General features: G+C 67.2%; 101 protein-coding genes and 1 pseudogene (2 of these 102 cut by a window edge). 45 read left to right on the top strand and 57 right to left on the bottom strand.

Going from position 1 to position 113,453, the window contains the following annotated elements:
* Positions 1–1,744, bottom strand: the 5' portion of a protein-coding gene (locus tag CUJ89_RS32915) for a carbon starvation CstA family protein (RefSeq protein ID WP_114181383.1). It extends 335 nt beyond the left edge of the window; the window shows 1,744 of its 2,079 coding nt (coding positions 1–1,744); the start codon lies at positions 1,742–1,744; its stop codon lies beyond the left edge, outside the window.
* Positions 1,745–2,024: 280 nt separating this feature from the next.
* On the opposite strand from CUJ89_RS32915, the gene dapF reads away from it, so the two are divergent.
* On the top strand, positions 2,025–2,861 hold the full coding sequence (gene dapF, locus CUJ89_RS32910) for a diaminopimelate epimerase (RefSeq protein WP_114181382.1): 837 nt from the start codon (positions 2,025–2,027) through the stop codon (positions 2,859–2,861).
* Between the two features lie 102 nt (positions 2,862–2,963).
* Here dapF and CUJ89_RS32905 read toward each other — a convergent pair whose 3' ends face one another.
* Positions 2,964–3,392: a PRC-barrel domain-containing protein gene (locus tag CUJ89_RS32905; RefSeq protein WP_114181381.1), complete on the bottom strand. Its 429-nt coding sequence runs from the start codon at positions 3,390–3,392 to the stop codon at positions 2,964–2,966.
* Positions 3,393–3,557: 165 nt separating this feature from the next.
* On the bottom strand, positions 3,558–4,685 hold the full coding sequence (locus tag CUJ89_RS32900) for a 3-deoxy-7-phosphoheptulonate synthase (protein WP_114181380.1): 1,128 nt from the start codon (positions 4,683–4,685) through the stop codon (positions 3,558–3,560).
* A gap of 214 nt (positions 4,686–4,899) precedes the next feature.
* Between CUJ89_RS32900 and CUJ89_RS32895 the strand changes: the two genes are divergently transcribed.
* A complete protein-coding gene (locus CUJ89_RS32895; protein WP_114181379.1) occupies positions 4,900–5,454 on the top strand; it encodes a hypothetical protein in 555 nt (184 codons plus the stop codon).
* Between the two features lie 20 nt (positions 5,455–5,474).
* Positions 5,475–5,897: a hypothetical protein gene (locus tag CUJ89_RS32890; protein WP_114181378.1), complete on the top strand. Its 423-nt coding sequence runs from the start codon at positions 5,475–5,477 to the stop codon at positions 5,895–5,897.
* A gap of 77 nt (positions 5,898–5,974) precedes the next feature.
* Here the strand turns inward: CUJ89_RS32890 and CUJ89_RS32885 are convergent, their stop codons facing one another.
* Positions 5,975–6,682, bottom strand: coding sequence for a YceH family protein (locus CUJ89_RS32885; protein ID WP_114181377.1), 708 nt, complete (start codon positions 6,680–6,682; stop codon positions 5,975–5,977).
* A gap of 412 nt (positions 6,683–7,094) precedes the next feature.
* Between CUJ89_RS32885 and CUJ89_RS32880 the strand changes: the two genes are divergently transcribed.
* Together CUJ89_RS32880 and hutC are read left to right on the top strand one after the other, a co-directional pair.
* The gene (locus tag CUJ89_RS32880; protein WP_114181376.1) at positions 7,095–7,859 is read left to right on the top strand and encodes an SDR family oxidoreductase; all 765 of its coding nucleotides are present in this window, start codon (positions 7,095–7,097) and stop codon (positions 7,857–7,859) included.
* Between the two features lie 44 nt (positions 7,860–7,903).
* Positions 7,904–8,641 (top strand): histidine utilization repressor, encoded by a 738-nt coding sequence (gene hutC, locus CUJ89_RS32875; protein ID WP_114181375.1) that lies wholly within the window; start codon positions 7,904–7,906, stop codon positions 8,639–8,641.
* A gap of 81 nt (positions 8,642–8,722) precedes the next feature.
* On the opposite strand, the gene CUJ89_RS32870 is transcribed toward hutC, so the two are convergent.
* The 3 genes from CUJ89_RS32870 to CUJ89_RS38985 all read right to left on the bottom strand — a co-directional run bounded on the left by CUJ89_RS32870 (position 8,723) and on the right by CUJ89_RS38985 (position 10,959).
* Entirely contained in the window at positions 8,723–9,571 is an 849-nt protein-coding gene (locus tag CUJ89_RS32870) for a phytanoyl-CoA dioxygenase family protein (protein WP_114181374.1), read from the bottom strand.
* Positions 9,572–9,616: 45 nt separating this feature from the next.
* A complete protein-coding gene (locus CUJ89_RS32865; protein ID WP_114181373.1) occupies positions 9,617–10,402 on the bottom strand; it encodes an ABC transporter substrate-binding protein in 786 nt (261 codons plus the stop codon).
* Between the two features lie 302 nt (positions 10,403–10,704).
* The gene (locus CUJ89_RS38985; protein ID WP_321970388.1) at positions 10,705–10,959 is read right to left on the bottom strand and encodes an ankyrin repeat domain-containing protein; all 255 of its coding nucleotides are present in this window, start codon (positions 10,957–10,959) and stop codon (positions 10,705–10,707) included.
* 138 nt (positions 10,960–11,097) lie between these two features.
* Here CUJ89_RS38985 and CUJ89_RS32855 point away from each other — a divergent pair, with 138 nt between their 5' ends.
* Positions 11,098–11,961 (top strand): LysR family transcriptional regulator, encoded by an 864-nt coding sequence (locus CUJ89_RS32855; protein ID WP_114181372.1) that lies wholly within the window; start codon positions 11,098–11,100, stop codon positions 11,959–11,961.
* A gap of 46 nt (positions 11,962–12,007) precedes the next feature.
* On the opposite strand, the gene CUJ89_RS32850 is transcribed toward CUJ89_RS32855, so the two are convergent.
* The 3 genes from CUJ89_RS32850 to CUJ89_RS32840 form a co-directional block, all read right to left on the bottom strand.
* Complete coding sequence (locus CUJ89_RS32850) at positions 12,008–12,481, bottom strand: nuclear transport factor 2 family protein (protein ID WP_114181371.1); 474 nt, start codon at positions 12,479–12,481, stop codon at positions 12,008–12,010.
* A 56-nt stretch (positions 12,482–12,537) separates the two neighbouring features.
* Complete coding sequence (locus tag CUJ89_RS32845; protein ID WP_114181370.1) at positions 12,538–13,722, bottom strand: amidohydrolase family protein; 1,185 nt, start codon at positions 13,720–13,722, stop codon at positions 12,538–12,540.
* Between the two features lie 76 nt (positions 13,723–13,798).
* Positions 13,799–14,998, bottom strand: a complete 1,200-nt coding sequence (locus CUJ89_RS32840) for an amidohydrolase family protein (protein ID WP_114181369.1) — start codon at positions 14,996–14,998, stop codon at positions 13,799–13,801.
* Between the two features lie 465 nt (positions 14,999–15,463).
* Between CUJ89_RS32840 and CUJ89_RS32835 the strand changes: the two genes are divergently transcribed.
* Together CUJ89_RS32835 and CUJ89_RS32825 are read left to right on the top strand one after the other, a co-directional pair.
* Entirely contained in the window at positions 15,464–16,111 is a 648-nt protein-coding gene (locus CUJ89_RS32835) for a glycine zipper 2TM domain-containing protein (RefSeq protein WP_114181368.1), read from the top strand.
* 424 nt (positions 16,112–16,535) lie between these two features.
* The gene (locus CUJ89_RS32825; protein WP_114181366.1) at positions 16,536–17,045 is read left to right on the top strand and encodes a GNAT family N-acetyltransferase; all 510 of its coding nucleotides are present in this window, start codon (positions 16,536–16,538) and stop codon (positions 17,043–17,045) included.
* Positions 17,046–17,119: 74 nt separating this feature from the next.
* On the opposite strand, the gene CUJ89_RS32820 is transcribed toward CUJ89_RS32825, so the two are convergent.
* Positions 17,120–19,120, bottom strand: coding sequence for a glycoside hydrolase family 28 protein (locus CUJ89_RS32820; RefSeq protein ID WP_114181365.1), 2,001 nt, complete (start codon positions 19,118–19,120; stop codon positions 17,120–17,122).
* 325 nt (positions 19,121–19,445) lie between these two features.
* Between CUJ89_RS32820 and CUJ89_RS32815 the strand changes: the two genes are divergently transcribed.
* Positions 19,446–20,804 (top strand): aspartate aminotransferase family protein, encoded by a 1,359-nt coding sequence (locus CUJ89_RS32815; RefSeq protein ID WP_114181364.1) that lies wholly within the window; start codon positions 19,446–19,448, stop codon positions 20,802–20,804.
* Between the two features lie 58 nt (positions 20,805–20,862).
* Here the strand turns inward: CUJ89_RS32815 and CUJ89_RS32810 are convergent, their stop codons facing one another.
* Genes CUJ89_RS32810 through CUJ89_RS32790 form a run of 5 tightly spaced genes read right to left on the bottom strand, consistent with a single transcriptional unit; the run spans position 20,863 to position 26,899 of the window.
* Entirely contained in the window at positions 20,863–22,137 is a 1,275-nt protein-coding gene (locus tag CUJ89_RS32810; protein ID WP_236655023.1) for a serine hydrolase domain-containing protein, read from the bottom strand.
* A gap of 14 nt (positions 22,138–22,151) precedes the next feature.
* On the bottom strand, positions 22,152–23,348 hold the full coding sequence (locus CUJ89_RS32805) for a serine hydrolase domain-containing protein (protein ID WP_114181363.1): 1,197 nt from the start codon (positions 23,346–23,348) through the stop codon (positions 22,152–22,154).
* 48 nt (positions 23,349–23,396) lie between these two features.
* Entirely contained in the window at positions 23,397–24,803 is a 1,407-nt protein-coding gene (hydA, locus tag CUJ89_RS32800) for a dihydropyrimidinase (RefSeq protein WP_114181362.1), read from the bottom strand.
* Positions 24,804–24,813: 10 nt separating this feature from the next.
* Positions 24,814–25,542 (bottom strand): aspartate/glutamate racemase family protein, encoded by a 729-nt coding sequence (locus CUJ89_RS32795; RefSeq protein WP_114181361.1) that lies wholly within the window; start codon positions 25,540–25,542, stop codon positions 24,814–24,816.
* A gap of 58 nt (positions 25,543–25,600) precedes the next feature.
* Positions 25,601–26,899, bottom strand: coding sequence for an MFS transporter (locus CUJ89_RS32790; protein ID WP_114181360.1), 1,299 nt, complete (start codon positions 26,897–26,899; stop codon positions 25,601–25,603).
* Positions 26,900–27,072: 173 nt separating this feature from the next.
* Here CUJ89_RS32790 and CUJ89_RS32785 point away from each other — a divergent pair, with 173 nt between their 5' ends.
* Positions 27,073–27,786: a GntR family transcriptional regulator gene (locus CUJ89_RS32785; RefSeq protein WP_114181359.1), complete on the top strand. Its 714-nt coding sequence runs from the start codon at positions 27,073–27,075 to the stop codon at positions 27,784–27,786.
* Between the two features lie 18 nt (positions 27,787–27,804).
* Here the strand turns inward: CUJ89_RS32785 and CUJ89_RS32780 are convergent, their stop codons facing one another.
* Positions 27,805–28,989 (bottom strand): M20 aminoacylase family protein, encoded by a 1,185-nt coding sequence (locus CUJ89_RS32780; RefSeq protein ID WP_114181695.1) that lies wholly within the window; start codon positions 28,987–28,989, stop codon positions 27,805–27,807.
* A 58-nt stretch (positions 28,990–29,047) separates the two neighbouring features.
* Positions 29,048–29,400 (bottom strand): annotated as a pseudogene (locus CUJ89_RS32775) (diaminopropionate ammonia-lyase); the annotation flags it as partial.
* Between the two features lie 158 nt (positions 29,401–29,558).
* Here CUJ89_RS32775 and CUJ89_RS32770 point away from each other — a divergent pair.
* Positions 29,559–30,035 carry an Lrp/AsnC family transcriptional regulator gene (locus CUJ89_RS32770; RefSeq protein ID WP_114181358.1) on the top strand — a complete coding sequence of 159 codons (477 nt, stop codon included), beginning with the start codon at positions 29,559–29,561 and terminating at the stop codon, positions 30,033–30,035.
* Positions 30,036–30,111: 76 nt separating this feature from the next.
* On the opposite strand, the gene CUJ89_RS32765 is transcribed toward CUJ89_RS32770, so the two are convergent.
* From CUJ89_RS32765 to CUJ89_RS32750, 4 genes are all read right to left on the bottom strand, one after another.
* Positions 30,112–31,836 (bottom strand): tannase/feruloyl esterase family alpha/beta hydrolase, encoded by a 1,725-nt coding sequence (locus tag CUJ89_RS32765; RefSeq protein ID WP_114181357.1) that lies wholly within the window; start codon positions 31,834–31,836, stop codon positions 30,112–30,114.
* A 33-nt stretch (positions 31,837–31,869) separates the two neighbouring features.
* Entirely contained in the window at positions 31,870–33,018 is a 1,149-nt protein-coding gene (locus CUJ89_RS32760) for a porin (RefSeq protein WP_114181356.1), read from the bottom strand.
* A 60-nt stretch (positions 33,019–33,078) separates the two neighbouring features.
* Positions 33,079–34,284 carry a 3-(3-hydroxy-phenyl)propionate transporter MhpT gene (gene mhpT / locus CUJ89_RS32755; protein ID WP_114181355.1) on the bottom strand — a complete coding sequence of 402 codons (1,206 nt, stop codon included), beginning with the start codon at positions 34,282–34,284 and terminating at the stop codon, positions 33,079–33,081.
* 221 nt (positions 34,285–34,505) lie between these two features.
* Positions 34,506–36,410 (bottom strand): feruloyl-CoA synthase, encoded by a 1,905-nt coding sequence (locus tag CUJ89_RS32750; protein ID WP_114181354.1) that lies wholly within the window; start codon positions 36,408–36,410, stop codon positions 34,506–34,508.
* 116 nt (positions 36,411–36,526) lie between these two features.
* Here CUJ89_RS32750 and CUJ89_RS32745 point away from each other — a divergent pair, with 116 nt between their 5' ends.
* Positions 36,527–37,579 (top strand): RNA-guided endonuclease InsQ/TnpB family protein, encoded by a 1,053-nt coding sequence (locus CUJ89_RS32745; RefSeq protein WP_114181353.1) that lies wholly within the window; start codon positions 36,527–36,529, stop codon positions 37,577–37,579.
* Positions 37,580–37,592: 13 nt separating this feature from the next.
* Here CUJ89_RS32745 and CUJ89_RS32740 read toward each other — a convergent pair whose 3' ends face one another.
* The 10 genes from CUJ89_RS32740 to CUJ89_RS32695 all read right to left on the bottom strand — a co-directional run bounded on the left by CUJ89_RS32740 (position 37,593) and on the right by CUJ89_RS32695 (position 49,244).
* The gene (locus tag CUJ89_RS32740; protein WP_114181352.1) at positions 37,593–39,041 is read right to left on the bottom strand and encodes an aldehyde dehydrogenase; all 1,449 of its coding nucleotides are present in this window, start codon (positions 39,039–39,041) and stop codon (positions 37,593–37,595) included.
* Positions 39,042–39,112: 71 nt separating this feature from the next.
* Positions 39,113–39,943, bottom strand: coding sequence for a p-hydroxycinnamoyl CoA hydratase/lyase (locus CUJ89_RS32735; protein ID WP_114181351.1), 831 nt, complete (start codon positions 39,941–39,943; stop codon positions 39,113–39,115).
* Positions 39,944–40,177: 234 nt separating this feature from the next.
* Complete coding sequence (locus CUJ89_RS32730; RefSeq protein WP_059792698.1) at positions 40,178–40,678, bottom strand: MarR family winged helix-turn-helix transcriptional regulator; 501 nt, start codon at positions 40,676–40,678, stop codon at positions 40,178–40,180.
* A gap of 178 nt (positions 40,679–40,856) precedes the next feature.
* Complete coding sequence (locus tag CUJ89_RS32725) at positions 40,857–41,759, bottom strand: SMP-30/gluconolactonase/LRE family protein (RefSeq protein ID WP_114181350.1); 903 nt, start codon at positions 41,757–41,759, stop codon at positions 40,857–40,859.
* Positions 41,760–41,805: 46 nt separating this feature from the next.
* Positions 41,806–42,825 (bottom strand): L-arabinose ABC transporter permease AraH, encoded by a 1,020-nt coding sequence (araH, locus tag CUJ89_RS32720; protein ID WP_114181694.1) that lies wholly within the window; start codon positions 42,823–42,825, stop codon positions 41,806–41,808.
* Positions 42,826–42,856: 31 nt separating this feature from the next.
* Positions 42,857–44,407 (bottom strand): L-arabinose ABC transporter ATP-binding protein AraG, encoded by a 1,551-nt coding sequence (araG, locus tag CUJ89_RS32715; protein WP_114181349.1) that lies wholly within the window; start codon positions 44,405–44,407, stop codon positions 42,857–42,859.
* A 20-nt stretch (positions 44,408–44,427) separates the two neighbouring features.
* Positions 44,428–45,432 (bottom strand): arabinose ABC transporter substrate-binding protein, encoded by a 1,005-nt coding sequence (locus CUJ89_RS32710; RefSeq protein WP_114181348.1) that lies wholly within the window; start codon positions 45,430–45,432, stop codon positions 44,428–44,430.
* Positions 45,433–45,507: 75 nt separating this feature from the next.
* The gene (locus tag CUJ89_RS32705) at positions 45,508–46,437 is read right to left on the bottom strand and encodes a Gfo/Idh/MocA family protein (protein ID WP_114181693.1); all 930 of its coding nucleotides are present in this window, start codon (positions 46,435–46,437) and stop codon (positions 45,508–45,510) included.
* 25 nt (positions 46,438–46,462) lie between these two features.
* A complete protein-coding gene (locus CUJ89_RS32700) occupies positions 46,463–47,392 on the bottom strand; it encodes a dihydrodipicolinate synthase family protein (RefSeq protein ID WP_114181347.1) in 930 nt (309 codons plus the stop codon).
* Between the two features lie 100 nt (positions 47,393–47,492).
* A complete protein-coding gene (locus tag CUJ89_RS32695) occupies positions 47,493–49,244 on the bottom strand; it encodes an IlvD/Edd family dehydratase (RefSeq protein WP_114181346.1) in 1,752 nt (583 codons plus the stop codon).
* A gap of 114 nt (positions 49,245–49,358) precedes the next feature.
* Here CUJ89_RS32695 and CUJ89_RS32690 point away from each other — a divergent pair, with 114 nt between their 5' ends.
* The gene (locus CUJ89_RS32690) at positions 49,359–50,309 is read left to right on the top strand and encodes a LysR family transcriptional regulator (protein ID WP_114181345.1); all 951 of its coding nucleotides are present in this window, start codon (positions 49,359–49,361) and stop codon (positions 50,307–50,309) included.
* 79 nt (positions 50,310–50,388) lie between these two features.
* Here CUJ89_RS32690 and CUJ89_RS32685 read toward each other — a convergent pair whose 3' ends face one another.
* Complete coding sequence (locus tag CUJ89_RS32685) at positions 50,389–51,033, bottom strand: glutathione S-transferase family protein (protein WP_114181692.1); 645 nt, start codon at positions 51,031–51,033, stop codon at positions 50,389–50,391.
* A 20-nt stretch (positions 51,034–51,053) separates the two neighbouring features.
* Positions 51,054–51,530, bottom strand: coding sequence for an OsmC family protein (locus tag CUJ89_RS32680; RefSeq protein WP_114181691.1), 477 nt, complete (start codon positions 51,528–51,530; stop codon positions 51,054–51,056).
* A gap of 130 nt (positions 51,531–51,660) precedes the next feature.
* Here CUJ89_RS32680 and CUJ89_RS32675 point away from each other — a divergent pair, with 130 nt between their 5' ends.
* The gene (locus CUJ89_RS32675) at positions 51,661–52,302 is read left to right on the top strand and encodes a GntR family transcriptional regulator (protein ID WP_114181344.1); all 642 of its coding nucleotides are present in this window, start codon (positions 51,661–51,663) and stop codon (positions 52,300–52,302) included.
* Between the two features lie 105 nt (positions 52,303–52,407).
* On the opposite strand, the gene CUJ89_RS32670 is transcribed toward CUJ89_RS32675, so the two are convergent.
* On the bottom strand, positions 52,408–53,442 hold the full coding sequence (locus CUJ89_RS32670; RefSeq protein ID WP_114181343.1) for a LacI family DNA-binding transcriptional regulator: 1,035 nt from the start codon (positions 53,440–53,442) through the stop codon (positions 52,408–52,410).
* Positions 53,443–53,633: 191 nt separating this feature from the next.
* Here CUJ89_RS32670 and CUJ89_RS32665 point away from each other — a divergent pair, with 191 nt between their 5' ends.
* The 8 genes from CUJ89_RS32665 (at position 53,634) to CUJ89_RS32630 (ending at position 62,662) form a co-directional block, all read left to right on the top strand.
* The gene (locus CUJ89_RS32665) at positions 53,634–54,782 is read left to right on the top strand and encodes an ABC transporter ATP-binding protein (RefSeq protein WP_114181342.1); all 1,149 of its coding nucleotides are present in this window, start codon (positions 53,634–53,636) and stop codon (positions 54,780–54,782) included.
* Positions 54,783–54,790: 8 nt separating this feature from the next.
* Positions 54,791–56,776: a beta-galactosidase gene (locus CUJ89_RS32660; protein WP_114181341.1), complete on the top strand. Its 1,986-nt coding sequence runs from the start codon at positions 54,791–54,793 to the stop codon at positions 56,774–56,776.
* Between the two features lie 63 nt (positions 56,777–56,839).
* Positions 56,840–58,099, top strand: a complete 1,260-nt coding sequence (locus CUJ89_RS32655) for an ABC transporter substrate-binding protein (protein ID WP_114181340.1) — start codon at positions 56,840–56,842, stop codon at positions 58,097–58,099.
* A 53-nt stretch (positions 58,100–58,152) separates the two neighbouring features.
* A complete protein-coding gene (locus CUJ89_RS32650) occupies positions 58,153–59,097 on the top strand; it encodes a carbohydrate ABC transporter permease (protein ID WP_114181339.1) in 945 nt (314 codons plus the stop codon).
* A gap of 16 nt (positions 59,098–59,113) precedes the next feature.
* A complete protein-coding gene (locus CUJ89_RS32645; RefSeq protein WP_114181338.1) occupies positions 59,114–59,965 on the top strand; it encodes a carbohydrate ABC transporter permease in 852 nt (283 codons plus the stop codon).
* 335 nt (positions 59,966–60,300) lie between these two features.
* Complete coding sequence (locus CUJ89_RS32640) at positions 60,301–61,047, top strand: SDR family oxidoreductase (RefSeq protein WP_114181337.1); 747 nt, start codon at positions 60,301–60,303, stop codon at positions 61,045–61,047.
* Between the two features lie 153 nt (positions 61,048–61,200).
* On the top strand, positions 61,201–62,055 hold the full coding sequence (locus CUJ89_RS32635; protein WP_114181690.1) for a DJ-1/PfpI family protein: 855 nt from the start codon (positions 61,201–61,203) through the stop codon (positions 62,053–62,055).
* 124 nt (positions 62,056–62,179) lie between these two features.
* A complete protein-coding gene (locus tag CUJ89_RS32630) occupies positions 62,180–62,662 on the top strand; it encodes a YybH family protein (protein WP_114181336.1) in 483 nt (160 codons plus the stop codon).
* A 91-nt stretch (positions 62,663–62,753) separates the two neighbouring features.
* Here CUJ89_RS32630 and CUJ89_RS32625 read toward each other — a convergent pair whose 3' ends face one another.
* The 3 genes from CUJ89_RS32625 to glcC form a co-directional block, all read right to left on the bottom strand.
* Complete coding sequence (locus CUJ89_RS32625) at positions 62,754–63,701, bottom strand: GlxA family transcriptional regulator (protein ID WP_114181689.1); 948 nt, start codon at positions 63,699–63,701, stop codon at positions 62,754–62,756.
* A gap of 145 nt (positions 63,702–63,846) precedes the next feature.
* Complete coding sequence (locus CUJ89_RS32620; RefSeq protein WP_114181335.1) at positions 63,847–65,340, bottom strand: nitronate monooxygenase; 1,494 nt, start codon at positions 65,338–65,340, stop codon at positions 63,847–63,849.
* Positions 65,341–65,529: 189 nt separating this feature from the next.
* Complete coding sequence (glcC, locus tag CUJ89_RS32615) at positions 65,530–66,300, bottom strand: transcriptional regulator GlcC (protein WP_114181334.1); 771 nt, start codon at positions 66,298–66,300, stop codon at positions 65,530–65,532.
* Positions 66,301–66,518: 218 nt separating this feature from the next.
* On the opposite strand from glcC, the gene glcD reads away from it, so the two are divergent.
* The 8 genes from glcD to CUJ89_RS32575 all read left to right on the top strand — a co-directional run bounded on the left by glcD (position 66,519) and on the right by CUJ89_RS32575 (position 77,289).
* Complete coding sequence (gene glcD / locus CUJ89_RS32610) at positions 66,519–68,018, top strand: glycolate oxidase subunit GlcD (RefSeq protein WP_114181333.1); 1,500 nt, start codon at positions 66,519–66,521, stop codon at positions 68,016–68,018.
* Entirely contained in the window at positions 68,018–69,094 is a 1,077-nt protein-coding gene (glcE, locus tag CUJ89_RS32605) for a glycolate oxidase subunit GlcE (protein ID WP_114181332.1), read from the top strand. Before glcD ends, glcE begins: the two co-directional genes overlap by 1 nt.
* A gap of 24 nt (positions 69,095–69,118) precedes the next feature.
* Positions 69,119–70,339, top strand: a complete 1,221-nt coding sequence (gene glcF, locus CUJ89_RS32600; protein ID WP_114181331.1) for a glycolate oxidase subunit GlcF — start codon at positions 69,119–69,121, stop codon at positions 70,337–70,339.
* A 20-nt stretch (positions 70,340–70,359) separates the two neighbouring features.
* Positions 70,360–70,764, top strand: a complete 405-nt coding sequence (locus tag CUJ89_RS32595) for a GlcG/HbpS family heme-binding protein (RefSeq protein WP_114181330.1) — start codon at positions 70,360–70,362, stop codon at positions 70,762–70,764.
* Between the two features lie 38 nt (positions 70,765–70,802).
* Positions 70,803–72,977 (top strand): malate synthase G, encoded by a 2,175-nt coding sequence (locus CUJ89_RS32590; RefSeq protein WP_114181329.1) that lies wholly within the window; start codon positions 70,803–70,805, stop codon positions 72,975–72,977.
* A 569-nt stretch (positions 72,978–73,546) separates the two neighbouring features.
* A complete protein-coding gene (locus CUJ89_RS32585) occupies positions 73,547–75,109 on the top strand; it encodes a sensor domain-containing diguanylate cyclase (protein ID WP_114181328.1) in 1,563 nt (520 codons plus the stop codon).
* 117 nt (positions 75,110–75,226) lie between these two features.
* A complete protein-coding gene (locus CUJ89_RS32580; protein WP_114181327.1) occupies positions 75,227–76,609 on the top strand; it encodes a cache domain-containing protein in 1,383 nt (460 codons plus the stop codon).
* A gap of 32 nt (positions 76,610–76,641) precedes the next feature.
* A complete protein-coding gene (locus tag CUJ89_RS32575) occupies positions 76,642–77,289 on the top strand; it encodes a response regulator (protein ID WP_114181326.1) in 648 nt (215 codons plus the stop codon).
* 171 nt (positions 77,290–77,460) lie between these two features.
* On the opposite strand, the gene CUJ89_RS32570 is transcribed toward CUJ89_RS32575, so the two are convergent.
* Positions 77,461–78,057 carry a phospholipid-binding protein MlaC gene (locus CUJ89_RS32570; protein ID WP_114181325.1) on the bottom strand — a complete coding sequence of 199 codons (597 nt, stop codon included), beginning with the start codon at positions 78,055–78,057 and terminating at the stop codon, positions 77,461–77,463.
* A 314-nt stretch (positions 78,058–78,371) separates the two neighbouring features.
* Between CUJ89_RS32570 and CUJ89_RS32565 the strand changes: the two genes are divergently transcribed.
* Together CUJ89_RS32565 and CUJ89_RS32560 are read left to right on the top strand one after the other, a co-directional pair.
* Positions 78,372–81,005: an MMPL family transporter gene (locus CUJ89_RS32565; RefSeq protein ID WP_114181324.1), complete on the top strand. Its 2,634-nt coding sequence runs from the start codon at positions 78,372–78,374 to the stop codon at positions 81,003–81,005.
* The gene (locus tag CUJ89_RS32560) at positions 80,998–81,987 is read left to right on the top strand and encodes a VacJ family lipoprotein (RefSeq protein WP_114181323.1); all 990 of its coding nucleotides are present in this window, start codon (positions 80,998–81,000) and stop codon (positions 81,985–81,987) included. Before CUJ89_RS32565 ends, CUJ89_RS32560 begins: the two co-directional genes overlap by 8 nt.
* A gap of 121 nt (positions 81,988–82,108) precedes the next feature.
* On the opposite strand, the gene CUJ89_RS32555 is transcribed toward CUJ89_RS32560, so the two are convergent.
* From CUJ89_RS32555 to CUJ89_RS32535, 5 genes are all read right to left on the bottom strand, one after another.
* Complete coding sequence (locus tag CUJ89_RS32555; protein WP_236655095.1) at positions 82,109–82,765, bottom strand: phosphorylase; 657 nt, start codon at positions 82,763–82,765, stop codon at positions 82,109–82,111.
* A 54-nt stretch (positions 82,766–82,819) separates the two neighbouring features.
* Positions 82,820–84,793, bottom strand: a complete 1,974-nt coding sequence (gene shc / locus CUJ89_RS32550; RefSeq protein WP_114181321.1) for a squalene--hopene cyclase — start codon at positions 84,791–84,793, stop codon at positions 82,820–82,822.
* 11 nt (positions 84,794–84,804) lie between these two features.
* Positions 84,805–86,058, bottom strand: coding sequence for a hydroxysqualene dehydroxylase HpnE (gene hpnE, locus CUJ89_RS32545; RefSeq protein ID WP_114181320.1), 1,254 nt, complete (start codon positions 86,056–86,058; stop codon positions 84,805–84,807).
* Positions 86,059–86,071: 13 nt separating this feature from the next.
* Positions 86,072–86,920 carry a presqualene diphosphate synthase HpnD gene (gene hpnD, locus CUJ89_RS32540; RefSeq protein WP_114181319.1) on the bottom strand — a complete coding sequence of 283 codons (849 nt, stop codon included), beginning with the start codon at positions 86,918–86,920 and terminating at the stop codon, positions 86,072–86,074.
* A gap of 231 nt (positions 86,921–87,151) precedes the next feature.
* Complete coding sequence (locus tag CUJ89_RS32535; protein ID WP_114181318.1) at positions 87,152–87,484, bottom strand: hypothetical protein; 333 nt, start codon at positions 87,482–87,484, stop codon at positions 87,152–87,154.
* A gap of 191 nt (positions 87,485–87,675) precedes the next feature.
* Between CUJ89_RS32535 and CUJ89_RS32530 the strand changes: the two genes are divergently transcribed.
* A complete protein-coding gene (locus CUJ89_RS32530) occupies positions 87,676–88,560 on the top strand; it encodes an alpha/beta fold hydrolase (RefSeq protein WP_114181317.1) in 885 nt (294 codons plus the stop codon).
* A gap of 22 nt (positions 88,561–88,582) precedes the next feature.
* Here CUJ89_RS32530 and CUJ89_RS32525 read toward each other — a convergent pair whose 3' ends face one another.
* From CUJ89_RS32525 to CUJ89_RS32515, 3 genes are read right to left on the bottom strand one after another with little or no spacing between them, the layout of a single operon-like run.
* The gene (locus CUJ89_RS32525) at positions 88,583–89,521 is read right to left on the bottom strand and encodes a GGDEF domain-containing protein (RefSeq protein WP_114181316.1); all 939 of its coding nucleotides are present in this window, start codon (positions 89,519–89,521) and stop codon (positions 88,583–88,585) included.
* Positions 89,518–90,144, bottom strand: a complete 627-nt coding sequence (locus CUJ89_RS32520; protein ID WP_114181315.1) for a chemotaxis protein CheC — start codon at positions 90,142–90,144, stop codon at positions 89,518–89,520. The genes CUJ89_RS32525 and CUJ89_RS32520 overlap by 4 nt, the downstream gene beginning before the upstream one ends.
* Entirely contained in the window at positions 90,137–90,505 is a 369-nt protein-coding gene (locus CUJ89_RS32515) for a response regulator (RefSeq protein ID WP_114181314.1), read from the bottom strand. Before CUJ89_RS32515 ends, CUJ89_RS32520 begins: the two co-directional genes overlap by 8 nt.
* Before the next feature lie 70 nt (positions 90,506–90,575).
* Here CUJ89_RS32515 and CUJ89_RS37895 point away from each other — a divergent pair, with 70 nt between their 5' ends.
* Together CUJ89_RS37895 and CUJ89_RS32510 are read left to right on the top strand one after the other, a co-directional pair.
* Positions 90,576–90,869 carry a hypothetical protein gene (locus tag CUJ89_RS37895; protein ID WP_152036686.1) on the top strand — a complete coding sequence of 98 codons (294 nt, stop codon included), beginning with the start codon at positions 90,576–90,578 and terminating at the stop codon, positions 90,867–90,869.
* 108 nt (positions 90,870–90,977) lie between these two features.
* Positions 90,978–93,221, top strand: coding sequence for a hybrid sensor histidine kinase/response regulator (locus CUJ89_RS32510; protein WP_114181313.1), 2,244 nt, complete (start codon positions 90,978–90,980; stop codon positions 93,219–93,221).
* Positions 93,222–93,281: 60 nt separating this feature from the next.
* On the opposite strand, the gene CUJ89_RS32505 is transcribed toward CUJ89_RS32510, so the two are convergent.
* A complete protein-coding gene (locus tag CUJ89_RS32505) occupies positions 93,282–93,836 on the bottom strand; it encodes an NADPH-dependent FMN reductase (protein ID WP_114181312.1) in 555 nt (184 codons plus the stop codon).
* A 367-nt stretch (positions 93,837–94,203) separates the two neighbouring features.
* Here CUJ89_RS32505 and CUJ89_RS32500 point away from each other — a divergent pair, with 367 nt between their 5' ends.
* The gene (locus CUJ89_RS32500; protein WP_114181311.1) at positions 94,204–94,803 is read left to right on the top strand and encodes an RNA polymerase factor sigma-70; all 600 of its coding nucleotides are present in this window, start codon (positions 94,204–94,206) and stop codon (positions 94,801–94,803) included.
* The gene (locus CUJ89_RS32495) at positions 94,781–94,996 is read left to right on the top strand and encodes a zf-HC2 domain-containing protein (RefSeq protein WP_114181310.1); all 216 of its coding nucleotides are present in this window, start codon (positions 94,781–94,783) and stop codon (positions 94,994–94,996) included. Before CUJ89_RS32500 ends, CUJ89_RS32495 begins: the two co-directional genes overlap by 23 nt.
* 125 nt (positions 94,997–95,121) lie before the next feature.
* Here the strand turns inward: CUJ89_RS32495 and arsC are convergent, their stop codons facing one another.
* Positions 95,122–95,478, bottom strand: a complete 357-nt coding sequence (gene arsC / locus CUJ89_RS32490; RefSeq protein ID WP_114181688.1) for an arsenate reductase (glutaredoxin) — start codon at positions 95,476–95,478, stop codon at positions 95,122–95,124.
* 979 nt (positions 95,479–96,457) lie between these two features.
* On the opposite strand from arsC, the gene parA reads away from it, so the two are divergent.
* Together parA and CUJ89_RS32480 are read left to right on the top strand one after the other, a co-directional pair.
* The gene (parA, locus tag CUJ89_RS32485) at positions 96,458–97,120 is read left to right on the top strand and encodes a ParA family partition ATPase (RefSeq protein ID WP_114181309.1); all 663 of its coding nucleotides are present in this window, start codon (positions 96,458–96,460) and stop codon (positions 97,118–97,120) included.
* A gap of 23 nt (positions 97,121–97,143) precedes the next feature.
* Entirely contained in the window at positions 97,144–98,205 is a 1,062-nt protein-coding gene (locus CUJ89_RS32480) for a ParB/RepB/Spo0J family partition protein (protein WP_114181308.1), read from the top strand.
* 92 nt (positions 98,206–98,297) lie between these two features.
* On the opposite strand, the gene CUJ89_RS32475 is transcribed toward CUJ89_RS32480, so the two are convergent.
* The gene (locus tag CUJ89_RS32475) at positions 98,298–99,665 is read right to left on the bottom strand and encodes a replication initiation protein (RefSeq protein WP_114181307.1); all 1,368 of its coding nucleotides are present in this window, start codon (positions 99,663–99,665) and stop codon (positions 98,298–98,300) included.
* Positions 99,666–101,487: 1,822 nt separating this feature from the next.
* On the opposite strand from CUJ89_RS32475, the gene CUJ89_RS32470 reads away from it, so the two are divergent.
* Complete coding sequence (locus tag CUJ89_RS32470; RefSeq protein WP_114181306.1) at positions 101,488–102,669, top strand: DNA-binding protein; 1,182 nt, start codon at positions 101,488–101,490, stop codon at positions 102,667–102,669.
* Between the two features lie 136 nt (positions 102,670–102,805).
* On the opposite strand, the gene CUJ89_RS32465 is transcribed toward CUJ89_RS32470, so the two are convergent.
* The 3 genes from CUJ89_RS32465 to CUJ89_RS32455 all read right to left on the bottom strand — a co-directional run bounded on the left by CUJ89_RS32465 (position 102,806) and on the right by CUJ89_RS32455 (position 105,040).
* Complete coding sequence (locus CUJ89_RS32465; RefSeq protein WP_114181305.1) at positions 102,806–103,819, bottom strand: tyrosine-type recombinase/integrase; 1,014 nt, start codon at positions 103,817–103,819, stop codon at positions 102,806–102,808.
* Between the two features lie 101 nt (positions 103,820–103,920).
* A complete protein-coding gene (locus tag CUJ89_RS32460) occupies positions 103,921–104,298 on the bottom strand; it encodes a DUF2471 family protein (protein WP_114181304.1) in 378 nt (125 codons plus the stop codon).
* 130 nt (positions 104,299–104,428) lie between these two features.
* Positions 104,429–105,040 carry a helix-turn-helix domain-containing protein gene (locus CUJ89_RS32455; protein ID WP_114181303.1) on the bottom strand — a complete coding sequence of 204 codons (612 nt, stop codon included), beginning with the start codon at positions 105,038–105,040 and terminating at the stop codon, positions 104,429–104,431.
* Positions 105,041–105,201: 161 nt separating this feature from the next.
* Between CUJ89_RS32455 and CUJ89_RS32450 the strand changes: the two genes are divergently transcribed.
* Positions 105,202–106,401 carry a glycine C-acetyltransferase gene (locus CUJ89_RS32450; protein ID WP_114181302.1) on the top strand — a complete coding sequence of 400 codons (1,200 nt, stop codon included), beginning with the start codon at positions 105,202–105,204 and terminating at the stop codon, positions 106,399–106,401.
* Between the two features lie 13 nt (positions 106,402–106,414).
* Complete coding sequence (gene tdh, locus CUJ89_RS32445) at positions 106,415–107,443, top strand: L-threonine 3-dehydrogenase (protein ID WP_047902093.1); 1,029 nt, start codon at positions 106,415–106,417, stop codon at positions 107,441–107,443.
* A 425-nt stretch (positions 107,444–107,868) separates the two neighbouring features.
* On the opposite strand, the gene CUJ89_RS32440 is transcribed toward tdh, so the two are convergent.
* Complete coding sequence (locus CUJ89_RS32440; protein ID WP_236655022.1) at positions 107,869–108,060, bottom strand: hypothetical protein; 192 nt, start codon at positions 108,058–108,060, stop codon at positions 107,869–107,871.
* Positions 108,061–108,153: 93 nt separating this feature from the next.
* Between CUJ89_RS32440 and CUJ89_RS32435 the strand changes: the two genes are divergently transcribed.
* Both CUJ89_RS32435 and CUJ89_RS32430 read left to right on the top strand, forming a co-directional pair.
* Entirely contained in the window at positions 108,154–108,759 is a 606-nt protein-coding gene (locus tag CUJ89_RS32435; RefSeq protein ID WP_114181301.1) for a TetR/AcrR family transcriptional regulator, read from the top strand.
* A 63-nt stretch (positions 108,760–108,822) separates the two neighbouring features.
* On the top strand, positions 108,823–109,302 hold the full coding sequence (locus tag CUJ89_RS32430) for a DUF1348 family protein (RefSeq protein ID WP_114181300.1): 480 nt from the start codon (positions 108,823–108,825) through the stop codon (positions 109,300–109,302).
* Between the two features lie 491 nt (positions 109,303–109,793).
* On the opposite strand, the gene CUJ89_RS32420 is transcribed toward CUJ89_RS32430, so the two are convergent.
* Positions 109,794–110,879, bottom strand: a complete 1,086-nt coding sequence (locus CUJ89_RS32420) for a tartrate dehydrogenase (RefSeq protein ID WP_114181299.1) — start codon at positions 110,877–110,879, stop codon at positions 109,794–109,796.
* A 117-nt stretch (positions 110,880–110,996) separates the two neighbouring features.
* Here CUJ89_RS32420 and CUJ89_RS32415 point away from each other — a divergent pair, with 117 nt between their 5' ends.
* The gene (locus CUJ89_RS32415; RefSeq protein ID WP_114181298.1) at positions 110,997–111,920 is read left to right on the top strand and encodes a LysR substrate-binding domain-containing protein; all 924 of its coding nucleotides are present in this window, start codon (positions 110,997–110,999) and stop codon (positions 111,918–111,920) included.
* Positions 111,921–112,067: 147 nt separating this feature from the next.
* Here the strand turns inward: CUJ89_RS32415 and CUJ89_RS32410 are convergent, their stop codons facing one another.
* On the bottom strand, positions 112,068–112,532 hold the full coding sequence (locus CUJ89_RS32410) for a hypothetical protein (RefSeq protein ID WP_114181297.1): 465 nt from the start codon (positions 112,530–112,532) through the stop codon (positions 112,068–112,070).
* A 60-nt stretch (positions 112,533–112,592) separates the two neighbouring features.
* Positions 112,593–113,453, bottom strand: partial view of a patatin-like phospholipase family protein gene (locus CUJ89_RS32405; protein ID WP_201752357.1) — the 3' portion only. It continues 357 nt past the right edge of the window; 861 of the gene's 1,218 nt are visible here — the last part of the coding sequence; the start codon falls outside the window, past its right edge — the gene reads right to left on this strand; its stop codon occupies positions 112,593–112,595.

The raw sequence follows: 113,453 nt of genomic DNA, 5'->3' as shown, positions 1-113,453 counted from the left end.
CGGTCGGCACGATCGTCACCCACGCATAGCGCTCGCGCTTCATCTTGAACAGCACGACGGTGCCGAGCACCAGCGCGATCGCGGCGAGCATCTGGTTCGAAATGCCGAACAGCGGCCACAGCGTGTTGATGCCACCGAGCGGATCGACTACGCCCTGGTACAGGAAGTAGCCCCACGCGGCCACGCACAGCGCGGTGGCGACCAGGTTCGCGGGCAGCGACTCGGTGCGCTTGAGCGCCGGGTGGAACGTGCCGAGCAGATCCTGCAGCATGAAGCGGCCCGCGCGCGTGCCGGCGTCGACGGCCGTCAGGATGAACAGCGCCTCGAACAGGATCGCGAAGTGATACCAGAACGCCATCATCGCTTCGCCGCCGATCACCTGGTGCAGGATGTGCGCCATGCCGACGGCCAGCGTCGGCGCGCCGCCCGCGCGCGCGATGATCGTCGTTTCGCCGACGGCCTTCGCGGTCTGCGTCAGCATGTCGGGCGTCAGCACGAAGCCCCACTGCGTGACGGTGTTCGCGACGGCTTCCGGCGTCGAGCCGAGCACGGCGGCCGGCGCGTTCATCGCGAAGTAGACGCCCGGTTCGATCACGCACGCGGCGACCAGCGCCATGATCGCGACGAACGATTCCATCAGCATCGCGCCGTAACCGATGAAGCGCGCGTTGGTTTCGTTGTCGATCAGCTTCGGCGTCGTGCCCGACGCGATCAGCGCGTGGAAGCCCGACACCGCGCCGCACGCGATCGTGATGAACAGGAACGGGAACAGGCCGCCCGACCACACGGGGCCCGTGCCGTCGACGAACTTCGTCAGCGCGGGCATCTTCAGTTCCGGCGCGACGACCAGGATGCCGATCGCGAGACCGAGGATCGTGCCGATCTTCAGGAACGTCGACAGGTAGTCGCGCGGTGCGAGCAGCAGCCACACCGGCAGCACCGATGCGACGAAGCCATAGCCGATCAGGATCCACGTGAGCTGCGTGCCGTTGAACGTGAACCATGCGGCGAGCGTCGGCGAAGCGCTGACGTTCTGCCCGAACGCGATCGCCGCCATCAGCCCGACGAAGCCGATGATCGACACTTCGCCGATGCGGCCCGGACGGATGTAGCGCGTATAGACGCCCATGAACAGCGCGATCGGAATCGTCGCGGCGACGGTGAACGTGCCCCACGGCGAATTGGTCAGCGCCTTCACGACGATCAGCGCGAGCACCGCGAGGATGATCACCATGATCAGGAACGCGCCGAACAGCGCGATCACGCCGGGCACCGTGCCGAGTTCCATCTTGACGAGATCGCCGAGCGAGCGGCCGTCGCGGCGCGTCGAGATGAACAGCACGATGAAGTCCTGCACCGCGCCGGCGAACACGACGCCGGCCAGGATCCACAGCATGCCGGGCGTATAGCCCATCTGCGCAGCGAGCACAGGCCCGACGAGCGGCCCCGCGCCGGCGATCGCGGCGAAGTGATGGCCGAACAGCACGTACTTGTTGGTCGGCACGTAGTCGAGGCCGTCGTTGTACTTGACCGCCGGCGTCATCCGCAGCCCGTCGAGCTGCATCACCTTGCTGGCGATGAAACGGCTGTAGAAGCGATACGCGATCAGATACACGCAGACAGCGGCGATCACGATCCAGAGGGCACTGACGCGTTCGCCGTGCGCGAGTGCGATCGTTCCGAACGAGAACGCGCCGAGCAGCGCGACCGCGATCCAGAGCAGGGTGCTGGAAGCCCGATTCATGGCGTCTCCTGGTCTCCAATGTGGTTTTGATTGGGAACGGCGACGTGCCGCGCCCACGTGACGTCGATGCGTCGTGCCCCGGTCTCGTCGAAGTCGGGGCGGTGGGCCGTAGTATTCCGTGCGACAGGGGCTGCTTACAAGCGGATAACTACGTACGCAGGGCTACGTAGAATTACGTAGCCCTGCGCCACATGAACGTTGCACACGCGTCGTCCGGCCGCGATTGATCGCGCCCGGCAAGCCACGTACAGTGTTTGCCTGCCTCGATTGCGGAACCGCCATGCCGATCGGATTTCAGAAGATGAACGCGAACGGCGATGACTTCGTCATCGTCGACCTGCGCGGTCAGGATCAAGAGCAAGGTCAAACGCACGCCATCGACCGCGACCTCGTGCGGCGCATGGGCGACCGGCGTCGCGGCATCGGCTTCAACCAGCTCGCGGTGATGTCGGACTGCGACGACGCGGCGGCGCGCGTCGCGTTCTGGAACGCCGACGGTTCGCCGCTCGATACGTGCGGCAGCGCGACGCGCGGTGTCGCGTGGAAGCTGATGCGGGAAACCGGCACGGCGTCGGTCGTGCTGCGTACGAATCGCGGGCGCCTGCTCTGTTCGCACGATGCGCACGGGCGGGTCACGGTCGAGATGGGCGCACCGCGTGTCGGCTGGCACGACGTGCCCGTCGCAGAAGAAGCCGACACGCTCGCCCTCCCGCTGCCCGGCGCACCGGCCGCGTGCAACATGGGCAATCCGCACTGCACGTTCTTCGTCGACGACTTCGATGCAATCGACATCGAGGCGCGCGGCCCCGCAATCGAAACACATCCGCTGTTTCCGCAGAAAACCAACGTGCATTTCGTTCAGGTCATCGATCGCACGCATATCCGCTTGCGCATCTGGGAGCGCGGCGGCGGCGTGCCGCTCGGTTCGGGATCGTGTTCGTGCGGCGCGGTGGTCAACGGCATCCGGCGCGGGCTGCTCGACGATACCGTGCGGGTTACATGCGACGGCGGCGACGTCACCGTTCAATGGGACGGCGCCGGCAGCGTGTACCTGAGCGGGCCGGTCTCGTTCGGCTTCAGCGGGGTGTGGGGAGACGGGAAGACGCCGGCAAGCTGATCGCCGGCATTCGCGGTGCGGGGCCGCACACGACGCCGACGCGCGGCCATCCACGGCCCGCGGTCGGCCTGGCCCGGCACAGGACGTGCCGGGCCGCATGCATCAGTGCTTGTCGTCGAGCTTCTTCGGCTTCGGCGGCGACGGCACCTTCGCGTACTGGAACGCCGGCGTGGCCTTCAGCGCATCCTTCGTCGCGCCCGGCAGGTAGATGTTGCCGTTGCGCACGTCGAGCGACGCGATCGGCACCGCGACATCGTGCGCGGCCACGCCGAGGAAACCGCCGGCCGACACGATCGCCGCCGACACCGAGCCGTCCGGCGCGACGATCAGGTCGCGCACGGTGCCGACCTTCTGGTTCTGGTCGTTGTAGACCGCCTTGCCGAGCACGCTCTTCTTCACGCTCCAGCCTTCGAGCAGCGCCTGCGATTGCTCGACGGTCACGCTGAGCGGTTGTGCGCCGGCGATCTGCGCGTGCGCGCTGACGCTCGATGCGAGGACGGCGGCTGCGATGAGAGTCTTGTAGAAAGTCATGCTGTTATGCACTCCGGTGAATTGTTGTCGGTATCGGCGGCCGGCCTCGCCGCCTCCATGCACGCGTCGCGGCGGCGCGGCCGGCCCGCGCGCGACGCATCGCACCGGCGCATATTAGCGCCACTCGCGCGACGCTGCATCGAACGTGATGACGCAGCCCCCGCGCTATCCGCGCGACTGCGCGCGGCGATGCCGCACCGCCTCGGCCAGCACGTCGAGCACGGGCTCCGTCTGCGTCCAGCTCAGGCACGCATCGGTGATCGACACGCCGTATTTCAGCGGCACGCCCGGCTTCAGGTCCTGGCGCCCGGCTTCGAGATGGCTCTCGACCATCACGCCGACGATCCGCTGCTCGCCCTGCGACAGTTGCCGCGCGAGATCCTGCGCGACGTCGATCTGCCGCTCGTGCGACTTGTTCGAATTCGCGTGCGAGCAGTCGACCATCACCTGCTCGCGCAACCCAGCCTTGCGCAGCACCGCGCAGCACGCCTCGACATGTTCGGCGTCGTAGTTCGGGCCGCTCTTGCCGCCGCGCAGGATCACGTGCGCGTCGTCGTTGCCGCGCGTCTCGAAGATCGCGGCCATCCCCATCTTCGTCATCCCCATGAACGCATGGCTCGCGGCCGCGGCGACGATCGCGTCCGACGCGACCTGCACGCCGCCGTCGGTACCGTTCTTGAAGCCGATCGGGCAGCTCAGGCCCGACGCGAGCTGGCGATGGCTCTGGCTCTCGGTCGTGCGTGCGCCGATCGCACCCCACGCGATCAGGTCGGCGATGTACTGCGGGCTGAGCAGGTCGAGGAATTCGGTCGAGGCCGGCAGGCCGAGCGCGTTGATATCGAGCAGCAGTTGCCGCGCGGCGCGCAGCCCTTCGTTGATGCGGAAGCTGCCGTCGAGGCGCGGATCGTTGATGTAGCCCTTCCAGCCGACCGTCGTGCGCGGCTTCTCGAAGTAGACGCGCATCGTGATCAGCAGGTCGTCCTTCAGCGCATCGGTGGCGACCTTCAGGCGGCGCGCGTAGTCGAGCGCCTGGCCGTGATCGTGGATCGAGCACGGGCCGACGACGAGCAGCAGCCGGTCGTCACGGCCGTGCAGGATGTCGCCGATCGCGCGGCGCGTATCCTCGACGAGCGTCTGCGTGGCGGCCGGCACCGGCAGCTCGTCCAGCAGCAGCGCCGGCGAAATCAGCGGACGCACGGCGCCGATGCGGACGTCGTCGATGCGCGTGGTGTCCTGCGTCGCGTCGGCGCTGCCTACCTCGCGATCGTGGGAAGGATTGTCGAGGTTCTGCATGGTGATTCTCCGGGGACGTCTGGAATGATGGGCAGGCTCGATTATGGCACCCGGACGGGCGAGCGCCACGGCCGTTCGGCCGACTGTCCGCGCCCGGCCGAAGTGCCGTACGATCACGGCTGTCCGGTACCGAAGCGGCCCGTCGTACGACGCGGGTCGCACCGCGCACCGTCTGCCTGTGACCGATCGTTCCCTGCCTAACCGACACGCCACGATGACCGTATCCGAACTGCTCCGCGCCATCCGCCAACCCTATGCCGACCTGCTCGCGAAAGCGGCAGCGCAACCGGCGGTGATCGTCGAGCCGGCCTACCGGCGGGCCGACGGCACGCTGGCCACCGAAGGGCCGCTCGCGCTGCCGTGCCGGGCCGATACGATCCCGGCCGAAGGCGACGCGGCCGGCCAGCCCGCGATGGTCGATTCGACTACTCAACTGGATTTCGAGCCGTTCGCGTTCGACCTCGAAACGGCGGCCGTGTCGATTCGCCCGTTCGTATGGGACTGGGCCGCGATCGAGGCCGACGGTCTCGACGAAAGCGCGGCGACCGACGCGTTCAAGACGTGGTTCTTCGCATGGTTCGATGTCGACGACGAGAACGCGCCGGCCGAAGATGGCCTGCATGGCATCGTTCACTACCTGTCGGAACCGGTTCGCACGGAACAGGGGTGGCGCGTCAATGCGGATCTCGGTTCCGCACCCGAGGCGGCCGTCGAGGATCTGCTGTTCCGGCTCGTCGATGCGGGCGCCACGCGGATCGTCCTCGGTTGAATCGTCCTTTACCCGCCATCATGAAAAAGACCCTCGCCGCACTGCTTCTCTGCATCGCGTTGCCCGCCTTCGCAAAGGTTTCCACCGAAGTGTTCTGCTTCAAGTCGGAGGGCGACAAGCCCGTCCGCTTCGAAATGCGCACCTACTACGACGACGTCGTCAAATGGTCGGGAGGCATGGTCCGGTATGCGCAATCGAAAACGGCCATCCCGTTGGTGATCGGGCACGAGGAAGAAGAAGTGCTCGCCGAGGACCGCCCGCATCAGTTCACGACGACCTGGGTCGAAATGGTCGACGGCAAGGTCAATGGACAATACGAAATGATGTCGCAGGGCGCCCGAATCTACACGATGACCTACACCAACGCGCGCACCGGCAAGAAAACCGATTTCGCGTGGGCGTCGGATGTCGACGCTTCGGCGAAATCAGGGTGCCGCTGGTAGCGAGGGCATCGCGGCGATTGATACCCGCTGCACGGCGCGCGCGCACGCGCCGGCACAACGTCGCAACCGGCTGTCGGTCAGCCCGCGTCGCCCGGCGCGTCGACGTCAATCCCCAGTTCGGTAGCCATCCGCTGCACCAGCGCGTTCAGCCGCGCCACTTCATCCGCGAGGCGCTTCTGTTCGGCCTTCAGCGCCTCGAATTCGGAAGGCGGGACGGAATCCGCGCCGCCCGCATCCAGGCCCGCGAAGTCGGCCACGTTCACCTCGCCGCACATCAGGTGCATCCAGCGGTTCTCACGCGCGCCCGGCGCACGCGGCAGCCGGACCACGAGCGCCTGCGCGCGCGCCGCGAGTTCGTCGAGGAACGCCTCGACCGACGAGATATCCGCGAAGCCATGCAGGCGCGCGCTGTTCAGGCGCAGCTCCGCGGCCGTCTGCGGGCCGCGCAGCAGCAGGATCGTCAGCAGCGCGATCGCCTGGCTCGGGATGCCGAGCACGCGGTTCATGTTGTGCTCGAAACGCGGCACGCGGCTGCTGCTGCCCTCCATCACGAGGCTCAGGTGCTTCAGCCCGTCGAGCGCGGTCGTGACTTCATCCTCGCTGACGTTCATCACCGGCGCGCGCGCGGTTTTCTGGTTGCAGCCCGCGGTCAGCGCATTCAACGACAGCGGGTAAGTGTCCGGCACCGTGTGCTGCTTCTCGACGAGCACGCCGACAATGCGGGCCTCGAGGGGCGTGAGTTCGCGAAGGGGGCGGGGCGTAGGCGTATCCGGCGTGGTGTTCATGGGTGGCGTCGCAGCGTGCAGCAGGTGGAGGGAAACAGTCGCGGCCCGTCCGGCATCGCGCACGGGCGAGCCATATGATAGCTCGCGCGGCTCGCCGTGCCGGCGCGCGCATTTGCCGCAGCCGGCATTCGTCCAACGTATCGACTGGCCGGCGCTGCCCAGCGATGCGCGCGTGCAGCACGCGCAAATTCGTTCTCCGCGCACGTGGCGCCCTGCAGCTCATGCGCGGGATCGCACCCGCGTTTGCGCGACGCGCATGCCGGCGCTACGATATGCGCTCACCCCGACATCCGCGGCGCCGCGCGCGACCGTTTTCGCACGCACGACCACGCATCACCCGTCCCGCTCGCGCTACCGCCGCACATGCGCGCCGCCCGTCAACACCGCTCACCCCCACCACCGATTCACCGCCATGACTGCATCCTCTTCCGCACCGCACGTGCGCGCCATCGTCACCGGACACACGCGCGGCCTCGGCGCATCGCTCGCCGAACAACTGCTGCAGGAAGGCATCGCCGTGCTCGGCGTGTCGCGCAGCCGTCATCCATCGCTCGCGTCGCAAGCCGGCGACCGCTTCGCCGAAATCGAACTCGACCTGTCGGATGCATCGGCCGTCGCGACCTGGCTGGCCGGCAGCACGCTGCGCAGCTTCGTCGACGGCGCGTCGCTCGTGCTGCTGTTCAACAACGCGGGCATGGTCGATCCGATCGGCCCGCTCGCCGCGCAGGACCCGGCGATCGTCGCGCGGGCGGTCGGCCTGAACGTCGCGGCGCCGCTGATGCTGTCGGCCGCACTCGCGCAAGCGGCATCCGCCACGACCGAATGCCGGATCCTGCACGTGTCGAGCGGCGCGGCGCGCAACGCGTACGCGGGCTGGAGCATCTACTGCGCGACCAAGGCCGCACTCGATCACCATGCGCGCGCGGTCGCGCTCGACGCGAACCGCGCGATGCGGATCTGCAGCGTCGCGCCGGGCGTCGTCGATACGGGGATGCAGGCAACGATCCGCTCGACCAGCGAAGACAACTTCCCGATGCGCGAGAAATTCGACCAGTTGAAGTCGAGCGGCGTGCTCGCGACGCCCGAGGCGGCCGCACGGCAACTGATCGGCTATGCGCTGAGCGACGCGTTCGGCTCGGCGCCGACTGCCGACGTCCGGGAACTGCCCGCGACCTGATCCGGGATAAAATTTCCCGGTTTCCCTTCCCCAAGGATCCCCCGATGGTCACAAAGGCCACCGCACCGTTCCAGCAGATCAAGACGCTCGTTCGCCAGAATGTCGAGTCGGGCGACTGGCGCCCGGGGGATCGCATTCCGTCCGAGCTCGATCTCGCCGCGCAGTTCGGCGTCGCGCGCATGACGGTCAATCGCGCGCTGCGCGAGCTCACCGAGGAAGGCGTGCTGAAGCGCATCGCGGGCGTCGGCACCTTCGTCGCCGAAGTGAAGCCGCAGTCGAACCTGCTGATGATCGCGCACATCCGCGATGAAATCCGCGCGCGCGGGCACGAATACCGCTGCCGCGTGCTCAGCCAGTCGCGCGAGCCCGCGTCGTTCGACGTCGCGGCCGCGTTCGGGCTGACGGTCAACACGCCGGTCTTTCATGTGGTCTGCGTGCATGAGGAAAACGGCCGCCCGATCCAGCTCGAGGACCGCTACGTGAACCCGGCCGCCGCGCCGGAATTCATCGACCAGGACTTCCAGGTCGAGCCGCCGTCCGAGTACCTGTTCAACAACGTATCGCACTACGAACTGGAGATCGAGCACGTCGTCGACGCGTCGCTGCCGACGAGCGAGCAGGCACGGCTGCTCGACATGCGTGCCGACGAACCGTGCCTCACGCTCACGCGCCGCACCTGGACGAACGGGCTGCCCGTCACGTTCGTGCATTTCCTGCATCCGGGCAATCGCTACCGGCTCGGCTCGCGCTTCAAGCCGGGCGCCGGACGTCACCCGACCTGAACCTTCGTCACGCGCATGAAAGCGCGCGGCGACCGTTTCGTCACGAAACGGCGCCGCGCGCGTTAGCGTTACCTGCGCCGGTCAGATCGCGCCGACCTGCCCCGCGCCGCGCGACCACACGACCGGAAACAGCGGGTGTTCGAGCGGCGCGCCGTCGGGCAGTTGAGCCGCGAGCCCGGGGAACTCGGGCGACGTTTTCCAGCGGCGCGGCGCGTGACGGATATCGTCGCCGACGAAGCGGATCGAGAACGCGCGCCGGCGGTTCTGCGTGCCGCCCGACGCATGCAGCGTGAGCATCCGGAAGCACACCATGTCGCCGGGCTCGAGCGCCCAGTGGCGGATCGGGAAGGCCGCGCGATCGGCTTCGATGTCGGGCAGGTCCGCGAGGCTGCCTTCCGGGAACCACTTCGCTTCCTTGTCCATGAACGTGCGCGGCATCAGCCACGGCCCGCGATGCGAGCCCGCGACGAATTCCAGCGTCGATTCGAGCGGCACCGGATCGACCGGAATCCACATGCTGACGTTGTCCTCGCCTTCGATGTTGTAGTACGGCTGGTCCTGGTGCCACGGCGTGCGCTGCCGCGTACCGGGCTCCTTCACGAGCAAGTGGTCGTGATGCAGCCGCACGTTCTCCGAGCCCATCAGCGCGGCGGCCACCGACGGCGCCGGCGAGCGCACGATGAAGTCGCGGTATGCGTCGTTGTGCTGCCAGTTGCAGAAATCCTCGAAGAACCAGCCCGGATCGTCGGGCCGGCTCGCGACTTTCGCGCGCTCGCTCGGCTGCGCGAGATTCGCGTCGATGCCGGCCCGGAGCGCGGCCACTTCGTCGGGCGAAAAGATTCCCTTGATGCAGACCGCGCCTTCCTCGCGGAACGCGGCGATCAGTTCGGGCGTCACGGCTTTCGCGACGCGGTCCTGGATACTCGTCATGGTGTGCCTGTCGATTGAATGAATCACGGGGTCACGGCGCGGCGCTCACTGCTTCGCGCCGTAGATGTCGAAGTCGAAGTATTTCGCGGCGATCTTCTGGTACGTGCCGTTCGCGCGGATCGCGACGATCGCGTCGTTCAGCCGCTTCTTCATGTCGGCGTCGCTCTTGCGCAACCCCATCGCGACGCCGTAGCCGGTGATGCGCACGTCGGTCACGTCGGGGCCCGCGAACGCGTAGCCCTTGCCGCGCGGCGTCTTCAGGAACGAATAGCCGGCCTGCGTCTTGTCCTGGAAGGTCGCGTCGAGGCGGCCGTTCACGAGATCCTGGTACACCTGGTCCTGATTCTGGTACGAGACGATCGTCACGCCCTTCGTCGCCCATTCGGCCTTCGCGTACGCCTCCTGCGTCGTACCCTGGTCGATCCCGATGCGCTTGCCCGCGAGCGACGCCGCGGTCGGCAGCAACTTCGAACCGACCGGCGCGACGAGCGCGCCCGGCGACGCATACAGCTTGTTCGAGAAGTCGATCTGCTTGAGCCGCTCGTCGGTGGCCGTCATCGCCGACATGATCACGTCGAACTTGCGCGCGCGCAGCGCCGGAATCATCCCGTCGAAGCCCTGCTCGACCCATACGCACTTCGCACGCAGTTCCTCGCAGATCGCATTGCGCAGGTCGATGTCGAAGCCGGCGAGCGAGCCGTCGGGCTGCTTCGCCTCGAACGGCGGGTACGTGGGATCGATGCCCCAGCGGATCGTCGACGTGTCCTGTGCGAACGACACGAGCGGCGCGAACGCCAGCGCGGTAACGAGGAGCTTTGCAGTGCGGTTCATGGCTTGTCCTTGTGGTCTCGACGCGGCGGGCGAGCGCCGGGCGTCCGGTGGGGAGCGTCGTGCCGGCATGCCCGGCGCGGTACGCGAAAGACGGGACTTCGATGAAACTGCGATGCAGTCTAGACTGCTAGATTTTTGAGCGCAAGCGGGGGAAACGGAGGCGTAACGGATTGACGGAAGTCGGAGGGTGAAATTTGGCAGGAAGGGCGAGATAGTGCCTCTTACTGGAACAATTGGCTGACGTTACCGAAATTTCAGGTGTTTACCCTGCGAGACGCACAGCCGCCGGAGAGGATGTTTGTTCAGATATCCACAAGCCGGGAAGGTCGATATACGACAGGAAGTCGGAGCATCGTTCGAGACCGATTCCCGGCACTGGCCTCCCAACCTATACCGCATCGAGCCAGATTGACGTTCGCGTGCCCGTCGACGAGGAACTGCACGATCCGCACATATCGCTCGCTGCCATCGCCGAGCATGATCGCCTCCAGCAGTGCGGTCCAGCCGAGCCGGTTCACGTGGTCGACCTTCACGCCCGAGTCGATCAGCGTGCGCACCGTGTCGACGTGATTGCCGTGCGTCGCGATCAGCCGCGCCGGGTCCGGCGAAACCGCGATTGCCCGCGGCGTCCGGTCATGTTAAAAATCGTCGCACGCATTTGAAAATGAAATGTTCGAATCCGAAAAAGTGCATAAATGAATAGACCCCTGTTCGACATCGACCTGCTGCGTGCGCTCGTGATGGTCGCCGACTGCGGCAGCTTCACGACGGCCTCCGCGCGCCTGCACTCGACGCAGTCGACGGTCAGCCAGAAGGTGCGCCGGCTCGAGGAAATCGCCGGACACCGCCTGCTCGACCGCGGCACGCGCGACGTGCGGCCGACCGATGCGGGCGTGACGGTGCTCAGCTATGCGCGGCGGATGCTCGCGCTGAACGACGAGATGCTGGAAGCGCTGTCGGGCGCCACGGTCGCGCTGACGATCCGGCTCGGCGTGCCCGACGATTTCGCGGCGGGCCGCACGACCCACGCGCTCGCCGCGTTCAAGCGCGAGCATCCGCAGGTCAAGCTCGAAGTGATGTGCGGGCTGAGCCGCGACATCAGCGCCGCGTACGACCGCGGCGAACTCGACCTCGTGCTGATCAAGCAGCGGCGCGACAGCCGCGAGGCCGTCGTGCGCTGGCCCGAGAAGCTGCGCTGGATCGACAGCGCGAAGCATCCGTCGATCGATCTCGACCCGGTGCCGATCGTCGTGTTTCCGCCGCGCGGGCTCTACCGCGACGACATGATCAAGGCGATCGAGGAGCGCGGCCGCCGCTGGCGGATCAGCTTCACGACGTCGAGCCTGAGCGGCATCCAGGCCGCCGTCGCGGACGGGCTCGGCATCAGCGTGCTGCCCGCGCGCGTCGTGACGGACGAACACGTCGTGCTGACTGCGAAGCAGGGTTTCGCGCCAATCGAGCATATGGACATCGCGATCCTGCATCGGCCGACGGCCGACCCGATGGTCAGCGAGCTGACGAAGACGCTCTCGGCGATGCTGGATCTCGAGCGGCAGTAAGCGAAGAGGCATTCATTCGGGAGTCGGGCTGCACAGCCCGAACGCATCAGAACATCGTGTTCCCGTTCGCGGCCTGCCCGGGCACGGGCTGGTTGACGTCCCAGTGCTCGACGATCTTGCCGTGCTCGAGCCGGAAGATGTCCATGATCGCGCTGCCGCGCGTGCCGGGTTCACGCACCGCGTGCACGTGCAGGATCACGTAGTCGCCGTCGGCGAACGAGCGCTTGATCTCGCTGTGCGACTGCGGATATTTGTCGCGCAGGAACGCGACGAACTTGCGGAAGCCGTCGCGGCCGTCGGCCGCGTTCGGGTTGTGCTGCACGTAGCGATCGCCGACATACGCGAGCGCGGCGTCCGCGTCCTTGTCGTTCAAGCCTTTTTCGTAGAACGTGAGCACGGTCCGCCGATTGGCTTCCTGCTGCGCGTCGTTCGGGCCGGCCGCCGCCGCATGCGCGGCCGTCGCGGCGAACAGGACCGCCGCCATCCATCGTGCGGCCCGTGCCGCTGTCGTGCGTCGCATCGTCGTCTCCCGGGAAATCCGGCTGAAAGCCGGATCATACCGGGGCGACGCTTCGCTCAGACCAGCGCGCCGTTGCGCGCGACGATCTTCCCCGACGACACGACGACACGCCGCGCCGGCCGCGCGACGACGGCCTCGGCGAACGTCAGCGCATCGACCAGCACGACGTCCGCGCGGCTGCCCGGCTGCAGCCCGTAGTCCGCGAACCCGCAACCGCGCGCCGCGCTGTGCGTTACGCAGTCGAGCGCGACTTCGAGCGCATCGTCGCGGCGGAAATCGTTGCGCATGCCGATCAGCATTGCGCGCTCGAGCATGTCGGGCGAACCGTACGGCGTCCACGTGTCGCGCACGCCGTCGTTGCCGCCGATGACCGTCACGCCCGCCGCGCGGCACGCGGCCACCGGCGGCACGGGCACCGCCGCCGGCGCGGTCGTGACGATCGCGACGCCGAGTTCGGCCATCCGCGCGAGCAGCGCGTCGCGCTCGCGTTCGGCGATGTCGCCGAGACAGAACCCGTGGCTGATCGTGACCTTCCCCTGCATGCCGAGCGCGGCCGTGCGCTGCAGGATCAGGTCGAGCGAGTACGCGCCCATCGACGCGCGCTCGTGCAGGTGGATGTCGAGCCCGCGGCCGTGGCGTGCGGCGATCTCGAACAGCACGTCCACCGCCTCGACCGGGTCGCCTTCGATCGCGCACGGGTCGAGCCCGCCGAGCAGGTCGGCGCCGGCGGCCAGCGCGTCGGACAGCAGCGCGTCGGTGCCCGGCCGCTTGAGCACGCCCGATTGCGGAAACGCGACGATCTGGATGTCGACCTGCCCGCGCAGCGTCTCGCGCGTCGCGAGCACGCCGTGCAGATGCCGCAGCCCGGCCTCGGTATCGACGTCGACGTGCGTGCGGATGCGCGTCGTGCCGGCCGCGAGGAACGCGTGCGCCAGCGCGAGCGACGCGACGCCGGCGTCATGGCCGCTCGTCGCGCGATAGTGCCGCTCGTTCTCGATCCGGTCGACGAGGCACGGCCCGACCTGGTTGCGATACCACGGCATCCCCCAGTGCGTCTTGTCGAGGTGCGTGTGGCCTTCGACGAGGCCAGGCAGCGCGAGCGCGCCCGCACCGTCCTCGATCGCGCAGCCGGCGGGCACGTCGAGCGACGGGCCGACGCGTGCGATGCGATCGCCTTCGATCAGGATGTCGAGCGCATCGTCGGCGCTCGTGCGGACATTGCGGATCAGCAGGTGGGTCATGTCGGTTCCGGTGTGGTCGGTCAGTGCGAAGCGGGCGCGGCGCGTGCCGTGCCCGCGGTCAGGTCGGTCAGGTCGGTCAGCGGGTGAAGCGCAGCGCGGGCGCGAACGGCGCGCCCGTATCGCTTTCGCCGCGGCGGAACACCCAGCGCTCGGCCGGCACGCCTGCGACGGCAGCCGCGGCATTCGGTGCGCGCACCGCAACGAACGTCGCGTCGCAGCCGACCGCGATTCCGTAGTTCTCCTTGCCGATCGCGCGCGCGCCTGCGTGCGTCGCCATGTCGAGCGCGATGCCGAGGGCTTCGTCGGTGTAGAAGCCCGATCGATAGCCGACCATCATCGCGCGCTGCAGCATGTCGCCGTTGCCGTACGGCCACCATGCGTCGCGGATGTTGTCGTTGCCCGCCAGCACGTGCACGCCCGCATCGCGCAGCTGCTGCACCGGCGGGAACGCGCAGTCGCCCGGCGCATTCGTCAGGATCGACACGCCGGCTTCGGCCAGTGCCGCCGCGGTGCGTTCGACGTCGTCATGACCGACCTGGCCGAGCGCATACGCATGGCTCACGTTCACGCGGCCGCCGAGCCCCGCCGCGCGCGTGCGCGCCGCGATCCGCAGCAGTTGCGCGACGCCCGTTTCGCCCGGTTCGTGCAGGTGGATGTCGATCTTCGCGCCGCGCTTCTCGGCGATGCCGAACACGATGTCGAGCTGGCCGTCCGCATCGCCGTCGAGCGTCGTCGGGTCGATCCCGCCGACCACGTCCGCGCCTTCGCGCACGGCCGCATCGAGCATCTCGGCGGTGCCCGGGCACGTCACGACGCCGGCCTGCGGAAACGCGACCAGTTCGATGTCGACGATCCCGAGCCATTGCTCGCGTGCGGCCATCACGGCCTGCAGGTTCGACAGGCCGGTCGTCGCATCGACGTCGACGTGGCTGCGCATCGCGACCGTGCCGAATGCGGCGGCCTGCGCGATCAGCGCGTTCGCGCGCTCGACGATCGGCGGTGCGGCCGCGAGCTGGCGCTTCTCGACCACGAGCCGCTCGCGCAGCGAGCCGACCGATTCGTGCGGCACCCAGCGATCGCCGACGAAGCTCTTGTCGAGGTGGATGTGGCCGTCGACGAAGCCGGGCAGCACGACGCGGCCGTCGAGGTCGATCGTTTCCGCACCGGGCGCGGCCGCGCAATCGGCGCCGATCGCGGTGAAGCGGCCGTCACTGACGACGAGATGGATGGGCTGGCCGCCGGCGTCGACGGCGTTGATGAAGATACGATCGGTCATGGCTCGGAATCGTGGGGCGGTCGCTGCGCGACACCGGCGCGGACAGGGGACGGAACCGCAGCCGGCGCGGCGCGACCGTTGGCAGGGAATCCGGCCACGATATCGGACGCCGCCACCCGAGGCCAATTAAATGTCGCGATGCCGCGCATTCGATTTCGCGATGCGCGGTGCGCGCGCCCGCCGGGGCTGGCGCGGCGATGGGGCTGGATCGCAGTGAAAACGGCGGAAATTCCGATCGCCGCGCAGCGGCGGCATCACCGGAATACGGGCGTCCGGAGGCCGCCTCGCGCCGTTGCCGGCCGTCGCTTCAGCGCCCCGCCCGACCGGCGATTTACGCGGCAACAGACTTTACACGTTGTTACCCGGCCACACCGGACGCGCATCCGGCCATTCCTTATACTCACGCCGAGTTCGCCACCCGTCCCGGAATCCGTCGGCGGACACGTTGCCGAAGCAGGAAACATCATGATGCGCATGCCTTCCACGAAGACCGTTCTGTTCGCCTCGCTCGTCGCCGTGGCGGCGCTTCCGCTGACCGCCTGCGTCGCGCCGGGGTACTACGGCGCGCAACCGGGCTATCCGCAGCAGCAATACGCGCAGCCAGGCTATGCGCAGCCCGCGTATTCGCAGCCCGGCTACGTGCAGCCGCAACCGGCCTACCCGAACCAGGCGCCGCAGCCGTACGACCAGTACGGCAACCAGCCGCAATACGGGTCGCAGCCGTATGACCAGTACGGCAATCAGCAACAGCAGTACGGGAACGGCTACGGCACGCAGTACGGCACGGTCGCGAACATCCGGCCGGTCAACGGCTCCGTCGGCCCGTCGGGTGTCGCCGGCACCGTCGTCGGCGCGCTGATCGGCGGCGTGCTCGGCAACCAGGTCGGCCGCGGTCACGGCCGCGATGCGGCCACCGTGATCGGCGCGCTCGGCGGTGCGGTCGCCGGCAACCAGATCGGCCAGCAGATGGGCGCCGCGCAACCGCCGAGCAGCTACCGGATCGACGTGCAGGTCAGCGACGGCTCGACGCGTTCGTTCGACGTGCAGTCGCCGGGCAACCTGCGGCCGGGCGACCGCGTGCAGATCAACGGCAATCAGTTGTCGCCGTATTGATTCCGCTCCCGTGCAGCCTGACCTGATCGGGCGCACGTCGCGCGTTTGACGTCGTGCGCCGGTTCGGCACGACGGCGCGCCTGTTTTACGTCCTCCTCGTCCTTCGTGTCGACGCGGCGCGCATCACGCGCCGCCCGCACTTCCGCTATCCGTCCACCTTCACGTCAGCCTCCAGCGCGACGCGTCGCACGACCGTTGCACCGCTCGCCTGCACGGGCCGACGGCGTCGCAATCACACACGCTCCGCACCGAGCGCGATGCGCGTCGACCGCGCGACGTGATCTGAGCACCAAGGCGCGGCGGAGGTGCACGGCACATCGAACGCCGCCGCGCGACATCCGGAATCCGATTAGCATAGGCACGATGCATCCCGCGGCCGCTGCGGCCCGCGCCGGCATGCTCGGCCCTCAACCGGAATCCCCCGATGACGATCACGACCCGCCTGCTCGACGCGGCCGACGCCGCCCGTTTCCAGACTGTCCGCCTGCGTGCGGTCGATACCGCGCCCACGTCTTTCCTGCCCACGCTCGACGAAGAATCGCAGGTGCCGGTCGACGAATTCGCGACGCGCATCACGCCGAACCACGAGCGCGCGGTGTTCGGCGCGTTCGACGGCGACACGCTCGTCGGCATCACCGGCGTGCGCCGCGATGCGCGCGTGAAGATCGCGCACAAGGCGACGATCTGGGGTGTATTCGTCGATCCGGCCTATCGCGGGCAGGGCATCGCGCAAGCGCTGCTCGAAAGCGCGACCGCGCACGCGGCACAAGCGTGGCAGTGCAAGCAGCTGATGCTGTGCGTGAACGAGGCCAACGGCACCGCGGAGCGGCTGTATGCGTCGCAAGGGTTCGTCCGGTTCGGTACGGAACCGCGCTCGATGTTCGTCGACGGCCGTTTCTACGACGAACACTACATGGTCAAGACGCTGGCGTAACGCGCCGCGCTTGCGCTTGCGTTCGCGTGCATCGACCGGCCGCACGCGAACGCCCTCCCCCTCACCTCACGGCGTCACCGCTTGTCGGTGATCGTCGTGTTGATGGCCTGCCCGGCGATCGTCACGTTCGTCAGCGTCATCGCGCTCACGTTGAACGCATAGATCGGCCCCGGCGACGTGACCGTCGGCGTGCCTGACGCGACCGGCGTGCCGAAGTCGCAATTGCTGATCGTCACGCCGGAGATCGGCTGCACGGCCGGTGCAGGCGGCGCGCCGTTGTAGTCGAACGCGACCGGCCCCTGCGCGACGATCGCCTGGAAGCACGACGCGGTCACGCCGTTCAGCGTCACGTTGCTCGCCTTCACGTCGGAGATCGTCACGTTCTGCACGACCGGCGGGCGCGTGCGCACCGCATCGTTCGCGGGCTGGTAGTCGCAGTCGAACGTAACGATGCCGCCTTGCGCGGCCGACGGGTTGCCGGCCGACGGCGTGACGACGCCGAGCGGCACGCTCGCATTGATCGGGCTGCCCGCGAGCAGCGCGCTGCCATAGCCGCCACCCTTCAGGTTCACGCCGTTCGGCAGCGTCACGCCCTTCACGTGGAAGTCCTTCACGTAGCCGCCGCGGTTCATGTTGGTCTTCACGCGAATCGCGATGTTCAGCGGGTTGGTCTGCCAGTTCGCGTTCAGCATCGACAGGTTCGTCGCATAGATCTGCTCGACGCCGCCGCCCATCTCGCTGCCGAGCGTGATGCCGCCGTGCCCGCTGTTCATCGTGCAGTTGCGGATCAGGTGCCGCTTCGCCGGGCCATATTCCGTATCACGATCCTTGCCCGACTTGATCGCGATGCAGTCGTCGCCGGTGTTGAACGTGCAGTCCTCGCACAGCACGTCGGTGCACGCGTCCGGATCGAAGCCGTCGTTGTTCGGGCCGATGCTGTTGGTCGTCACGCCGCGAATCACGACATTCCGGCTCGCGGTCGGATGGTGCTGCCAGAACGGCGTGTTCTGCGTCTGGTAGTTCGCCATCAGCACGTTCGTGCAGCCGATGAATTCGACCATGCACGGCCGCAGGTAATGGCCGAGGCCGAAGATGCGCTTCTCGACCGGCACGCCGGCCTCGGACAGCGCCGGCAAATAGTTCTGGTCCTGCTGCCACGGCGTGACCGGCGACGTGAGCAGCGCATAGAGCGCGTCGGGAATCGCGGGCGCGACGATGCGCAGGTCGACGTTGTTCGGGTTCGGATACGTCTGGCTCGGCACCGACGCGCTCGCGCCGTACGCGCCCGACGAGCCCTTGTAGGTCCACCAGCAGACGCTGCCGGCCCCGCTGCCGGAAAACGGCGTCATCGCCTGCCCGTTGAGCACCGACGTCGGGCCTTCGCCCGTCAGCGCGATGTTCGTGGCGTTGCGCGCGTAGACGGGCGCGCCGTAGTTCAGGCAATCGTTCGCCTGCCAGCGGCTGTAGTAGAGATGGCCGTTCGCGCCGCAATCGACCGGGCCGTCCTTCGCGTAGTCGGCCGGGTTCGGGCTGAAGTAGATCGTGCAGTTCGCGCTCAGGTGGAACGTGACATTGCTCTGCAGCACGATCGGCCCCGCGCAGTACCAGTTGCCGGCCGGCACGACGACCCGGCCGCCGCCTTCGCGGCGGCATGCGTCGATCGCCGCGAGAAACGCCGGGCGCGAATCGAACGCGCCGGGCGCGGTCGTCAGTTCGGAACCCGGGCTCACCGGCGATTTCGCGACGTTCGTGTACGGCGACGTTTGTGCGACCGTCGCGCACGGATGCGCGCCGTAGTGCGTCACGTCGAAGTCGCGCCCGCGCCGCGCGAGCCGCGACACGTGCGCGAGCGACGCGGCGATGCGCGCCGCCGCGCCGTGCTCGCCCCAGACGAGGTCGACCGCCGGCGCATTGGACATGTTGCCTCCCGCAAAGGCCCGGGTGGCCGCGAGCGGCCCGCCGAGCACGGCGCCGCCGGCAAGTGCGCCGGTCCAGCCGATGAATGCGCGGCGCGACACCCGCTTCGACGAGGGCGATCGGACAGACGAAGACGAACGGCGGCTGTTTGCGGCCATGGGCACTCCTTCAGTGTATGGGGTATCGATGCGCCGGTCGGCGGATCGCGATTTATACGTCGTCGTACTACATCCGGCAGTCTAGTCGCGATCGAAGCCGGAGACGTATTTGTCGTTTACCCTGTTTTTATTGTCATAATTGCGTTGATGTGTGCGCACACTCACTTTTGAAGGCGTCGCAATAGATATATGTTGTCGTATGTTTATGCGCAAAAACTTTCTGCCTGACGGATACGCGGTCGAGCCCGGATCGACCACATACACGGAATATGACAAGCTCGCGGAGGCGTCATCCACCCATGCAAACCCGTCAGAGGAGCGTCAATTGCAGACCCGCCACGGAGTCGACCTCATCCGCGCCCGCGCGCTGTTCGATCGCGAGCGCCGTGCCTTCACCGAAGCCATGCCGACCTCCCGCGCACTATCCGAGGAAGCGTCCGGGCACCTGCTCTTCGGCGTGCCGTTGCACTGGATGCAGGACTGGTCGACGCCGTTCTCGCTGTATGTGAAGGAAGCGCGCGGCGCGACGTTCACCGACGTCGACGGCCATCGTTATGCGGATTTCTGCCTCGGCGACACGGGCGCGATGTTCGGCCATGCGCCCGAACCGGTCGCCCGCGCGCTCGTCGAACAGGCCACGCGCGGCTACACGACGATGCTGCCAAGCGAGGACGCCGCGTGGGTGTCGCGCGAACTCGCGCGCCGCTACCGGCTGCCGGTCTGGCAGTTCGCGCTGAGCGCGAGCGACGCGAACCGCTTCGTGCTGCGCTGGGCGCGCGCGGCCACCGGCCGCAACACGATCGTCGTGTTCAACGGCTGCTATCACGGCACGGTCGACGACGTGTTCGTCGATCTCGTCGACGGCCGCCCCGTGCAGCGCGACAGCCTGCTCGGGCAATCATATGACCTGCTCGCGAACACGCGCGTCGTCGAATTCAACGATCTGGACGCGCTCGAAGCGGCGCTGAAGGATGGCGATGTCGCGTGCGTGCTCGCCGAGCCCGCGATGACGAACATCGGGATGGTGCTGCCCGATCCGGGCTTCTGGAATGCGGCGCGCGAACTGACGCGCCGCTACGGCACGCTGCTCGTGATCGACGAGACGCACACGATCAGCAGCGGCCCGGGCGGCTACGCGGTCGCGCACGATCTCGAACCGGACATTCTGGTGGTCGGCAAGCCGATCGCGGGCGGCGTGCCGTGCGCGGTGTACGGCTTCAGCGCGGCATTCGCGGAACGCGCGAAGCAGGCAAAGCTGAACGCGCCGCCCGGCCATTCGGGGATCGGCACGACGCTCACCGCGAACATGCTCGCGATGCATGCGATGCGCGCGACGCTGGCCGAAGTCGCGACCGACGCGGCGTACGCGCACATGTTCGAACTCGCCGCGCGGCTTGCGGCGGGCCTCGAACAGGCGATCGCGAAACACGGGCTGCCGTGGTGCGTGACACGCATCGGCGCGCGCACCGAGTTCCAATTCGCGCCCACACCGCCGCGCAACGGCACGCTCGCCGGCGAACAGCTCGACAGCGAGCTCGAACACATCGTGCACCTGTACCTGCTGAATCGCGGCGTGCTGATCACGCCGTTCCACAACATGATGCTCGTGTGCCCGCAGACGACCGCCGCCGATGTCGACCGGCTCGTCGCACAGTTCGACGCGTGCCTGGGCGAACTGGCGTGACGTGATGCGACACGCGTCCGGCTCGCCAATACGCGCGAGCCGGACGCACGCTCGCCGCCTACTTCGGAAGATCCGTCGGATCGACCTGCGTGCCCGCTACGCTGTCGGCACGCGCGCTCAACGCGAGCTCGCGCGCGAGCGCCGCCTGCGCTTCGCCGCCGGAAGCCTGCACCGACGCGCCACCGTCGAGCGCCGGCAGGATATAGCCGTTCACCATCCGGCGGAACAGCTTCACGTTCTCCGCATCGCGCAAACCGCCTTCCACCGGCAGCACGCCCGTCATCACGACCACCGCGTTGCGCTTCGGCAGCACCGTGATGAATTGCCCCTTGAAGCCCATCGCGTCGAATTCGGGCTCGCTGTCGACGATGTTGTTGATCCACCAGTAGTAGCCGAAGTGCGGCGACACGCGCGGCGACGTCATCTGCGCGATCCACGGTTGCGGAACGACCTGCCGCCCCTGCCAGCGGCCACCGTCGAGCACGAGCATGCCGATCTTCGCCATGTCGATCGCGCGCAGCCGCAACCCCCAGCCGGCCGACACGAGCCCCGTGCGGTCGGCGCGCTCCCATGCCGCGCGCTTCATGTCCAGCGGGCCGAACAGATGCGTCTGCGCGTAGCGCTCGACCGGCTCGCCGGCGGCCGCGCTCAACATCGCCGACGCCAGGATCGGGTTGACGTCGGTGTACTCGAACGCGGTGCCGGGTGCGACCTTCGGCGCCGACGACGCAGCGAGCTTCAGCCGGTCCGGCGCGGTGTAGTAGATCGGATCGTCCTTCGGGCTGAAGTCGTAGTGCAGGCCGCTCGACATCGACAGCACGTGTTTCAGCGCAATATCGCGCTTGTCCGCGAGCGCGCCGGCCAGATCGGGCCGCCACGCGGCGAGCCGCGCGGCCACCGGATCGTCGAGATGCACGGCCCCCCGATCGACCAGGATGCCCGCGACGAGCGACGTCACGGCCTTCGTGACCGAGTACAGCTCGTAGGTCGCGTCGCGCGACGCATTCGCGCCGTAGCGCTCGAAGATCAGCTTGCCATCCTTCACGACGAGCAGGCTGTACACGTCGAGCTTGTGCTCGCGGATCCAGCGCGACAGGTCGACGAGCTTGCGCGAATCGACGCCGACGGCCTCCGGCGCGGCGGCTTCGATGCCCGTTTCATGCAGCGGCGGCAGCGTGTCGGCCGCCTGCGCCGCCGATAGCGCCGGCACGGGCGCAAGCGCACCGCCGCCGATCAGCAGCGTCGCGAGCCGCGCGAGCAGCCGGCGAACGAAAGGCGCGGCGCGCGACGCGGGCCGGCATGCGCCCGGCCACGCAAGCGGGTCGGTGGTCATGTTGGCAATCCTCATCATGTTTCCGGCGTGTCGTTGAACGCGGCGGCGGTACCGGGAACGCCCTTCGTCTGCCGGCTGCGCGCCAGTTCGTCGCGCAGCGCCCGGGTCGTTTCCGCGCGTTCGACAGGCGGCTGCGCCGGTGTGAGCGCGGGCAGGATGTAGTCGTTGACCATCCGCCGATACAGGTTCAGATAGGTCGCATCGCGCAGGCCGCCGTCGGTCGGCAGCAGGCTCGTCATCACGACGACCGCGCGCTGCGCGGGCAGCACCGTGATGAACTGCCCCTTGAAGCCCATCGCGCCGAACTCGGGCGTGCCGTGCTCGACCACGTGATTGATCCAGCAGTAGTAGCCGTAGTCGGCCGCGGCCGGCGACGGTGTGGTCATCTGCCGGATCCAGCCGGCCGGCACGACCTGCTTGCCGTTCCACTGGCCGTGGTCGAGCAGCAGCATGCCGATCTTCGCCATGTCGACGGCGCGCAGCCGCAGCCCCCAGCCGCCGGCCACCGCGCCCGTGCCATCGGCGCCGCTCCAGCGGTAATGCGCAAAGCCGAGCGGTTCGAACAGCCGCTTGCGCGCGAATGCGTCCTCGCGCTCGCGCGCGGCGATCGACACGGCCGTGCCGACCAGCACCGGGTTCACGTCGATATAGTCGAAATGCGCGCCGGGCGGCTGCGCCGCGCGGCTCGTCACCGCGACCCGCAGCCGGTCGGGCGCGTCGTAGTAGAGCGGATCGGTGCCTTCGCGCGTCGTGTAGCGCAGCCCGCTCGACATCGACATCAGGTGCCGCAGCTCGATGTCCTGCTTGTCCGCGAGTTCGCTCGCGAGATCGGGCCGCGCGGCCGCGATCAGCGGCGCGACCTTCGTCGACGGGCCGAGCTTGCCCTCGCCGTCGAGCATGCCGGCGAGCAGCGCGGTGATTGTCTTCGTCACCGAATACAGCTCGTAGTTGTTGTCGCGCGTGAGGCCGTCGCCGTAGCGCTCGAACACGATCTTGCCGTCCTTCACGACGACGAGGCTGCGCACGTCCATCCGGTCGTGACGCAACCATGCCGACATCCGCACGAGCGGCGCCGAATCGACGCCGACCGATTCGGGCACGACGTCCGGCATGTCCTGCGGCGCACCGCCTGCCGCCAGTGCCGGGCCGCCGCACGAACCGGCGACGACGGCAGCGGCCGCGATACCGCGAAATGCGAGGGAAACGCTCATCCTGGCTCCTGTTGAAAGCGCGCCCGCGGCTTCGCGCGGGCCATCACGTCAATCGAGGCACGGCTTGCCGGCCGGCACGAACTGCCCGCGCCCGGGCTCGGCCGCGAGCAGCCGGCCGTCCTCGACGAGCAGCTCGCCGCGCGACAGGCAATGACGCGGCCAGCCCGTCACCTCGATCCCTTCGTACGGCGTGTAGTCGACCGCATGATGCAGCGACGCATTCGCGATCCGCACGCGCTTGTCGGGATCCCACACGACGATATCCGCATCGGCGCCGACCGCGATCGTCCCCTTGCGCGGATACAACCCGTACAGCTTCGCGGGCCGCAGCGACGTGAGCTCGACGAACTGGTGCAGCGACAGTCGCCCCGCGCGCACGCCGTCGAACAGCAGCGGCAGCCGCGTCTCGAGCCCCGGAATCCCGTTCGGGATATGGTCGAACGATACGGCCTGCCCGCCCGGATGCTTGCCGCACGGATCGTCGTAGTTGAACGGCGCATGGTCGGACGAGAACACCGAGAACACGCCCTGCTTCAGCGCCTTCCACACGGCCTGCTGGTTCGCCGGATCGCGCGGCGGCGGGCTGCACACGCACTTCGCGCCTTCATAGCCGTCGCGACCGAGATCGGCGGCCGTCAGATACAGGTATTGCGGGCAGGTCTCGGCGAGGATCGGCAAGCCGCGCGACTGCCCCCAGCGGATCTGCTCGATCGCCTCGGCGCCCGATACGTGCACGATCAGGATCGGCACGTCGACGAGTTCCGCGAACGCGATCGCGCGATGCGTCGCCTCGCGTTCGACCACCGCCGGCCGCGCGTGCGCGTGGAAATGCGGCGCGACATGGCCGTCGCCGAGCAGCCGCTCGGTCAGCCAGCCGATGCAGTCCGAGTTCTCCGCATGCACCATCACGAGCGCGCCGTGCGCGCGCGCCACCGACAGCACGTCGAGCATCTGGCGGTCGTTCAGCTTCAGGTCGTCGTAGGTCATGTACACCTTGAACGACGTGTAGCCGTTCGCGATCAGCCGCGGCAGCTCCTCGGCCAGCACGTGCGGCGTCGGATCGGCGACGATCAGGTGAAAACCGTAGTCGACCAGCGCACGCCCTTCGGCACGCCGGTGATAGTCGTCGACGGCGGCCTGCAGCGACTGCCCCTTCGCCTGCGCGGCGAACGGGATCACGGTCGTCGTGCCGCCGCACAGCGCCGAGCGCGTGCCGGACAGGAAATCGTCGGCCATCCGCAGCCCGTCGGGCATCGGCTGATCGAGATGGCAATGCGCATCGACGCCGCCCGGCATCACGAGCATCCCGGTCGCATCGAGCTCGCGCGGCGCGCGCGGAAGCCCGTGGCCGAGCATGGCCACGCGCCCCGCGCGGATGCCGATGTCGCACGAGAACCGGTCCGCCGCCGTCACGACGTCCGCATGACGGATCACGAAATCGAGATCGTTCGACATGGCGCGCGCCTCAGATCACGTCGCTGAAGAGACGTCCCCAGCCCTTGACCTGCCGCGTGTCGTAGTCGGCAAGCTGCAGCGACTTCCACACGACGGTCGAGATCGTGTCGTAGATCGGGATGCCCGTCTCCTCCTCGAGCGCCGGCACCAGATGCGCGGCGTTCAGGTTCGTGCAGAAGATCGAGATTGCGCGCGGGCCGGCCGCCGCCACTTCGCGCACCATGTTGCCGATCGCGTCGCCGGCCACTTCCGAGAACGAGAAATTGACCTTCAGGTTCAGGTGGCGCTCGGCGATGCAGTTCAGCCCCGAGCGGCGGTAGTTGTCGACGATCTTCGTCTGCACGTCGTCGAGATACGGCGTGACGAGGCCGAACTCGTGCGCGTTCGTCCTCTTCAGGATCTCGTTGAGCGCGAGCACGGACGTCGTGGCCGGAATGCCGGTCGCCGCGGTGATGCGCTCGCACAGCCGCTCGTCGGCCTCGAAGCCGAGCCAGCCCGACGACGTGCCGTTCCACGCGATCACGTCGACCTTCGCATCGGCCAGCAGCATCGCGGCCTGGATGATCTTGTCGTCGTCGAACTGGCCGAGCGCCTGGCCCGTCAGCGAGATCTCGGTGACCGGGAAGCGCGCGAAGTGCGCGGACACGCCCGGCAGGCCGGCGACCATCGCGCTCGTCAGCGGTTCGAGCGAGGTATTGGAGGACGGCGTGAGCATGCCGAGCAGGGTGCGTTTTTTCATGATGAGTCTCTCTACCAGTGAAAGCGGTGAATGCAGTGAATGCGGCGAAAAGGGCCGGTCAGACGGGGAGCTTGTTTTCGTAGTCGATTGCGCTGGAGCACACGAGCAGGCCGACGCCGGCCGCCGCGAAGACCATCAGCGCGAGGAAATAGGAACCGGTGAACTGCACGATCGCGCCGACGACGATCGGCACGGTGACGCCGCCGAGGTTGCCGCCGAGGTTCATGAGGCCGCCGAGGAAGCCGATCTTGTTGCGCGTGCCGAGCGACGACGGGATGCACCAGTACAGCCCGCACCAGCGCAGGAAGAACAGCGTCGACGACAGCAGCGCGACCACCACCACCGGGTTCTTCACATAGGCGACGGAGAAGATCGACACGGTCGCGATCACCGCGGCGATGCTGAACAGCGTGCGCATCACGACGTTCGGGCGGCCGCCCGCGGCCTTCCACTTGTCGGCGATCCAGCCGCCGAGCAGTTCGCCGACGAAGCCGCTGAAAAAGATGATGAAGGTCGCGCCGCCCATCTCCTTGATGTCGAAGCCGTGCACCTTGTGCAGGTAGTTCGGCATCCACGTGAGCAGCCCGTAGAACACGCTGTTGAAGCACATCCAGCCGAAGAACATGCACCACACCGAGCGGTACTTGAAGAAGTCGCGCGAGCGGCCCGACGCGTCGGCCGGCTCGGCCGCGAGATCGCTCGCATGCGACGCCTCGATGTATTCGGCTTCCAGGTCGTTGACGCCCGGATGCTCGCGCGGCGTGTTGCGGATGTAGTGCCACGCGAGCAGGCCGGCCAGCACCGTGCCGACGCCGGCCACCGCGAACGCGAGCCGCCACGAGCCGAGCACCGCGATCAGCCCGGCGATCAGCACCGCACCCAGTGCCGCGCCGAGCGGCGCGCCGCCGTCGAGCAGCGTGGCGCCGCGGCCGCGCTCGGTCTGCGTCATCCAGATCGCGTTGAGCTTGCCGCCGGCCGGATAGATCGGCGCTTCGGCTGCGCCGAGGCCGAGGCGCGTGAGCAGCAGCGCCGGCGCGTTGGTGCACAGCGCGGCGATCGCCTGGAAGAAGCCCCAGAACACGGTCGCCGTCGCGATCACGATGCGCGGCTTGAACCGGTCGGCCAGCATCCCGCCCGGGATCTGCATCACCGCGTAAGTCCAGAAGAACGAACTGAGGATCAGACCCTCCATCGCAGGTCCGATGTTGAACTCCTGCGAGATGTAAGGCATGGCGACGGACAGCGACGCGCGATCGACATAGTTGATCGCGATGAGGCTCAGCATGACGAGAAATATCTTCCAGCGGACGGCGGATTTGCCGACCGTCAGGGCAGCGACACCGGAGGTTGAAGACATGGACGGACTCCAGGAGTGAACGAGGATGGTCAGGACGTCGCGCAACGTGGAGCTGAGTATAAGATTAGAAATTTATAATTACCAACAGTGTAAACACTTGGTTTTATTGAGTTTGTTGATTCACAATTACGGTGCAGGGTAAGCCCCAGTATCGTGATAAGCTTGCACCCATCATGAGCCAGACACCCCGCAATCCCCTGCTTCTGCGCACGCGCGGCATGGCCGCGGAGATCGCTGCGCGCCTGCGCGTGATGATCGACGAGGGCGAATTGCCGCCCGGCGCGCGAATCGACGAAAAGGAACTCAGCCTCGCGTTCGACGTGTCGAAAACGCCGCTGCGCGAAGCGCTGAAGGTGCTCGTCGCGGAAGGCGCCGTCACGCATCGCCAGTACATCGGCTATCGCGTCGCGTCGATCGACCTCGACGATCTGGTCGCGACGTTCGAACTGCTGCACGGGCTGGAGGCGATGGCGGGCGAGTTGCTGCGCAAGCGCATCGGCGCGTCGACGCTCGCCGCGCTGCAGGCGAAGCACCGGCGGATGGTCGAATGCCATGAAGCCGGCAAGCGGGTCGAATATTTCCGGCTGAACCAGCAGATCCATCAGATGATCGTCGACGCGGCCGGCAACCCCGTGCTGTCGGGCATCTATGCGTCGCTGATGTCGAAGGTGCACCGCGCGCGCGGCGCCGCGAACACCGACACGCTGCGCTGGGCCGAGTCGCTGCACGAGCACGACGACATCATGGCCGCGCTCGCCGATCCCGACCACGCGGTGCTGCCGCAGGTGCTGCGCAGCCATTCGGAGAACACCGCGCGCGAGGTGCTCGCGATCCTCGATCGCACCGGCACGGCCGACGCGCCGGCGCAGCGGTCGGCCGGCGCGTGAAGGCTTCCTGAGGGCCCGCTACGCAGCCCGCAACGCGCGCCGCGCCACTTCCGCGAAATAACGCGCGCCGACCGGCAGGATCTCGTCGTTGAAATCGTACGTCGCGTTGTGCAGCGGCACGCCGCCGCGATCGGCCGCGTCGCCGTTGCCGATGAACACGAAATTGCCGGGCACGGCCTGCAGGAACGCGCCGAAATCCTCCGAGATCATCATCGGCTGCACGTCGGCGTTCACCGCTGCCGCGCCTGCGATATGCGCCGCGGCCTGCACGGCCGTGTCGACCCATTCCGGAGAATTCACCGTCGGCGCGAACTCGTGCGTGTAATCGAACGTGCAGGTCGCGCCGTGCGTGCGGCAGATCCCTTCGCTGATCTCGCGCATCCGCGTTTCCAGCAGCGCCTGCACGTCGCGCGAATAGCTGCGCGTGTCGCCCTTGATCGTCACGGTCGACGGCAGCACGTTGCGCAGCCCGTCGGGCAGGAACTCCGTGCACGAGATCACGGCCTGCTGGCCCGGATCGAGATTGCGCGACACGATCGTCTGCAGCGCAAGCACGATCTGCGAGCCGATCACGATCGGATCGATGCCCATGTGCGGGCGTGCCGCATGCGTGCCGCGCCCGTCGATCCGGATCACGAAATTGTCCTCGCTCGCCATGATGCCGCCCGCGCGCGTCGAGAACGACCCCGCGCGCATGCCCGGCATGTTGTGCGCGCCGAAGATCGCGTCGACCGGAAAGCGCTCGAACAGCCCGTCGGCCATCATCGCCTTCGCGCCGCGGCCGTGCTCCTCGGCCGGCTGGAAAATGAAGCGCACCGTGCCGTCGAAATCCTTGCGCTCGGCCAGCAGTTGCGCGGCGCCGAGCACCATCGACATATGGCCGTCGTGCCCGCACGCATGCATCTTGCCGGGCGTGCACGACGCATGTTCGCGACCTGGCGCGTGCTCGGCGATGTTCAGCGCGTCCATGTCCGCGCGGATGCCGATCGCGCGCTTGCCGGCGCCGGCCGTCAGGTTCGCGACGAGGCCCGTGCCGCCGATCCCGCGATGCACGTCGAGCCCGAGCGTCGTCAGGATGCGCGCGACATAGTCTGACGTGTTCACTTCTTCGAAACCCGTCTCCGGATGCTGGTGCAGATGGCGGCGCCAGGCCTTCAGTCGTCCCTGCAGCGTGCTTTCTTCCATTGCGTCTATTGCGTCCATTGCGTTTGCCTCGTCGGTCGTCATGTCGTTCAGGCCGCTACCGCCGCGCGGCTCAGCCAGTCGCGCTGATCACCGTCAGGTCGGCCAGCAGCGACGCGTAGCGGCCGGTGACCAGCCCTTGCGGATCGAGATCCAGCGTGCGCCGCAGGCGCTTCACGAGCCGCACCAGCGCGCTCGGCGCGCCGAACGCCTTGAAGCTGCCGAGCGGCACGACTCGTCCTTCACGCTGACGCTCGCGACGCCGAGCCGCGCGGCGAGGTCCGGCAACGTGCGCAGCGGCGTGCGCGCGTTGCCGACGAACGGCCAGTGCGACAGCCACGCGCCGCTTTCGTCGGCCGACGCGATGTTCATGACGCGGCGCAGCGCGTCGGGATAAGCAGCGCGCGATGCGCGGGGGTTGGCGATCAGCATGGCGGGCAACGCTGCGTCGGTGGGTTCGGTTCGGGCGGACACGGGTTGCGCACGCCGCCGGCTTGAAAAATAATATTGCGTCGGACGATCAATAAAATCGCCAAATCGGCGATCCCGACGCAAAAATTTCTCTTTCTTTCGAGGTTCCACGCGCCACCATGACCACCCCTCTCGATGCATTCGATCGCAAGCTGCTGATGGAAATCCAGCGCGACGCGCAGACGCCGCAGGCCGAACTCGGCGCGCGCGTCAACCTGTCGACCGCGGCCGTGAACCGGCGCCTGCGGCGTCTCGCGGAAGACGGCGTGATCGAGCGCTATACGGCCGTCGTCGCGCCGGACAAGCTCGATCATCCGCTGACGATCGTCGTGAACGTCGAGGTCGAGAGCGAGCAGATCGACCAGCTCGACGCGATGAAGCGCGCCTTCGAGCGGTGCCCGCAGATCCAGCAGTGCTACTACGTGACGGGGGAATGGGATTTCGTGCTGATCCTCGCCGTGCGCAATATGGATCAGTACAACGCGCTCACGCGCGAGCTGTTCTTCGCGAACAACAACGTGAAGCGGTTCAAGACGCTCGTGAGCATGAGCCGCGTGAAGGTCGGGCTCGAGGTGCCGGTCGATACCGGCGAATGACTGCGGCGAGGGCGTGCCGCAATGAAGCGGCCGGCGCGCGACTGCCCGCGCCGGCCGCTTCCCGTCGACGGCTACGTCAGCGGCAACTGAAGCTCGCCGCCGAGTTCACGTCGCCCGAGCCGTTGTAGCGCGCCACCTGCGGATACGGGCACAGCGGCCGCGTGCGCCCCGCGCCCCATGACGCGGGCACCTCCGCGTTCGGCACCGCATTCGTCGTGTCGCGCGCGGCGGCCACGATCGCGGCGGGCGCATGCCCCTGCTCGACCCACGCGACGAGCGGCGTCAGCATGTCGAACTGGTCGGCCGCCGGCCCGCCCGAACAGTGGTTCATTCCGGGCACCGGATAGAAGCGCGCGAAACCCGACGCGTCGCCGCCGTTCGCCTGCGCGAGCCGCCCGTACCAGTCGCTCGTGTCGTTGAACGAGAACACCGGGTCGCCCGTGCCGTGATAGACGAGCAGCTTCGCGCCGCGCGACTTCAGCGCGGACAGGTTCGTCTCGTCGGGCGGCGTCATGAACGACCACGCGGATTGCGCGTACACGCCGTTGGTCGCGAAGATCGCCGGCGCGTCGTTGTCCATGTCGAAGCCGAGCGCGAAACCGGGCAGGTTCGCGAGCGTCGCGGCGCTTTTCGGCGGCGTCATGAACGTAAACGCCATCGCGGCCGGATCGAGCGTGACCGAATTCGACTGCTTCCACCCGGCCCAGCCGCTGCCGGCCACGCCCGGATCGTATGGAAAGCTCGCGTAGAGCGCCGTGCCCGCGCTGTTGCGCGCGCCCGCGAACACGTTGTCGAGCGCGGTCTTCTGTGCGGTCGTCAGGCAGGACCCGGTACGCGTGCCGTTCGCGCAGGTCGGGATGTCCGCATCGACGCTGAAGTGCGCCTGGCACGCGGCGACGTCCTGCACCATCCCGTCGGCCGCGCCGTCGAGCGCATCGCATTGGTCGAGAATCTTCGCGCCGACGAACTGGCGCTCCGCATCGGTGAAGCCGCTGCGGATATCCGGCAGCCCGTTCGATCCGGTCGCCGACGCGATCTTCGCGAACTGCTGCGCGCCATACATCTCGCCGATCGCCGCCTTCGGCAGGTGGAAGCCCGGATCGCCCGCGATGATGCCGTCGTAGTCGCCCGGGTTGCGCACGGCCGTGACCATCGCGTGACGGCCGCCGTTCGAGCAGCCGCCGAAATAGCTGCGGTCGGGTGCCTTGCCGTAGGCGAGACGAATCACCTGCTTCGCCATCGGCGTCAGCGCATCGACGGCGCCGTAGCCATAGTCGAGGCGCGCCTGCGGATCGACGCCGAACAGCGGGTTCTGCGCGGCGCTGTGCCCGGAATCCGAGCTGATCACCGCGAAGCCCTGGTTCAGCGCATCGGTCAGCGGCCCGCCGCCGCCGATCTCGCCGGTCGCGGTCACGACATTGCCGTCGAGCCCGCCGTTCGCCTGGTAGAAGAAGCGACCGTTCCACGCCTTCGGCAAGCGCATCTCGAAGCCGATCGCATAGGTCTTGCCGTCCGCCGCGCTCACGCGCTCGTTCATTTTTCCTTCGATCACGCAGTGCTCGGCGATCGGCTTGCCGGCCACCGTCAGCGCGCCGGCGGCCGCGGTCGTCACCGACGTGAACGACGTGTTCGCATACGCGAGCTTCGCGGCGAGCGCGTCGCAGGTCTGCGCCATCGCGGCCGGCGTCGCAGCGCTCAGGTGCGTGGGCGCGGAGCTGACCGAATCGTCGCCGCCGCACCCGGCGAGCATGGCGGCGGCGGACAGCGGCGCAATACAGAGGATTGCAGATTTCCTGTTCAAGATAACTCCCGTTCGGTTCGTCACGCCGGTGAATCAGAACATGTGCCGCACGCCGACCATCGCGCCGAGCTGCCCCATCCCTGCGCCGGGCGTCGTGCCTGGCCCGCCGCCACTGACCGAGTAGCGTGCATGCGCGCTGTTCCACAGATACGACGACTGCGCGTAGACGGCCGTGCGCTTGGTCAGCAGGTAGGTCGCGCGCAGCGTCGCCATCGTCGCGCGCGTATCGTGCGCGCTGTTGACGATCCGGTAGCCTTCGCCGTCGACGACGAAATCGGGCTTCACCGCATACGACGCACCGACGAAGAACAGGTCCGAATGCGCGCCGGCCGCGGCCGGCGAACCGGTCGACACGCGCCGCCCGATCCAGCCCGCGCCGATCCGCGCGCCGGCCGCCTGCGCATACGCGCTCACGTGCGTGCGCGCGTCCTTGCCGCCGCTGCTCGTGAAGGGGACGGGCGCGACGCCGTCGAAGAAGTTCGCGGCCGCGCCGGTGCCGCCGCGCTGCTCCTCGTACGATGCCGCCGCACCGAAATACGCGCTGTCGTACTTGAGCATCACCGACCAGTTGCGGCACTGCACCGCGTCGCCCGGCACCTGCCCCGCGCACGTGCCTTGCCCCGGCGAGTTGCCGGTGCCCGCGCCGTCGCGGCCGAACGAATACGCGGCGCCGAGCGTCACGCCGCGATACGTGCCGAGGTAGGTCACCGCGTTGTCGGCGCGTCCGTTCGGCACGTACGCGTCGAACGAGCCGAGCCCGTAGATGTCGGGGCCGATGATGTCCGCGCCCTGCAGCGCGAGATAGGTCATCGTGTACTGACGGCCGAACGCGAGCGTGCCGAAGCCGCTCTTCAGCCCGACGAACGCCTGCCGCCCGAACAGCCGTCCGCCCTGCCCGAGATCGCCGCCGCGCACGTTGAAGCCGCTTTCGAGCGTGAACACCGCCTGGTAGCCACCGCCGAGATCCTCGGTGCCGCGCAACCCCCAGCGCGACGGCAACTCGCCGGTCACGCCCGGCATCCGCACCACGTGGTCGCCGGCCGCGTTTGCGTGCGACACGAATTCGACGCCCGTATCGATGATCCCGTACAGCGTCACGCTCGACTGTGCGTGTGCGCCCGGCGCGGCGAGCGCGCAGCATGCGCCGGCGGCCAGCAGGCCGTTCCTTGTCTTCGTTTTCATGTCGTCTCCAGACCTTGTTGAATCGCGCGCTCTGACGGCGCGCATTGAAAAAACGAACCGTCAGTCGCCGGCTTGCGGGCGGCGAATCAGCACGAATGCAGCGAAGGCCGCGACGAGCGTGACGGGAATGCTCGCGCCGATCACGACGGGCGCGCTGCGGCCGGCGGCCAGCAGCGTCGCGGCCGCGAGCGGCCCGACGACGGAACCGAGCCGGCCGACCGCCACCGCCGCTCCGACGCCGGTTCCGCGCATCGCGGTCGGGTAGTAGATCGCCGCGAGCGCATACAGCACCGACTGCCCGCCGACCACGAACATCCCTGCCGCGAACGCGGCCGCCGCGAGCGACGTGAAACCGGGTGCGGCCGCGAGCGCGGCGAGCGACAGCACGATCCCGACATACATGCCGCCGACAACGCGCGACGCGCGCATCCGGTCGAGCGCCGCACCGATGCCGAGCGCGCCGAGCCCCGCGCCGACGTTGAACGCGATCTGCACGAGGCCGACGTGTGCGCGATCGAGCCCGCGCGCGGCCATCAGCGACGGCAGCCAGTTCAGCAGGAAGTAGAGGACGATCAGCGTGCAGAAATAGCTGATCCACAGCGCAAGCGTCGACGTCGTGCGGCCATCGCCGAACAGCGTCTGGGCGACACTGGACCGCGCGGCCGGCGTGCCCGCGACGTCGAGATACGCGCGCGATTCCGGCAGGAACCACACGAGCAGCGGCACGAGCAGCAGCGGCCCCACGCCGCCGACGTAGAAGATGTGTCGCCATTCGGTATCGCCGGCGAGCAGCACGCCGATCACCGACGCGATCACGCCGCCGAACGGGATCCCGCAATACATCGTCGCGACCGCGCTGCTGCGCGAGCGCGGCTCGACCGCTTCGGACGACAGCGCGATCAGGTTCGGCATCGCGCCGCCGAGGCCGATGCCGGTCAGCACGCGCACGACGACGAGCATCGCGAAGCTCGAGACCTGCGCGGTCGCGATCGACAGCAGCCCGAACAGCACGGTCGATGCGATCAGCACGCGCTTGCGGCCGATCCGGTCGGCGAGCCGCCCGCCGAGCATCGCGCCCGGCAGCAGCCCGAAGGTGCCCGCGCTGAACGCGATGCCCATCTGCGACACGGACAGCCCGAATTCGCGCGCCATCCGCGGCGCGGCGACGCCGACCGACTGCAGGTCGAGCCCTTCGAGGAGTGCGATCGCGAAACACAGCGCGAGCGTGGTCGCGACCGTGGGTTTTTCGGCAACGTAGGTGTTCATTCTGTCTCCAATCCCATGTCTTGTAGTCGGTCGGCCGTGCAACGACCGCCGCGCGCCGCCACCGGCCAGTGGCGGTTCGGCGCGCGAGGTGTCGTATGAACGGCAGCCTTTATCAGGCAACCTGATTCACTGGCCGCAAGCGTGCCTGCCGGTGTCGTGGCCGGCCGGTCGTTGTGTCTGCCTGTTGCTGCTGGTTGCTGCTTACTGCTCGTGCGTACTGCTTACGCGTAAATCACGTCGGGATCGCGCCGCGCCGGGTCGTACAGCGCGTCGATCATCGCCGCGCGATGCTTCTGCACGGCCGCCTGGTTCAGCGAACCCTTGTCGGTCACTTCGCCGAGATCGAGCGACGGCGGCGTGTCGATCAGCCGGATCCGCGCGACGAACGTCGAGCCGCCGCTCGCGTTCCGGTTCAGCGCGGCGAGCCACGCCGCGAACGCCGCCCGCACGGCCGGCGCGCGCAGCACGTCGGTCACGGACGCATCGGCGGCGAGCCCCGCGAGCGCACGGCATGCATCGATGCGCGGGAACACCAGCAAGCCGATATCGTCGCGATCGATCCCGGTCACGACCACGTCCTGCACGTACGGGGCACCCGTCGACACCGCATTCGCGCGCAACGGCCCGACGCTGACGAACGTGCCGCTGCTCAGCTTGAAGTCCTCGGTCAGCCGCCCGTCGAACAGCAGCCCGAGTTCCGGCCGCGCCGGATCGGCAAAGACGCCCGCGTCGCCGCTGCGGTAATAGCCTTCTTCGTCGAACACGTCGCGCGGATCGACGTCCGCATGCCAATAGCCGCGCATCACGTTCGGTCCCTTGAAGCGCAGTTCGTGCTTGCCGCCGCACGGCACGAGCTTCGCGTCGCAGCCGGGCGCGGGCAGCCCGATATAGCCGGCGCGCATCAGCGGCCCCGTCGTGAACAGGCACGACGGCGACGCCTCCGTCATCCCGAGGCCGGCCATGATCCGGATGCGCTCGCCGCAATGCGCTTCGGTCACGCGGTCGAGCCGGTCCCACGCGGCTTGCGACAGCCCCGCGCCGCCGAAGAAATACAGCTTCACGCGCGAGAAGAACGTGTCGCGCAGCTCGGCATCGCGTTCGAGCGCGGCGGCCAGCTCCTCCCAGCCCTTCGGCACGTTGAAGTAGATGGTCGGTGCGATCTCGCGCAGGTTGCGCACGGTTTCGTCGAAGCGGCCGGGCATCGGGCGGCCGTCGTCGATATACAGCGTGCCGCCGTTGTACAGCGCGATGCCGAGGTTGTGGCTGCCGCCGAACGTGTGATTCCACGGCAGCCAGTCGACCAGCACCGGCGGTTCGCGCGTGAGTTCGGGCATCGTCTGGCGCAGCATCTGCTGGTTGCTGCACAGCATCCGGTGCGTGGTCGGCACGGCCTTCGGCTGCTTCGTCGAACCGGACGTAAACAGGATCTTCGCGAGATGATCGGGGCCGACCGCGTCGTGGATCGCATCGATCGTACGCGGGACGGTGGCGAGCAGGCGCGATAGCGGCACCGCGCGCCCGTTGCCGCCGGTGTCGGCATCCTCCTGCGCATCGGCATCGCGGGCGACGATCAGCGCCGCATCGGCCGGCAGCGTCGCGTCGAGCGCACGCGCGAACGGCGCGCGCTCCGCGACGAACACCGCCCCCGGCCGCAATACGCCGAGCGTGTGACGCAGCTTGCCGTAGTCGGTCGACACCAGCGAATACGCGGGCGAGATCGGCGAGTACGGCACGCCGGCCAGCATCGCCGCGAACATCAGCTGCAGATGCTCGAGATCGTTGCCGGACAGCACCGCGAGCGGACGTTCGGCCGACAGCCCGAGATCGACGAGCCCCTGGCCGAGCGCGCGAGCGCGTTCGAGCATCTGCGCGTAGGTGATCTCGATCCAGTGCCCGTCGGCGCCGCGCCGCGCGGCCAGCACGCGGTCGGGGTGCGCTTGCGCGCCGCGCACGAGGCAGTCGGTGATGCGCGTCGGATAATCGCCGAGCGGCTCGCGCGAGCGCAGGTACCAGGTACCGTCGTCGTCGCGGCGAATCTCGACCGCGCCGACCGCGACGGCGGCCGCGCGATAGCGCACGCCGCCCGTGTCGTGGGCGACCTCGCCCGGAGGTTTCACTACATTCATCCGTTTCTCCGAATAGTCTCGCCGTTTCCCTCAAGGGGGGTTCCTTCGGGGGGTATTGCTTTGAAGAAAGGCATGCCGTTGACAGACAGCTTCTTCCTCGGGTTAGGATCACCGGTATGATTCTTGTCTACCGCTACCGAGTGAAGTCGCTCAACGGACTGCTTAACAAGCAGAGCCGCGCGGTGAACTATGTCTGGAACTTCTGCAACGACACGCAGAAGCACGCACTCAAATGGAATAAGAAATGCCCGACGGGTTTTGATCTGAACATGCTGACGACGGGGAGCAGCAAGGCGCTCGGCATCCACTCCGGCACGATCAACGCGACGTGCGAGCAATACGCGAAGTCGCGCAGCCAACACCGACGCCCTTACCTGCGTTATCGCGGCAGAAAAGCGCTTGGCTGGGTGCCGCTGAAGGGCCGTGACCTGAAGCGCGAAGGCGACGCGTTCCGGTACGCCGGCAACACGTTTCGCGTGTTCAACAGCAGGCCGCTTCCCGAAGGCAAGATCAAGGACGGCACCAATTTTGCACAAGATGCGCGTGGCAACTGGTTTCTCAACATCGTGATTGAGGTGCCCGATGCTCAGGCTCGAGCGATCCGTTCTGGTGTTGGCATCGATCTCGGTCTGAAAGACTTTGCCACACTTTCGACCGGCGAGAAGCTGGCGAATGACCAGTTCGGCCGACGCGCGGCGGACAAGCTCGCGAAAGCTCAAAGAGCGCGAAAGCACAAGCGACATATCGCGAAGCTGCACGCCAAGGTCGCAAATGCCCGTGCCGATTTCCAACACAAGCTCGCGCTCGATCTGGTGCGGCGTTTCGATTACATCGCGGTCGGCAATGTGTCGGCTACGAAGCTCGCCAGAACCAGGATGGCGAAGAGCGTCTACGACGCATCCTGGTCGTCCTTCCGGGACAAGCTCCGTTACAAGGCGATCGCGCACGGAGCCACGTTCGAGGAAGTGGACGAAAGCGGTTCTACCCAGTCCTGTTCGGCGTGCGGTTCGAAAGACAGCATGACGCGGCCGAAAGGTATCGCGGGACTGCGAATAAGAGAGTGGGCTTGCAGTGACTGCGGTGTCGTGCATGATCGTGATATCAACGCTGCGCTGAACATTCTCCGATGCGGACGTGCATCGCCAGATGTGGGAATCCTCTGCCGTTAGGCAGCGGAGGACGTCAAATCGGGTAGTGCCGCGGCGTGGTCTGCACGGTGATCCAGCGCAGCTCGGTGAATTCGGCGATCGACGCGCGGCTGCCGAAGCGGCCGTAGCCGCTCGCCTTCGTGCCGCCGAACGGCATCTGCGCTTCGTCGTGCACGGTCGGCCCGTTGATGTGGCAAATCCCCGATTCAATCCGGCGTGCGACCGCCATCGCGCGCGCAACATCGCGGCTGAACACGCTCGCCGACAGCCCGAACTCGCTGTCATTCGCGAGCGCGACCGCTTCGTCGTCGCTATCCGCACGCAGGATAGCGACGACCGGCGCGAAGGACTCCTCGCGATAGAGCCGCATGTCGCGCGTGACGCCGTCGACGATCGCGGGCTGCATCGTCGCGCCGTCCACACGGCATCCGAGCGGCAGTTGCGCGCCATGCGCACGCGCATCCTCGACCAGCGACGCCGCGCGCGCAGCGGCCGACGCATCGACCATCGTGCCGAGCGGATGGCCGGCCAGCGGATCGCCCGCGACCAGCGTGCGCGCCTTCGCGGCGAGGCGTTCGACCAGCGCATCGGCGATCGGCCGCGCGGCGATCACGCGCTCGGTCGACATGCAGATCTGCCCCTGGTTGAAGAACGCGCCGAACGCGATCGCATCGACGGCCGCGTCGAGATCGGCATCGTCCAGCACGAGCACCGGCGCCTTGCCGCCGAGTTCGAGCAGCACGGGCTTAAGGTGGGCGGCCGCGTGGCGCGCGATGATACGCCCGACATGCGTCGACCCGGTGAAGTTGATCCGCTTCACGTGCGGATGCGCGATCATCCGCTCGACGAGTTCGGGTGCGTCGGCCGCCGCGTGCGTGATCACGTTCACCACGCCCGCGCCGAGCCCGGCTTCGTCCAGCACCGCGCCGATCAGCGCATGCACGCCCGGGCACGCCTCGGACGCCTTCAGCACGACCGTGTTGCCGCACGCGAGCGGCATCGCCAGCGCACGCGTGCCGAGGATCACCGGCGCGTTCCACGGCGCGATGCCGAGCACCACGCCGCACGGCACGCGCATCGCGAGCGCGAGATTGCCCGGTACGTCGGACGGGATCACGTCGCCGGCGATCTGCGTCGTCATCGACGCGGCCTCGCGCAGCATGTTCGCCGCGAGCGTCACGTTGAAGCCGAGCCAGCCGGGTGTCGCGCCGGTTTCGGCGACACCGGTCGCGATGATCTCGTCGATGCGCGCATCCATCAGGTCGGCCGCCTTCAGCAGCCGGCGGCGCCGCTCGGTCGGCGCGAGCGCCGCCCATTCGGCGAACGCGCGGTGCGCGGCGTCGATGGCCGCGTCGGCGTCGGCCATGCCGGCCGCCGGCGCGCGCGACGCGAGCGCGCCCGTCGCGGGGTTGAAGCGGTCGAAGGTTCGCCCGTCGCGGGCGGTGCACCACTCGCCGCCGATCAGCATCCGTCTGTCGGTCATGTCGTCTCCTGCCTTGCCTGTCTCTTGCGATTACACCGGCGGTGACGCCGGCGGCTGCGTCGGCGCTTGTATCAGCGCTTGTATGCCTGCAGGCCCGGCTTGATCGTCTTGTCGTCGAGGAACTGCTTCAGCCCCTGTTCGCGGCCTTGTTCCGGATCGCGCAGTTGCGCCTGGTCGAGCTTCGCGTACAGGTAGTCCTCGCACTGCTCCCATGTGAGTTCGCGAGAACGCTTGAAGCCGTGCTTCGCCGCGCGCAGCACGACCGGGTTCTTGTCCATCAGCCGCGCGGCAAGCGCGATCGTCGCGTCGCGCAGCCCGGCGAGCGGCACGCTGCTGTTCACGAGGCCCATCTCCGCCGCTTCCGCGCCGGTGAACGTGTCGCCGGTCATGATGTAGTGCAGCGCGCGACGATGCCCGACCGTGTCGGCCATCGCCTTGCTGACGAGGTTGCCGGGCGGGATGCCCCAGTTGATCTCCGACAGCCCGAACACGGCTTCCTCGGCGGCGATCGCCAGGTCGCACGCGACGAGCGGCGAGAAGCCGCCGCCGAAGCACCAGCCGTTCACCATCGCGATGGTCGGCTTGTTGTACATGCGCAGGCGGCGCCATTGCCATTCCGACGCGTCGCGCCGCACCTTTTCCTGCATCGCGTCCGAGCCGCCGTCGATCTCGCGGAAGTATTCCTTCAGATCCATGCCGGCCGTCCACGCGGCGCCCGCGCCGGTCAGCACCAGCACCTTCGCCTCGTCGTCGAACTCGACCGCGTCGAGGACTTCCAGCATCTCCCGGTTCAGCGTCGGGCTCATTGCGTTGCGCTTCTCGGGGCGATTCAGCGTCACCCACGCGATGCCGGCCTCCACGTTCACTTCAACGGTCTGCCAGCGGTTGTCGTACTTGCTCATGTCTGTTCCTGTCGTTCGTTCCTGTGCGATTCGGTGCGCAGCATGCCTGCTGCGAACGGCTTCATTTAATATCAGGCTACCTGATATTGCAAGCGGCACGAACGCCGGTGTAAACCCGGATCGGAAGGCGGAGAAAGCGCCGGGGAAATCGGGGAGCGGTCGGGCGACCACCGATGGCGCGTGCGAAGCGAGCGCGGGCCTGGCGGGCCCGCGTCGTGAAAATCGGGGAAGCGGTCAGCCGCGCAGATTGCGCGAGAATAGTTCGAGCGCGCGCTGCACGTGCGCGGCGTCGTCGGCCGAGATGTCGCCGAGCATGCGTGCCTCGAGCGGGCGCAGCACGGCTTCGCATTCGCGCAGCATCGCCGCCCCTGCGTCGGTCAGCGTCAGCAGGATGATGCGGCCGTGTGACGGGTCGGCTTCGCGTGTGACGAAACCGCGCGCGGCCATCACGCTCATCACCTCGTTCGCCGATTGCGGCGTGATCCACGAGCGCTCGGCCAACTGCGCGTTCGACGATGCGCCGCGCGCCTCGAGCACCGACAGCGCCGTGTATTGCGCGAGCGTGATGCCGAGCGGCGCGAGCGCGTCGGTCATGTGACGGCGCAGCAGCCGGTCGAGGCCGCCGATCACGTAGGTCAGGCGTTGTTGCACGCGCGCTTTCGGCTTGTCGCCCGTCGCGCGGGCGTTCTTCGCGGCGTTCTTCGGATTCGCGGGCTTGGTCGGTGCGGAACTCATGGTGCGGGCAGGATGGAATTGCGGGCCATCTTACCAGCAGGTGGGGAGTTGAACGGATGTTCGGGGAAGACGGTCCGCCGCCGTGCGCTCGCGCCTGTGCGGCGGATCGCGGGCCTGACCGCGAAGTCCGCCGCGCCAGCAGGATCCCATGGACGGGAACCCGTATGCGACGACGCGATCAACCGCGCGGCGCGCCCGCGAATCGTGCAGTCGGCAGCCCCGCATGCCGCGTCTGCGCGACGAACACGCCGCCCGCATGCGCATCGCCGGCCAGCGCGTCGTCGCTCAAGCCGATGCGCGCGCTCGTCACGTACAGGCGGCCGTCACCGTCAATCGCGACGCAACTCGGCTGCGCGGTGGGCACCTCGACGCGGTCCGTCTCGATCCCGTCCGGCCCATAACGCACCACCCGGCGGCCGCCCCATTGCGCGTTCCACAGCCCGCCGTCGCGATCGACGATCGAGCCGTCCGGGTCGCCGTCCGCATCAGTCAGGCGCGCGAACGAGCGCACGTTCGCGACATCGCCGCCCGCGCGGTAATCGCAGACGAAAATCTCGCGCACGAGCGAATCGCAGAAGTACATTTTCGAACCGTCCGGCGAGAACGCGATGCTGTTCGCGATCGCCGCCGCCGGCAACGCGAGCCGTTCGAGCGTGAGGTCGGCATTGAGCCGGTAGAACCCGCCGACCGCGCGCGGCGGCTCGCCGCCTTCGTCCTTCATCCCGAACACGAACGCGCCGAACGGATCGCACCGGCCGTCGTTCAGGCGCGTCGGCAGATCGGGTTCGACGTCGACGATCCGCGTGAGCGCGCCGCTGCGCAGGTCGAAGAACGCGAGATGCGTCGCGAGCCCGACGAGCAGCACGTCCGGATCGTGCGTGAGCGCGAAGCACGCGAGTCGCTCGGGCATCGCCCACGGCGTCAGGTCCGAGCCGTCCGCGCGGCAGCGCCACAGTTGCGCGCCTTCGATGTCCGTCCAGTACAGCGCGTGCGTCGTGTCGCACCACGTCGCGCCTTCGCCGAGCGTGTTGCGGCTGTCGGCCAGCAGCGTCGCCGACGCGGCCGGATGATTCTGTTGCATGCCGTCTCCCGATATCTGTCGCATTCGCAGGCGGCCGCGCTGCCGGTCAGATCTTCATCGCGCGCCGCTGATTGCGACGATACTGGTCGAACAGCACCGCGAGCAACAGAATTCCGCCGCGTATCAGATATTGGTAAAACGTCGGTACGTTCAGCAGGCTCATCGCATCCTGCACCGCGCCCATGATCAGCACGCCGACCAGCACGCCGGAGATCGTCGCGACACCGCCCGTCAGCGACACGCCGCCGAGCACGCACGCGGAGATCACGCCGAGCTCGAGGCCGACCGACGTCTTCGGATCGCCGAGGCTCATCCGCGACGCCAGCATCACGCCGGCGAAGCCCGTCACGAGCCCCTGCAGCACGAACACCGTGATCTTGATGCGCATCACCGGCAGCCCCGCGAGCAGCGCGGCCTCGCCGTTGCCGCCGACGGCCAGCACGTTCTTGCCGAACACCGTCTTGCGCAGCAGGAAGCCGAACACGACGAAGCCGATGATGTTGCTCCAGATCGGGTACGAGATGCCGAGGAACGAACCGGCCCCGAGCTCGAAAAAGCGCTCCTCGGAAATCATCACCGCGTCGCCGTTCGACGTGATGAACGCGAGCCCGCGCACGACTTCCATCATCGCGAGCGTGACGATCAGCGAATTGATCCGGTAGCGCGCGATCAGCACGCCGTTCACGAGCCCGACCGCACCGCCCGCGAGCACGCCGGCCGCGGTGCCGAACAGCACGCTGTGCGTCGCGGTGATCAGCGTCGACGCGACGACGCCCGAGAACGCGACGATCGATGCGACCGACAGGTCGACCTCGCCGAGCGCGAGCACGAACATCATCGTCACCGCGATCGAACCGATCAGCGTGACCGACAGCAGCAGGCCCTGGATGTTGCGCGGCGTGAGGAAGTCCGGCACCGTCAGCGACAGCGTCGCGAACAGCACGAGAAACACCATCACGATGCCGGAACGGTTGATCAGCTGCCACACGCCGCCGCGCGCTCGCGCGGGCGCGGCGGCGGCATCGGGGGACGGAGAAGTGCGTTGGGGTTGCATTGCCTGGCTCATGTCGTTTGCATTCCGGTTGAACAGCACGCCGCTAGCGCGGCAGCGCGAGCTTGATCAGCGCGTCGGGCGTCGCCTGCGCCTTCGCCACCTCGCCCGCGATCCGTCCTTCCTTCATCACGATGATCCGGTCCGACACGCCGATCACCTCGGCCAGATCGCTCGATACGAGGATCACCGTGCGGCCCGCTTCCGCGAGTTCGTAGAACAGGTTGTAGATTTCCGCGCGCGCGCCGACGTCGATGCCGCGCGTCGGCTCGTCCATCAGGAACACGTCGATGCGCTCGGCCAGCCAGCGCGCCAGCACGACCTTCTGCTGGTTGCCGCCCGACAGCGCGCCGATCGGCGTGTCGCAGTCGCGGGTCTTGATCGCGAGTTGCTCGATGTAGCGTTGCGCGAGCGTGCGCTCGCGCCGCGTGTCGAGCAGCATGCGCGCCGGGCTGAAGTGCCGGCGCGCGCTGATGTTCAGGTTGTCGGCCACCGACGCGATCGCGACGATGCCTTCCTGCTTGCGGTCTTCCGGGCACAGCGCGATGCCGGCGCGCACCGCGTCGCGCGGGCTCCGGAACGCGACCCGCCGCCCGCCCAGCTCGACGTGCCCCGCGGCCGGGCGCACCGCGCCATACAGCAGCTTCATCAGCTCCGAGCGCCCCGCGCCGACCAGCCCGAAGAAGCCGACGATCTCGCCGCGCCGCGCGGCGAACGACACGGGCTCGGACAACCCGGGCCCCGTCAGCCCTTTCGCTTCGATCAGCACGTCGCCGGCCGCGCGCGGCCGGTAGCCGTACACGTCCTCGATCGAGCGGCCGACCATGCAGCCGATCAGCCGGTCGCGGTCGAGCTCGGCGACGGAATCGAACGTGTCGATCCGGCGGCCGTCGCGAAACACGGTCACGCGGTCGCACAGCTCGTAGACCTCTTCCATCCGGTGCGTGACGTAGATGATCGCGCGGCCTTCCGCGCGCAGCGCGCGGATGATCCGGAACAGCTGCGTGGTCTCGCGTGCGGACAGCGAGCTCGTTGGTTCGTCGAACGCGATCACGCGCGCGTCGCGCATCAGCGCCTTGCCGATCTCGATCATCTGGCGCTGACCGATCGACAGGTACTTCACCGGAATGCCCGGATCGATATGCTCGCCGAGCCGCTCCAGCGCATCGAGCGCGCGCGCGGCGAGCGTGCGCTCGTCGACCACGCCAAGCCGGCTCGGCAACTGCCCGAGCATCAGGTTCTCGGCGACCGTCAGCTCGGGCACCAGATGCAGCTCCTGGTAGATGATCGCGATGCCGGCTTCGAGCGCGGCGCGCGTCGACGCGAAGCGCTGCACCGTGCCGTTCAGCGTCAGCGTGCCGGCCTGCGGCTGGTTCACGCCGGACAGCACCTTCAGCAGCGTCGATTTCCCCGCGCCGTTCTCGCCCATCAGCCCGTGCACTTCGCCCGCGCGCACCGACAGCGACACGGCGTCGAGCGCGCGCACGCCCGGGAACGTCACCGTGATGCCGTCGAGCGCGAGCAGCGGGCCGCCCGGCGGCGGCGCGCCCGCTTCGACAGCGTCGCGGGACACGGCCGTGATCGTCTGCATCGTCATCGCGTTCTCGCCTCGCCCGCTCAGATGCCGAGCTCGGCGCGCACGGCCTGCCAGTTCGCGCGCGTCATCAGCTTGCCGCTCGTCTGCGTATCGGCGGGCGGCGTCTTGCCGTTGCGGATCCAGTCGACGAGGTTCTGCGTGCTGTCCTTGCCGTGGTTCGTCGAGCTGACCGCGATCGTCCCATAGAAGCCGGTCGGCTCCTTCTTCTGGAATTCGGCGAACGCCTCGCCCGCGCCGTTGATGCCGACGCCGATCACGTCGGCCGCCGCGATGTGCAGCTGTTCGGTCGCGCGCACCGCGCCGAGCACGGTTTCCTCGTTCAGCGCGTAGACCACCCATTTCTTCACGTTCGGATGGCGCGCGAGCACCGGCGCCGCAGCGCTGAAGCCGCCTTCGTCGTCGGTCGTCTTCTGCGGCGCGTCGAAGATGTTCTCCTTGCGGAAGCCGTTCGCGAGCAGCGCCTGCGTCGCGCCGTCGGTGCGCAGCTTCGCGGTCGGCAGCTCGTTGTTCGTGATCCGCAGCGCGCCGACTTCTTCCGGCTTCCAGCCGCGTCGCTTCATTTCATCAGAGATCGCCTGGCCGACCTGGTTGCCGATCTTCGTCGCCGACATCCCGAGATGCGGCACGTTCGGAAGCGGCTTGCCGGTCGAGTCGACGAGCTGGTCGTCGACGGTCACGAACTTCATGTTGTAGCGCTTCGCGCGCGCGGAGATCGCCGGGCCGAGGCGCACGTCGGGCGCGCAGATAACGAAGCCCTGCGCGCCCTGCGAGCCGAGGTTGTCGATCGCGGCCAGCACCTTCTCGCCGTCGGGCGTGCCGATCTTCACGACCGAGAAACTCTCCTTCTGGCCGAGCGCGGTTGCCGCGTTCTGCTCGTTGATGAACCATGCCTGCTCGGGCATCTTCACCAGGAAGCCGATCTTCAGCGGCGCGTCGGCGTGCGCGGCGCCCTGCATGCCGAGCGGTGCGATGCAAAGCGCGGCCAGCAGCGCGCGCAGGGTGTGTCGGCGAATCGTGCGGTTCATGCGGTGTCTCCTTGTATTGGCTTGGGTCTTCATCATGCATCGTGCGCGGTCGCGGTGGCGCGCGCCGGCACGTTTTCAGCGGCCAAACGCGTCGGTCCCGACGCGCCGGCCGAACAGGAATGCATCGGCGACGAGCCGCAACGGCCGTACGTCGACGTCGCTTACGCCGCGCGCGATCAGCGCGCGGAAATGCGCATACAGTGCCGGATACTCGCGCTCCGGCCCGATCTCGACCGGCTCGCCGGCAATCGACAATTGCGCGCCGCCGCGGCTGATCGCGAGCACGCCGTCCGACGTATCGACCGCGATCTCCCATTGCTCGACGGGGCCGTGCCGCCAGTCGAATTCCGCGCGCACGGGCACGCCGTCAGTATCCGCGCAATCGAGTTCGGCCGCGATCGGCGTCTGCACGTCGCTCGGCACGTAGAGCGTCGCCTCGCGCAACACGAGTTCGCGCGGCAGGATCCGCGTGACGATCGACAGCGCGTTGATGCCGGGATCGAACACGCCGAGGCCGCCGGGCTCCCAGATCCATTGCTGCCCCGGGTGCCAGCGACGCACGTCTTCCTTCCAGCGCACCTGCACCGCGCGGATCGTGCGCGTCGCGAGCCACGCGCGCGCGGGCTCCACCGCGCTCGCGCAGCGCGAATGCCAGGTCGCGAACAGCGTGAGGCCGCGCGCGTGAGCGAGCGCCTCCAGCGCGGCCACTTCGCCGAGCGTCGCGCCCGGCGGCTTCTCGAGCATCACGTGCTTGCCGGCTTCGAGCGCGGCGCGCGCCTGCGCGTAGCGCACCTGCGGCGGCGCGCACAGCGACACGGCGTCGAGCTCGCGCTCGGCGGCCAGCAGCGCACGCAGGTCCGGATAATTCCGCACGCCGGTGACTTCCGCGTGACGGCTCGCGCATGCGGCGAGCGCGAAGCCCGGTTCGGCGGCGATCGCCGGCAGATGCTGGTCGCGCGCGATCTTGCCGATCCCGACGACGCCCAGCGAAATCACATCGCTCATGGTGCGTTCCTCCTTCGCCACTCGCTCAGTGCGCCCAGCGCAGCACGAGCGGATCGAGCCGGCGCGCGATCGCGAGCAGTTCCGCGCGCGTGTCCGGATGCAGTTCCGGCATCGGATGCCGCGGCCGCTCGCACGCGATCACGCCGCCTTCGCGCATCAGCGCCTTCGCGGTGAGGATCCCGGACTGGCGGTTCTCGTGATTGATCAGCGGCAGCCACGCCTGGTAGCGCGCGAACGCGTCGTCGTGGCGCCCTTCGCGCCACGCTTCGAGGATCGGCCGGATGCCGTCCGGAAACGCGCCGCCCGTCATCGCGCCGGTCGCGCCCGCATGGAGGTCGGCGAGCAGCGTGATCGCCTCCTCGCCGTCCCACGGCCCCTCGATCGCGTCGCCGCCGAGCCGGATCAGCTCGCGCAGCTTGTTCGCGGCGCCGGGCGTCTCGATCTTGAAGTACGCGACCTGCTCGATCTCCCGCGCCATCCGCGCGAGGAACGGCGCCGGCAGCGCGGTGCCGCTCGCGGGCGCGTCCTGGATCATGATCGGGATCGCGATCGCGTCGGACACGCGTGCATAGAAATCGAAGATCTGCGCCTCCGGCACGCGGAACGTCGCGCCGTGATACGGCGGCATCGCCATCACCATCGCCGCGCCGAGCTGCTGCGCGCGCAGGCTGCGCGCCGCGCACACCTGGGTGCTGTAGTGCGACGTCGTGACGATCACCGGCACGCGGCCCGCGACGTGTTCGAGGATCGTGCGCGTGAGCACGTCGCGTTCGTCGTCGGTGATCGCGAACTGCTCGGAGAAGTTCGCGAGGATGCACAGCCCGTCCGAGCCCGCGTCGATCATGAAATCGACCGAGCGCTTCTGGCTCGCGAGGTCGAGCGCGCCGGTATCGGAAAACGTCGTCGGGACGACGGGGAAGATGCCGCGATAACGCGGCGTGCTGCTCGATGTCATGGTTCGGTCCTGCGTCGGCCTCGACGATGTTCGGCCGTCATGCGTTCACGGTTTCACGAAGCGCGGGCCAGGGCCCGCAACCGGTTGCGGCACCTGCCGCTCAATGCGAATGGCTCGGCACTTCCGCGCCGCGCGTGCCGACCAGGAAGTCGAGGTCGCACCCCTCGTCGGCCTGCAGCACGTGATCGATATACAGCCGCGCGTAGCCGCCCTTGCCGAGCTGGCCGGCCACGCCCGGCGCCGCGGTCGGATCGACGTCCGACAGGCGGCGCTGCAGTTCGTCATCCGTAATGTCGAGATGCAGCGTGCCGGCTTCGCAGTCGAGTTCGATCCAGTCGCCGTTGCGCACGGCCGCGAGCGGCCCGCCGGCGGCGGCCTCCGGCGCGACGTGCAGCACCACCGTGCCGTACGCGGTGCCGCTCATCCGCGCATCGGAAATCCGCACCATATCCTTCACGCCCTGGCGCAGCAGCTTCGGCGGCAGCCCCATGTTGCCGACTTCGGCCATCCCCGGATAGCCGCGCGGCCCGCAATTCTTCAGCACGAGCACCGAGCTCGCGTCGACGTCGAGCGCTTCGTCGTTGATCGTGGCCTTGTAGTGATCGAGGTTCTCGAACACGACCGCACGGCCGCGATGCTTCAGCAGCTCGGGGCTCGCCGCCGACGGCTTGAGCACCGCGCCGCGCGGCGCGAGATTGCCGCGCAGGATGCGGATGCCGCCGTCCGCGATCAGCGGCCGGTCGAGCGGGCGGATCACCTCGTCGTCGTAGTTCGGCGCTTCGCGCACGTTGTCCCACAGCGACTTGCCGTTCACCGTCAGCGCGTCCGGGTTCGGCAGCAGCCCGCCTTCGCCGAGCCGGCGCAGCACGGCCGGCAGGCCGCCCGCGTAATAGAACTCCTCCATCAGGAAACGCCCCGACGGCATCAGGTCGACGATCGTCGGCGTGTCGCGGCCGATGCGCATCCAGTCCTCGAGTTCGAGCGGCACGCCGATGCGGCCCGCGATCGCCTTCAGGTGGATCACCGCGTTGGTCGAGCCGCCGATCGCCGCGTTCGCGCGGATCGCGTTCTCGAACGCCGCGCGCGTCAGGATCTTCGACAGCGTGAGCCCTTCGAGCGCCATCTCGACGATGCGGATGCCCGACATGTGCGCGAGCACGTAGCGGCGCGAATCGACGGCCGGAATCGCCGCGTTGTGCGGCAGCGCGACGCCGAGCGCCTCGGCCATGCACGCCATCGTCGACGCGGTGCCCATCGTGTTGCAGGTGCCGGCCGAGCGCGACATCCCGGCTTCGGCCGACAGGAAGTGATGCAGGTCGATCTCGCCGGCCTTCAGTGCTTCGTGCAGCTGCCACACGGCCGTGCCCGAACCGATGTTCTTGCCTTCGAGCTTGCCGTTCAGCATCGGCCCGCCCGACACGACGATCGCCGGCACGTCGCAGCTCGCCGCGCCCATCAGCAGCGCGGGCGTCGTCTTGTCGCAGCCGGCGAGCAGCACGACCGCGTCGATCGGATTGCCGCGGATCGCTTCCTCGACGTCCATCGACGCGAGGTTGCGCGTGAGCATCGCCGACGGCCGCAGGTTCGATTCGCCGTTCGAGAACACCGGGAACTCGACCGGGAAACCGCCCGCCTCGGAGATCCCGCGTTTCACGTGCTCGGCGAGCTTGCGGAAGTGCGCGTTGCACGGCGTCAGTTCGGACCACGTGTTGCAGATGCCGATGACCGGCCGGCCATCGAATTCGTGATCGGGAATGCCCTGGTTCTTCATCCAGCTCCGGTACATGAAGCCGTTCTTGTCGTTCGTGCCGAACCATTGGGCGGAGCGCAGCCTGGGTTTTGTTGCCGACATCGTCAGTCCTGTGGTGACGGGATACCGGCGCAGTCTAGGCAGAATTTTGATAACTCGCCAATTGCGTTTTCGGCGATTACGATATCGATTCCGATATCGATATAAACCCGTACGATGCCCGAAGCCAGCCCGTGGGGAAACCGCGCCCGTCTGAAGACCCGCCAGCTCCTGCTGGTCGTCGCGCTCGCCGACGAAGGCAGCATTCATCGCGCGGCGGCCGCGCTGAACATGACGCAGCCGGCCGCGTCGAAGCTGCTGCGCGAACTCGAGGAATCGATCGGCGCGGTGCTGTTCGAGCGCCTGCCGCGCGGGATGCGGCCGACGCTGTACGGCGACGCGCTGATCCGCCACGCGCGCGCAGCGCTCGGCAGCCTCGACCAGGCGCGCGAGGAACTGGCCGCGCTGAAGGCCGGCCATCTCGGGCACGTGGCGGTGGGCGCGATCACGTCGCCGGGCCTGCGGCTCGTGCCGCCGGCCGTCGCCGCCGTGAAGGGCACGCATGCGGGCCTGCACGTGTCGGTCGAGATCGACACCAGCAACGTGCTGCTCGAACATCTCGCACAGGACAAGATCGACATCGTGCTCGGCCGGCTCTCCGCCGAACACGACAAGCTGCGCCTGCGCTACGAGCCGCTGACCGGCGAGTCGGTGGCCGCGGTCGTCCGGCCCGGCCATCCGCTGCTCGCGCTGGCGCCGCTGTCGCTCGCCGACGTGCAGCGCGCCGCGTGGATCGTGCCGCCGGCCGGCAGCGTGCTGCGCCATCGCTTCGAACTCGTGTTCCAGCGCGCCAGCCTCGCGCCGCCCGCGAACCTCGTCGAGACGTCCGCGCTGCTGCTCATCACGCAGCTGCTCGAACAGAGCGACATGATCGCGGTGCTCGCGGAGGACGTCGCGCACTACTACGCGCGACACGGGATCGTCACGGTGCTGCCGCTGGAGATGGATTGCCGGATGGACGATTTCGGGATCATCACGCGCACCGACCGGCTGCATTCGCCGGCCGTCACGGTGATGGCCGACGCGATTCGTGCGGCTGCGCGGGAGGTTTACGGCGTCGTGCTGTGACGACTCGGCGGCCAGGCCGTTGCCGGTTTGTTCGGCACGCATGCCCGTCGAATGACAGGCATGCAGCTTCTGTCGCGCGTTACACCCAGGGCTGCGCGAGCCCTTCCGTCTGCAACGCCCGCTGGATCGCCGGGCGCGCGAGCACCCGCTGCAGATAACCGCCGAGTATCGGCCGTTGCCGCGCCGGCGCGGCAAAGCCGCGGGTCCAGCGGCACAGCATCAGCGCATACGGATCGAGCACCGTGTAGTGCGCGCCGAGCAGCCAGGGGCCGCCACTCGTTTCCAGTTGACGGTCGAGCTGATCGAGCAGCGCGGCGATTTTTGCCTCCGCATGCGCCTTGACCTGCGCGGCCCCCGACGCATTGCCCGCATCGACCCATCGCTCCGGATAGAAATACGCGATCAGCGTCGCCTGGAGCGTGTTGGTGAGCCAGATCAGCCATTTGTAGAATTCGGCGCGCGCCGGTGTGCCGAGTGCCGGCGCAAGCCGCTGCGCCGGGTGCGTATCGGCGAGATGCAGGCAAATCGCGGCGGTTTCGTACAGCGCCAGATCGCCGTCGACCAGCACCGGAATGAGTCCGTTCGGATTGAGCGCGAGGTAGTCCGGCGACTTGTGCTGATTGTGCGTGCGGTCGACGAATTCAAGCTCGAACGGCTTCCCGATTTCTTCCAGCACGAAGTGGGGCGCCATGCTTGCATTGCTGGGGTAGTAGAAAAGCTTCATCGTGATTTCCGTTGCCGGCGTCACGCCGCGGCGACCTCGATCACCGGCTCGCAGCGGATCGGGAAGTTGACCGAATTCGCGATATAACACTTCGCGTGCGCTGCATGATGCAGATGCTCCGCCACGTCGGGATCGTCGCCAGCGCGAATCGTCACCCGAGGGCGCAACACGATTTCCGTGAAACGGCCCGGCTCGGGGTTGTCGATCATCGTCCCTTCGGCATCGTCGACATAGGCAAGCACGCGGATGCCTGCATCCGCGCACAGATGCAGGTACCAGAGCTTGTGGCACGCCGAGGCCGACGCCAGTAGCAGATCCTCGGGATTCCAGCGCGACGCGTCGCCGCGAAACGCCGCATCCGACGAACCCGGAATGTCCGGCTTGGAACCGGCCCGGATCACATGATCGCGGCCGTACTCGCGATACCCCGACGTACCGGTGCCGCGATTGCCCGTCCACTGCACTGCGACGCGATATTTGTGTTCACCAGATGCCATCTCGCTCTCCATTGATATCGGTTGCTTCGACCGGGCCGGATTTCATTTTACGGAGCCCGCCGGTGGTCGTCATTGTGGCACCGGAATCCCATTTGGTATACCATTATTCCAAAATGAGGAACACGCAGGCATGGAAGCCAGACTCGACTCCACCGCGGACGCAGTAGCCGCATCATTGCGGGAAATGATCATCAACGGCGAGCTGGAGGCCGGCGAGCGACTCGTCGAGCGCGACCTGGCCGACCGGTTCGGGGTCAGCCGGATTCCGATGCGCGAAGCCATCCAGCGCCTGGAACGCGAAGGGCTGCTGGATATCTTCAGGAATCGCGGCGCCATCGTGCGCATGCTGACCGCGTCGGACGTGCAGGAAATCTACGATCTGCGCGCGCTGCTCGAAGGCGACGCGATCTACCGGAGCGTGAAGCGTCTCGACGACGAGACGCTGGCGCGCGCCGAACTCGTCCATCGCCTGCTCGGCGACGCGGCCGTGCCGCGCCGGCAGGGCGAGCTGAACCGCGAATTCCATGCGTTGCTGTATGCGTGCTGCGGCAACGCGCGGCAGTTGAAGGCGATCGCGGAACTGCGCAGCCAGGTCGAACGTTACGAGCGCCTGCAGGCCACGCTGCTCGCAGATACGCCGTCGTTCCAGGTCGAGCACGAGGACATCCTGCAGGCGTGCCGTGAACGCAATGCACGCGCCGCCCGTTCGATGACGATCGCGCATCTCGAGTCGGCCAGAAGCATCGTCATGCGGCGCGTCGAAGGCGGGTGAGGCCGGTGCCGCGCGCGCCGTTCGCTAAGCCGCACGCGACGCCGTGCCGGGCTTCGCGAACCGCGCCGGCACACTCGATGCACTCGGCGCAGCCACACGCGATGCCTACCGCGTCGCACTGCCGCGCGGCACGCGACCGGTCGTGCCGCGCACCACCAGCCGCGGCAGCGAGGCGATCCGCACGCGCGACGCATCGTCGCGACGGCCGCCCGCCTCGCGCAGTGCGTTGAGCAGTTCGACCGCGAGGCCGGCAGCCTCGCCGGTCGGGATCGCGACGGTCGTCAGCGTGGGCCGCGTGTCGCTGGCGAGATGGATGTCCGTGATGCCGACGATCGACAGGTCGTCGGGCACGCGCCTGCCGCGATCGGCCGCCGCGTGCAGCGCGCCGATCGCGGGCAGGTCGTTGGTCGCGACCAGCGCGGTCAGCCGCGGGTGCGCGTCGAGCAGCCGGCCCGCCGCGCGCACGCCGCCTTCGATCGAATCGGGCTCGGCCGCGACGATCGACGCGTCGAGCCCTGCTTCGCGCATCACGTCGACGAAACCGTCGTAACGCGCCGCCTGCACGCCGCTCGCCGATCCGCCCACCATCACGCCGATTTCCCGATGGCCCAGTTCGACCAGATGCCGCGTCGCAATCCGCCCCGCCTCGCGAAAATCGATCGCCACGCACGGCAATCCGTCCGGCAGCGCCTCGGGCCGCTCCCACAGGCACAGCACGACCGGCACGCCGCGCCGCGCCACATCGAGCAGATCGGGCAGGTGCAGGTTCGCGTTGGTCACGAGAATGCCTTCGGAGATCGTGCCGGCGATCTGGTCGAGGTACGCGCGCCCCTGCAACGGATCTTCGTTCGTATTGCAGACGATCAGGAACTGCCCGTTGCGGCGCACCGCGCGTTCGACCGCCAGCGCGAACTCCGGGTAGAACGGGTTCGCGATGCTCGACACCATCAGCGCGACCGTCGGCGCGCGCCCTTCCGCCAGCGCCCGCGCGGCGAGATGCGGCCGATACCCGAGCGCCTGCACGGCTTCCAGCACCCGCGCACGCGTCGCGTCGCCAACCCGGCCGCGGTCGCGCAGCACGTTCGATACCGTCGCGGCCGTCACGCCGGCGCGACGGGCAACTTCATCCAGTGTCGCCATCTCGTTTGCTCACTATATGAGACGCCAATCCAGTATTTGCTTCGCTCACCGAAGCGGCGCACTATCGCCGCACACCTTGCCGCCCGACCAACGGGCGCGACTCGGCCGCGATCGCATCGCCCCTTTTTTTGATCGCGATGATTAAGCGCTTAATCAAGCATGACGGCGCATTAAAACATGGAGCGGAGACAATGGCGAGCATCTCGATGCGACGCGTGCAGAAAGCCTATGGCGATCACGCGCCGGTGATTCGCGACGTCGATCTGGAGATCGGCGCGCACGAGTTCTGTGTGTTCCTCGGGCCGTCCGGATGCGGCAAGTCGACGCTGCTGCGCATGATTGCCGGGCTCGAGGACCTGAGCGCGGGCGAATTGTCGATCGACGGCCGCCGCGTCGACGACGTGCCGGCCGCCGAACGCGGCGTCGCAATGGTGTTCCAGAGCTACGCGCTGTTTCCCCACATGACGGTCTACGAGAACATGGCGTTCGGGCTGAAGCTCGCGCGCGTGCCGAAAGCCGAGATCGACCGGAAGGTGCGCGATGCCGCACGCATCCTGCAGCTCGACACGCTGCTCGAGCGCAAGCCGAAGGCGCTGTCGGGCGGCCAGCGGCAGCGCGTCGCGATCGGCCGCGCGATCGTGCGCGAGCCGGGCGTGTTCCTGTTCGACGAACCGCTGTCGAATCTCGACGCGGCGCTGCGCGGCCAGACCCGCATCGAGATCGCGCGGCTGCACAAGCAGTTCGAACGCGCGAGCGTCGTCTACGTGACGCACGACCAGACCGAAGCGATGACGCTCGCCGACAGGATCGTGCTGCTGCACGCCGGTGCGGACACCGCACAGCACGGCAGCATCGCGCAGGTCGGCGCGCCGCTCGACCTCTACCACCATCCGGCGAGCCGCTTCGTCGCCGGCTTCATCGGCTCGCCGCGCATGAACTTCCTGCCGGCCGTCGTCACCGCATCCGATGCCCGTCGCACGACCGTCACCGTCGCGCCTTCCGGCGAAACCTTCACGCTGCCGCGCGACGGCTCCGCACTCGATGCCGGCGCCACCGTGACGCTCGGCATTCGCCCCGAGCACCTGACGCTCGGCGCCGCGCACGACGCCACGACGCTCGTGCGCGACGTCGCCCTCGTCGAACGGCTGGGCGAACAGACCTACGTGCACCTCGACCAGCCCGGCGGCGCGCCGCTGATCGCGAAGGTGCCTGGCGACGCCCAGGTGCGCAGCGGCGAGCGCGTGCACGTGCATGCACCGGCCGCGGCCTGCCATCTGTTCACCGAAGACGGCCGCGCGGTGCCCGCGTGCGCCGATGTCCACGTCCACCACTACGCATAAGGATCGGCATGCGCCTCGGAGTCTGTTACTACCCGGAACACTGGCCGGAATCGATGTGGGCCGACGACGCCCGCCGGATGAAAGCGCTCGGCATCGAGCAGGTGCGGATCGCCGAATTCGCGTGGAGCCGCATCGAACCGTCGCCGGGCGAATACAACTGGGGCTGGCTCGACCGCGCGGTCGACGTGCTCGCCGCGGCCGGCCTCGAGATCGTGATGTGCACGCCGACCGCGACGCCGCCGAAATGGCTGGTCGACCGTCATCCCGATATCCTCGCGATCGGCGCGGACGGCCGGCCGCGCGCATTCGGTTCGCGTCGCCACTACGACTTCTCGTCGCCGACCTATCTCGAGGCGTCGCGCCAGATCTGCACGGCGGTCGCCGAACGCTACGGCCGCCACCCGGCCGTGCGCTACTGGCAGACCGACAACGAGCTGGGTTGCCACCAGACCGTCGTCAGCTACTCGCCGGCCGCGCTGGTGCGCTTTCGTGCATGGCTGAAGGCGCGCTACGGCACGATCGACGCGCTGAACCGCGCGTGGGGCACCGTGTTCTGGAGCATGGAGTATCGCCATTTCGACGAGGTCGACGCGCCCGTCGGCACCGTGACCGAGGCCCATCCGTCGCATCGCCTCGACTACCGGCGTTTCGCATCGGACGAGGTCGCGCGCTATCACCGGATGCAGGTCGACGTGATCCGCGCGCATTCGCCGGGCCGGCCCGTCGCACACAACTTCATGCAGCTGTTCACCGAGTTCGACCACTACGAGGTGGCACGCGACCTCGACATCGCGACGTGGGACAGCTATCCGCTCGGCGCGCTCGAGGAGCAATGGTTCGCGCCCGACGTGAAAGCGCGCTGGCTGCGCACCGGCCATCCCGATTTCGCGTCGTTCAATCACGACCTGTATCGCGGCATGTCGAAGCTGCCGTTCTGGGTGATGGAGCAGCAGCCGGGGCCCGTGAACTGGGCGCAGTGGAACCCCGCGCCGCTGCCGGGCATGGTGCGCCTGTGGAGCTGGGAAGCGTTCGCGCACGGCGCCGGCTGCGTGTCGTACTTCCGCTGGCGGCAGGCGCCGTTCGCGCAGGAGCAGATGCATGCGGGCCTGCACACGCCGGATGACAAGCTCGACGAAGGCGGCCGCGAGGCGCAACGCGTCGCGCGCGAGATCGCGGCCGTGCACGACGCCGGCGCGGATGCGGACGGCGCGGTGCGCACATCCGTCGCGCTGGTCTTCGACTACGAGGCGAAGTGGCTGTTCGAGGTGCAGCCGCAAGGCGCCGATTTCCACTACCCGCGCTTCGCATTCGAGTACTACTCGGCGCTGCGCTCGCTCGGCCTCGACGTCGACGTGATTTCCGTCCACGCGCCGCTCGACGGCTACCGCCTCGTCGTCGTGCCGCCGCTGCCCGTCGTGCCGGACGATTTCGCGGCGCGGCTCGCCGCATCGGGTGCGCATGCCGTGTTCGGGCCGCGCACCGGCTCGAAGACCGCCGACCTGCGGATTCCGCCGACGCTGCCGCCCGGCCCGCTCGCGTCGATCCTGCCGGTGCGCGTATGGCGCGTCGAATCGCTGCGACCGAATGTGACCGAACCGATCGACGGCACGCTGCACGACGGCTCGCCATTCGCGGGCGACGCACGCCACTGGCGCGACTTCGTCGAACTGCATGACGACCCGCTCAGCGTCGTGCGTGCGCGCTTCGCCGACGGTCATCCGGCCTGCGTGTCGCATGGCGCGCTGCATTACTGGGCCGCGCTGTTCGACGACGCGACCACCGCGCGGCTGTTCGCCGACGTCGCGGCCGAAGCAGGCCTCGCGCCGACGCCGCTCGGCGACGGCGTGCGCATGAGCCGGCGCGGCGGCCTGACCTACGTATTCAACTATGGCAGCACGCCGCACACGATCGACACGGTGCCGCCGTCGGCATTCGTGCTGGGTGCCGCGCAGGTCGAGCCGCAAGGCGTCGCCGTGTATCGAAGCCGTTCGTAGCAACCGCCACCGGCGCCACGACGCGTCGGTCACGCACAACGACACACAGGAATGGAGACACACATGACACATCGCCCCCTTCGCGTCGCCGCCCGGCTCGCCACGGCCGCCGCCATCGCGCTCGCATCGTTCGGCATGACGGCGCCTGCCGACGCAGGCACGCTGACGATCAACATCGCGTTCAAGGGCGGGAGCCAGCGCGCCGTGTGGCAATCGACGCTCGACGCATTCCGCAAGGCGCATCCCGACATCGACGTAAAGGCGACCTTCGTCGACGAGGAAGCGTACAAGGTGCAGCTCCCCGCGTGGCTCACGACCGTCGCGCCAGATGTGGTGAACTGGCACGCTGGCGAGCGGATGGCGTACTACGCGAAGCGCGGGCTGTTCGAGGACCTGAGCGGCGACTGGGCGAAAAACGGCTGGGGCGCGATGTACGCGTCGACGCGCGACGCGTCGTCGTATAACGGCAAGCAGTACGCGGCGCCGACCGTCTATTACTCGTGGGGGCTGTTCTACCGCAAGGACCTGTTCCGCAAGGTCGGCATCGCCGACGAGCCGAAGACGTGGGACCAGTTTCTCGACGCATGCAAGAAGCTGAAGGCGGCCGGCATCACGCCGGTCGCTATCGGCGGCCGCGACGCATGGACGCTCGCCGGCTGGTTCGACTATCTCGACCTGCGCCTGAACGGCAACGCGTTCCACCAGCAACTGATGGCCGGCGACGTGCCGTACACCGACCCGCGCGTGAAGAAGGTCTACACGACCTGGAAATCGCTGATCGATTCTGGCTACTTCATCGACAACGCACTGTCCTACGATCTCGACGGCGCCCAGCCGTTCCTGTTTCAGGGCAAGGCCGCGATGATGCTGATGGGCACCTTCATCGCGGCCGGTTTCCCGCCGAACGTGAAGCAGGAAATGGGCTATTACCGCTTCCCGATCATCGACCCGAAGGTGCCGACCGCCGAGGACGGCCCGGTCGAATCGCTGCATATCCCGACCAAGGCGAAGAACAAGGCCGACGCGCACACGTTCCTCGCATTCGTGGAAACGCCCGAGATGGGCGCGAAGCTCGCGGAAGGTCTCGGCTCGCTGTCGGCCAACAGCAAGTCGCCCGAGCCGGCCGATCCGATCTCGCGCATCGGCTTCCGGATCCTCGCCGACACGAAGGGCGGCGTCGCGCAGTTCTACGACCGCGACATGACGAAGGAAATGGCCGATGAAGGGATGAAGGGCATGCAACAGTTCCTCGCAAATCCCGCGCAGCTGGATACGGTGCTCGCGCAACTCGAGCAGACCCGCAAGCGGATCTACAAGAAGTAACCCCACGCCCGTTCGGCGGCCTCGCGCCGCCGCGTCCGTTCAGGAGGCTTGCCGTGTCCAGTCCGATCACGTCCACCCAGCCCGCCGGCCCCGCGACGCCGCCGCACGGGGCACCCGCCGGCGCGCGCACCGTGCGCCGCCCGTCGCCCGCCGTGCGGCGGCAACGACGCGCCGCGTGGCTCTTTCTCGCGCCGGCCTGCGCGATGGTTGCCATCTATGTGATCTGGCCGATCCTGTCGACGCTGTCGCTGAGCCTGTACAACTGGGACGGGATGACCGAACGCAGCTTCGTCGGTCTCGCGAACTACGTCGAACTGCTGCATGCGCCGACCTTCTACACGGCGCTGCGCAACAACGTGATCTGGCTCGCGCTCTTCATGCTCGCGCCGCCGCTCGGCCTCGCGCTCGCGTTGTACCTGAACCAGGCGGTCGCCGGCATCCGGCTCGTGAAGTCGCTGTTCTTCGCACCGTTCGTGCTGTCCGGCGTGGTCGTCGGCCTGATCTTCTCGTGGTTCTACGATCCGACCTTCGGGCTGCTCGCGCTGATCGCCGGGCACGGCATTCCGGTGCTCGGCGACGCGCGCTATGCGACCTTCGGCATCGTGTTCGCCGCGCTCTGGCCGCAGACGGCGTACTGCATGATCCTGTATCTCACCGGCCTGACGTCGGTCAACCCGGAACAGATCGAAGCGGCGCGGATGGAAGGCGCGCGCGGCTTCGCGCTGCTCTGGCACGTCGTGCTGCCGCAACTGCGGCCGACCACCTTCATGGCGATCGTCGTCACGGTGATCGGCGCGCTGCGCAGCTTCGACCTGATCTCGGTGATGACGAGCGGCGGCCCGTTCGAGAGCTCGACCGTGCTCGCGTATTACATGTACGACCAGGCGATCAAGTACTACCGGCTCGGCTATTCCGCGTCGATCGCGGTCGTGCTGTTCGCGATCATGCTCGTCTACATCGTGTTCCAGTTGCGCCGCATGCTGCGCAACGAACAGTGACTATCGGGGAATCCTCATGTTTCCGACGCCCGTTGCCCAATGGAAGCCCGTCTCGCGCCGGCTGTACAAGCTGTCGCTGCCCGTCGCGCTGCTGATCTGGCTGCTGCCGATGATCGCCGTGTTCGTCACGTCGGTGCGCTCGACCGAGGAACTGGTCGAAGGCCACTACTGGGGCTGGCCGCGGCACTTCTCGATGATCGAAAACTATCGCGATGCGCTGACGACGTCGCCGATGCTGCATTACTTCTGGAACAGCGTGCAGATCACGGTGCCGTCCGTCATCGGCTCGATCGCGCTCGCGGCAATGGCCGGCTTCGCGCTCGCAACCTACCGGTTTCGCGGCAATACCGCGCTGTTCGGCACGTTCGTCGCGGGCAACTTCGTGCCGGTGCAGGTGCTGATGATTCCGGTGCGCGACCTGTCGCTCAGGCTCGGCCTGTTCAATACCGTCGAAGCGCTGATCCTGTTCCATGTCGCGTTCCAGACCGGCTTCTGCACGCTGTTCCTGCGCAACTTCATCAAGCAGTTGCCGTTCGAGCTGATCGAAGCCGCGCGCATCGAGGGCGCGGGCGAATGGACGGTGTTCTGGCGGATCGTGCTGCCGCTGATCCGGCCCGCGCTGGCCGCGCTCGCAATTCTTGTGTTCACGTTCGTGTGGAACGACTACTTCTGGGCGCTGTGCCTCACGCAAGGCGACGAAGCCGCGCCGATCACCGCGGGTGTCGCCGCGCTGAAGGGGCAATGGACGACGTCGTGGAACCTCGTGTCGGCCGGGTCGATTCTTGCCGCGCTGCCGTCGGTCGCGATGTTCTTCGCGATGCAGAAGCATTTCGTCGCGGGGCTGACGTTCGGCGCGACCAAAGGTTGAACGCGCGGCGCGCGCACACTCGCATCTCCCCCTCCGCATCGTGAGGTTGCCCGCTTCGGCGGGCTTTTTTTCGTTCTGACGGGCGTGGTGGAATGTCGCTTGGCGACCCGCTCCGGCCCTGCTGTGCCTGCTTGACGCGCGGCGTCACTGAACGCCGGGATACGCTTGTCATTCGTTCAGATTGCGTGGCTCTTTTTGAGGGTTATACGACCTTTGCGCCACTCGCCTCACGTTTCATACTTCGCATGGACGATCAGCCTGGAATAGCGCACAAACGCGATTGCGTTTGACGCTTTCGGCCTGATCAATCACACGACCATGGAAAGGAATGAAAGATGAGGCTTAAGAACAAGTCAGCTTTGATCACCGGTGGAACCAGTGGCATCGGTCTTGCAACCGCGAAGCTGTTCATTGCAGAAGGCGCCCGAGTCGCGGTTACGGGTCGCGATGATGCCGTGTTCGAGCGTGTGAAGGCCGAGCTTGGCGAGAATGCGATCGTTCTCAAGGGCGACGTGCGTTCGATCAAGGACATGCGAGCGATTGCCGCCGAGGCAAACGAGAAGTTCGGCGGCCTGGATGTCGTGTTCGCCAACGCCGGCTGGGCTTTCCCGTCCGCAGTCAACGACATCGACGACGAACTCTATAACGAGATCATGGACGTCAACGTCAAGGGCGTGGTGTTCACGCTTCAAGCAGTTCTTCCATACTTGCGAGACAGTTCCTCAGTCATCCTCAATACATCTTTCGTCGCGCAGACCGGCAAGCATGGCATCTCGTTGACTGCGGCAGCGAAGGCCGCGGTGCGATCGCTTGCCCGCAGTTGGTCCCATGAGTTTCTCGACCGGAAAATCCGCTTCAACGCGATCGCTCCCGGCGCGATCAACACGCCCCTGCTCACCAAGTGGGGCATGCCCGACGAATGGGTTCGCGACCGTCAGGCCGAATTCGCCGAAGCGATTCCGGTGGGCTATATGGGCAAGGCCGAGGACATTGCCTACGCGGCACTGTATCTCGCCAGCGACGAATCCTCCTACGTCGTCGGCACCGAACTGGTCGTCGATGGCGGTGCCTCGCAGCTTTAAGCCTGCGTTTCACGATTCCGGAGCCCGACGCGTCATCCCGGCTCATCCCTATCCTGATCTCGCGTCCGCCACGCTTTACGTCGTGGCGGTTATTCAATCCGGCCCGGCCTGGTTGCGCTCGCAGAGGGGGCCGAAGTGCAAGGAGAAGTCATCTTGACCGACAGTAGCGGTAATAACCCTTCCGTAAAGCAACTCACCCGAGCAGGTCGTTCGCGCCGCGATGTTCTCAAGCTTGGAAGCGCCGCCACCCTTGGCGCCGTCCTCGGTGGCGGCGCCTTGCTTGGGCACGCCACGCCTGCGCTTGCACAGGCAGGCAGCAAGGGGGTGCTTGCCCCGAACGACCCCCTCGATATTCTGATCGTCAATTACGACGGCGGTACGCTTCTCGACTTCGCCGGCCCCAGCGAGATCTTCCACCGGCTACCCAATACGAACGTTCGCTACGCGAGCCTCAATGGAGGCAACGTGACGCTCGAATTTGGCGTCGTGTATGGCAACACCGAACGACTGGCCGATATCGAGAAGACCGACGTGATCCTCGTCCCCGGCGGGTCCGATTTGAGCGCACCGATGCAGCCGGCGTATCAGGCGCAGATCCGGCGCCTGGCAGAAAGCGCCAGACACGTTACGTCGGTTTGCAACGGATCGCTCGTGCTCGCCGCAACGGGCATTCTCAAGGGCAAGCGAAGCGCGTGCCATTGGGCCTTCATCAACAAGCTGTCCGAATATGGCGCCATTCCCGTTCCCGATCGCTTCGTGGAAGACGACGACAGTCGGTTCATGAGCGGCGGCGGCGTGACGGCGGGCATCGACTTCGCACTTCGCGTGGCAGCGAAACTGCGCGGTCAACAGGCCGCCGAATTCACGCAGCTCGTGATCGAGTACGACCCGGCTCCGCCATTCCATTCCGGTCATCCCAGGGACGCGCGGCCGGAAGTCATCGCGATGGTCGACAAAAAACTGCCCGGCGCATCCAGGGGGCTCGCACGAATCCCCGGCGTTCGCTGAAACACTTGCCGGCAATGCGGGCATGGCCGCCGCCGGCCTCGATGAAGGCCGCGCCCGACATTGCCCGCTCCACCGGCCCGTTTGGCGCCGTCCTTTCAATTCAAGCTCGTTCGGAAATCACTCGATGCAACAGATCCGTCTTTGTACTGCTGCGCTTGCAGCCTGCGTCTCCTTTTTTGCATTCACGGCGCCGGCCACTGCCGGCGGTTCGCAACATCCACCCGAAGCGGCCATCAAGGCCGAAAACGCGCGATGGGCGGATGCCTTTGCGCGGGGGGACTATGAGGCGATCGGCCGCCTCTATACCGACGACGGCGCACTCTTGCCGCCCGGCGGCGACAAAGTCACGGGAAGCCGCGCGATCGCCGAGTACTTCACCAACGGGTATGCCGGATCGAAACCCGGCACCGTATCGTTCAGCCAGTACGAGTTCTACGGTAATGATCGGATCGTGACGGAGGTTTCTGATGCGGAGGTCCGCGACCACGATGGAAAACTCAAAATCCGCGCCAAGCAGATTCTCGTCTTCGTGAAGCAGGCCGGCGTGTGGAAGTTGCACCGCGACATGTGGAATGACTACGCTCCCGTCAAAACCAACGGGCAGTGAGCGTCCGGCGAAATAGATCGTCACGTACCCTGGCGCCACTGGCCCGTCAGAGGGAAGTTGACCAGGCAGCGCGCTGATCGGCCGGGGGCGATCAGCGCGCGCCGTTCGATCTGCTCTCGCGTCGAATCGCTTGCGGTGGGTGCCCATGCAGTTTGATGAAGGCCCTCCGCATCCGTTCCGGATCGGTGAATCCCACAGCCAGGGCAATCTGTTCGATCGGTTCGCTGCCACCCTGCAGGCGCAGCCTCGCCGCTTCGACTCGCAAGCGCTCGACCGCCTTGGCAGGCGTTTCACCGGTTTCCCGGCGAAAGGCTCGTCCGAACTGTCGCAAACTCAATCTTGCGGCATCGGCGAGTCGTTCGACAGGCAATGCCTCCGCCAGATGTTCCCGGGCAAAATTCAGGGCGATGCGGATGCGATCCGATTCCGGCTCCATCTGCGACATAGCCGAGAACTGGGACTGCCCTCCTGATCGACGATGCGGAACAACCAGAAGCCTGGAGACGGCGCGCGCAATCTCTGCGCCCATATCTCTTTCAATCATGCCGAGCGCCAGGTCTATTCCGGAGGCGATGCCCGCCGACGTCCAGACACGGCCATCCTCGATATAGATACTGTCGCCGTCGACCCGTGTGCGAGGGAAGCGCGACTGCAATAGCGCAGCGTATCGCCAGTGGGTCGCTGCTCTCAAGCCGTCCAGCAAGCCGGTTTCCGCAAGCAGAAACGCGCCCGTACACACGCTTGCCACCCGCGCGGCCCTCGCGGCCAATTTCCTGGCAGCGGCGATGTTCTCCGATGTCTGCATCGGATCGATATCACCGCCCACGAAAACGACGGTGTCAAACGTGCGCCTTCCGATCGGCTTCGTCTCGACCAAAAGGCCCGTATTGCCAGGAACCGGGCCTCCGGATTGCGAGATGACATGAAGGTCATAGGGCGTCTCACCAGCGGCCGTGGCCACCTGATTGAAGGCTGACAGTGGCCCGCCAAGATCAAGCGCATCGTAGCCACGGCAAACGAAGAATCCAATTCGATGCATGACGAACCAGTTACTGAAAATTCCCGAAAGGCACATTTTACCGGGAACCCTCGAATAGCGTCATTCAGCCTGAAATGAGGGAAAAACGTCATTTACGCTTCTATCGATTACCCGTATAGGCGATAGTCGGAACAGCGCAAGCAAATCATTGCCCATCCCCCTGCACGCTCCCCGCCCCCTTCTCCCTCAACCGCACATCAACCGCCCCGATATTCTTCTCGTGCGCAACGAGCATCAACGACAGCGCGTGATGAAGATCCGGCGCCGCGAGCGTCGGCAGCAACGTCTGCAGCTTGCGCGCGACCCAACGCTGGCCACGGTTCAGGAATGCCATCCGCTCCGCCAGATCGTCGATCGCCATCGCCTTTTCGTAGAACGCGCCGGTCGCGCGCGTCGGGACCGCGTCGAGCGACCGGATCGCGTCGACGAGCACGCTGCACCAGTGCGCCTCGTCCTGGCGGATATGCACGATCAGCCGGTGAAGCTCGGGATCGTCATTGACCTCGGCAGCCGTCTCCGACGCGACGCGTGCCCCCGCGCGCTCCGCCTCCAGCAGTTCATCGAGCGCCGCCAGCAATGCCGCGCGGCTCTCATCCGTCTCGCCTGCCGATGAAGACGCCCCTTTCTCGACGATCGCCGCCGCATCGAGCGCGATACGGCGCAGCACGTCGCCGGCCGGCTCGACCGCGCCGATCCGGCCAGCGCCCGTGCCCGCATACAGCGCCATCGCCTCGAAATCGCCGGTCATCGTGCGCAGCGGCGAATCGGTACTGAACAGATAGATCGGCCGCCCTTCCTCGTCGCCGATCGCGATCCGCTCCGGGCCGAACGGATCGCCGCGCTCGCCGCGCGTCACGCTCGACGGCAGCACGCGCACCTTCGCGCCGCGCGGCCAGTTGATGTGGAAGATGTCGGTCAGCAGCGTGTCGCCTTCGTGTGCGTCGACGATGCGCTGCTTGTGATACGCATGCGCGAACGATTCGTGCGTCGCGATGAATGCCGTGCCGATCATCGCGCCCTGCGCGCCGAGCGCCATCGCGGCGGCCACGCCCGCGCCGTCGACGATCCCGCCGGCCGCGAGCACCGGCACGCGCGCCGCGCCGATCACGTCCGGCAGCAATGCGGCAAGCGACCGGTCGCCGCGCACGTGGCCGCCGGCCTCGTGCCCCTGCACGATGAGCGCCTGTGCGCCGGCCGCCTCGGCCGCGCGCGCGTCGTCGAGCGAGCCGACCTGGTGAACCACGCACACGCCGGCATCGCGCAAGCGCCGGACGACGGCCGGCATCACATCCCAGAACAGCGCGACGACCGGCACGCGCAACTCGATGCACGCGTCGAGCTGCGCATCGAGCAGGTCGGGCGGCGTCGACGCGGGAATCAGGTTGGTGCCGAACGGACGATCGGTGGCCGCGCGCACCTGCTGCACTTCGCGCCGGATCAGCGCGACCGGCTCGCGCACCATGCCGAGAAAACCAAACCCGCCGGCCGCGCTCACGGCGCTCGCGAGCTCCGCGCGCGCGACGCCGCCCATGCCCGCGAGCACGATCGGCCACGTGCAGCCGAGCAGGTCGCAGACAGGGCGATGCAGGATCTGGACGGCGCGGGCGTCGGGCCCGTCGCCACGCGTCGGAATCGACATGCAGCGTCCTCCTATCAGGATCGGCGGCGCGTCACGCTCGGCGGCACGCAGCGCGTGTTGCGCGCATGTGCACGGGCCATGACGGGCCGGACATCGAATGGATCACATTGTGACATATTCGATTGCGGCGTCGCACCGGCACCGCAGCGTGCTTGATATACGTCATCGCGTGAGCGATCCGGCGCCCGCTCACGTCCACCCTTCGAGCCGCAACGTCGAACGCACGAGCCGCTGCTCCTCCTGCTCGATCTCGCGCAGATAATCGACGCACTGGCGGATATGTTCGCTCGCGGCCTTGCGCGCCTGGTCGGGCAGCCGCCCCGTAACCGCGTTGTAGAGCCGCGCATGCTGGCGGTCGATCTGCTTCTTCAGCGGCTCGCGATGATAGAGGTTGTTCACCGACGCGAACACCGAACTGAGCAGCAGGTCGGTCAGCGACTGCAGCGTGTTGACGAGCACGGGGTTGTGCGACGCCTCGCAGATCGCGAGATGGAACGCGTGGTCGAGCTTCGCGCGCGCGGCGGGATCGAGATCCTGCGCGTCGGCCGCCGTCATTTCCTCGTAGCGACGCCGGATCAGGATGAAATCCGCCGGCGTGCCGCGCAGCGCGGCGAGTCGCGCGGCCTCGGCCTCGAGCATCCCGCGCACCTCGAACAGGTCGTACAGCGTGCGCGGCTGCGAGCCGAGCAGATGCATCATCGGCGTGATTTCGCGCTGCGGGGTCAGGCTCGCGACGAACGAACCCTTGCCGTGCGTCGTGTCGATGATCCCGCGCGCGTGCAGCAGCTTCATCCCTTCGCGCACGGCCGTGCGCGACACGCCGAGCTTCTCGGTCAGCCTCCGTTCGGACGGCAGCGCCTGCCCGGCCTTCAGCACGCCATCGACGATCAGCTTCTCGATCCGCTCGGCGACGACATCGGCCACGCGCCGCGCCGGCCCCTCTCGATCAGACATTTCCATACTGGTATGACCACTTTGGACGGATCTCGGCGATTTTCTCACAAAGCCTTGTGTTGATTGAGTTTTATTGATTCTTAGGCAACCGCTTTCCGATGCCACTCCAGAAACTGGTATGACCACATTGAAGACATCTGGACACGCAAACGCGGCCCGCCAAGAATCGCGTCCATCCGGCGTGTCGCGCATCGCGCGGCCGCCCTCATGGTGGAGACAGACCGATGAGTTTCATCTACGACGAACGGATCGACGGCCCGCTGGCGACCGTCGACCGCCCCACGCTCGCCGCCGCGCTGCACGCGGCGGCGCCCGGCCTCGACGTGCTGCACGAACCCGAGGCGCTCAAGCCGTTCGAATGCGATGGGCTGGCCGCGTACCGCACGGTGCCGCTCGCGGTCGTGCTGCCCGACACGATCGAACAGGTGCGCGCGGTGCTGCGCGTCGCGGCCGCGCATCGCGTGCCGGTCGTCGCGCGCGGCGCGGGCACGGGGCTGTCGGGTGGCGCGATGCCGCTCGAAAAAGGCATCCTGCTCGTGATGGCGAAGTTCAACCGGATTCTCGACATCGACCCCGATGCCGGCATCGCGCGCGTGCAGCCCGGCGTGCGCAACCTCGCGATCTCGCAGGCGGCCGCGCCGTACGGCCTCTACTACGCGCCCGATCCGTCGTCGCAGATCGCGTGCTCGATCGGCGGCAACGTCGCCGAAAACGCGGGCGGCGTGCATTGCCTGAAGTACGGACTCACGGTGCACAACATCCTGAAGGTCGAGATCCTGACGATCGACGGCGAGTCGCTCACGCTCGGCGCCGATGCGCTCGATGCGCCCGGCTTCGACCTGCTCGCGCTGTTCACGGGCTCCGAAGGCATGCTCGGCATCGTCACCGAAGTGACCGTGAAGCTACTGCCGAAACCGCCGAGCGTGAAGGTGCTGATGGCGAGCTTCGACGACGTCGCCGAGGCCGGCGCCGCGGTCGCGCGGATCATCGGCGCGGGCGTGATTCCCGGCGGCCTCGAGATGATGGACAACCTCGCGATCCGCGCGGCCGAGGATTTCATCCACGCGGGCTACCCGGTCGACGCGCAGGCGATCCTGCTGTGCGAACTCGACGGCGCGGCAAGCGACGTCGACGAGGACGCCGAACGCGTCGCCGCGCTGCTGCGCGACGCGGGCGCGACGGAGATCCGCGTCGCACGCGACGAAGCCGAGCGCCAGCGCTTCTGGGCCGGCCGCAAGAACGCGTTCCCGGCGGTCGGCCGCATGTCGCCCGACTACTACTGCATGGACGGCACGATCCCGCGCCGCGAGCTGCCGCGTGTGCTCGAAGGAATCGCCGCGCTGTCCGCCGAATACGCGCTGCCCGTCGCGAACGTATTCCACGCGGGCGACGGCAACATGCATCCGCTGATCCTGTTCGACGCGAACCGGCCCGGCGAGCTCGACCGCGCGGAAGCGCTCGGCGGCAGGATCCTCGAGCTGTGCGTCGCGGCGGGCGGCAGCATCACCGGCGAGCACGGTGTCGGGCGCGAGAAGATCAACCAGATGTGCGTGCAGTTCAACGCCGACGAAATCACGTTCTTCCACGCGGTGAAGGCCGCGTTCGATCCGCAGGGCCTGCTCAACCCCGGCAAGAACATCCCGACGCTGCACCGCTGCGCCGAATTCGGCGCAATGCACATTCATCACGGCAAGCTGCCGTTTCCCGAACTGGAGCGCTTCTGATGCGACGCGAAATCGAATCGATCGACGCCAGCGCGGCGCTCGTCGCACAGGTCGACGCCGCGATCCACGACCGCCAGCCGCTGCACATCCGCGGCGCCGGCACGAAGGCCTTCCTCGGCCGCCCCGTCGAAGGCCGCACGCTCGACGTGCGCACGCATCGCGGCATCGTCGCGTACGACCCGACCGAACTCGTCGTCACCGCACGCGCGGGCACGCCGCTCGCCGATCTCGAAGCGATGCTCGACGCAGCCGGCCAGATGCTGCCGTGCGAGCCGCCGTCGTTCGGCGGCGCGGCAACGGTCGGCGGGATGTTCGCGGCGGCGCTGTCCGGGCCGCGCCGCCCGTGGGCCGGCGCGGTGCGCGACTTCGTGCTCGGCTGCCGCGTGATCACCGGTCACGCAAAGCACCTGCGCTTCGGCGGCGAGGTAATGAAGAACGTCGCGGGCTACGACGTGTCGCGGCTGCTCGCCGGCAGTTTCGGCTGCCTCGGCGTCGTGACCGAGGTGTCGCTGAAGGTGCTGCCGAAGCCGCGCGCGACGTGCGATCTCGCGTTGCCGCTCGCCGCGGGCGAAGCCGTGCAGCGCGTCGCCGCATGGCGGCGCACGGGGCTGCCGCTCGCGGGCGCGTGCCATGCGGACGGCGTGCTGCGCGTGCGGCTCGAAGGCGGCGAGGGCTCGGTGAAGGCCGCGCGCGACACGATCGGCGGCGACCGGATGAACGGCACCGACCACGCGTTCTGGGCGCGGCTGCGCGATCTCGCGCTGCCGTTCTTCGACGATCCGCGCCCGCTGTGGCGCGTATCGGTGCCGGCCGCCGCGCCGCTCGACGCATTGCCCGGCACGCTGCTTGCCGACTGGGGCGGCGCGCAGCGCTGGCTGAAGAGCGACGCGACCCCGGCCGACGTGCAGCGCTTCGCCGCGCAATGGGGCGGCCACGCGACCTGCTTCACGCAGGGCACCACGCGCGAGCCGTTCCAGCCGCTGCCGCCCGCGCTGCTGCGCGTGCACCGGCAGCTCAAGGCGCAGCTCGACCCGCACGCGATTTTCAATCCCGGCCGCCTGACCGCCGACTTCTGACGCGAACCCGACCCCGACCCGCCGATGCAAACCAATCTCAGCGAAGCAAGCAAGGCCCTCGCCCGGGCCGACGAAGCGGAAGCGATCCTGCGCGCGTGCGTGCACTGCGGCTTCTGCAATGCGACCTGCCCGACCTACCAGGTGCTCGGCAACGAGCTCGACGGGCCGCGCGGCCGCATCTACCTGATCAAGCAACTGCTCGAAGGCGAGCCGTGCGGCGAGCGCACGCAGCAGCATCTCGACCGCTGCCTGACCTGCCGCAACTGCGAGACGACCTGTCCGTCCGGCGTGCGCTACCACACGCTGCTCGACATCGGCCGTGCGGAAGCCGAGAAGCGCGCGCAACGGCCCGCGCGCGAGCGCCTGCTGCGCGCGGGGCTGCGTCACGTCGTGCCGCGTCCGGCGACGTTCGCCGCGTTGCTGAAGGCCGGCCGCGCACTGCGCCCGCTGCTGCCCGGCACGCTGCGGGACAAGATTCCGGCCGCCGTTCCCGCGGCCGCGCCGCGCCCGGCCGTGCGCCACGCGCGGCGCGTGCTGATGCTCGAAGGCTGCGTGCAGCCGTCGCTGTCGCCGAACACCAATGCGGCGGCCGCGCGCGTGCTCGACCGGCTCGGCATCAGCGTGAGCCCGGCGCGCGAGGCCGGCTGCTGCGGCGCGACCGAATATCACCTGAACGCGCAGGACGCGGGCCTCGCCCGTGCGCGCCGCAATATCGACGCGTGGTGGCCCGCAATCGAGGCCGGCGCGGAAGCGATCGTGCTGACGGCGAGCGGCTGCGGCGCATTCGTCAAGGAATACGGTGATCTGCTGCGCTCCGACCCCGTCTATGCGGAGAAGGCGCGGCGCGTCAGCGCGCTCGCGCGCGATCTCGCCGAGGTGATCGCGGCCGAGCCGCTCGACGCGCTGGCCGATGCGACGCCACGCCGCGTGGCGGTCCACTGCCCGTGCACGCTGCAGCACGCGCAGCGCCTCGGCGGCGCGGTCGAAAGCATCCTGACGCGGCTCGGTTTCGATCTGACGAATGTCGCCGACGGCCATCTGTGCTGCGGCTCGGCCGGCACGTATTCGCTGACGCAGCCCGAACTCGCGGCCAAACTGCGCGACAACCGGCTCGATGCGCTCGAAGCCGCGCGGCCGGACCTGATTGTCACGGCCAACGTCGGCTGCCAGACTCACCTGAACGGCGCGGGCCGCACGCCCGTGCGCCACTGGATCGAGCTCGTCGACAACCGGCGCGCCAACTGACCTGATTCCGGAGGAATGCCATGCAAACGAAGCCCGAACTCGAACTCGCCGATGCCGACCAGATGCTCGCCGCCGCCCGCGCGGAAGCGGAGCGCCACGGCTGGGCCGTGTCGATCGCCGTCGTCGACGACGGCGGCCACCTGCTCGCGTTCGCGCGGCTGAACGGCGCATCGCCGGCCAGCGCATACATCGCGCAGGACAAGGCGCGCGCGGCGGCGCTCGGCCGTCGCGAGACGAAGGCGTATGAGGATATGATCAACGGCGGCCGCACCGCGTTTCTCAGCGTGCCGCTGACGGGGTTGCTCGAAGGCGGCGTGCCGGTCACGGTCGGCGGCCGGATCGCGGGCGCGATCGGCGTGTCTGGCGTAAAGTCCGAGCAGGACGCGCAGATTGCCCGCGCCGGCACACAAAGCGTCGTTGCATAAGCAAGCCGCGCGCGCATTTTTCCCCGGGAGGATTAACGATGATCGACCAAGCAGGACTGCAAGTCGCGCCAGCGCTGAGCCAGTTCATTGAAAACGAAGCGCTGCCGGGCACCGGCATCGACAAGGCCGCATTCTGGAGCGGTTTCTCCGCCCTGGTGCACGACCTGGCGCCGCGCAACCGCGAACTGCTCGCGGAACGCGACCGCCTGCAGCATGAACTCGACACCTGGCACCGCGCGCACCCCGGCCCCGTGCGCGACCACGCCGCGTTTCGCGCGTTCCTCGAACAGATCGGCTACCTCGTGCCGGTACCGTCGAATGTCGCGGCAGCCACCGCGAACGTCGACAGCGAGATCGCCGCGCAGGCCGGCCCGCAGCTCGTGGTGCCGCTGTCGAACGCACGCTATGCGCTGAACGCCACGAACGCACGCTGGGGCAGCCTGTACGACGCGCTGTACGGCACCGACGCGCTGCCCGAAGACGGCGGCGCCGAACGCACCGCGACCTACAACCCGACGCGCGGCCAGCGCGTGATCGACTACGCGCGCGACGTGCTCGACATGGCGGCGCCGCTCGCGGGCGCCTCGCACCGCGACGTGCTGCGCTACCGCGTGCAGGACGGCCAGCTCGCCGTCGACGCCGCGCAGGGTGTGTTGCATCTCGCGCAGCCGGCGCAGTTCGTCGGCTACCAGGGCGCAGCGGATGCACCGTCCGCGATCCTGCTGAAGCACAACGGCCTGCACCTCGAGATCCAGATCGATGCGTCGACGCCGATCGGCCGCACCGATCTCGCGAACGTGAAGGACGTCGTGCTCGAAGCCGCGGTCAGCACGATCATCGACTGCGAGGATTCGGTCGCGGCGGTCGACGCCGACGACAAGGTCCAGCTCTACCGCAACTGGCTCGGCCTGATGCAGGGCACGCTGGTCGAGGAAGTCGCGAAGGGCGGCAAAAGCTTCACGCGCCGCCTGAACGCCGACCGCGACTACACGACGCCCGACGGCGGCACGCTGTCGCTGCACGGCCGCTCGCTGCTGTTCGTGCGCAACGTCGGCCACCTGATGACCAACGGTGCGGTGCTCGACCGCGACGGCAACGAGATTCCGGAAGGGATCCTCGACGGCGTCGTCACGACGCTGTGCGCACTGCACGACCTGAAGGCGAAGCGCAACTCGCGCACGGGCTCGATCTACATCGTGAAGCCGAAGATGCACGGCCCGGTCGAAGTCGCATTCGCCGATACGCTGTTCGCGCGCATCGAGGACCTGTACGGCCTGCCGCGCAACACGCTGAAGATGGGCATCATGGACGAGGAGCGCCGCACCAGCGTGAACCTCGCCGCGTGCATCGCCGCAGCCGCCGCGCGTGTCGCGTTCATCAACACCGGCTTCCTCGACCGCACCGGCGACGAGATGCACAGCGCGATGGAAGCGGGCCCGATGATCCGCAAGGGCGACATGAAGTCGTCGGCATGGATCACGTCGTACGAGCGCAACAACGTGCTCGCGGGCCTGTCGGCCGGCCTGCGCGGCCGCGCACAGATCGGCAAGGGCATGTGGGCGATGCCGGACCTGATGCACGCGATGCTCGAGCAGAAGATCGCGCATCCGCGCGCCGGCGCGAACACCGCGTGGGTGCCGTCGCCGACCGCTGCGACGCTGCACGCGCTGCACTACCATCTCGTCGACGTGCAGGCCGTCCAGCAGGAACTCGAGAAGACGCCGTACGCGAGCGAACGCGACGCGCTGCTCGAAGGCCTGCTGACCGTGCCGGTCGTCGAGCGTGCCGAATGGAGCGAAGACGAGATCCGGAGCGAGGTCGAGAACAACGCACAGGGCATTCTCGGCTACGTCGTGCGCTGGGTCGAACAGGGCGTCGGCTGCTCGAAAGTGCCCGACATCCACGACGTCGGCCTGATGGAAGACCGCGCAACGCTGCGCATTTCGAGCCAGCACATCGCGAACTGGCTGCGCCACGGCGTGATCACCGAGGCATTCGTGCTCGACGTGTTCAAGCGGATGGCGCGCGTCGTCGACCAGCAGAACGCCGGCGACCCGAACTATCGTCCGATGGCGCCCGGCTACGACCAGTCGACCGCGTTCAAGGCCGCGTGCGCGCTCGCGCTGCAGGGCACGTCGCAGCCGAGCGGCTATACCGAACCGCTGCTGCACCGGTTCCGGCTCGCGTTCAAGGCGCAACAGCACGGCGGGTAAGCATGCGCATGCGGGCTTGCCCCGCATGCCGGGAGCCCGTATGCCGGCTTCACGAAACGGGTGGCCCTCACGGCCGCCCGTTTTCATATTCGCGTTCACGCGACCGTTGAAACGGATAATCGGTGCATATCGCTCGCTTTCGCTTTTCGCGTTCGCCCACCGTTCGCCCGCCGTTAAACCGCCGAAATCGGCGACCGCGCGCCGTCTCCCTTCATGCCGCAAAGCCTTGCGCTACAACGCTCTGCCCGATATTCACAAGCCCGGGATTTCACCGTAATTTGATCCGGATCAACGGGCCGCGACATTTCCCGCGCACGCGAACGCGCGCGCTATACTCGCTTGAATTCGCGCCGCCCGATTCGTCGGATCGTCGAATCACGGCAGATGTCGCCGATGAATACATGATTTACCGGTATATCTGGCCGCGATTTCCGATAATCGGCGTCCATTTTCTCTGCTGAACGGGCGGGTGGCGCCGGAAGAGCCACGCACCGGATCGCCGCAGAAACGTCATACGAATAATCGCATCGGCCCGCCGCCTGGCGACGATGCCCATCGATCCACCGACCATGGCAGAAACCGACTACGCAATGCCCAGCGAATCCGGCCTGACGAGCCGTGTCGCCGCTCATCTGCGCCGGTTCCTGCTGCCGCACCTGATCTTCTATGCCGGCCTGCTGATCGCGCTGCTCCTGCTGCTCCTGTGCACGATCGTGCTGTACGAAGGCCGCATCGACGCACGCGACCGCGCGCGCGCCATGCAGCAGAACCTCGCGCTGATGGCGTCGTGGGACATCGAGCGCAACATCGAGATCTATTCGCTGTCGCTGCAGGCCGTCGTCGAAGGCGAGAACGACCCGGCAGTCATCGCGTTGCCGATGTCGCTGCGCCGCCAGGTGCTGTTCGACCGCGCGACGACGGCCAAGTACCTCGGCGGCATCTACGTGCTCGACGCGAAAGGCGACATCGCGGTCGACGGCTTGAGCGACGTACCGCGCAAGGCCAATTTCAGCAACGAGCCGTACTTCATCGTGCACCGCGACCGGCCCGACGTCGGCCTGTACGTCAGCGATCCGTACCATTCGCGGCTGCGCGGCGGCTCGCCGAGCATCGCGCTCAGCCGGCGGATCACGCGGCCCGACGGGTCGTTCGGCGGCGTCGCCGTGATGTCGATCCGGCTCGAATATTTCCAGAACCTGTTCTCGCGCCTGTCGCTCGGCGATCGCGGCTCGATCGCGCTGATCAACACGACCGGCCTGATGCTCGCGCGCGAACCGTACGACCCGGCGATCGTCGGCCGCAACATCAGCCGCGCCAGCACGTTCCGGCACTTCATGACCGCCAGCGAAGGCAGCTTCGCCGACACCGCATCGATCGACGGCGTGCGGCGCCTGTACGTGTTCCGGCACCTCGACCACCTGCCGCTCATCATCATGGTCGCGCGGTCGGAAGCGGACACCTACGCCGCGTGGTACGACCGCGCGATTCCGATCGGCACCGCGATGGCCGCGCTCGCGATCGGCTTCGTCGGCCTGACGCTGCTGCTCGACGTGCAGTTGCGCAAGCGCCACCGCGCGGAAACCGAGCTGCAGGCGCTCGCGCGCACCGACGGCCTCACGGGGCTCGACAACCGCCGGATGCTCGACGTCACGCTCGCCCGCGAATGGCGCCGCGCCGCGCGCTCGCAGCGCGCACTGTCGCTGCTGTTCATCGACGTCGATTACTTCAAGCGCTACAACGACACGCAGGGCCATCAGGCCGGCGACGACGCGCTCGCCGCAGTCGGCCACTGCATCGCCGGCTGCCTCCGGCGCCCGGCCGACTATGCGGCGCGCTACGGCGGCGAGGAGTTCGTCGTGGTGCTGCCCGACGTCGACACGGACGGCGCGGTGACGATCGCCGAGACGATCCGCACGGGCATCCTCGATCTCGGCATCCGGCACGACGCCGGTGCGTCCGGCCGCCTGACGGTGAGCATCGGTGTGACGACGAACTATCCCGAACACGACGACGACATGCAGGCCGCACTGAAACTTGCCGACGATGCGCTGTATCGCGCGAAGGAAGGCGGGCGCAACCGCATCGTCGTGCTGACGACCGCTGCCGACGATCTCGTGTCGAAGCGGGCCTGAGCCGCTGAGCGCCCGAGCCGCGGCAGCGGCGACCGCCGGGCCGCCGCCGCCCGCGTGCAAAATCGCCGACAATGGCGGCTCGTCAGCCGCGCCGGTTCGCGGCCGCTTCGCACCACCATGAGACTCAAGGCAAAGATCTTCCTTCTGGCCATCGTGCCGTTCCTGCTCGCGATCGCCGGCATCGGCTTCGGCGTGCGCCAGCAGGCGACGTCGCTCGCACGCACCCAGCACGCGACGATCCAGTCCGCGTACCTGTCGAGCAAGGAAGTCGAGCTGAAGCACTACGTCGAGCTCGCGACGAGCGCGATCATGCCGCTCTACGACGCCAGCGGCCGCAATGGGCGCGACGACGCGATGCTGCGCACGCAGGCGCTCGCGATGCTGCAGAAGATGGATTTCGGGCCCGACGGCTATTTCTTCGTGTACGACCTGCACGGCAATTCGCTGATGCATCCGCGCGAGCCCGAGCGCGTCGGCCACAACTTCTGGTCGATGCGCGACCCGCAAGGCGCACTGACGATCCAGACGCTGATCGGCGCGGCGTCGCACGGCGGCGGCTACGTCCGCTACGCATGGCAGCGGCCGTCGACGGGCCGCGTCGCGCCGAAGCTCGGCTACGTCGTCGCGCTCGAACGCTGGGGGTGGATGGTCGGCACCGGCATTTATCTCGACGACGTCGACAACGCGCTGCAGCGGATCGACGCGCGCGCGTCCGCGAACATCGAGCGCACGATGAGCTGGCTCACCGCCATCGCGCTGACCGGCGCGGCGGCGATCGCCGTCTGCGCACTGGTGCTGAACGTCAGCGAATCGCGCAGCGCCGACGCGAAGCTCAAGTTGCTCGCGCAGCGCGTCGTCGAATCGCAGGAGCAGGAGCGCGCGCGGCTGTCGCGCGAGCTGCACGACGGAATCAGCCAGATGATGGTGTCCGCGAAGCTGATGCTCGAATCCGCGCTCGCGCGCTTCGAACGCGGCGCGGCGCGCTTGCCCGAGGCCGAGCAGGCGCTGGCATCGGGCGTCGGGCGGCTCGGCGACACGCTGCGCGAAGTGCGGCGCATCTCGCATGCGCTGCGTCCCGCGATGCTCGACGATCTCGGCCTCGCGGCCGCGCTCGAACAACTCGTCCGCGAGCTCGGCGCCGAAAGCGACATCGACATCGGCTATACGCAGGTCGCGCACAGCGGCACGCGGCCGCTGCCCGCGGCCGTGAACACCGCGCTGTTCCGGATCGCGCAGGAAGCGCTCAGCAACATCGTGCATCATGCGCAGGCGTCGCGCGCGGCCGTCACGCTCGACGTCGGCGCGCAATCCGTCACGCTGACCATCGCCGACAACGGCTGCGGCTTCGACGCCGAACGCTCGCAGGCCGACGCGCGCCGCGGCATCGGCCTGCGCAACATGCGCGAGCGCCTCGACGCGCTCGGCGGCATGCTGACGATCACGTCGCAGGTCGGCCACACGATCGTGGCCGCGCGCGTGCCGCTGCGCAGCGCCACCTGACGACGCGCCCCATGACAGGAGACCTTTCACGCATGAGCGCCCCCGACACCGCCCGGCCCGCTGCCGCCCGACTGCTGCTCGTCGACGATCATCCGCTCGTGCGCGACGGCTTGCGGATGCGGCTCGAAGCGGCCGACCTGTCCGTGGTCGGCGAGGCCGGCAACGCCGACGAGGCGCTCGCGCTCGCCGCATCGCTCGAACCCGATCTCACGCTGATGGATGTCGGCATGAACGGGATGAACGGCATCACGCTCGCCGGCGTGTTCCACGAGCGCTTTCCGGGCATCCGCGTGCTGATGCTGTCGATGCACGACAACATCGAATACGTGACGCAGGCCGTGCGTGCCGGCGCGAGCGGCTATCTGTTGAAGGATTCGCCCGCGAGCGAGATCGTCCGTGCGATCGGCGCGGTGCTGGCCGGGCAGACGTTCTTCAGCGAAGGGCTCGCCGCGCGGATGATCCATGCGAGCGCGATCGCGTCACCGCTCGATCGGCTGACGCCGCGCGAATGCGACATTCTCGACGCGCTGGCCGAGGGGTTGTCGAGCAAGCAGATCGCGCAGCAGACAGGGCTGTCGGTGCGCACGGTCGAGACGCACCGGCTCAACCTGAAGCGCAAGCTGGAGATCGAAGGGCAGGCCGAGCTGATCAAGTTCGCGGTCGAGCATCGGCGGCGGTAAGCACACCCGACGCGGCGATCAGTTACGGAACACGCGACCGGCCGACGCGCCGCGGCATTCCGGCCGAGAAGACGTCACGCACGGCGGGCCGACGCCGCAGCGCGACCCGCCACGAAAAAAGGGCGCCCGAGGGCGCCCTATGCATCCGGACTCCGAACCGCGCAGCGGCCGTCAGTTCGTCCGCGAATTGTGCTTCTGCAGATACACGATCAGGCCATCGATCCCGCCCGAGGCGAGCTGGCCCTTGAACTGACCCTGGTAGACCTGGATCAGCCACGCGCCCGACATGTCGATGTCGTAGATCTTCCAGTCGTTGCCGACCTTGCCGAGACGATAACCGACCGACTGGCTGTCGCCGGGCGTCGTCACCGTCGACTGCACGAGCGCGTCGGCGCCCGACGCGCCGCCGGCCTTGAACGAGAACTTCGCGTCCTGGCTGCCGAGCTGCGCGAGCGACGCGGCATAGGTGCGCGTCATCAGCAGCTTGAACTGCTTGTACAGCTCCTGCTGCTGTTGCGGCGTCGCCTGCTTCCACGCGTCGCCGACCGCGATGCGGGTCGTGCGCTCGAAGTTGGTCGCGGGCAGGAAGCGCTGCTCGACGACCTGCGAGACCTTCGCCATGTCGCCGCCGCGCGCGGCCGGATCGGCCTTCATCGCGGTGACGGTGCCCTCGACCGCATTGCGGACGATATCGACCGGCGCGCTCTGCGCAAAAGCGGAAACCGACACGGCGGCGGCCGCGACGAAAGCAAACAGATGACGTTTCATACGATATCGCACTCGATGAGAAAAAACGGCCGGCTCTTTGCATCGGCCGGTGGAGCAAAGTATACCGGGCCTGACGCCCGGTTGCGGCGCCGTGACCGACTGTTACCTTTCAGTTCATTTGTCACAGGCGCGGGAAAAGCAGCGCAGCCGCCGATTATGTAAGCGTACCCTTACAAAATAACCGGCCGCCTGCACCAATTCCGCCGCCGCGAACGCATCTCCTTCCCGCCCCGAAACCCCAACGTCACGACCGTCGCCACGCCGCGCCGGTATACTTGACTACTTTGCCCTAGCCAGCCGCTCCCCACCGCCACATGGTGACATCTCTCATCGTCCGACTCGTTGCTTGGTCGGTGCGCCGCCCCGTCTGGGTCGTCGTCCTGTCGCTCGTCATCGCCGCCTTAAGCGGCGTCTACGTCGCGCAACATTTCAAGATCAACACCGACATCAGCAAGCTCGTCGATGCGGAACCGCAATGGGCCGCGCTCGGCCAGGCCGTCGATAAAGCGTTCCCGCAACGCAACGGCACGATCCTCGCGGTCGTCGAGGCGCCCGCGCCCGAATTCGCGAATGCCGCCGCGCATGCGCTGACCGAAGCGCTGCAGAAGCAGGCCGAAGCAGGCCGCATCGGCCAGGTCGCCGAGCCCGGCGGCGGGCCGTTTTTCGAGCACAACGGGCTGCTGTTCCTGTCGCCGCAGGAAGTCTCCGATACAACGTCGCAGCTTGCGAGCGCGCGCCCGCTCGTCAACGAACTCGCGAAGAATCCGAGCCTGACCGGGCTCGCGACGACGCTGGCCACCACGCTCGGCCAGCCGCTCCTGACCGGCCAGGTGAAACTGCCCGCGATGGCCAAGCTGCTTGCGCGCAGCGCCGCGACGGTCGACGACGTACTGGCCGGCAAGCCGGCCGCGTTCTCGTGGCGCGCGCTCGTCGACAGCGACGCCGCGCGACAGCCCGCGCGCGCGTTCGTCACCGTGCAGCCCGTGGTCAACTACGGCGCGCTGAAGGCCGGTGCGGAAACCAGCCAGGTGATCCGCGACGCTGCGCGCTCGCTCGACCTCGAGAAGCGCTACGGCGCGGCCGTGCGCCTGACCGGCGAACAGCCGCTCGCCGACGACGAATTCGCGTCGGTCCAGGACGGCGCGGCGCTCAACGGCGCCCTCACGCTGCTCGTCGTGCTCGGCATCCTGTGGCTTGCGCTGCGCTCGAAGCGGATGATCGGCTCGGTGCTCGTCACGCTGTTCGTCGGCCTCGTCGTGACCGCGGCGCTCGGCCTGATGATGGTCGGCTCGCTGAACATGATCTCGGTCGCGTTCATGGTGCTGTTCGTCGGCCTCGGTGTCGACTTCTCGATCCAGTACGGCGTGAAGTACCGCGAGGAACGCTTCCGCGATCAGCGCATCGATCACGCGCTGATCGGCGCCGCGCACTCGATGGGCATGCCGCTCGCGCTGGCCACCGCGGCGGTCGCGGCGAGCTTCTTCTCGTTCATCCCGACCGCGTATCGCGGCGTGTCCGAGCTCGGCCTGATCGCGGGCGTCGGGATGTTCGTCGCACTGCTGACCACGCTCACGCTGCTGCCCGCGCTGCTGCGCCTGTTCGCACCGCCGGGCGAATCGAAGACGCCGGGCTTCCCGTGGCTCGCGCCGGTCGACGATTTCCTCGATCGCCATCGCAAGCCGATCCTGATCGGCACGCTCGTGGTCGTGATCGGCGCGCTGCCGCTGCTCGCGTTCCTGCGCTTCGACTTCAATCCGCTGAACCTGAAGGATCCGCACAGCGAATCGATGGCGACGCTGCTCGCGCTGAAGGATTCGCCCGAGGCGGCCGTCAACGACGTCACGCTGCTCGCGCCGTCGCTCGCAGGCGCCGACGCGGCCGCGAAGCGCCTCGACGCGCTGCCCGAAGTCGGCCGCACGACCACCTTGTCGACCTTCATCCCCGCCGACCAGCCGGCCAAGCGCGCGGCGATCGCCGCGGCCGCGAGCGACTTGCTGCCCGCGCTGACGCAGCCGGCCGCGCCGCCCGCGACCGACGCACAGCGCGTTGCCGCGCTCAAGCGCGTGTCGGACCTGCTGAGCTACGCGGCCGAAGATCACCCGGGCCCGGGTGCGGCCGCCGCGCAACACCTGTCCGCATCGATCGCGAAGCTCGCCGCCGCCGACAGCGCGACGCGCGACCGCGCCGAGCGCGCGTTCTCCGACACGCTGCGCATCGCGCTCAACCAGCTCGCGGCGCTGCTGCAGCCGCAGGACATCACGCGCGAATCGCTGCCGCCGCAGCTCGTGCGCGACTGGATCGCGCCGGACGGCCACGCGCTCGTGCAGATTTCGCCGAAGGTGCCGAAGGGCGTCGACCCGAACGACGACACGATGCTGCGCCGTTTCGCGACGACCGTGAAGGCCGCGGAGCCAGGCACGACCGGCGGGCCGATCTCGATCCTGCATTCGGCCGACACGATCATCAACGCGTTCCTGCACGCAGCGCTGTGGTCGATCATCTCGATCACGATCCTGCTGTGGGTCACGCTGCGCCGCTTCGGCGACGTGCTGCGCACGCTGGTGCCGCTGCTCGTGTCGGGCATCGTGACGCTCGAGATGTGCGTCGTGCTCGGCATGTCGCTCAACTTCGCGAACATCATCGCGCTGCCGCTGATGCTCGGCGTCGGCGTCGCGTTCAAGGTGTATTTCGTGATGGCGTGGCGCGCGGGGCAGACGGGGTTGCTGCATTCGAGCCTCACGCATGCAGTACTGTTCAGCGCCGCGACGACGGCGACCGCATTCGGCAGCCTGTGGCTGTCGCACCACCCGGGCACGTCGAGCATGGGCAAGCTGCTCGCGCTGGCACTGACCTGCACGCTGATCGGCGCCGTGGTGTTCCAGCCCGTCCTGATGGGCAAACCGCGCGTCAATCGCGCCAAGAACCAATCGCAAGGAATCAATGAATAAGGTGCGAATCATGGCGGCGACCGTCGCCGCCAGCGCGATGCTGACCGGCTGCGCGACGGGACCGAACCGCAATCCCAACGACCCGCTCGAGCCGATGAACCGGGCGATGTACAAGTTCAACGACACCGTCGACTCGAACATCGCCGTGCCGATCGCGAAGGGTTACCAGAAGGTCACGCCGACGCCCGTGCGCACCGCGATCAGCAACTTCTTCTCGAACCTCGGCGATCTCGGCAACATGGCGAACAACCTGCTGCAGTTGCGCATCACCGATGCGACGCAGGATCTGATGCGCGTGGCGATGAACTCGCTGTTCGGTGTCGCCGGCCTGATCGACATCGCGACGCCGGCCGGGCTGCCGAAGCATCACCAGGATTTCGGGCTGACGATGGCGCGCTGGGGCATGCCGTCCGGCCCGTATCTCGTGCTGCCCGTGTTCGGGCCGAGCACGTTCCGCGACGGCGTCGGCCGCGCCGTGGACGTCCGCTTCAACCTGCTCAACTACATCGAGCCGGCCGCGCGCAACCCGATGTATATCGCGCAGTTCATCAGCGCGCGTTCGGACCTGCTCGGCGCGACCGACCTGCTGAAGCAGGCCGCGCTCGATCCGTATTCGTTCGTGCGCGACGCATACCTGCAGCAGCGCAAGTCGCTGACGTATCGCAGCCAGTCGTCGTCGGCCACGCTGCCGAACTACAGCGAGCCGGGCGAATCGGGCGCCGTGCCGGCCGCGACGCCGGCCGTGCCGGGGCTGCCGAACTACGAAGATCCGGGCGAGTCGGGCGGCGCATCGGGCGCCACGCCGAACAACGCGCCGGCCGCGCCGGGGTTGCCGCAGTACGACGATCCGGGTGCGGACAATGCGATGCCGGCGAGTGCGCCTGCCGCGGCGCCGGAATCGCCCAACTCGGCGAGTGCGCCGGCCGCCAACGGCGCACCGGCCGCACCGGCGATGCCCGCGAGCAATCCGGCCGCGCAGTAACGCCGCAACGGCGACCGCCGCAAAGACACCGAGCGCTGCATCATGCAGCGCTCTTTTTTTGTCCGCGCGAAGCGGGAAACCGGGAAGAGGAGGAGGGAGAGAGAAAAGCGGCGCGCGCCGCTCAAACGATCCGCATCGCGCCCGCACGCTCGAACGCGTGCCGCGCCTGGATCAACGTCGTGCGCGCCGCGCGCGCGTCGCTCGCGACCTGCAGCAGCGGGCCGAGTTGCGACGGCTGCTTCAGCAATTCACGCAGGATCGGCAGGATCGCCGTGCTGCCGTCGTCGCGCAGGCCGGCCGTCGCTGCGCGCGGCAGCGTGCGCCACGCCGGATCGACGATCGCGCGGCACACCGCGAACGGCACGCCGCGCGCGGCCGCGAAGGCCGCCGCGATGTGCGACTCCATGTCGACCGCGAGCGCGCCCTTCGAGCGGTGCAGTGACGCCTTGTCCTGTTCGCTGACGACCGGCGCGCCGACGGCCGCGATCGTGCCGCGCGTGACGCGCGCCCAGACCGGCGTGTCGTGCAGCGCGGCAACGAGCCGCGCGCTCCAGCCCGCATCGGTCTCTACGCGGCCGAACGGCCCGTCGATCGCGCTCGCGATCACGAGCGCGCCGGGCGCCAGATCGGGCGCGAGCCCGCCCGCCGTACCGAAGCTCACGATGCCCGCGCAACCGCGCGCGGTCGCGTCGGCCAGCGCGCGCTCGAGCCGGTCGGCCCGCGCGGCGAACACGGCCTCGACGCCGTCACCGCGCGCGATGCGCGCCTCGAACGCCATCCCCGTCACCGCGATGACGGGCAATGTGCCGTTGTGCTGTGCCGCGCCCACGCGTTACATCCCGACCGTGACGCGCGTCGCGTTGTCGCGCTTCAGGTTGCGGTAGCGCGCGAGCGCCCACAGCGGGAAGAACTTGCGATAGCCGTGGTAGCGCAGGTAGAACACGCGCGGGAAGCCCGTCGCCGTGAAGCGCGTCTCGTCCCACAGGCCCTGTTCGTTCTGCCCGGCGATCAGGTAGTCGACACCGCGCGCGACCGCCGGGTTGTTCACTTCGCCTGCCGCCATCAGGCCGAGCAGCGCCCAGGCCGTCTGCGACGCCGTGCTCGGCGCCTGCTCGAAGCCGCGGTAGTTCAGCTTGTAGCTGTCGCCGTCCTCGCCCCAGCCGCCGTCCTTGTTCTGGATCGACAGCAGCCACTGCGCGCCGCGCTTCATGCGCGGATCTTCCGGCCCGAGGCCGGCCGCGTTCAGCGAGCACAGCGCGGTCCACGTGCCGTACACGTAGTTCATCCCCCAGCGGCCGTACCAGCTGCCGTCCGGTTCCTGTTCCTTCAGCATGTAGTCGAGCGCACGACGGGCCGGCTCGCTGTTCGCGGCCGTCTCGCCGAGTTGCGACAGCATCGACAGGCAGCGGCCCGACACGTCGGACGTCGGCGGATCGAGCAGCGCGCCGTGATCGGAGAACGGGATGTTGTTCAGGTAGTACTGCGTGTTTTCCGGTTCGAACGCGCCCCAGCCGCCGTCGCTGCTCTGCATCCCGACGACCCATTCGCGCGCGCGCGCCATCGATTCGCGATATGCATCGTTCTGCTTGAGTTTCTGCGCGCGGTCCATCGCCAACACGACCACGGCCGTATCGTCGACGTCCGGATAGTGCGCGTTCGCGTACTGGAACGCCCAGCCGCCGGGCCGCACGTTCGGGCGGCGCGAGATCCAGTCGCCGCGCACGTCGAGGATCTGCAGCGGGCGCAGCCATTCGAGGCCGCGCAGCACGGCTTCCTCGGCGCGCGCGTCGCCGGTCTCGAGCAGCGCGTGCGCCGCGAGCGACGTGTCCCACACCGGCGACAGGCACGGCTGGCAGTACGCTTCGTCGTCGTGCACGACGAGCAGCTTCTCGACCGACTTGCGCGCGATCGCGCGGTTCGGATGATCTTCCGCATAGCCGAGCACGTCGTACATCATCACCGAGTTGGCCATCGCCGGATAGATCGCGCCGAGGCCGTCCTCGCCGTTCAGGCGTTCGTCGACGAACGACACGGCCTGGCGGATCGCGCGTTCGCGCGTGTAGCTCGGGAACAGGCCGTCGACCGCGCGCAACGCATGGTCGACCACGCGAAAGAACGCGAACCAGCCGGCGCTCTGGTGGCCCTGGCGCGGCAGCAGCCCGGCGTTGACGGGCGGATCGATGAACAGCTCGTCGATGCGCACGCCGCGCGGGTTCTTCGCGATCGGCCGCTTCGCGTTCAGCACGAGCAGCGGCACGATCACCGTGCGCGCCCAGTACGACACCTTCGACAGATGGAACGGGAACCACTGCGGCAGCAGCATGATCTCGACCGGCATCATCGGCACCGCGCGCCACGGAATCGCACCGTACAGCGCGAGCTGGATGCGCGTGAACACATTCGACATCTCCGCGCCGCCCATCGCGTGGATCGCGTTGCGCGCGCGCTGCATGTGCTCGGCGTTCTCGTCGTCGCCGATCACCTTCAGCGCGAAATACGCCTTCACGCTCGCGCTGATGTTCGGCGCGCCGTCGGTAAACAGCGGCCAGCCGCCGTCCGCCTGCTGGATGCGGCGCAGATACCGGCCGATCTTCTGTTCGAGCTCGAGGTTCGGCGTCTCGCCGAGATAGTGGACGAGCAGCACGTATTCGGCGGGAATCGTCGAATCGGCTTCGAGTTCGTAGACCCAGTGTCCGTCCGCTTTCTGCGCGGCCAGCAGCGCGTCGGTCGCACGCGCGACGGCCGCGTCGACGTCGGTCGGCGCAGTGCCGGCGGACAAGTTAGCCATTTCGGTGAGATCGTTCATCGGTCCCTCTCTTATTGTGTCTGGAGCACGTCCGCGGCCAGCTGGCCGGAACGGATCGCGCCCTCGATCGTGGCGGGCAAGCCGGTGGCAATCCAGTCGCCCGCCAGCACAAGATTGGTCCAGCGCGTACGCACGGCCGGACGTTTCATTTCCTGCGACGGCACCGCCGCAAAGCCCGCGCGCGGCTCGACGACGAGCTGCCACGCGGGGATGGTTTCCGGGTTCGCGCCCGTCACGCGCGCGACGTCTTCCCAGATGCGCTGCGCGAGCGTGTCGCGCGGCGTGTCGAGCCAGCGGCCCGCATCGCGGATCGTTGCCGCGAGCTGGCCGCCGCCGGTGCGCACCGCATCGACGACGCCGTTGACGACGGTCGTATGCAGCGGGCTGCCGGCCGGCGGTTCGACCGCGAAATACGCGGTCACGACCGCGCTGAACGTGTCGGGCGCGGTGAGTTCGGGCACGAGCGGCTGCGCGACCTCGGGCGGCACGGCCAGCACGACCGCGTCACCCGACGCGAGATCGATGCGCTCGCCGCCGATCGCGACCGCATCGACCGCATTGCCGTGCGCGCCGAATTCGAACGCGTCGAGCCGCGAATTCAGCCGGATCTGCGCGCCGCCGTGCTGCAGCATCCGCAGCGCCGGCTCGACGAACGCGCTGCCGAGCCCGTGGCGCGCGACGAGCGGGCGGCAGCCGGGGCCGCCCGCGGCGAACGTGCCGTACAGCGCCGCGCGCGCAAGCTCGGCACTCGCGTGGCGCGGCTCGACATTCAGCACATCGAGGAAATACGGCCGCAGCCAACGATCCCACAGCACGCCGTCGCATCGCATCGTCTGTGCGAGCGAGCGGCCCGTGCGCGCGAACGCGAGCGATGCGAGCGCGAGGTAGTCGAGCGGTGTCGTGCCCGGCGCGCGCGACGCGGCATCGAACAGCCACGACGGCCAGCGCCCGTTGCCGAAGCGCAGCGTCCAGCGCTGCTGCGACGCGACGTCGACGACCGGCCATTCAGGCAGCGCGGGCCCCGCGAGCTGATCGGCCGCGCCGATCGCGCGCAGGTAGCGCTGCGTCGCGGACTGTCCCGCGAATACCGCGTGCAGCCCGCTGTCGAGCGTCGTGTTCAGCGTCCCGTCGAACCACGAGCGACAGCGGCCGCCCGCATGCGCGTGCGCGTCGTGCAACACGATGCGCCGCCCGCGGCGTTGCAGCTCGACCGCGGCCGACAGGCCCGCGAGTCCGGCGCCGATCACGTGGACGGTTCTGGGCATCGACTCGGTCGACTCAGAACAGCGCGTAGCGCGCGGCGATCATCAGCATGCGCGCCTTCGGCTTGCGCAGCGGCGCGCGCGGGGCGGCAAAGCCGCGTGCGATCGCCGCCTCGAGAATGCAGCGATACGCGCCCGACATGATGCGCGGCGCCTTCACCTGCGCACGCGCGCAGGTATCCATCACCGCGTCGGCCTGGCGGAAGTGCTCGAACGCGCGCTCGACGAGCGTCGCGCACACGCGCGGCAGCGCCGGATCGCGAGCGATCGTCACCGGATCGGCGATCGCGATGCCTTCGCGCGCGAGCAGTTCGCGCGGCAGGTAGCAACGGTTGATCGCCGCGTCGTCGTCGATGTCGCGCAGGATGTTCGTCAGTTGCAGCGCGCGGCCGAGGTGGTGCGACAGCTTGATCCCTTCGGCCTCCGGCATCCCGAAAATCCTCACCGACAGCCTGCCGGCCGCGCTCGCCACGCGATCGCAAAAGAGGTCGAGCGTCGGCTCGTCGGGCGCGCAGATATCCTCGACCGCGTCCATCGCCATCCCGTCGATCATCGCGTGGAAATCGTCGCGCTGCAGGTTGAACGCGCGGATCTCGCGGTCGAGCGCGGCCAGATGGCGCGGCGGCCGGCCCGCGAAGCACGCGTCGATGTCGGCGCGCCAGCGATCGAGGCCCGCGGTGCGCTCGGCGCGCGGCAGGTCGCTGTCGGCAATGTCGTCGACCGCACGGCAAAACGCGTAGACCTGGAACATCGCATCGCGCTGCACCGCCGGCAGGATGCGCATCGCAAGATAGAAAGAACTGCCCGATGTGACGGCAGCGGCGTCGGTTTCTGGTTCGTCCACGACGGAATTGGAAACGGCCAAGACAAGCTCCACGGAGACACCCACGCGGGGCGATTGAAGAAGCCATGCCCGGCTGGGATGGTCAAGGTGTCAATTGCGTGCGAGATATGCGAACGATCGACGCAGACAGGCACAAATTACCGGCCGGAAGCCGGAATTGGGCGAAAGTATAGCAATCTTTGAAATTCGATGGCGGACACGCGGCGCGACCGGCCTCGGCGGGAACAGGCGCCGTGCGGCGCAGGCGGCTCGTCAGCCGTAAACGATGTCGCGCTGCAGGTCGAGCGCAATGAGCCCCATTTCGCGGGTGAGCTGCAGCATCGAGCGGCGTTCGAGGCGCGAGCCCATGAAGCTCGTCACGCGGCCGTCTGGCTCCACGGTGAACTGGAATACCGCGCCGCCCGTGCCGAACCACGCGCCCGGCACATCGTGCGATTCCTGCCAGTCGATCTGCTCGAACACGCGCGCGATCCCCGCGCGCACCAGGTCGCCCGCGCCGATCGGCGGCGCGATGTCACCCAGGTCGTCGAGCGAATAGGGGCCAGGCTTGTCCGGCTTCCGGTAGAAGAGGTAATCGACGTTCATGGAGCGCCATCGGAGCAAAGCAACAAATTAGCGCGCTTCGGCACAAATTCATATCGGATCCGGACGAAATGTGGCCTGCGCGAGACAAGCGGGACGGATCGCGACCGGCAACGCGATCGCACCGTGCGTTCGCGTTTGGCGCGCACGGGTTCGTCTAAGATGACACCTTCCTCAAAAAATACACGGACACCATGGAGACGAACGTCACCGCCACCCCGCAGTCCGACCATCCCGTTTTCGTGCTCGTGCACGGTGCCTGGCACGGCGCGTGGTGCTACGCGCACGTCGCGGTCGCGCTGGCCGCGCGCGGCCACCTGTCGATCGCGCGCGACCTGCCCGCGCACGGCATCAATGCCCGCTTTCCCGCGTCCTACCTCGAACGGCCGCTCGACAAGGACGCGTTCGGCGCCGAGCCGTCGCCGGTCGCGAACACGACGCTCGACGATTACGCGTCGCAGGTGATGCAGGCCGTCGACGACGCATACGCGCTCGGCCGCGGCAAGGTCGTGCTCGTCGGGCACAGCATGGGCGGCCTCGCGATCACGGCGGTCGCCGAACGCGCGCCGGAAAAGATCACGAAGATCGTCTATCTCGCGGCCTTCATGCCCGCGTCGGGCGTGCCGGGCCTCGACTACGTGCGCGCGCCCGAGAACACGGGCGAGATGCTCGGCCCGCTGATGCTCGCGAGCCCGCGCGTCGCCGGTGCGCTGCGCATCGATCCGCGCAGCGGCGACACCGCGTATCGCGAGATGGCGAAGCGCGCGCTGTATGACGATGTGCCGCAGGCCGACTTCGAGGCCGTCGCGAACCTGATGACCTGCGACGTGCCGGCCGCGCCGTTCGCGACCGCGATCCCGACGACCGCCGCACGCTGGGGCGCGATCGACCGTCACTACATCAAGTGCCTGCAGGATCGCGTGATCCTGCCCGCGCTGCAGCAGCGTTTCATCGACGAAGCCGACGCGTTCGCGCCCGGCAATCCGACCCACGTCCACCAGCTCGACAGCAGCCATTCGCCGTTCGTGTCGCAGCCGGCCGTGCTGGCCGGCGTGCTGGCCGACATCGCGAAAAGCTGAGCGCGGGGCGGGGCCGGCGCGCCTACGCGTAGGCGACCGAGCGGTCGCGCCCGAGCCGCTTCGCGCGATAGAGCGCGGCGTCGGCCTCGTTGACGAGCACGTCGCAGGTCGGCGCGCCCGTCTTCGCACACGCACCGCCGACGCTCGCCGTCACCGGCACGCTGACGCCCTCGGCATCGACCGGCACGCTGCCGATCGCATCGCGCACCTTGTCGGCCACCCGCATCGCCTCGTCGAGCGTCGTGCACGGCAGCAGCAGCGCGAATTCCTCGCCGCCGAAGCGGCCGAACGTGTCCTGCGCGCGCACGATCGACGCGACGCGGCGCGCCGTCTCGCGCAGCACGGCGTCACCGGCCGCATGCCCGAAGCGGTCGTTGATCGTCTTGAAGTGGTCGAGATCGAACAGCAACACCGACATGTCGCCGCCGTAGCGCTGCCAGCGCGCGAATTCGTCGCCGAGCCGCGCCTCGAAGAAGCGCCGGTTCGCGATGCCGGTCAGTCCGTCGCGATTCGCGTGTTCGCGCAGCTTCGCGACCGCTTCCTCGCGCTCGCGCTGCATCACGCTCACATGCGTGACATCCGAGATCGTCACGCACACGGCCTCGACATCGCGGCCGCGCGTGAGCGGCATGAACGTGCAGTCCTGCTGCATGTAGTCGACGCCGCCCGTGATCGGCCGGTCGTGCTCGAAGCGGAACAGGTAGGGCCGCTGCTCCCATGAGCTGAACGCGAAGCTGCCGAGCTGGAACACGCTCTCGAGCTTGCGCGACAGCCACGCGTGCGGCAGATCCGGAAAGCGGTCGAACAGGTTGCGGCCGATCACGTCGGCAGCCGGGATGCCGCTGTGGTCCTGCATGAAGCGATTCCACATCAGCACGGTCATCGAGCGGTCGAGCACGAACAGGCCGAAGCCGACCCGCTCGATCACGAGGTCGCTCAGCGACGGGGCGGCGGGCGTCATAGCGCGGACAGCAACGCGTCGAGCGCGTCGCCCATCAATCGGATCGAATCTTCGGCCATCAGCATCACGAAGTGGGCTCGGAACGAGTGGTCCTCGAGCCCGAAGTTCACCTCGAGCAGCAGCGCAACGCTCCACGCGAGCACGTTCGGCTGGAATACGTCGTCGAACGACACGTTCGTACCGAGCAGCCCGGGCGGAAAAAACACGGGCTTGCGCCCGAGCTCGTCGAGGATCGACGCGACGCAGGCGCCCATCAGCACGTTCGCGACGTCGAACACGAGTTCGTCCGGCGTCGTCATCCCGCCATAGACGCCGTCGCCGAACGTGCGATCGACGACCGTCATGAGCCGCCCGACACCCGCCGTGCGGCACAGCACGATCGCCTCGCCCTTGATGTCGGAACGGAAGCCCTGGCGCACGGCGGTCACGTTGTCGTAGATGCCCGTCATCTCGCGCAGCGCGTCGCCCGCGTCGGCCGCCTTCACGACACGCACGCGCGGCACCGACAGCTCGATGAAGCGGCCGAGCAACAACGCAAGCCGCGCGGCGGCGCGGCCCATTGCAAGGTTGGCGATCTCCTGCAACGCGTCGCGTTGCTCCGCCGTGAACACCGATTCAGGCATACAACCCATACTCCTTGAGAATGGGCAGCAATGCCTCCGACGTCACGGGCTTGGCAACGAATGCGATCGCGCCCAATTCGCGCACGCGTGCTTGCGCCTGCGGCTGGATATCGGCGGATACCACGATCACGAACGTGTTCAGATCTTCGTGGCGCAGTGTCTCCAGGACCTGATATCCGCTCATGTCGGGCATCGTCAGGTCCAGAAACATCACGGAAGCTTTGCCGTCACGATAGAGCGCCAAGGCCTCGCGACCATTCGCTGCATACGTGACGTCAACGTCCCAGTCTCCCGGCAGCGCCTTTGTCAGAAGTTTGCGAGCGAGCAGCGAATCGTCGGCAATTACAATCGGCAAAGACATGGCGGGCGGTGCGGTATGCGGAATGGTCTCTCTCGCGTTAACGACCGCGCGGCGCGCTTCTTGAGGCGCCATGCGTTCGGGCGCAGGCAACCGCCTTGCGGCCGCGCGCGGGCGCCGCGACGCGGGTGCGCGCGACGCACCGCGCGGCGAACGCCGGCGGGCGCATCTATCTGTCATAGGGAAAGCAAGGCGCGATTCTCTGAGTAAACCGAAGGCGATGCAACTCGCCATTTTCACCATTTCGAACAGAATCGGTCCGATCTCGCGTCATTCCGAAAACAGCCGCGACCATTTTCGAGATAAGTACGCAAAATTTTTCCTTGTGTACGTTTGCGCTGCCGGATTCGTCGCGTTTTCAATCTGACAATCTTCCCCTGTCGGATTCGACAGGATCGCGTGCGTGCCGGGCCGCGCAGCGGGCCGTCGCAACTCGTTTATGATGGCAGGCACCTCTGCTTCACCCGCTTCTTCGATGACGTCCGACCGGCCTGCCGACTCCCGCCCCCCCGCCTCTACTCCCGCCGACGACTGGCAGGACGACGGAAGCTACGCGACCGGTGCGCCCGAGCACGATTTCGCGGTCCGCCGCGTGACGTTGATCGTGCTGCTCGTCGCGGCGATCGTGCTGCCGTTCCTCTACGTGATGGTGATGGCGTACAACGACCTGAAGGCACGCGAGGCCGCGGCGAGCGACGTGACGATGCGCACCGTGCGCGTCGCCGAGGAACACGCGCTCAAGGTGTTCGACCTGAGCGAAACGCTCGATGCGCGCATCGTCGACCTCGTGCAGGATATGGACGACGCGACCGTGCGCAGCAAGGAATCCGACATCCACGAAGCGCTGAACACGATCGGCGGCGGCTATCCGCAAGTGGCCGCCGTGTCGATCTTCGGCGCGAGCGGGATGCTGCTCGCCAACAGCCTCTATTATCCGGCGCCCTATGCGTCGATCGCGAACCGCGACGACTTCGCCGGCATCCGCGACGGCAAGGTCATCGAACACATCTCGCGGCTGATGATGGGGCCGCTCAAGCTCGAGAACATTCCCGTGTTCAACACGGGCGTCGCGCGACGCCACAGCGACGGTTCGTTCGCCGGGATGGTGTCGATCGCGCTGAAGTCGTCGTATTTCAACGCGTTCTATCGCGACCTGGTCGGCGGCGCGAGCACGCCGATGACGATGGCGCTCGCGCGCTCGGACGGCGCAGTGATCGCTTCGTATCCGCCGCCGCCATCGCTCACGCACACCGATCGCGCGGCCACGTTCGGCGACGCGCGCAACGATCCGCGCGCGGGCGTCGTGCACGTGCGCCACGACGGTGCGAGCAGCGAGATCGTCGCGTACCGCCAGGTCGGCAGCTATCCCGTCTACGTGACGTGCGCTTACCGCACGTCGGCGATCTGGCATGAATGGTACGAACACCTGAGCGTGCTGTTCATCTCGATGTTCGCGCCGTCGATCGCGCTGTGGTCCGTGATCTGGCTGTCGCTCAAGCGGCTGAAGGCGGAAGAGGAGGCGTGGGACCGCTGGCAGGCCGAAGCATCGATGCGGCGCTCGATCGAATCGGCGTACCGGCAGTCGCGCAAGATGCAGGCGCTCGGCAACCTCGTCGGCAGCGTCGCGCACGACTTCAACAACCTGCTGATGATCATCTCGAGCAACGTGCAGATCGCACGACGGCGCGGCGCCCCGCATCTCGACAAGGAACTCGGCGCGATCGAACGCGCGCTGAAGAACGGGCAGTCGCTCACGCGCCAGCTCCTCGGCGTCGCGCGCAAGCAGCCGCTGCACAACGAGACGATCGACATCGGGCAATGGGTCGGCACGTGCCGCGAACTGCTGAAGACGTCGCTCGGTTCGAAATCGTCGCTGGTGGTCGCGATCGAGCCCGGCGTCTGGCCGATCCGCGTCGACGTCGCGGAGCTCGAGCTCGCGGTGATCAACCTCGCGGTCAACGCGCGCGACGCGATGACGACCGGCGGCCGCTTCACGGTCGGCGCGCGCAACGTGACGCTGCGCCGCGAGGACGGCTTTCCGCTGACCGGCGATTTCGTGCAGATCTCGCTCGACGATACGGGTTCGGGCATGGCGCCCGACGTGCTCGCGCGCGCGTTCGAGCCGCTGTTCACGACGAAGGCGCAGGGGATGGGTACGGGGCTCGGCCTGCCGCAGGTGTTCGCGTTCTGCGAACGCTCGGGCGGCCTCGCGACGATCGACAGCGCGGTCGGCGCCGGCACGTCGGTGCGCCTCTACCTGCCGCGCGCGCGCGCCGAGGACGTCGTCGCGCGGCCGCAGGCCGTCGTGCACGACGCCGGCGCGCTCGCCGGCCTGCACGTGCTGCTCGTCGAGGACAACAGCGAAGTCGCGGCCGGCACGGAGGCGCTGCTTTCGCTGCTCGGACACCGCGTGACCTATGCACCCACCGCCGACGACGCGCTGCGCCTGATCGAGGGCGCGGCCGCAAACGACGCGTTCGACCTCGTGATTTCGGATATCCACATGCCGGGCCGCCTGAACGGCATCGACCTCGCCGAAGCGGTCGACAAGCGGCCGGGAAAGCTGCCCGTGATTCTCGTCACGGGTTACGCGGAGGAACTCGATCGCACGCGCACCGTCAACGTCCGCGTGCTGTCGAAGCCGTTCGATATCGCGCTGCTCGACGAGATCCTGCTGGGCATCCGCGAAGCGCGCGACGCGCGGCACGCCGGCGCGTGACCCGCTGCGTGCGGGCCGGCGCCGGCTGCGTGAACGGGCCTGACGATCAGGCCGAAGTCGTCAGGCCTGCTTCAGCAGACGCACCCAGCCCGCGTAGCGATCGACGAAGCCCTGCAGGAACTTGCGGGTGTCCTCGCTGACGATCTGGCCCTGATCGTCGATGCGCGCCGGGTCGTGCTTGATGAACATCTCGGGCTGCGCGAGCGTCTTCACGTCAAGGTACGCGAGCACGTTGCGCAGGTGCTGCTGCGCCAGCGCGGTGCCGGTCGCGCCCGGCGACGTGCCGAGCACCGCGCCCGGCTTGCCCGACCACGAGTTGGAACCCCACGGGCGCGACCCCCAGTCGAGCGCATTCTTCAGCACGCCCGGAATCGACCGGTTGTACTCGGGCGTGACGAACAGCAGCGCGTCGGCAGCTTCGATCGACTGCTTGAAGCGCTTCGCGACTTCCGGGAAATCCGCGTCGTAGTCCTGGCTGTATAGCGGCAGTTCGCCAATCTCGACGAATTCGAACGAAAAATCGGCGGGAGCGAGCGAGATCACGGCGTGCGCGAGCGCGCGGTTCCACGAAGCGCGACGCAGGCTGCCGACGACGACCGCAATACGATAGGACATGGCGTTCTCCTTCCGGTGAGTGAAGAATCGGATCGATTGCTTCTGAATAGGCGACAAAGGTCTGTTTATAGGCAAGCCAGCCCGTGAACCGCCCCACGGGGCCGTCCGGCCGACTTTCCACAAGGTTTTCCACAGAAATTGTGGATAACTCGGCCGTTATGTTCTGACGTTACAAACTGCCCGCCGCGCAGCGCCATCGACGCGCGATACGGGTTTCGGCAAGCATAGCGCAGCGCGCCGGCCGGTTTCGTGAATTCGTGACGGAACATGCGTTGCAGGCCGGCACCGCGCCCAGTAAGCTGCTGGCACCGCGACGCGCCCGCTCTATGGCGCAAGCGCGATCGCTTCGAGACACTGCCACCCAGACATGCCGTCCGCATACGACGACCCCGCCTATCTCGCGCAACTGCGGCGCGACCTGCTGCGCTTCGCGCGGCTCCAGCTCCGCGATGCCGACGCGGCCGAAGATGCCGTGCAGGAGGCACTGGCCGCGGCGTGGTCGCACGCGGGCGATTTCGGCGGGCGATCGGCCCACAAGACCTGGGTGTTCGGCATCCTGCGCAACAAGCTGATCGACGTGTTGCGCGCGCGGCAGCGGACGGTGAGCCTGTCCGCGCTCGACGCCGAGCTCGACGGTGAATCCGTGCTCGATCGCGAACTGTTCAAGGAAAACGGACACTGGGCCGCGCATGCGAAGCCGCGACCATGGCCGCAACCCGAAACGCTGTTGCAGCAGCAGCAGTTCTGGATGCTGTTCCAGACCTGCCTCGACCACCTTCCGGAGCAGATCGGACGCGTATTCATGATGCGCGAATTCCTCGATGTCGAGATTGCGGACATCTGCAGCGAATTGACGCTGACGACGAATCATTGCAGCGTGTTGCTGTATCGGGCGCGCACACGCCTGCGAACCTGCCTGAGCGAAAAAGGACTGACGACCGAAGATGCTGCCGGGGAAATGTACTGATGTGACGCGACTGCTGTCGGATGCGCTCGACAGGCGTCTGACACTGCACGAGCGGCTGCAGGTGCGCGTGCACCTGCCGGCCTGCAGCGGATGCAGGGCCTATCGCGGGCAGATCGCGCTGCTGCGGACGGCCGCGAAAGCGGCGGCGGGGCGGGGACCGGGCGATGACAACGCTTCGTCCGGGGAGGGCTAGGCGCGCGTTGCCGCTGTCGTTCGGGCGGCGGGCGGCGGGTGGCGTGCTGCCCGGCGATCGCGCCGGCTTCGATTGCCGGTGCGCGCGCCGGGCTGATGCAATAAGAAAAATACGCCGGCCAAGAATTATTCGAACAACGCTTGCACCAATTCGGGCGGTCGACCGATAGCCGCCTTGCCGCGATAAACGACGATGGGGCGCTGCAGCAGAACCGGATGAGCGGCAATCGCCTCGTAGGCTTCCGCATCGGTCAGATTCGCACGGGCCAGATCCAGCGTCTTGTACGGCTCCTCGCCGTCGCGCAGCATGTCACGAATTGGGCGGCCGAGCTGCCGATGCAGCGTTTCCAGTTCCTCGACCGTCGGCGGCGTCTTCAGGTACTCGACGACATTCAGCGGCGAGCCGGCAGTATTCAGCGACTCGACCAACGCAAGTGTCTCGCGCGACTTCGAGCATCGGGGGTTGTGATAGATCGTGATCATCATTCAGGCCTGGATGGAAGAGCCTTGTATTGTAGCCAGTCTGCATCGGGTGCTTCGGCGGGACAGTCGATGCGAGATCGAGCTCGGATTCGATGCTTCGCAGAGGCTGGGTTGGCGACGCGGTGCGGCAGTGACGCGAGCCGCGAGAGGGGCGTGCCATCGGCGATGTGCTTCAAATAGCTGATGTGTTTATGCGCGTAAAGTCGGGAGGCACGCTATCGCGGAATGAGGAATAAGGTTCTGCGAGCCAATGCATCGTGACAGCTGCCTCGGGCAGCGAGAGGCGCAGGCGATGGCGTGGCAAGCCGGTTGGTTTATGCGCATAAAGCTTGCAATCGTCGGGGAAGGCACCTCGCGATTCATGGCGCGTCGGAATGACGACACGCCACGGCATTGGTGCGATCGCTGCGTCGATATGCTGCCTCGTCGGTGCATCACTGCGTACCGGAATTCAGGCAAGGTCGGCACCTGATCCTTCGCCGCTCGCCGTCCATCGCCCCGGTTTATGCGCATAAACGTCGCTCCCCGACAGCGCGTTGTGCCGATGCACGCAGGGTCAATGGCACACTTCGAAGCTGCGTGCTTGGCTAGGGCGGACAGTTCACAACCCACGCTCAGGAATGCCCGGTTGTCCCGCCACACGGTTGATCGCCTCGGTCTCCGGTGAGTTTATGCGCACAAACTCACCGCCCGCAGCACGACAGACCACCACCATCCAACGACCGGGTAGGGCACTGTGATATCGCAGGATGACACTGCTCACACCGACAACGCGGCTCGTGATGACGCAACCATCGAGTGGCTCGTTGACGTCTCCAGGCATCAGCTACGCGATCCGATCGCGCCACCGATCACCGCCGGTTCGTTTATGCGCATAAACCGATAGCCCGAATGGCTAACGCGTAGTTGTCGAACGACAATTTCATTGAAATATAAATATCGTCCTGTAGAATTCCAACGACCAAAATAGGAGTGAAAATTGGCCGCGGAAATCATTGCAGTCACTCAACAAAAAGGTGGTGTCGGCAAAAGCACGATTGCCATGCACCTCGGCGCCGCGTTCCATGAAAAAGGGAAGCGCGTCCTCGTCATCGACGCAGACCGTCAAAACACGCTGGTTCACTGGTCGAGCGCATCCGGCGACAGCGACACCGGCATTCCGTTTCCGGTCGTCAACCTTGCCGAAGCCGACGGCCAGATCCATCGCGAGATCAAGAAGTTCATCAACGACTACGACATCATCGTCGTGGACTGCCCGCCGTCGATCACCGAGAAGGTATCGGGCGTCGTCCTGCTGGCCGCATCGATTGCCGTGATCCCGACTTCGTCGTCGCCGGCCGATTACTGGTCGAGCGTCGGGCTGGTCAAGCTGATCCAGCAGGCTCAGGCCATGAACGAAGACCTCCGCGCCGTCTTCCTGCTGAACAAGACCGAAGAGAAGCGCATGCTGACCCGCGAGCTCAAGCGCGCGCTCGAGGAGCTCGGCTTCCCGTTGCTGAAAACGCAGATCCCGACCCGGGAAGCGTACAAGCAGGCGATGGCGCTCGGTCAGACCGTGCTGCAGATGAACGATCGCGGCGGCAAGCTGGCCGCTGCGGAGATTCGCGCATGTGCCGACGAAATCGTCGCCATGCTGCCCTGACTTTATGCGCACAAAGGAGTCACATGAAACCTTCCCAATTTGCAAAAGGATTCCAAGCGCGCCCGGATATCACGACGAGCGAGAAGCGCACGGCGCTCGATCGGCTCAATGCGATTGACGGCATCGTCAAATCCGAGACGCCCACCCCGGCTCCGACCAAATCCGCGAAGAAAGACATCGCGCCGCCGCCCGCTCCGGAACTCACGCTCGATCCGTCGATCGACGAATCGCCGCAATATCGCGCGTGGCGCCTCGAGAACCGCTATGCGCCGGGGCAGGTGATCGAGCTGTCGCTGAAGGCGATCAAGCATAGCCCGTTCAACCCGCGGCACTTCTATCTGAAGTCGTCGATTGCCGAACTCGCGGTCAACCTCGCGAAGCAAGGGCAACAGCAGGCGATCCACGTGATTCCGGATTACGACAACCCGGGCACGTATTTCGTCAGCGATGGCGGCCGCCGCGTGCGGGCGCTGAAGGAAGCGAACAAGGAATTGGTCAAGTCGATCGTGATCGACGTGCCGATCGGCATCCAGAGCTACAAGCTCGGCTACGATCTCAACGTCCAGCGCGATTCGCAGACGGTGTTCGACAATGCCGTCGTGTGGCGCCGCTTCCTCGACGACCAGCATTTCCAGAGCCAGAAGGAGCTCTCCGAGCACCTCGGTCTCGACGAGTCGACGGTGGCCGTCGCGCTGTCGATCGGCAAGTTGCCGGAAGCCATCATGCAGGAAATGGTCGCGCGCCCCGATCGCTTCGGCTCGAACATGGCGTATCAGGTCGGCCGCTATCACAATGCGCGCGGCACCGAGGCCACGCTGCGGCTGATCAACAAGATCGTGTCGGACGATCTCAGCACGCGCCAGGTGTCGGACATCGTCAAGGGGCGCGTCGCTGCGCAGGAGACGCCGAAAGCCGCGGGCCGTCAGCGCTATGCGCAGCGTCTCGAGATCAAGCTTGGCGGCAAGTCGGTCGGCGACCTGAAGTCGTATGGCGAAGACCGCATCGAATTGCGCCTGCGCGGCCTCCCGAAGGACAAGCGCGACGCGATCCTCGAGCAGCTCGAGCGGATGCTGTTGTCGGAGTGATGGAAGCGGCCGGCAGGGCCTGGTGAGGACGCCGGGCCCGCCCCGAGACGGGGCCGGCCGGCGGCGGGCCCGTCAGCGGGCCTGGGCGGGCGTCAAACGGCCCGCGACTGGTTCAGCGTGAACGACAGCAGGTCGCCGTCCGTCGGCTCGCCCCAGGTCTTCTGGGCCAGCCAGTCGAAAAAGGTCGTCTCGGCCAGCTTGGAATCGAGGCCGCGCTTGCGCCAGTCGTCGCGCAGATGCGAGCCCATCGTCGGCAGCGCCTCCGATTCGAACGACTCGCGCGCCACCTCGCGCTCGGCGTCGCCCTGCTCTTCGTACAGCACCTTCGCTTCCTTGCGGCGGAACGCTGCGAATTCGCTCAGCAGACGCGCCTTCAGATCGTCCGGCTGGGCCGCAGCGACCCTCGCGGACGGCGTGCCGGCAGGCAGCGCGTCGACCGACTCGACCGGCGGCGCATAACCCTTCTTCAGCGCATCCTTGAACAACGCCGGCGCGCTGCGCACCGGCGGCAGCGTCGTGCTGCGCAACCGCTGCTCGGTCATCTGCAGCGCGGCACGAATGCGGTTCTCCTCGCTGTCCGCATAGAGCGTCTGCGCTTCCTTCAGCGGGATCCCGAGCTTCACCATCCGGTCGACCAGCGTACTGTCGAACACGTTCGGGTGTTCGTCGAGCGCGAGCATCGGCTGCTTGCGCTCGGTCACGCGGAACTGGATCTCCGCGACCCGGCGCCCTTCACGATGCTCGATCAGTTCGACGAAGATATTGGTGACCGCGTTGACTTCCGCGATCGCGGGACGCAGATAGTCGCGCTTGAAGTACTTGTACTCGCGCTTCGCCTCGTCGCCGGCTTCCGTGTCGGGCGTGCCCGACAGGATCGGCCGCCACCATTCCCACGGCTCGCGCATCGTCAGGTGGCTCGGATTGGTCAGATAGCGCACGCAGATTTCGTACAGCGCGAGACCTGCGCTGCTGCGCAACTGGCTCTGGAACTGCAGGCTCAGGCGCGCATACTGGACCGGGTCGAGCAGCTTCTTCTTGATCTTCGGCGCGAACGAGAATTCGACCCACACGCGGCGGGTCGCCGGATCTTCGAGAATTTCCGCGTCGGCGATCAGCGTCGAGATCCCCCACTTGCGGCCCGGCTTCTGGCTCGACGTCCCCGTGCTCCATTCGACCTGCACCGACACCATGCGGCGCAGGTGTTCCTTCACCAGCGCAGTGTCGTTCGAATCGAAGGCGGAGTTTGCGACGATATCCGACAGCAGCGCGCGATACGTATCGCCCGAGTCGTCGGCCTGCTGCGCCACGGCCAGCAGGACGTTGAACAGCTTGCGGGTCAGGAGCGTGATCTTGCCGCTCTTCGGCTGAATCGCGATCGCCTCGACGGCCTTGCGCAATTCGGCTGAGCTGGCACTCACCACATCCACATCGGTTTTCTTGGCGCGCTTCGTCGTGGCCATGCGTCGGGTCGGAGGAGAAGTTTTTCGGAAGGATAGCGCCTGTGGTGATGTGCGTCCAGAACGACATGCTCACCATAGCCGGTGAAGCGCATGTGCAAAACGGCACTCACCCCAACGGCTCCCGAAAACGCTCACCGGTCTGGAATTGCAGCGTTCCGGACTCTTCCAGACGTGTCGCGGGATGCGCCGGATCACAGAATTTCACCTGTGCTCGACACGTGCGAAATTCGCTCCCGAATCGGCTCACCTTTCAGTTTGTCGTAATTTTACGACTGCGCAGCCGTGAGTTCGGCACAGGGTCGCGATTGCACCTCACAGTGCCCCCCCGATTACCGCGCATCGGGCTGTATGCATGTACAGGCACGGCTCACCGGGAGATCGCGATCGGCTCCGGCATCCGGAAAGACGCCTTCGAAACCCGCCCGCGCGACCCGATCGGACCTGCTTTGCCGGCCCGGGCGCGCATTGTACAGTGCACAAACCGTGTCGGGCCCCGAAAATTCTCACCTTGAGCACAGCTTGTTCTTTCGTCCAGATGCCGACGAACGCCCGACACACGCGGGATTGACTAGCAGAGACTCCCGAAAACACTCACCTTATTGAAAAAATGCGGTGCAGCAACGGGCACGGGAATGGCTCCCGAAAAACCTCACCGTAACTGCCGCGGTATCAAAAATCCCAATGCCTTCCGATACTTATGCGCAGAAGGCATTTGGCTGTGCCTCGCAGGCATCCCCCGAAAAACCTCACCTTTCGACGGGAATCCTTCATACGACAACCATGTGACGGCCCCCGAAAAATCTCACCTGTGCCAAAAAGTGGCACAGCAAAAACGAGATTTCTTCCAGTCCTGGCGGGCTTTTCGGCGAATCAGGCCGCTCACAGGTCCCGAAAAGCCTCACCTTTGACCATTTTTCGAGCAAATACCGTTCCCGAAAATGCTCACCTGTGCCCCGGATCACAGCCTGTGATCCATGCCCCGAAAAAGCTCACCTCACCAGGATCGGGGCAGGAAAACCCGCATTTCCCTCCCGAAAAGCCTCACCTTTAGGGCATCACAGGCCCCGGAGAGCACTTTTGCTGTGCAAAATGACGTTCGCTTCCCGGAAATCCTCACACCCAAGTTCCGTGGAGTCCCGTGAAACCTCACCTTTCGTAAAAACTGCCCAAAAGATGGGCAGAATCGGGGCGCGAAGAGGGTCCTGCAAATTCTCACCTATGTCTGCACAGGCAGAAAACTGTGCAGGCAGGCACAGCGCGGGTTCTGTGGCTGTGCGGCCCCGAAAACCCTCACCTTTGGGAAATCTCGTGTTTCACTGTGATCCCGAATCCGCTCACGACCTTTCCTGCAACGGCTCACGCAGCTCCCCGAACCCCATCACTTCAGCTCCCGCAGAAGATCACCTTGGCTCCCGTAAAACTTCACCTTGTCGGCCGGAAAGCCTTGCTACATAAGGCTGTGCCGTGGCGTTAACGTTTTTAACTAAGGGTTCAAGGGTGTTTACTTCTAATACTCTCAAGACATCGGCTGAAGAGTTTTCCACAGATACCCCAAACCCCGAACACCCACGAGCAATCGGACCGTTCATCATGTGAAACAAATGCCGGATTTCGGAGTCTGCTGGAAAATGCTTGTACTACAAGGACTTGGCTGACTTTCTTCGCTTTGTTTCACGGAATCCTGGACTGCGTTCGTCCGGATTGGCTCACAGACCCGAGTTCTGTGCAAAGCGACGTAAATTCACAACGTCGAGCCGGAATCAGTATCAGGGAATACGTATTTCGTTATGATTGCTACATTTCAATGTCTGTGAGCTCTGTCATGACCCTGGACGAAATGCGCCAAGTCATTCGTGACGAACTGGAATCGCTGCGTGCAAGCGGTGCACGGCGCCAGGAATTGTCGCTGCATGCATGCAAGCGTCTGTTCTTCGATCTCGGCATCCGGCCGTCGGCCGCTAACGTCCGCGATCTCACCCAAACCGGCAGCGCCAGCGACATCCCGAAAGACATCGACCATTTCTGGGAGCGCATCCGCGCCGCCTCCAAGATCCGACTCGACGGTGCCGCGATCCCGAAGGCCGTCGAGGAAAAGGCCGGTGCGTTACTCGGCGCACTCTATGAAGAAGCGTTGAAAGCGGCGCGCGACAGTCTCGACGGCGACCGTGAGCAGGTTCGCGCCGGCGTTGCCGACGCCGAGCAGCGGTTGCGCGACGCAACCGTCCGCCAGGAAACGCTCGAAGGCGCGCTCGCCCGCGGCGAAGCAAGAAACGAGCAATTGCAGGCTCGTGTGACCGAACTCGAGGTTCAGCTCGTGTCGCAGACGACGCACGGTTCGGCCAGCGAAGCGACGTTGCTCACCACAGTCGCCCGATTGGAAAAGGAACTGGCCGCGGCGGCTGGCCGCGTCGACGCCGAGCAGGCGCAGAACGCCACGCTGCGCGACCGCATCGATGCATTGCAAGCCGAATTGCAGCAGCGCACCGAACACTATGCGCAGCAAATCAAGGACGCGGTGGCCGAAGCAGAACGCCGCGTCAAGCCGATGCTGGTCGAGCTGGACTCGTTGCGCAGCATGGCGTCGACCTACCAGAGCGGTTTGCGCGATGTCCAGCGCAAGGAATTCGATTTCCTGCAGCAACTGAGCTCGACCAAGGCACGCGCCGACCGGCTCGAAGAACAATTGCGCACCCAGAGCGATGAACTGGAACGTGCGACGCGCGACGCGAGCTCGTTGCGCGCGAGCCGCGGGATGAATCCGGAAATCGCCGCGCTGATCCGGCGCCTGGCCGATGCCGGGCAACTGGATGCGGAAGCGTTTTCCGCAATCGGTACCTCGCTGGATCACGAAATTTCGGTGCCGGCTCAGTGCCCGTGTTGCGATGGCGAGCCGGAGCTGTCACAGGGTGAAGAGGGTTTCGAAGTGGTGTGCCCCGAGTGCGAGCACGCTTCGGGCGCATGGCCGTCCCGATTCGAAGCCATCGCGCGTTTTGCGCATACCTGACCCGGGAATCGGCCGCTCCGCACCGGTAAGACGATCCGGGGAGCTTGAGGTGAGGTTTTTCGGGAGCTGTGGAACGGTGAGGCTACGCCATGCAAGGCTGCTCACGGATCGTTTCGCGTGAGCAGCCGTTTCCGGATCAGCGAGCTTCGTCGCTGTCGGACGCGTCACCGTCTGCCAGGCCATCGCGCCAGTTTTTCCATGCGCGATGCAGGCGATTCGACGAGATCGGCCGCATGAAGCCCAGCCATCTGCCGACCCGTTCGGGCGGCACGTCGTTTTCGAACAATTCGGCCGCGTAGGTATTGCGCAGCGTTTGCGGGCTCGCGCGCGCGGTGCGCGACGACGTGAGCCCGGCCGATTCGACGATCGCGTCGATGGCGCGCAGCATCGTCGCCTTGTGCATCGGCCGCCCGGCATGCGATGCCGGGAACACCAGCTCCCCCGGAATTTCCTGGCGCTTGCGCTCCGTGAGCCATGCTTCGAGCAGTGCGATCGCGAACGATGCCAGATGGGTTTCGCGTGCGAAATCCGGATGGGTCGACTGGATCTGCAGCGATGTACCGCTCGTATTGATGCAACTAATCGTAAGTGCGCGTGCTTCACCGGTTTTGATGCCGGCGCCGAGAAACGCGGCCACGAGTGCGCGATCGCGCCGCTCCTTCCAGTAGGCGGAACCGGATACGCCGATCGGCGAAAACAGATAGGCGAGCAACGTTGCGCGCTCGGCCGGCGTCAGGAAACCGGTTGGTTCGTTGTCGCGAGCCTTTCGCCAGTTCGCTTCGCCATCCTGAGCAATGAAACGGGCAGGGTTGGTCGATGCGTATTCGGTGCGCCGGATGTGGTCGAGCACACGCTCGATCAGCCGCAGATAGCGCATTCGTTGGGTTTTCCGGATCGGCAACTCGCCGACGAAATTTGCGATCGTTGGCGTATCGACCGTCGCCAGATTTTTCTGATGTGTGCGCAGCCAGGTGAGGAAGGCACCCCATTGCGCGCGATATACGTCGGCTGACGAGCGGCGATAGTCCTGCATGGCCAGCCACGCGTCGAATGCGACTTCGGGCGAGACGATCCAGTCGGATGCGCCGCGATCGAACAGATCCTTCTCTTCTGGGCGTGCCGGGGTGTCGGGAGAGGCGGGAAGGGACATGTTATTTATTCCGTTAGTTGCGTATATGGTAGCCCTTTCCGCAACGTCTCGGGCAGCAAGAGGCTGGACAGGCCGCCAGGTTCGGCGGCCTGGGCTGGCAGTCAGTCGCCCCACGCGTTGGACAGACGGTGAGCGCGCTCGCGAGGCGCCGCGTCATGCGACGTTGCCGCCGCTTCGTACGCGAGAACCGCGAACGAAAAGACGGCGGGCAGCGCATTCGAGCGCCCGAAGTCGATCGGATCGTCCGTTTCGGGAAACGTCATGTCCGACGGCCGTTCGAACAATTGACGCATGCCGGCCTCGTGCCGGCTGGCAAAGCCGAGATCGGCGAGCGCCTCGGCTTCGATGGCGTGCAGCAGGCGCCACGTCAGCGGGACGCGCTGACGGATGTAGCGCCCGGCAATATGGCGAACGATCAGCTCGAGGTCGTGCGCGGCAGCCTTGAAGCTGAGCGCGGCCAAATCTTGTTCTTCTGTCATCGCAGGCTCCTGTCGACCGGGGCGGGCGCCTCGGTGCGCCGGCTCCGGCCGATACATGGCGGAATGTCCGTATACTGTACAAATATACAGTGCTTTCCGCAACTGGCCTTTTGGCCAGCTATACGCGCAGTCAGCGATGTATCACGATCAGCAGTGCCCGCGCCTCGGCCTTGCCGAGGTTGCGGATCGCGTGTGGCTCGTCGGCCGGGTAGCGCGCGGTGTCGCCGGCCTTCAGGCGCCGGCTTGCCGCCGCGGCTTCGATCTCCATCGCGCCCTGCAGCACGGTGAGGTGCTCGCGCGTGCCGGGTTCGTGCGCGTTCGATACCAGCGCGCCGCCGCCCGGCAGCGTCAGCTCGTACCACTCGAACTTGCCGGCGAGGTCGATCGGGCCCCACACGCGCAACTGGTACCGGCCGTCGTGGCCGGCGAGCGTCGGAATGTCGTGCGGGCCGTCTACACGGATCGTCTCGGGCGCCTTCGGCTGCGAGAACAGCTCGTCGAGCGTGATGCCGAGCGCGTTCGTCAGCCGCCAGGCGACGGCGATCGTCGGGTTGGCCTTGTCGCGTTCGATTTCGGACAGCATCGATTTCGATACGCCGGCCGCGCGCGACAGGTCGTCGAGCGTCAGCTTGCGCTCGTTGCGCAGCCGCTGGATCTGCTCGCCCACACGCGGCGGCGTGGCGGCCGGCTGCTGCGGCGCGGCGCTGGCGGGCGTGCGCCGCGATCCGGAGGAACTTGCCATTTGGATTCCGTTCGCTTAGAGTTGTTCGGTATTTCGAATTCTAGTTCGGAATATCGGATAAATGCGGTCAACCGAACGACCGACTATAACAGTAGCAGGCCGTTGCGCCGCCGCCACGAGCGGTGCGCTGCGGAATGCGAATCCCTGTCAGGAGCTTTGCGATGCGTGATGCCTTTCTCGCCCGGGTGCGCGAGACGCTCGACCAGATCCGCGCGGACGGTTTTTACAAGACCGAGCGCGAGATCGCGAGTCCCCAGGCGGCGGCCGTGCGGCTCGCCGGCGGTGCCGGCGTGCTCAATTTCTGCGCGAACAACTATCTGGGCCTGGCGAACGATCCGCGCCTGATCGGCGCGGCGAAGGCCGGCCTCGACCAGGACGGCTTCGGCATGGCATCGGTGCGCTTCATCTGCGGCACGCAAACCGTGCACAAGCAACTGGAAAGCGCGCTGGCCGCGTTTCTCGGCACCGAGGACAGCATCCTCTATTCGAGCTGCTTCGATGCGAACGGCGGGCTGTTCGAGACGCTGCTCGATGAGAACGACGCGGTGATCAGCGACGAGCTGAACCACGCGAGCATCATCGACGGCATCCGCCTGTGCAAGGCGAAGCGCTATCGCTACCGGAACAACGACCTGTCCGACCTCGAGGCGAAGCTCAAGGAAGCCGATGCGGCGGGCGCGCGCCACAAGCTGATCGCGACCGATGGCGTGTTCTCGATGGACGGCATCATCGCCGATCTGAAAGGCATCTGCGATCTGGCCGATCGCTACGGCGCGCTCGTGATGGTCGACGATTCGCACGCGGTCGGCTTCATCGGCGCGCACGGCCGCGGCACGCCCGAGCACTGCGGCGTCGAAGGCCGCGTCGACATCATCACGGGCACGCTCGGCAAGGCGCTCGGCGGCGCATCGGGCGGCTATGTCGCCGCGCGCCGCGAGGTCGTCGAACTGCTGCGCCAGCGCTCGCGTCCGTATCTGTTTTCGAACACGCTCACGCCGAGCATCGCCGCGGCATCGCTGAAGGTACTGGAACTGCTCGGCAGCGACGAAGGCGCGAAGCTGCGCGAGCGCGTGCGCGAGAACGGCGCGCGGTTCCGCGAGCAGATGACCGAAGCGGGCTTCACGCTCGTGCCCGGTGCGCATCCGATCATCCCGGTGATGCTCGGCGACGCGCAGCTCGCGACGAACATGGCCGACCAATTGCTCGGCGAAGGCGTCTACGTGATCGGCTTCTCGTTCCCCGTCGTGCCGCGCGGCCGCGCGCGCATCCGCACGCAGATGAGCGCCGCGCATACGCCCGAACAGATCGACCAGACGGTCGCCGCGTTCGTGCGCGTCGGCAAGTCGCTCGGCATCGTCTGACGGAGGCGCGATCATGAAAGCACTGGCAAAGCTCGAACGCGGCCCCGGCCTCACGCTCACGCGCGTGAAGCGTCCCGAAGTCGGACACAACGACGTACTGATCAAGATCCGCCGCACGGCGATCTGCGGCACCGACATCCATATCTGGAAGTGGGACGACTGGGCGCAGAAGACGATTCCCGTGCCGATGCACGTTGGCCACGAATATGTCGGCGAGATCGTCGAGATGGGGCAGGAGGTGCGCGGCTTCGCGATCGGCGATCGCGTGTCCGGCGAAGGCCACATCACGTGCGGCTTCTGCCGCAACTGCCGCGCCGGGCGCCGGCATCTGTGCCGCAACACGGTCGGCGTCGGCGTGAACCGCGAAGGCGCGTTCGCCGAGTATCTGGCGATTCCGGCGTTCAACGCGTTCAAGATTCCGCCCGAGATCTCCGACGATCTCGCGTCGATCTTCGATCCGTTCGGCAACGCGACGCACACGGCGCTGTCGTTCAACCTCGTCGGCGAAGACGTCCTGATCACCGGTGCGGGCCCGATCGGCATCATGGCCGTCGCGATCGCGAAGCACGTCGGCGCGCGCAACGTTGTCATCACCGACATCAACGACTACCGGCTGGAGCTCGCGCGCAAGATGGGCGCGACGCGTGCGGTCAACGTCGCACGCGAGTCGCTGCGCGACGTGATGGCCGACCTGCACATGACCGAAGGCTTCGACGTCGGTCTCGAAATGTCGGGCGTGCCGAGTGCGTTCACGAGCATGCTCGAGGCGATGAACCACGGCGGCAAGGTCGCGTTGCTCGGCATCCCGCCCGCGCAGACAGCGATCGACTGGAACCAGGTGATTTTCAAGGGGCTCGAGATCAAGGGCATCTACGGCCGCGAGATGTTCGAGACCTGGTACAAGATGGTCGCGATGCTGCAGAGCGGCCTCGACCTGTCGCCGATCATCACGCACCGCTTTGCGGCCGACGATTACGAGAAAGGCTTCGCCGCGATGCTGTCCGGCGAAAGCGGCAAGGTGATTCTCGACTGGACGGCCTGAGTGTCGAAGGGGCAGTGCGGCGCGTTCGCCGCCTGCCCCGCTTTCGTTTACCTCTGCGTTTTCGAAGTCGGAACGCTTGAATCCGGGCTTAAGGTGAGATTATTCGGGAGCTGTGTTTGCGTGCCGAATCGCGGCACGATCGCGCATCGGTGACTTGCCATCGCACGTTCGCTTCACCTGTCGCACCGGCCTGCCAGCCCCGCCTCGCTTCCGCCCATCACGCCATTCGGTGCCTGTTCTTCCTCTTCCACGCGCTTCCCGGTTTCGTTTGCCGGGCGATCGTTTGCGACACACCGTATGCAATGCGGTGTCGAACCGAGATGCCAGCCGTGAGTTCGCGAACCTCGTTGCGACTCACTCATGCGCGATGCGATCGGCATCGAGCGGTGCGCAGGCCACGACTTGATCCGTTCACCATTCATCCCTCACGGTTCGAACTGGAGACTCACCACGACGAGCCAGCGTTTCGGGCACTGCGGCGCAACGTCGATCAGGTCGCCGTGCGAGCCAGGAACCGTGATGAACCCGTGTTGCGCCGCGTACCGGTAGGCGCGTAACGCATCCGCTTGCAGCCAGAAGCTGACGAGCACGCACGTCACGAAGCGGAACAGCAGCAACGTCGCGGCTTCCGGCGCGATTCAGCCCTCTCGCCGGCAGGGCTTTTTCACACGGGTGTTGACGACGTAGAACGATCGTTCTACCGTAAACGCATGAACACACATCTCGATCCCTCCGGCGAACCGGGCGTTCGCGACCGGCTGCTCGACGCGGCCGAAGCGCTGATCTATTCGGGCGGTATCCACGCAACCGGCGTCGATGCGATCGTGAAGCGATCCGGCGCGGCACGAAAGAGCTTTTATTCGCATTTCGAATCGAAAGAGGCGCTGGTTGTCGCCGCGCTCGAGCGCCGCGACGCGCGCTGGATGCGCTGGTTCGTCGACGCAACCCATGCGCGCGGCAAGGCGCCGCGCGCGCAGTTGCTCGGCATGTTCGATGTGCTGCGCGACTGGTTCGGGCAGCCCGACTTTCACGGCTGCGCGTTCCTGAACGCGTCGGGTGAGATTCCCGATGCCGACGATCCCGTGCGCGTCGTCGCGCGCACACACAAGGCGCGCCTGCTGGCATTCGTGCGCGAGCGGTTCGATGCGTATGCCGACGAAACGGGCATCGAGCGCCGCGGGCTTGCGCGCATCGCGCGTCAGTGGCTCGTGCTGATCGACGGCGCGATCGGCGTGGCGCTCGTCAGCGGCGATGCAAACGCCGCGCGCGATGCGCGCGCAACGGCCGAACTGCTGCTCGACGCCGTGTCCCGGTAGTCGACGCAGCGAATCCGAACCGGCCGCGGTTGTCCGTGGCCAGAACCTGAACAGGAGCAATCCATGTCCGCTTCCCCCGAAGTCCGCCCGCCCGTTCCGCCCTTTACGCTCGAAACGGCGCGCCAGAAGGTACGCGCCGCCGAGGACGGGTGGAACACGCGCGACCCGCAGCGTGTGTCGCTCGCCTATACGCCGCAAAGCCGATGGCGCAATCGCGCGGAATTCGTGACCGGCCGCGACGAGATCGTCGGGCTGCTGCAGCGGAAATGGACGCGCGAGCTCGACTACCGGCTGATCAAGGAGCTGTGGGCGTTCGGCGGCAATCGCATCGCGGTGCGCTTTGCTTATGAATGGCATGACGACGCCGGCAACTGGTTTCGTTCGTACGGCAACGAAAACTGGGAGTTCGACGAAAACGGCCTGATGGCGCATCGTCACGCGAGCATCAACGACCTGCCGATTCGCGAGGAAGATCGTCTCTATCACTGGCCGCTCGGCCGCCGTCCGGACGATCATCCGGGGTTGTCCGATCTCGGGCTGTGAGGTTCGCGTCCATTCAGCGGATTGGCGAACGCATCACCTGTGTTCGATGGTGAGGAAATTCGGGAGTCGATGCGCTGAAGGTGAGGTTTTTCGGGACCCGGTGAAATGTCGCGTCGGACTGTGTGCTTCGAGCAGATCGACGCGGCATCGCACCGTACATACCGGACACGCCGCGCACGTCGGCATTACGTCATGCATGTATCGACGTGCAACGGTGTGCTTCACCACAAGATGCATCTCACCGATCGCGCCGGTCCGACAGCGCATCGACGATCGGTGTGCATGAACATGATGTGCATCTCACCGATCGGATCGATTTCGACGAGAGACAGCGCAAGCAGTGTGCGTTGCCGCTTGTCGTTGCTCACCGCTCGATTTCACCGTGCACGCATCGCAACCTGCATAGGTGCGCAAACACATCGCGTGTTGCTCACCGCCGGCTGATTCGTGACGTCCCTGCCCGGCGCGATCGCCCGCGCCGGGCCCGATCGTCAGCCCGCAATCCGCGCGGCGATCGCTTCGCCCACTTCCTGCGTCCCTGCGTTGCCGCCGAGATCGCGCGTATGCGGCCCGGTGCGCAGCACGTCCTCGATCGCGGCGACGATCGCATCGTGTGCTTCGCGTTCGCGGCCTGCGCCCTCGCCGAGGAAGTCGAGCATCATCGCCGCCGACCAGATCATCGCGACCGGATTCGCGATGTACTGCCCCGTGATATCGGGCGCGGAGCCGTGCACGGGTTCGAACAGCGACGGAAACTTGCGGTCGGGATTCAGGTTCGCCGATGGCGCGATGCCGATCGTGCCCGTACAGGCCGGCCCGAGATCGGACAGGATGTCGCCGAACAGGTTCGACGCGACGACGACGTCGAAGCGGTCGGGCTGCAGCACGAAGCGCGCGCACAGGATGTCGATGTGCTGCTTGTCGACGGCGATCTCGGGATAGCGTTCGGCCATCTCGGCCGCGCGCGCGTCCCACCACGGCATGCTGATCGCGATGCCGTTGCTCTTCGTGGCGACGGTGAGGCGCCCGGCGCGCCGCTGCGCGAGCTCGAACGCGAATTTCAGCACGCGCTCGGTGCCGTGACGCGTGAAGATCGACTGCTGCATCACGACTTCGCGCTCGGTGCCTTCGAACATCGTGCCGCCGACCGACGAATATTCGCCCTCGGTGTTCTCGCGCACGATCATGAAGTCGATGTCGCCCGCGCGGCGGCCGGCGAGCGGCGACGGCACGCCGTCGAACAGGCGCGCGGGCCGCAGGTTGATGTACTGGTCGAACTCGCGGCGGAATTTCAGCAGCGAGCCCCACAGCGAAATGTGATCGGGCACCGTCGCGGGCCAGCCGACCGCGCCGAACAGGATCGCGTCCATGCCCGACAACTGCGCCTTCCAGTCGTCCGGCATCATCTTGCCGTGCTGCGCGTAGTAGTCGCAGCTGGCCCAGTCGATCTGTTCGAAGTCGAAGCGGACGCCGAAGCGCGCGGTCACTGCGTCGAGCACGCGCAGGCCCTCGGGCATCACTTCACGGCCGATGCCGTCGCCGGGGATCACGGCAATTCTGTAAGTCCTGTCGGTCATGCAAAGCTCCTTGGCTGGTCGGCCGGCTGCCGGGGGATGCAGCGGCGCGTCACGCCATTCTATTTATTTCCATTCGGATTAAAATCACGCGAAAGGTTAATCGACTCTCCACGAATCGTGAACAAATCGCCGAACCTCGACGACCTGCGCGTGTTCAGCCTGGTCGTCCGCCTGACAAGCTTCAGCGCGGCCGCCGAGCAACTCGCGGTGTCGCCCGCGTATGTCAGCAAGCGCATCGCGTTGCTCGAGGCGCAGCTCGGCACTCGCCTGCTGCATCGCTCGACGCGCCGCGTGACGGTGACGGAAGCCGGCGAACGCGTGTTCGCGCGCGCCGAGAAGATTCTCGACGACGTCGATCATCTCGTCGAGGACGTGTCGACGACGCGCACGGTGCCGCGCGGCACGCTGCGCATGTCGAGCAGCTTCGGCTTCGGCCGGCACGTCGTCGCGCCGGCGCTGCTCGATTTCTCCGCGCGCTATCCGCAACTGAACGTGCGGCTCGATCTGTTCGACCGGCTCGTCGACGTCGCGGGCGAAGGCTACGACCTCGACGTGCGCATCGGCGACGAGATCTCCAATCACCTGATCGCGCGCCGCCTCGCCGCGAACTACCGCGTGCTGTGCGCGTCGCCCGACTATCTCGCACGACGCGGCACGCCGCGCTCGCTCGCGGATCTCGCGTCGCACGACTGTCTCGCGATCAAGGAGCGCGATCACCCGTTCGGCGTCTGGCGGCTGAACGTGCGCGGAGAAACGGCAACTGTGAAAGTCGGCGGCGCGCTGTCGACGAACCACGGCGAGGTGGCCGTGCAATGGGCGCTGGCCGGGCGCGGGATCGTGTTGCGCTCGATCTGGGAAGCCGGGCCGCTGATCGAACGCGGCGCGTTGTGTCGCGTGCTGCCGGACGCGATCCAGCCTGCGAACATCTGGGCGGTTTATCCGGAACGCGTCGCGGCGTCGGCGAAAGTGCGTGTGTGCGTGGATTTTCTGGTGGAGACGCTGGCCGGCCTGAATGCCGCAGCGGGCGACGATACGGCCTGAGACCGGCCAAAGGTGAGCTTTTACGGGACGATGAACCGCGCGTGACCGGCGGAGCGTTCGAAGTCGAAACGTGAGCGGCGCGACGTCGTGCACATCACCATTGAACCTGCGCGACGACGGCGCCGATCCGTTCGCACGTTACGCACGTTACAGCCGGTTGTCTTTCGCGAGCATGAGCACGCGCGCCCAGCGCTGCGCATCGCGCTTGTCCGTCATCGGCAGCTTCCATTCGCTGCGCACGGCATCGCGCACGCGCACGACGAGATGCCAGCGGCCGCCGATCGGCGCGGCCTGGCAGCCGTCGAGTTGCGACAGCGTATAGCGGCCGTCCGCGCCGTCGTGCGACAGCCACAGCAGCCCCTGCGTCGCGGACACGCGCAACTCGCCCCACGCGCGATGCACGATGTGCGTCCAGCCTTCTTCCTTCGTGTTCGGTGCGATGTCGCGGCGGCGCTTGATCCACCATGCGATCAGCGCGATCAGGATCGCGGCGGCGAGCACGGCGGCCGCGATCGCGACCGGCTGGCCGAACTGCGCGGCGATGACGTGAAACAGGTGAACCGCGCCCCATCCAGCAGCGATGAGCGCGAACAGTGCAATGAAAATCGGCATGTCGGATCGGAGAAGAGGACGGACCAGCGCATGCATCGCGCCGATCCGTTGCGCACGACGTTACCGCTTGCGGTGAATGTCGTGCGTCACGAAGCCCGCGTCGTTGTTGGGCAGCGCGAGGCCGTCCTTCACAGCGAGCGTCTTGCGGATGTCGTCGAGACCCGCGGTCCAGTGGTCGCGCATCGTCGACAGACCGAACTGATAGTCCTTGTAGTGATGCTCGTACGCTTTCTGCTGGTAGATCAGGTGCTGGATGTTGTACTTCTTGCTGCACGACATCGCATCAGCTTCGACGCACCACGGATCGGCCTTGCGCTGCTCTTCCGGCACCTGGTCGAGCACGTGGCGCAGCACGTTGCGGTAGCGCTGTTCGCGCTGCAGCGTGTCGGTGACGAAACGCGTGCGGCTCGAATACTGCACGTCCTTCGTGCGCTCGGCGACGTCGGCCATCGTGCGCGGCAGCGGCCCGCGCGCGCTCCACAGATCGACCTGGAACGCGAGCGTGTCGCGACGCGGACGTGCGCGGAGCACTTCCATCAGCGGCGTGTTCGACACGACGCCGCCGTCCCAGTAATACTCGCCGTCGATTTCGACGGGCGGGAACGCGGGCGGCAGCGCACCGGACGCCATGAAATGCTCGGGCGCCAGACGGATGCGCGAGTTGTCGAAGTACACGAAGTTGCCGGTGCCGACGTTGACCGCGCCGACCGACACGCGCGTTTCGCCCGAATTGATCCGGTCGAAGTCGCACAGCTTCAGCAGCGTTGCGCGCAGTTGCGACGTGTCATACCAGCTGATCTTCTCCGGATGGTCGGACACGCCCGGCAGCGGCGGCGGGAAGCGCGGCACGAAGAAACCCTGCTGGCCCTGCATCATCGCGCTCGCGGCCTGCGACGCGGTGAAGAACGTGCGGATCTGGTC

It is taken from the genome of Burkholderia pyrrocinia, assembly GCF_003330765.1.
Lineage (GTDB): Bacteria > Pseudomonadota > Gammaproteobacteria > Burkholderiales > Burkholderiaceae > Burkholderia > Burkholderia pyrrocinia_B.
This window is presented reverse-complemented; position numbering and strand designations above follow the sequence as displayed.

Excerpts from the sequence above, each read along its gene's own strand:
- dapF (WP_114181382.1), top strand. The coding sequence starts at position 2,025 with ATGCCGATCGGATTTCAGAAGATGAACGCGAACGGCGATGACTTCGTC.
- CUJ89_RS32905 (WP_114181381.1), bottom strand. The coding sequence starts at position 3,392 with ATGACTTTCTACAAGACTCTCATCGCAGCCGCCGTCCTCGCATCGAGC.
- CUJ89_RS32900 (WP_114181380.1), bottom strand. The coding sequence starts at position 4,685 with ATGCAGAACCTCGACAATCCTTCCCACGATCGCGAGGTAGGCAGCGCC.
- CUJ89_RS32895 (WP_114181379.1), top strand. The coding sequence starts at position 4,900 with ATGACCGTATCCGAACTGCTCCGCGCCATCCGCCAACCCTATGCCGAC.
- CUJ89_RS32890 (WP_114181378.1), top strand. The coding sequence starts at position 5,475 with ATGAAAAAGACCCTCGCCGCACTGCTTCTCTGCATCGCGTTGCCCGCC.
- CUJ89_RS32885 (WP_114181377.1), bottom strand. The coding sequence starts at position 6,682 with ATGAACACCACGCCGGATACGCCTACGCCCCGCCCCCTTCGCGAACTC.
- CUJ89_RS32880 (WP_114181376.1), top strand. The coding sequence starts at position 7,095 with ATGACTGCATCCTCTTCCGCACCGCACGTGCGCGCCATCGTCACCGGA.
- hutC (WP_114181375.1), top strand. The coding sequence starts at position 7,904 with ATGGTCACAAAGGCCACCGCACCGTTCCAGCAGATCAAGACGCTCGTT.
- CUJ89_RS32870 (WP_114181374.1), bottom strand. The coding sequence starts at position 9,571 with ATGACGAGTATCCAGGACCGCGTCGCGAAAGCCGTGACGCCCGAACTG.
- CUJ89_RS32865 (WP_114181373.1), bottom strand. The coding sequence starts at position 10,402 with ATGAACCGCACTGCAAAGCTCCTCGTTACCGCGCTGGCGTTCGCGCCG.
- CUJ89_RS32855 (WP_114181372.1), top strand. The coding sequence starts at position 11,098 with ATGAATAGACCCCTGTTCGACATCGACCTGCTGCGTGCGCTCGTGATG.
- CUJ89_RS32850 (WP_114181371.1), bottom strand. The coding sequence starts at position 12,481 with ATGCGACGCACGACAGCGGCACGGGCCGCACGATGGATGGCGGCGGTC.
- CUJ89_RS32845 (WP_114181370.1), bottom strand. The coding sequence starts at position 13,722 with ATGACCCACCTGCTGATCCGCAATGTCCGCACGAGCGCCGACGATGCG.
- CUJ89_RS32840 (WP_114181369.1), bottom strand. The coding sequence starts at position 14,998 with ATGACCGATCGTATCTTCATCAACGCCGTCGACGCCGGCGGCCAGCCC.
- CUJ89_RS32835 (WP_114181368.1), top strand. The coding sequence starts at position 15,464 with ATGATGCGCATGCCTTCCACGAAGACCGTTCTGTTCGCCTCGCTCGTC.
- CUJ89_RS32825 (WP_114181366.1), top strand. The coding sequence starts at position 16,536 with ATGACGATCACGACCCGCCTGCTCGACGCGGCCGACGCCGCCCGTTTC.
- CUJ89_RS32820 (WP_114181365.1), bottom strand. The coding sequence starts at position 19,120 with ATGGCCGCAAACAGCCGCCGTTCGTCTTCGTCTGTCCGATCGCCCTCG.
- CUJ89_RS32810 (WP_236655023.1), bottom strand. The coding sequence starts at position 22,137 with ATGACCACCGACCCGCTTGCGTGGCCGGGCGCATGCCGGCCCGCGTCG.
- CUJ89_RS32805 (WP_114181363.1), bottom strand. The coding sequence starts at position 23,348 with ATGAGCGTTTCCCTCGCATTTCGCGGTATCGCGGCCGCTGCCGTCGTC.
- hydA (WP_114181362.1), bottom strand. The coding sequence starts at position 24,803 with ATGTCGAACGATCTCGATTTCGTGATCCGTCATGCGGACGTCGTGACG.
- CUJ89_RS32795 (WP_114181361.1), bottom strand. The coding sequence starts at position 25,542 with ATGAAAAAACGCACCCTGCTCGGCATGCTCACGCCGTCCTCCAATACC.
- CUJ89_RS32790 (WP_114181360.1), bottom strand. The coding sequence starts at position 26,899 with ATGTCTTCAACCTCCGGTGTCGCTGCCCTGACGGTCGGCAAATCCGCC.
- CUJ89_RS32785 (WP_114181359.1), top strand. The coding sequence starts at position 27,073 with ATGAGCCAGACACCCCGCAATCCCCTGCTTCTGCGCACGCGCGGCATG.
- CUJ89_RS32780 (WP_114181695.1), bottom strand. The coding sequence starts at position 28,989 with ATGGACGCAATAGACGCAATGGAAGAAAGCACGCTGCAGGGACGACTG.
- CUJ89_RS32770 (WP_114181358.1), top strand. The coding sequence starts at position 29,559 with ATGACCACCCCTCTCGATGCATTCGATCGCAAGCTGCTGATGGAAATC.
- CUJ89_RS32760 (WP_114181356.1), bottom strand. The coding sequence starts at position 33,018 with ATGAAAACGAAGACAAGGAACGGCCTGCTGGCCGCCGGCGCATGCTGC.
- mhpT (WP_114181355.1), bottom strand. The coding sequence starts at position 34,284 with ATGAACACCTACGTTGCCGAAAAACCCACGGTCGCGACCACGCTCGCG.
- CUJ89_RS32750 (WP_114181354.1), bottom strand. The coding sequence starts at position 36,410 with ATGAATGTAGTGAAACCTCCGGGCGAGGTCGCCCACGACACGGGCGGC.
- CUJ89_RS32745 (WP_114181353.1), top strand. The coding sequence starts at position 36,527 with ATGATTCTTGTCTACCGCTACCGAGTGAAGTCGCTCAACGGACTGCTT.
- CUJ89_RS32740 (WP_114181352.1), bottom strand. The coding sequence starts at position 39,041 with ATGACCGACAGACGGATGCTGATCGGCGGCGAGTGGTGCACCGCCCGC.
- CUJ89_RS32735 (WP_114181351.1), bottom strand. The coding sequence starts at position 39,943 with ATGAGCAAGTACGACAACCGCTGGCAGACCGTTGAAGTGAACGTGGAG.
- CUJ89_RS32730 (WP_059792698.1), bottom strand. The coding sequence starts at position 40,678 with ATGAGTTCCGCACCGACCAAGCCCGCGAATCCGAAGAACGCCGCGAAG.
- CUJ89_RS32725 (WP_114181350.1), bottom strand. The coding sequence starts at position 41,759 with ATGCAACAGAATCATCCGGCCGCGTCGGCGACGCTGCTGGCCGACAGC.
- araH (WP_114181694.1), bottom strand. The coding sequence starts at position 42,825 with ATGAGCCAGGCAATGCAACCCCAACGCACTTCTCCGTCCCCCGATGCC.
- araG (WP_114181349.1), bottom strand. The coding sequence starts at position 44,407 with ATGACGATGCAGACGATCACGGCCGTGTCCCGCGACGCTGTCGAAGCG.
- CUJ89_RS32710 (WP_114181348.1), bottom strand. The coding sequence starts at position 45,432 with ATGAACCGCACGATTCGCCGACACACCCTGCGCGCGCTGCTGGCCGCG.
- CUJ89_RS32705 (WP_114181693.1), bottom strand. The coding sequence starts at position 46,437 with ATGAGCGATGTGATTTCGCTGGGCGTCGTCGGGATCGGCAAGATCGCG.
- CUJ89_RS32700 (WP_114181347.1), bottom strand. The coding sequence starts at position 47,392 with ATGACATCGAGCAGCACGCCGCGTTATCGCGGCATCTTCCCCGTCGTC.
- CUJ89_RS32695 (WP_114181346.1), bottom strand. The coding sequence starts at position 49,244 with ATGTCGGCAACAAAACCCAGGCTGCGCTCCGCCCAATGGTTCGGCACG.
- CUJ89_RS32690 (WP_114181345.1), top strand. The coding sequence starts at position 49,359 with ATGCCCGAAGCCAGCCCGTGGGGAAACCGCGCCCGTCTGAAGACCCGC.
- CUJ89_RS32685 (WP_114181692.1), bottom strand. The coding sequence starts at position 51,033 with ATGAAGCTTTTCTACTACCCCAGCAATGCAAGCATGGCGCCCCACTTC.
- CUJ89_RS32680 (WP_114181691.1), bottom strand. The coding sequence starts at position 51,530 with ATGGCATCTGGTGAACACAAATATCGCGTCGCAGTGCAGTGGACGGGC.
- CUJ89_RS32675 (WP_114181344.1), top strand. The coding sequence starts at position 51,661 with ATGGAAGCCAGACTCGACTCCACCGCGGACGCAGTAGCCGCATCATTG.
- CUJ89_RS32670 (WP_114181343.1), bottom strand. The coding sequence starts at position 53,442 with ATGGCGACACTGGATGAAGTTGCCCGTCGCGCCGGCGTGACGGCCGCG.
- CUJ89_RS32665 (WP_114181342.1), top strand. The coding sequence starts at position 53,634 with ATGGCGAGCATCTCGATGCGACGCGTGCAGAAAGCCTATGGCGATCAC.
- CUJ89_RS32660 (WP_114181341.1), top strand. The coding sequence starts at position 54,791 with ATGCGCCTCGGAGTCTGTTACTACCCGGAACACTGGCCGGAATCGATG.
- CUJ89_RS32655 (WP_114181340.1), top strand. The coding sequence starts at position 56,840 with ATGACACATCGCCCCCTTCGCGTCGCCGCCCGGCTCGCCACGGCCGCC.
- CUJ89_RS32645 (WP_114181338.1), top strand. The coding sequence starts at position 59,114 with ATGTTTCCGACGCCCGTTGCCCAATGGAAGCCCGTCTCGCGCCGGCTG.
- CUJ89_RS32640 (WP_114181337.1), top strand. The coding sequence starts at position 60,301 with ATGAGGCTTAAGAACAAGTCAGCTTTGATCACCGGTGGAACCAGTGGC.
- CUJ89_RS32630 (WP_114181336.1), top strand. The coding sequence starts at position 62,180 with ATGCAACAGATCCGTCTTTGTACTGCTGCGCTTGCAGCCTGCGTCTCC.
- CUJ89_RS32625 (WP_114181689.1), bottom strand. The coding sequence starts at position 63,701 with ATGCATCGAATTGGATTCTTCGTTTGCCGTGGCTACGATGCGCTTGAT.
- CUJ89_RS32620 (WP_114181335.1), bottom strand. The coding sequence starts at position 65,340 with ATGTCGATTCCGACGCGTGGCGACGGGCCCGACGCCCGCGCCGTCCAG.
- glcC (WP_114181334.1), bottom strand. The coding sequence starts at position 66,300 with ATGGAAATGTCTGATCGAGAGGGGCCGGCGCGGCGCGTGGCCGATGTC.
- glcD (WP_114181333.1), top strand. The coding sequence starts at position 66,519 with ATGAGTTTCATCTACGACGAACGGATCGACGGCCCGCTGGCGACCGTC.
- glcE (WP_114181332.1), top strand. The coding sequence starts at position 68,018 with ATGCGACGCGAAATCGAATCGATCGACGCCAGCGCGGCGCTCGTCGCA.
- glcF (WP_114181331.1), top strand. The coding sequence starts at position 69,119 with ATGCAAACCAATCTCAGCGAAGCAAGCAAGGCCCTCGCCCGGGCCGAC.
- CUJ89_RS32595 (WP_114181330.1), top strand. The coding sequence starts at position 70,360 with ATGCAAACGAAGCCCGAACTCGAACTCGCCGATGCCGACCAGATGCTC.
- CUJ89_RS32590 (WP_114181329.1), top strand. The coding sequence starts at position 70,803 with ATGATCGACCAAGCAGGACTGCAAGTCGCGCCAGCGCTGAGCCAGTTC.
- CUJ89_RS32585 (WP_114181328.1), top strand. The coding sequence starts at position 73,547 with ATGGCAGAAACCGACTACGCAATGCCCAGCGAATCCGGCCTGACGAGC.
- CUJ89_RS32580 (WP_114181327.1), top strand. The coding sequence starts at position 75,227 with ATGAGACTCAAGGCAAAGATCTTCCTTCTGGCCATCGTGCCGTTCCTG.
- CUJ89_RS32575 (WP_114181326.1), top strand. The coding sequence starts at position 76,642 with ATGAGCGCCCCCGACACCGCCCGGCCCGCTGCCGCCCGACTGCTGCTC.
- CUJ89_RS32570 (WP_114181325.1), bottom strand. The coding sequence starts at position 78,057 with ATGAAACGTCATCTGTTTGCTTTCGTCGCGGCCGCCGCCGTGTCGGTT.
- CUJ89_RS32565 (WP_114181324.1), top strand. The coding sequence starts at position 78,372 with ATGGTGACATCTCTCATCGTCCGACTCGTTGCTTGGTCGGTGCGCCGC.
- CUJ89_RS32560 (WP_114181323.1), top strand. The coding sequence starts at position 80,998 with ATGAATAAGGTGCGAATCATGGCGGCGACCGTCGCCGCCAGCGCGATG.
- CUJ89_RS32555 (WP_236655095.1), bottom strand. The coding sequence starts at position 82,765 with ATGGCGTTCGAGGCGCGCATCGCGCGCGGTGACGGCGTCGAGGCCGTG.
- shc (WP_114181321.1), bottom strand. The coding sequence starts at position 84,793 with ATGAACGATCTCACCGAAATGGCTAACTTGTCCGCCGGCACTGCGCCG.
- hpnE (WP_114181320.1), bottom strand. The coding sequence starts at position 86,058 with ATGCCCAGAACCGTCCACGTGATCGGCGCCGGACTCGCGGGCCTGTCG.
- CUJ89_RS32535 (WP_114181318.1), bottom strand. The coding sequence starts at position 87,484 with ATGAACGTCGATTACCTCTTCTACCGGAAGCCGGACAAGCCTGGCCCC.
- CUJ89_RS32530 (WP_114181317.1), top strand. The coding sequence starts at position 87,676 with ATGGAGACGAACGTCACCGCCACCCCGCAGTCCGACCATCCCGTTTTC.
- CUJ89_RS32525 (WP_114181316.1), bottom strand. The coding sequence starts at position 89,521 with ATGACGCCCGCCGCCCCGTCGCTGAGCGACCTCGTGATCGAGCGGGTC.
- CUJ89_RS32520 (WP_114181315.1), bottom strand. The coding sequence starts at position 90,144 with ATGCCTGAATCGGTGTTCACGGCGGAGCAACGCGACGCGTTGCAGGAG.
- CUJ89_RS32515 (WP_114181314.1), bottom strand. The coding sequence starts at position 90,505 with ATGTCTTTGCCGATTGTAATTGCCGACGATTCGCTGCTCGCTCGCAAA.
- CUJ89_RS37895 (WP_152036686.1), top strand. The coding sequence starts at position 90,576 with ATGCGTTCGGGCGCAGGCAACCGCCTTGCGGCCGCGCGCGGGCGCCGC.
- CUJ89_RS32510 (WP_114181313.1), top strand. The coding sequence starts at position 90,978 with ATGACGTCCGACCGGCCTGCCGACTCCCGCCCCCCCGCCTCTACTCCC.
- CUJ89_RS32505 (WP_114181312.1), bottom strand. The coding sequence starts at position 93,836 with ATGTCCTATCGTATTGCGGTCGTCGTCGGCAGCCTGCGTCGCGCTTCG.
- CUJ89_RS32500 (WP_114181311.1), top strand. The coding sequence starts at position 94,204 with ATGCCGTCCGCATACGACGACCCCGCCTATCTCGCGCAACTGCGGCGC.
- CUJ89_RS32495 (WP_114181310.1), top strand. The coding sequence starts at position 94,781 with ATGCTGCCGGGGAAATGTACTGATGTGACGCGACTGCTGTCGGATGCG.
- arsC (WP_114181688.1), bottom strand. The coding sequence starts at position 95,478 with ATGATCACGATCTATCACAACCCCCGATGCTCGAAGTCGCGCGAGACA.
- CUJ89_RS32480 (WP_114181308.1), top strand. The coding sequence starts at position 97,144 with ATGAAACCTTCCCAATTTGCAAAAGGATTCCAAGCGCGCCCGGATATC.
- CUJ89_RS32475 (WP_114181307.1), bottom strand. The coding sequence starts at position 99,665 with ATGGCCACGACGAAGCGCGCCAAGAAAACCGATGTGGATGTGGTGAGT.
- CUJ89_RS32470 (WP_114181306.1), top strand. The coding sequence starts at position 101,488 with ATGACCCTGGACGAAATGCGCCAAGTCATTCGTGACGAACTGGAATCG.
- CUJ89_RS32465 (WP_114181305.1), bottom strand. The coding sequence starts at position 103,819 with ATGTCCCTTCCCGCCTCTCCCGACACCCCGGCACGCCCAGAAGAGAAG.
- CUJ89_RS32460 (WP_114181304.1), bottom strand. The coding sequence starts at position 104,298 with ATGACAGAAGAACAAGATTTGGCCGCGCTCAGCTTCAAGGCTGCCGCG.
- CUJ89_RS32455 (WP_114181303.1), bottom strand. The coding sequence starts at position 105,040 with ATGGCAAGTTCCTCCGGATCGCGGCGCACGCCCGCCAGCGCCGCGCCG.
- CUJ89_RS32450 (WP_114181302.1), top strand. The coding sequence starts at position 105,202 with ATGCGTGATGCCTTTCTCGCCCGGGTGCGCGAGACGCTCGACCAGATC.
- tdh (WP_047902093.1), top strand. The coding sequence starts at position 106,415 with ATGAAAGCACTGGCAAAGCTCGAACGCGGCCCCGGCCTCACGCTCACG.
- CUJ89_RS32435 (WP_114181301.1), top strand. The coding sequence starts at position 108,154 with ATGAACACACATCTCGATCCCTCCGGCGAACCGGGCGTTCGCGACCGG.
- CUJ89_RS32430 (WP_114181300.1), top strand. The coding sequence starts at position 108,823 with ATGTCCGCTTCCCCCGAAGTCCGCCCGCCCGTTCCGCCCTTTACGCTC.
- CUJ89_RS32420 (WP_114181299.1), bottom strand. The coding sequence starts at position 110,879 with ATGACCGACAGGACTTACAGAATTGCCGTGATCCCCGGCGACGGCATC.
- CUJ89_RS32410 (WP_114181297.1), bottom strand. The coding sequence starts at position 112,532 with ATGCCGATTTTCATTGCACTGTTCGCGCTCATCGCTGCTGGATGGGGC.